The sequence below is a fragment of the Hymenobacter sp. 5317J-9 genome, assembly GCF_022921075.1.
Taxonomy (GTDB): Bacteria; Bacteroidota; Bacteroidia; order Cytophagales; family Hymenobacteraceae; genus Hymenobacter.
The window spans coordinates 2,287,955-2,403,297 of the sequence record NZ_CP095050.1; the positions used below are offsets into that span (position 1 = coordinate 2,287,955).

The 115,343-nt window shown below is 62.9% G+C and carries 88 protein-coding genes and 3 tRNA genes (2 of these 91 running past the window's edge); 45 read left to right on the forward strand and 46 right to left on the reverse strand.

Annotation, left to right across the window (positions count from 1 at the left end):
* From MUN81_RS09555 to MUN81_RS09580, 6 genes are all read left to right on the forward strand, one after another.
* A protein-coding gene (locus MUN81_RS09555; protein WP_245117073.1) for a tetratricopeptide repeat protein crosses the window boundary here: on the forward strand, nucleotides 1–270 show its 3' portion. 69 nt of this gene lie to the left of the window's left edge; 270 of the gene's 339 nt are visible here — the last part of the coding sequence; its start codon lies beyond the left edge, outside the window; its stop codon occupies nucleotides 268–270.
* 300 nt (nucleotides 271–570) lie between these two features.
* Nucleotides 571–1,377 (forward strand): DUF937 domain-containing protein, encoded by an 807-nt coding sequence (locus MUN81_RS09560; RefSeq protein WP_245117074.1) that lies wholly within the window; start codon nucleotides 571–573, stop codon nucleotides 1,375–1,377.
* 105 nt (nucleotides 1,378–1,482) lie between these two features.
* A complete protein-coding gene (locus MUN81_RS09565) occupies nucleotides 1,483–2,778 on the forward strand; it encodes a TolC family protein (RefSeq protein WP_245117075.1) in 1,296 nt (431 codons plus the stop codon).
* Nucleotides 2,779–2,866: 88 nt separating this feature from the next.
* Nucleotides 2,867–3,946, forward strand: coding sequence for an efflux RND transporter periplasmic adaptor subunit (locus MUN81_RS09570; protein WP_245117076.1), 1,080 nt, complete (start codon nucleotides 2,867–2,869; stop codon nucleotides 3,944–3,946).
* A 114-nt stretch (nucleotides 3,947–4,060) separates the two neighbouring features.
* Nucleotides 4,061–7,225 carry a CusA/CzcA family heavy metal efflux RND transporter gene (locus MUN81_RS09575; protein ID WP_245117077.1) on the forward strand — a complete coding sequence of 1,055 codons (3,165 nt, stop codon included), beginning with the start codon at nucleotides 4,061–4,063 and terminating at the stop codon, nucleotides 7,223–7,225.
* A 181-nt stretch (nucleotides 7,226–7,406) separates the two neighbouring features.
* Nucleotides 7,407–10,553, forward strand: a complete 3,147-nt coding sequence (locus MUN81_RS09580) for a CusA/CzcA family heavy metal efflux RND transporter (protein ID WP_245117078.1) — start codon at nucleotides 7,407–7,409, stop codon at nucleotides 10,551–10,553.
* 125 nt (nucleotides 10,554–10,678) lie between these two features.
* On the opposite strand, the gene MUN81_RS09585 is transcribed toward MUN81_RS09580, so the two are convergent.
* The 4 genes from MUN81_RS09585 to pseI all read right to left on the reverse strand — a co-directional run bounded on the left by MUN81_RS09585 (nucleotide 10,679) and on the right by pseI (nucleotide 15,965).
* Nucleotides 10,679–12,154 (reverse strand): polysaccharide biosynthesis C-terminal domain-containing protein, encoded by a 1,476-nt coding sequence (locus tag MUN81_RS09585; RefSeq protein WP_245117079.1) that lies wholly within the window; start codon nucleotides 12,152–12,154, stop codon nucleotides 10,679–10,681.
* A 42-nt stretch (nucleotides 12,155–12,196) separates the two neighbouring features.
* Nucleotides 12,197–13,552 (reverse strand): hypothetical protein, encoded by a 1,356-nt coding sequence (locus MUN81_RS09590; RefSeq protein ID WP_245117080.1) that lies wholly within the window; start codon nucleotides 13,550–13,552, stop codon nucleotides 12,197–12,199.
* An 80-nt stretch (nucleotides 13,553–13,632) separates the two neighbouring features.
* Nucleotides 13,633–14,922, reverse strand: a complete 1,290-nt coding sequence (locus MUN81_RS09595) for a hypothetical protein (RefSeq protein WP_245117081.1) — start codon at nucleotides 14,920–14,922, stop codon at nucleotides 13,633–13,635.
* Nucleotides 14,922–15,965: a pseudaminic acid synthase gene (pseI, locus tag MUN81_RS09600; RefSeq protein WP_245117082.1), complete on the reverse strand. Its 1,044-nt coding sequence runs from the start codon at nucleotides 15,963–15,965 to the stop codon at nucleotides 14,922–14,924. Before pseI ends, MUN81_RS09595 begins: the two co-directional genes overlap by 1 nt.
* 151 nt (nucleotides 15,966–16,116) lie before the next feature.
* On the opposite strand from pseI, the gene MUN81_RS09605 reads away from it, so the two are divergent.
* The 6 genes from MUN81_RS09605 (at nucleotide 16,117) to MUN81_RS09630 (ending at nucleotide 24,804) form a co-directional block, all read left to right on the forward strand.
* Nucleotides 16,117–16,791, forward strand: a complete 675-nt coding sequence (locus tag MUN81_RS09605) for a response regulator transcription factor (RefSeq protein ID WP_245117083.1) — start codon at nucleotides 16,117–16,119, stop codon at nucleotides 16,789–16,791.
* A 12-nt stretch (nucleotides 16,792–16,803) separates the two neighbouring features.
* Nucleotides 16,804–18,183, forward strand: a complete 1,380-nt coding sequence (locus MUN81_RS09610) for a HAMP domain-containing sensor histidine kinase (protein WP_245117084.1) — start codon at nucleotides 16,804–16,806, stop codon at nucleotides 18,181–18,183.
* Nucleotides 18,184–18,359: 176 nt separating this feature from the next.
* Complete coding sequence (locus MUN81_RS09615; RefSeq protein ID WP_245117085.1) at nucleotides 18,360–18,629, forward strand: hypothetical protein; 270 nt, start codon at nucleotides 18,360–18,362, stop codon at nucleotides 18,627–18,629.
* A 16-nt stretch (nucleotides 18,630–18,645) separates the two neighbouring features.
* Nucleotides 18,646–19,839: an efflux RND transporter periplasmic adaptor subunit gene (locus MUN81_RS09620; RefSeq protein WP_245117086.1), complete on the forward strand. Its 1,194-nt coding sequence runs from the start codon at nucleotides 18,646–18,648 to the stop codon at nucleotides 19,837–19,839.
* Nucleotides 19,840–19,992: 153 nt separating this feature from the next.
* Complete coding sequence (locus MUN81_RS09625; protein ID WP_245117087.1) at nucleotides 19,993–23,169, forward strand: efflux RND transporter permease subunit; 3,177 nt, start codon at nucleotides 19,993–19,995, stop codon at nucleotides 23,167–23,169.
* 201 nt (nucleotides 23,170–23,370) lie between these two features.
* The gene (locus tag MUN81_RS09630; protein ID WP_245117088.1) at nucleotides 23,371–24,804 is read left to right on the forward strand and encodes an efflux transporter outer membrane subunit; all 1,434 of its coding nucleotides are present in this window, start codon (nucleotides 23,371–23,373) and stop codon (nucleotides 24,802–24,804) included.
* 4 nt (nucleotides 24,805–24,808) lie between these two features.
* Here MUN81_RS09630 and MUN81_RS09635 read toward each other — a convergent pair whose 3' ends face one another.
* The 9 genes from MUN81_RS09635 to pseC form a co-directional block, all read right to left on the reverse strand.
* The gene (locus tag MUN81_RS09635; protein WP_245117089.1) at nucleotides 24,809–25,483 is read right to left on the reverse strand and encodes an HAD-IA family hydrolase; all 675 of its coding nucleotides are present in this window, start codon (nucleotides 25,481–25,483) and stop codon (nucleotides 24,809–24,811) included.
* Between the two features lie 5 nt (nucleotides 25,484–25,488).
* The gene (locus MUN81_RS09640; RefSeq protein ID WP_245117090.1) at nucleotides 25,489–27,426 is read right to left on the reverse strand and encodes an NAD-dependent epimerase/dehydratase family protein; all 1,938 of its coding nucleotides are present in this window, start codon (nucleotides 27,424–27,426) and stop codon (nucleotides 25,489–25,491) included.
* Complete coding sequence (locus MUN81_RS09645; RefSeq protein WP_245117091.1) at nucleotides 27,416–28,009, reverse strand: GNAT family N-acetyltransferase; 594 nt, start codon at nucleotides 28,007–28,009, stop codon at nucleotides 27,416–27,418. Before MUN81_RS09645 ends, MUN81_RS09640 begins: the two co-directional genes overlap by 11 nt.
* A gap of 119 nt (nucleotides 28,010–28,128) precedes the next feature.
* A complete protein-coding gene (locus tag MUN81_RS09650) occupies nucleotides 28,129–28,875 on the reverse strand; it encodes a crotonobetainyl-CoA--carnitine CoA-transferase (protein WP_190922072.1) in 747 nt (248 codons plus the stop codon).
* Nucleotides 28,876–28,884: 9 nt separating this feature from the next.
* Entirely contained in the window at nucleotides 28,885–29,784 is a 900-nt protein-coding gene (locus tag MUN81_RS09655) for a class I SAM-dependent methyltransferase (protein WP_245117092.1), read from the reverse strand.
* 14 nt (nucleotides 29,785–29,798) lie between these two features.
* Nucleotides 29,799–30,548 carry a hypothetical protein gene (locus MUN81_RS09660; RefSeq protein WP_245117093.1) on the reverse strand — a complete coding sequence of 250 codons (750 nt, stop codon included), beginning with the start codon at nucleotides 30,546–30,548 and terminating at the stop codon, nucleotides 29,799–29,801.
* 4 nt (nucleotides 30,549–30,552) lie between these two features.
* A complete protein-coding gene (locus MUN81_RS09665; RefSeq protein WP_245117094.1) occupies nucleotides 30,553–31,359 on the reverse strand; it encodes an SDR family oxidoreductase in 807 nt (268 codons plus the stop codon).
* Nucleotides 31,341–32,255, reverse strand: coding sequence for an aldo/keto reductase (locus MUN81_RS09670; protein WP_245117095.1), 915 nt, complete (start codon nucleotides 32,253–32,255; stop codon nucleotides 31,341–31,343). Before MUN81_RS09670 ends, MUN81_RS09665 begins: the two co-directional genes overlap by 19 nt.
* The gene (pseC, locus tag MUN81_RS09675; RefSeq protein WP_245117096.1) at nucleotides 32,245–33,438 is read right to left on the reverse strand and encodes a UDP-4-amino-4,6-dideoxy-N-acetyl-beta-L-altrosamine transaminase; all 1,194 of its coding nucleotides are present in this window, start codon (nucleotides 33,436–33,438) and stop codon (nucleotides 32,245–32,247) included. The genes MUN81_RS09670 and pseC overlap by 11 nt, the downstream gene beginning before the upstream one ends.
* Before the next feature lie 106 nt (nucleotides 33,439–33,544).
* Here pseC and MUN81_RS09680 point away from each other — a divergent pair, with 106 nt between their 5' ends.
* The gene (locus MUN81_RS09680) at nucleotides 33,545–35,683 is read left to right on the forward strand and encodes a gliding motility-associated C-terminal domain-containing protein (RefSeq protein WP_245117097.1); all 2,139 of its coding nucleotides are present in this window, start codon (nucleotides 33,545–33,547) and stop codon (nucleotides 35,681–35,683) included.
* 1 nt (nucleotide 35,684) lies between these two features.
* Here the strand turns inward: MUN81_RS09680 and pseB are convergent, their stop codons facing one another.
* Complete coding sequence (gene pseB / locus MUN81_RS09685; RefSeq protein WP_245117098.1) at nucleotides 35,685–36,704, reverse strand: UDP-N-acetylglucosamine 4,6-dehydratase (inverting); 1,020 nt, start codon at nucleotides 36,702–36,704, stop codon at nucleotides 35,685–35,687.
* A 164-nt stretch (nucleotides 36,705–36,868) separates the two neighbouring features.
* Between pseB and MUN81_RS09690 the strand changes: the two genes are divergently transcribed.
* Nucleotides 36,869–38,341, forward strand: a complete 1,473-nt coding sequence (locus tag MUN81_RS09690) for an MBOAT family O-acyltransferase (RefSeq protein ID WP_245117099.1) — start codon at nucleotides 36,869–36,871, stop codon at nucleotides 38,339–38,341.
* Entirely contained in the window at nucleotides 38,338–39,270 is a 933-nt protein-coding gene (locus MUN81_RS09695) for a hypothetical protein (protein WP_245117100.1), read from the forward strand. The genes MUN81_RS09690 and MUN81_RS09695 overlap by 4 nt, the downstream gene beginning before the upstream one ends.
* Before the next feature lie 3 nt (nucleotides 39,271–39,273).
* On the opposite strand, the gene MUN81_RS09700 is transcribed toward MUN81_RS09695, so the two are convergent.
* Nucleotides 39,274–41,001 (reverse strand): DUF6044 family protein, encoded by a 1,728-nt coding sequence (locus MUN81_RS09700; protein ID WP_245117101.1) that lies wholly within the window; start codon nucleotides 40,999–41,001, stop codon nucleotides 39,274–39,276.
* Nucleotides 41,002–41,020: 19 nt separating this feature from the next.
* Nucleotides 41,021–42,331, reverse strand: a complete 1,311-nt coding sequence (locus MUN81_RS09705) for a glycosyltransferase family 4 protein (RefSeq protein WP_245117102.1) — start codon at nucleotides 42,329–42,331, stop codon at nucleotides 41,021–41,023.
* A gap of 155 nt (nucleotides 42,332–42,486) precedes the next feature.
* Between MUN81_RS09705 and ffh the strand changes: the two genes are divergently transcribed.
* Entirely contained in the window at nucleotides 42,487–43,854 is a 1,368-nt protein-coding gene (gene ffh / locus MUN81_RS09710; RefSeq protein ID WP_245117103.1) for a signal recognition particle protein, read from the forward strand.
* Nucleotides 43,855–44,187: 333 nt separating this feature from the next.
* Here the strand turns inward: ffh and katG are convergent, their stop codons facing one another.
* Nucleotides 44,188–46,485, reverse strand: coding sequence for a catalase/peroxidase HPI (gene katG, locus MUN81_RS09715; protein ID WP_245117104.1), 2,298 nt, complete (start codon nucleotides 46,483–46,485; stop codon nucleotides 44,188–44,190).
* A gap of 326 nt (nucleotides 46,486–46,811) precedes the next feature.
* Between katG and MUN81_RS09720 the strand changes: the two genes are divergently transcribed.
* Nucleotides 46,812–47,537, forward strand: a complete 726-nt coding sequence (locus MUN81_RS09720; RefSeq protein WP_245117105.1) for a cytochrome b/b6 domain-containing protein — start codon at nucleotides 46,812–46,814, stop codon at nucleotides 47,535–47,537.
* A gap of 15 nt (nucleotides 47,538–47,552) precedes the next feature.
* A complete protein-coding gene (locus MUN81_RS09725) occupies nucleotides 47,553–48,386 on the forward strand; it encodes a molybdopterin-dependent oxidoreductase (protein WP_245117106.1) in 834 nt (277 codons plus the stop codon).
* Nucleotides 48,387–48,472: 86 nt separating this feature from the next.
* Here MUN81_RS09725 and MUN81_RS09730 read toward each other — a convergent pair whose 3' ends face one another.
* Together MUN81_RS09730 and MUN81_RS22805 are read right to left on the reverse strand one after the other, a co-directional pair.
* Complete coding sequence (locus MUN81_RS09730) at nucleotides 48,473–48,796, reverse strand: hypothetical protein (RefSeq protein ID WP_245117107.1); 324 nt, start codon at nucleotides 48,794–48,796, stop codon at nucleotides 48,473–48,475.
* 79 nt (nucleotides 48,797–48,875) lie between these two features.
* A complete protein-coding gene (locus tag MUN81_RS22805; protein ID WP_348533169.1) occupies nucleotides 48,876–49,208 on the reverse strand; it encodes a DUF2256 domain-containing protein in 333 nt (110 codons plus the stop codon).
* Here MUN81_RS22805 and MUN81_RS09740 point away from each other — a divergent pair.
* Together MUN81_RS09740 and MUN81_RS09745 are read left to right on the forward strand one after the other, a co-directional pair.
* Entirely contained in the window at nucleotides 49,183–49,935 is a 753-nt protein-coding gene (locus MUN81_RS09740) for a class I SAM-dependent methyltransferase (protein ID WP_245117109.1), read from the forward strand. The two genes, MUN81_RS22805 and MUN81_RS09740, sit on opposite strands and share 26 nt — an antisense overlap.
* Nucleotides 49,936–49,950: 15 nt before the next feature.
* On the forward strand, nucleotides 49,951–50,379 hold the full coding sequence (locus MUN81_RS09745) for a thioesterase family protein (RefSeq protein WP_245117110.1): 429 nt from the start codon (nucleotides 49,951–49,953) through the stop codon (nucleotides 50,377–50,379).
* A gap of 7 nt (nucleotides 50,380–50,386) precedes the next feature.
* Here MUN81_RS09745 and MUN81_RS09750 read toward each other — a convergent pair whose 3' ends face one another.
* Nucleotides 50,387–50,953, reverse strand: coding sequence for a DinB family protein (locus tag MUN81_RS09750; protein ID WP_245117111.1), 567 nt, complete (start codon nucleotides 50,951–50,953; stop codon nucleotides 50,387–50,389).
* A gap of 113 nt (nucleotides 50,954–51,066) precedes the next feature.
* On the opposite strand from MUN81_RS09750, the gene MUN81_RS09755 reads away from it, so the two are divergent.
* Complete coding sequence (locus MUN81_RS09755; protein ID WP_245117112.1) at nucleotides 51,067–52,509, forward strand: hypothetical protein; 1,443 nt, start codon at nucleotides 51,067–51,069, stop codon at nucleotides 52,507–52,509.
* Between the two features lie 167 nt (nucleotides 52,510–52,676).
* Here MUN81_RS09755 and MUN81_RS09760 read toward each other — a convergent pair whose 3' ends face one another.
* Entirely contained in the window at nucleotides 52,677–53,660 is a 984-nt protein-coding gene (locus MUN81_RS09760; protein ID WP_190922105.1) for a pyruvate dehydrogenase complex E1 component subunit beta, read from the reverse strand.
* A 72-nt stretch (nucleotides 53,661–53,732) separates the two neighbouring features.
* Nucleotides 53,733–55,544 carry a tetratricopeptide repeat protein gene (locus MUN81_RS09765; RefSeq protein WP_245117113.1) on the reverse strand — a complete coding sequence of 604 codons (1,812 nt, stop codon included), beginning with the start codon at nucleotides 55,542–55,544 and terminating at the stop codon, nucleotides 53,733–53,735.
* A gap of 162 nt (nucleotides 55,545–55,706) precedes the next feature.
* On the opposite strand from MUN81_RS09765, the gene MUN81_RS09770 reads away from it, so the two are divergent.
* Nucleotides 55,707–55,925, forward strand: a complete 219-nt coding sequence (locus MUN81_RS09770) for a PspC domain-containing protein (RefSeq protein ID WP_046242767.1) — start codon at nucleotides 55,707–55,709, stop codon at nucleotides 55,923–55,925.
* Nucleotides 55,926–55,975: 50 nt separating this feature from the next.
* Here MUN81_RS09770 and MUN81_RS09775 read toward each other — a convergent pair whose 3' ends face one another.
* The 5 genes from MUN81_RS09775 to hutH form a co-directional block, all read right to left on the reverse strand.
* A complete protein-coding gene (locus MUN81_RS09775) occupies nucleotides 55,976–56,248 on the reverse strand; it encodes a hypothetical protein (protein WP_245117114.1) in 273 nt (90 codons plus the stop codon).
* A gap of 64 nt (nucleotides 56,249–56,312) precedes the next feature.
* Complete coding sequence (locus MUN81_RS09780; RefSeq protein WP_245117115.1) at nucleotides 56,313–57,350, reverse strand: glycosyltransferase family 2 protein; 1,038 nt, start codon at nucleotides 57,348–57,350, stop codon at nucleotides 56,313–56,315.
* Nucleotides 57,351–57,357: 7 nt separating this feature from the next.
* Complete coding sequence (locus tag MUN81_RS09785; RefSeq protein WP_245117116.1) at nucleotides 57,358–57,696, reverse strand: YbaB/EbfC family nucleoid-associated protein; 339 nt, start codon at nucleotides 57,694–57,696, stop codon at nucleotides 57,358–57,360.
* Between the two features lie 108 nt (nucleotides 57,697–57,804).
* Complete coding sequence (locus MUN81_RS09790) at nucleotides 57,805–59,472, reverse strand: gliding motility-associated C-terminal domain-containing protein (RefSeq protein ID WP_245117117.1); 1,668 nt, start codon at nucleotides 59,470–59,472, stop codon at nucleotides 57,805–57,807.
* A 457-nt stretch (nucleotides 59,473–59,929) separates the two neighbouring features.
* On the reverse strand, nucleotides 59,930–61,423 hold the full coding sequence (hutH, locus tag MUN81_RS09795; protein ID WP_245117118.1) for a histidine ammonia-lyase: 1,494 nt from the start codon (nucleotides 61,421–61,423) through the stop codon (nucleotides 59,930–59,932).
* Nucleotides 61,424–61,775: 352 nt separating this feature from the next.
* Between hutH and MUN81_RS09800 the strand changes: the two genes are divergently transcribed.
* A complete protein-coding gene (locus MUN81_RS09800) occupies nucleotides 61,776–63,080 on the forward strand; it encodes a vanadium-dependent haloperoxidase (RefSeq protein WP_245117119.1) in 1,305 nt (434 codons plus the stop codon).
* 146 nt (nucleotides 63,081–63,226) lie between these two features.
* Here the strand turns inward: MUN81_RS09800 and MUN81_RS09805 are convergent, their stop codons facing one another.
* From MUN81_RS09805 to MUN81_RS09815, 3 genes are read right to left on the reverse strand one after another with little or no spacing between them, the layout of a single operon-like run.
* Nucleotides 63,227–63,931: a LytTR family DNA-binding domain-containing protein gene (locus MUN81_RS09805; protein ID WP_245117120.1), complete on the reverse strand. Its 705-nt coding sequence runs from the start codon at nucleotides 63,929–63,931 to the stop codon at nucleotides 63,227–63,229.
* 14 nt (nucleotides 63,932–63,945) lie between these two features.
* Nucleotides 63,946–65,082, reverse strand: coding sequence for a histidine kinase (locus MUN81_RS09810; RefSeq protein WP_245117121.1), 1,137 nt, complete (start codon nucleotides 65,080–65,082; stop codon nucleotides 63,946–63,948).
* Entirely contained in the window at nucleotides 65,079–66,248 is a 1,170-nt protein-coding gene (locus MUN81_RS09815) for a histidine kinase (RefSeq protein ID WP_245117122.1), read from the reverse strand. The genes MUN81_RS09810 and MUN81_RS09815 overlap by 4 nt, the downstream gene beginning before the upstream one ends.
* 280 nt (nucleotides 66,249–66,528) lie before the next feature.
* Here MUN81_RS09815 and MUN81_RS09820 point away from each other — a divergent pair, with 280 nt between their 5' ends.
* Nucleotides 66,529–66,915, forward strand: a complete 387-nt coding sequence (locus tag MUN81_RS09820) for a hypothetical protein (RefSeq protein ID WP_245117123.1) — start codon at nucleotides 66,529–66,531, stop codon at nucleotides 66,913–66,915.
* A gap of 80 nt (nucleotides 66,916–66,995) precedes the next feature.
* Nucleotides 66,996–68,702, forward strand: coding sequence for a T9SS type A sorting domain-containing protein (locus tag MUN81_RS09825; protein WP_245117124.1), 1,707 nt, complete (start codon nucleotides 66,996–66,998; stop codon nucleotides 68,700–68,702).
* 90 nt (nucleotides 68,703–68,792) lie between these two features.
* On the opposite strand, the gene hisS is transcribed toward MUN81_RS09825, so the two are convergent.
* Nucleotides 68,793–70,226, reverse strand: a complete 1,434-nt coding sequence (gene hisS, locus MUN81_RS09830) for a histidine--tRNA ligase (protein WP_245117125.1) — start codon at nucleotides 70,224–70,226, stop codon at nucleotides 68,793–68,795.
* 346 nt (nucleotides 70,227–70,572) lie between these two features.
* Here hisS and MUN81_RS09835 point away from each other — a divergent pair, with 346 nt between their 5' ends.
* Both MUN81_RS09835 and MUN81_RS09840 read left to right on the forward strand, forming a co-directional pair.
* Nucleotides 70,573–71,154 (forward strand): AraC family transcriptional regulator, encoded by a 582-nt coding sequence (locus MUN81_RS09835; RefSeq protein WP_245117126.1) that lies wholly within the window; start codon nucleotides 70,573–70,575, stop codon nucleotides 71,152–71,154.
* 86 nt (nucleotides 71,155–71,240) lie between these two features.
* A complete protein-coding gene (locus MUN81_RS09840) occupies nucleotides 71,241–71,612 on the forward strand; it encodes a hypothetical protein (protein ID WP_245117127.1) in 372 nt (123 codons plus the stop codon).
* A gap of 83 nt (nucleotides 71,613–71,695) precedes the next feature.
* On the opposite strand, the gene MUN81_RS09845 is transcribed toward MUN81_RS09840, so the two are convergent.
* The 6 genes from MUN81_RS09845 to MUN81_RS09870 all read right to left on the reverse strand — a co-directional run bounded on the left by MUN81_RS09845 (nucleotide 71,696) and on the right by MUN81_RS09870 (nucleotide 81,905).
* Nucleotides 71,696–73,636, reverse strand: coding sequence for a M28 family peptidase (locus tag MUN81_RS09845; protein WP_245117128.1), 1,941 nt, complete (start codon nucleotides 73,634–73,636; stop codon nucleotides 71,696–71,698).
* Between the two features lie 302 nt (nucleotides 73,637–73,938).
* Nucleotides 73,939–76,467: an outer membrane beta-barrel protein gene (locus MUN81_RS09850; protein WP_245117129.1), complete on the reverse strand. Its 2,529-nt coding sequence runs from the start codon at nucleotides 76,465–76,467 to the stop codon at nucleotides 73,939–73,941.
* A gap of 461 nt (nucleotides 76,468–76,928) precedes the next feature.
* Nucleotides 76,929–78,377: a toxin-antitoxin system YwqK family antitoxin gene (locus MUN81_RS09855; RefSeq protein WP_245117130.1), complete on the reverse strand. Its 1,449-nt coding sequence runs from the start codon at nucleotides 78,375–78,377 to the stop codon at nucleotides 76,929–76,931.
* A 226-nt stretch (nucleotides 78,378–78,603) separates the two neighbouring features.
* Entirely contained in the window at nucleotides 78,604–79,788 is a 1,185-nt protein-coding gene (locus MUN81_RS09860; protein ID WP_245117131.1) for an acetyl-CoA C-acyltransferase, read from the reverse strand.
* A gap of 138 nt (nucleotides 79,789–79,926) precedes the next feature.
* On the reverse strand, nucleotides 79,927–80,943 hold the full coding sequence (locus tag MUN81_RS09865) for a DUF1631 domain-containing protein (protein WP_245117132.1): 1,017 nt from the start codon (nucleotides 80,941–80,943) through the stop codon (nucleotides 79,927–79,929).
* On the reverse strand, nucleotides 80,940–81,905 hold the full coding sequence (locus MUN81_RS09870) for a VWA domain-containing protein (RefSeq protein ID WP_245117133.1): 966 nt from the start codon (nucleotides 81,903–81,905) through the stop codon (nucleotides 80,940–80,942). The genes MUN81_RS09865 and MUN81_RS09870 overlap by 4 nt, the downstream gene beginning before the upstream one ends.
* 168 nt (nucleotides 81,906–82,073) lie before the next feature.
* On the opposite strand from MUN81_RS09870, the gene MUN81_RS09875 reads away from it, so the two are divergent.
* The 11 genes from MUN81_RS09875 to ppk1 all read left to right on the forward strand — a co-directional run bounded on the left by MUN81_RS09875 (nucleotide 82,074) and on the right by ppk1 (nucleotide 94,021).
* Nucleotides 82,074–82,161: transfer RNA gene (locus MUN81_RS09875), tRNA-Ser, on the forward strand.
* Nucleotides 82,162–82,241: 80 nt separating this feature from the next.
* Nucleotides 82,242–82,315: transfer RNA gene (locus tag MUN81_RS09880), tRNA-Pro, on the forward strand.
* A 21-nt stretch (nucleotides 82,316–82,336) separates the two neighbouring features.
* Nucleotides 82,337–82,410 (forward strand) — tRNA-Arg (locus MUN81_RS09885).
* Between the two features lie 285 nt (nucleotides 82,411–82,695).
* Nucleotides 82,696–84,138, forward strand: coding sequence for a T9SS type A sorting domain-containing protein (locus MUN81_RS09890; protein WP_245117134.1), 1,443 nt, complete (start codon nucleotides 82,696–82,698; stop codon nucleotides 84,136–84,138).
* A 228-nt stretch (nucleotides 84,139–84,366) separates the two neighbouring features.
* A complete protein-coding gene (gene gyrB, locus MUN81_RS09895) occupies nucleotides 84,367–86,361 on the forward strand; it encodes a DNA topoisomerase (ATP-hydrolyzing) subunit B (protein ID WP_245117135.1) in 1,995 nt (664 codons plus the stop codon).
* A gap of 113 nt (nucleotides 86,362–86,474) precedes the next feature.
* Complete coding sequence (locus MUN81_RS09900; RefSeq protein ID WP_245117136.1) at nucleotides 86,475–86,885, forward strand: RidA family protein; 411 nt, start codon at nucleotides 86,475–86,477, stop codon at nucleotides 86,883–86,885.
* Nucleotides 86,886–86,969: 84 nt separating this feature from the next.
* The gene (locus tag MUN81_RS09905; protein ID WP_245117137.1) at nucleotides 86,970–87,566 is read left to right on the forward strand and encodes a biliverdin-producing heme oxygenase; all 597 of its coding nucleotides are present in this window, start codon (nucleotides 86,970–86,972) and stop codon (nucleotides 87,564–87,566) included.
* Complete coding sequence (locus MUN81_RS09910; protein WP_245117138.1) at nucleotides 87,548–89,854, forward strand: ATP-binding protein; 2,307 nt, start codon at nucleotides 87,548–87,550, stop codon at nucleotides 89,852–89,854. Before MUN81_RS09905 ends, MUN81_RS09910 begins: the two co-directional genes overlap by 19 nt.
* Nucleotides 89,855–89,863: 9 nt before the next feature.
* Nucleotides 89,864–90,310, forward strand: coding sequence for a response regulator (locus MUN81_RS09915; protein WP_245117139.1), 447 nt, complete (start codon nucleotides 89,864–89,866; stop codon nucleotides 90,308–90,310).
* An 11-nt stretch (nucleotides 90,311–90,321) separates the two neighbouring features.
* A complete protein-coding gene (locus MUN81_RS09920) occupies nucleotides 90,322–91,542 on the forward strand; it encodes a hybrid sensor histidine kinase/response regulator (protein WP_245117140.1) in 1,221 nt (406 codons plus the stop codon).
* A 127-nt stretch (nucleotides 91,543–91,669) separates the two neighbouring features.
* Nucleotides 91,670–94,021 carry a polyphosphate kinase 1 gene (ppk1, locus tag MUN81_RS09925; RefSeq protein ID WP_245117141.1) on the forward strand — a complete coding sequence of 784 codons (2,352 nt, stop codon included), beginning with the start codon at nucleotides 91,670–91,672 and terminating at the stop codon, nucleotides 94,019–94,021.
* Nucleotides 94,022–94,205: 184 nt separating this feature from the next.
* Here ppk1 and MUN81_RS09930 read toward each other — a convergent pair whose 3' ends face one another.
* From MUN81_RS09930 to MUN81_RS09960, 7 genes are all read right to left on the reverse strand, one after another.
* The gene (locus tag MUN81_RS09930; protein ID WP_245117142.1) at nucleotides 94,206–95,192 is read right to left on the reverse strand and encodes a phosphatase; all 987 of its coding nucleotides are present in this window, start codon (nucleotides 95,190–95,192) and stop codon (nucleotides 94,206–94,208) included.
* A gap of 76 nt (nucleotides 95,193–95,268) precedes the next feature.
* Nucleotides 95,269–98,994 carry a hypothetical protein gene (locus MUN81_RS09935; RefSeq protein ID WP_245117143.1) on the reverse strand — a complete coding sequence of 1,242 codons (3,726 nt, stop codon included), beginning with the start codon at nucleotides 98,992–98,994 and terminating at the stop codon, nucleotides 95,269–95,271.
* Between the two features lie 66 nt (nucleotides 98,995–99,060).
* Nucleotides 99,061–99,579: a metal-dependent hydrolase gene (locus tag MUN81_RS09940; protein ID WP_245117144.1), complete on the reverse strand. Its 519-nt coding sequence runs from the start codon at nucleotides 99,577–99,579 to the stop codon at nucleotides 99,061–99,063.
* A gap of 163 nt (nucleotides 99,580–99,742) precedes the next feature.
* Complete coding sequence (locus tag MUN81_RS09945) at nucleotides 99,743–99,991, reverse strand: hypothetical protein (protein WP_245117145.1); 249 nt, start codon at nucleotides 99,989–99,991, stop codon at nucleotides 99,743–99,745.
* 52 nt (nucleotides 99,992–100,043) lie between these two features.
* Complete coding sequence (locus MUN81_RS09950) at nucleotides 100,044–100,733, reverse strand: Sir2 family NAD-dependent protein deacetylase (RefSeq protein WP_245117146.1); 690 nt, start codon at nucleotides 100,731–100,733, stop codon at nucleotides 100,044–100,046.
* Nucleotides 100,734–101,083: 350 nt separating this feature from the next.
* The gene (locus MUN81_RS09955; protein ID WP_245117147.1) at nucleotides 101,084–101,674 is read right to left on the reverse strand and encodes a nitroreductase family protein; all 591 of its coding nucleotides are present in this window, start codon (nucleotides 101,672–101,674) and stop codon (nucleotides 101,084–101,086) included.
* 159 nt (nucleotides 101,675–101,833) lie between these two features.
* Nucleotides 101,834–102,550, reverse strand: a complete 717-nt coding sequence (locus MUN81_RS09960) for a pirin family protein (protein WP_245117148.1) — start codon at nucleotides 102,548–102,550, stop codon at nucleotides 101,834–101,836.
* A 168-nt stretch (nucleotides 102,551–102,718) separates the two neighbouring features.
* On the opposite strand from MUN81_RS09960, the gene MUN81_RS09965 reads away from it, so the two are divergent.
* Nucleotides 102,719–103,381 (forward strand): HAD family hydrolase, encoded by a 663-nt coding sequence (locus MUN81_RS09965; protein WP_245117149.1) that lies wholly within the window; start codon nucleotides 102,719–102,721, stop codon nucleotides 103,379–103,381.
* 15 nt (nucleotides 103,382–103,396) lie between these two features.
* Here MUN81_RS09965 and MUN81_RS09970 read toward each other — a convergent pair whose 3' ends face one another.
* Both MUN81_RS09970 and topA read right to left on the reverse strand, forming a co-directional pair.
* The gene (locus tag MUN81_RS09970; protein WP_245117150.1) at nucleotides 103,397–104,257 is read right to left on the reverse strand and encodes a DUF4846 domain-containing protein; all 861 of its coding nucleotides are present in this window, start codon (nucleotides 104,255–104,257) and stop codon (nucleotides 103,397–103,399) included.
* Between the two features lie 68 nt (nucleotides 104,258–104,325).
* Complete coding sequence (gene topA / locus MUN81_RS09975; protein ID WP_245117151.1) at nucleotides 104,326–106,815, reverse strand: type I DNA topoisomerase; 2,490 nt, start codon at nucleotides 106,813–106,815, stop codon at nucleotides 104,326–104,328.
* A 330-nt stretch (nucleotides 106,816–107,145) separates the two neighbouring features.
* Here topA and MUN81_RS09980 point away from each other — a divergent pair, with 330 nt between their 5' ends.
* The 6 genes from MUN81_RS09980 to MUN81_RS10005 all read left to right on the forward strand — a co-directional run.
* Nucleotides 107,146–111,543, forward strand: coding sequence for a HAMP domain-containing protein (locus tag MUN81_RS09980; protein WP_245117152.1), 4,398 nt, complete (start codon nucleotides 107,146–107,148; stop codon nucleotides 111,541–111,543).
* Nucleotides 111,544–111,581: 38 nt separating this feature from the next.
* On the forward strand, nucleotides 111,582–112,109 hold the full coding sequence (locus tag MUN81_RS09985) for a chemotaxis protein CheW (protein ID WP_245117153.1): 528 nt from the start codon (nucleotides 111,582–111,584) through the stop codon (nucleotides 112,107–112,109).
* A gap of 62 nt (nucleotides 112,110–112,171) precedes the next feature.
* Complete coding sequence (locus MUN81_RS09990) at nucleotides 112,172–112,573, forward strand: response regulator (protein WP_223827426.1); 402 nt, start codon at nucleotides 112,172–112,174, stop codon at nucleotides 112,571–112,573.
* A 105-nt stretch (nucleotides 112,574–112,678) separates the two neighbouring features.
* Nucleotides 112,679–114,316: a chemotaxis protein CheA gene (locus MUN81_RS09995; RefSeq protein WP_245117154.1), complete on the forward strand. Its 1,638-nt coding sequence runs from the start codon at nucleotides 112,679–112,681 to the stop codon at nucleotides 114,314–114,316.
* A 56-nt stretch (nucleotides 114,317–114,372) separates the two neighbouring features.
* Nucleotides 114,373–115,005, forward strand: a complete 633-nt coding sequence (locus MUN81_RS10000; RefSeq protein WP_223827427.1) for a chemotaxis protein CheC — start codon at nucleotides 114,373–114,375, stop codon at nucleotides 115,003–115,005.
* 158 nt (nucleotides 115,006–115,163) lie between these two features.
* Nucleotides 115,164–115,343: the 5' portion of an agmatinase family protein gene (locus MUN81_RS10005; RefSeq protein ID WP_245117155.1), read on the forward strand. The gene runs 915 nt beyond the window's last position; only the first 180 of its 1,095 coding nucleotides appear in the window; it begins with the start codon at nucleotides 115,164–115,166; the stop codon falls past the right edge of the window.

The window sequence follows — 115,343 nt, forward strand, 5'->3', positions numbered from 1 at the left end:
ACCATTTACGCCCTCGCCACCGAATACCGGGCCCAGGAGCCGGAGCATGCATGGGAGTTTTACCAGAAGCTGCTCACGGAGCATCCTGATTACGTGGGCACGTATTACCACGCCGGCAAGCTGCTGGAGCAATTTGGTAAGAAGGACGAAGCCGAAAAGGTTTATCGCGCCGGCTTGGCCACGGCCAAAAAAGCCGGCCAGCAGCACGCTGCCAGCGAATTGCTGCAGGCCCTGAACCAGTGCCTGGGCCTCGACTACGAAGACGACTAACTCTTAAACCGACATTCACTGAGAGGCTAACCAATGCTTTGGGCGCCAGGCTTACGGTAGATTCCAGTAGTTGAATACAAGCAGTATGGTGGGCAATGGGCTGCTGATTTGAGCTGATTGTATAGAAATTCCGCTACATAGCGGTGCTGTTGGTGATTTTGCGTTCGGCGGGAGCTGCGGGCAGTTTAGCGGGCAAATACTGTGGTTTATCGGTAGGGCCATCGGTAGCGGCCACGCGGTGAGCAACTTTGTTTCCCTCCTTGCCCGTAAAGAGGGAAGCCACCTACTTACTCTACCCGAATGAAGACTTTCCTCACGACTGTAAAAGGTACCTTTTCGCCGGAGCTGACCGGGCATCTGGCCGCGCGGCTCGGCGAAAGCGAAACCCGCGTGCGGAAGGTGCTTGGGGCCGCCGTACCGCTGGTGCTGGGGGCCATCATCAGGCAGGCGCAGGCGGGCGCGGCCCTGCAAGTGCACGCCCTGAGCCTGCAGGCCCTGCGCAAAGCTCCGACCTGCGTCAGTCCCGTGACCTGCGCGCTGGGCATGCTCGGCAGCGGCCCTGCCGCGGGCGGCGCCCTGCGGCAGGCCGAGGTGCTGCTGTTTGCGCTATTTGGCGCCGAGGCTTTGCAGCTGGCCGACCAGCTCAGCGCGCACGCAGGCGTGCAGCCGGCCGCTGCCGAGGACTTGGTAAAGCTAGTGGGAGCGGTGGCAGCAGCCACCTTGGGCCAGCAGGCGCAGCACGCCACGGCGGCCGAACTGGCCGTGTGCCTTGCCAACCTCAAAGTACCCGTAGCGGAACTGCTCGCCTCAACTCCCCCGGCGATGCGTGCGCTGCTTGCCCCCCTTGGCCCTAAGCAAGCCGTTGGTGAGGGCCTACTTGGGGCGCTGCAGCAGGAGCGGGGAGCAGGACTGCGAAAACTGCACGTGCAAATGGGCCAGTCGCTGCTGGCCTTCGTGAGCGTAGCAACGGGCACCGCCTTCCTGTGGGATACCCTGTGCGGCTTGGTAGCGGCCACCTACTGGGCCGCCGATACCTTGCCGGTGCTGAAGCCGGCCGTGCCACTGGTGCTACAGCGGCTGGGCACGCTGAACGGTTTCACTTGGTAAATCCGGCCTTTCGCCGAGGCTAAGCAGTTGTTTACAGCCTGCCGGAATGTTTCATTTTATCCTCATGCGGGCCCGGTCACCTTTGTTGAGTAATCAACATTGAATATGTTCCGTGTAACCTTAGTGGCGTTGCTGAGTGCCGCGGCCCTGACGGGCCCGGTGGCCGCCCACGCCAGTCCCGCCGCCCCGGCCGATACCATTCGCCTGACCCTGCCGCAGGCCGAACAGCAATTCTTCCAGAATAATCTGGCCGTGCTGGCGCAGCAGTACAACGTGACGGTGGCCCAGGCCCAGGCCGTGCAGGCCCGCCTCATCGACAACCCCACCATTTATGTGGAGCAGGATGTGCTGCGCCGCCGCATCTCCCGCCCAACGGTGCCGGAGGGCACGGTGAGCAGCGAGGCCATTGTGACCGTGCAGCAATTGTTTTCGCTGGCCGGCCGCCGCAAGGCCGCGGGCCAAGCCGCCCAACAGGCGGCCGTGGTGGAGCAGTATAACCTGCAGGACCTGCTGCGCAACTTGCGCTACCAACTGCGCACCACTTTCTACGACCTGTATTTCAAACAGCTGACGCTGCGGGCCTACGCCACCGAAATCAGCTCCCTCAGCCGCACGGTGGGGCTGTACCAAACGCAGTTCGAGAAGGGCAACATTGCCCTGAAAGAGGTCATTCGTCTGCGGGCGTTTCTTTTCACGCTGCAAAGTGAGCGGCAAAACCTGCTCAACGACGTGGCCTCGGACCAAACGGACCTGCACGTGCTGCTGCGCGATGCTACCGGCACGCAGTACGTGCCCCAAGCCGACCTGGCCCGCACCCGCGCCCTGAGCCTGCAAGGGTATCCGGAGCAGGCGCTCATCGATACGGCCCTGGTGCGCCGCACCGACCTCAACGCCCGCCGCGCCACCCTGGAGCAGCAGAACCTGAACCTGCGCCTGCAGCAGAAGCTGGCCACGCCCGACCTGGCCGTGGGCTACACCTACGACAAGGCCGGCTCCTACATCAACAATTACCAGGCGTTGACCCTGGGCATTGCGGTGCCGCTTTTTAATCGGAACCAAGGCAACATTCAGGCAGCTAAGGCGCAGGTGGCCGGCAGCAAGCTGCAGGTCGACCAGCAGCAACTGGTGGTACAGAGCGAAGTGCACCAGGCGTACCAGCTGGCGGCGCGTAACGACGAGCTGTTTCAGAACACCGACCGCGACACGGCCCCCTTTGCGCGCCTGATGGTGGGCATCGAGCAGAGTTACGCCAAGCGCATCCTGAGCGTGGTGGAATACCTCGACTTTTTCGAGTCCTACAAGAACAACTTGGTGCAACTTAATACGCTGCGTGCCAACCGCGTGCGGGCTTTCGAGCAGCTGAATTTTGCCGTGGGCAAGCCAGTATTCCGCGCCGACTAAGCCTGGCTCAGCCACCCACAGACCCCGCCTTTATCCTGAAAAATCATAAGCTGCTGGCCCAAGGCCATCGGCTAACACCAACCTCCTCATGAATCGCTCCTTTCTGGCATTGCTGACCGCTGTAACCCTGGTTGGCTGCTCCAAAACCGAAGTCAAAGAAGAAAAGAAGGAGGGCTTCCGCCTGTCCGACACCATGATGCAGCAGATTGTGCTCGACACCGTGCGCCTGCGCCCGGTGCAGGACGAGCTGGTGCTGACCGGCGAAATTGCTACCGACGGTGACAAAACCGTGAAAGTGTACCCGCTCGTGGGCGGCGTGGTGGAGCAATTAAAAGTGCAGCTCGGCGACAAGGTGGAAAAAGGCCAGGTACTGGCCGTTATTAAATCGGGCGAGATTGCCGACGTGCAGAACCAGACCACTGCCGCCAGCTCCGACCTCGACATTGCCCGCAAGAACCTGGCCGTGGCCGAGGACATGTTCAAAGCCGGCCTGAATTCGGAGCGCGACGTGGTGCTGGCCCGCGCCGAGGTGACCAAAGCCCGCGGCACCGTGGGCAAGAACGTGAAGCAGCTCAGCGTGTACGGCATCGGCAAGGATGGCATGTACGAGCTGCGGGCGCCCATTTCAGGCTTCATCACGGAGAAGAATGCGACCGACCACGAGCAGTTTAACAACGACAACGTGGGCAACCTCTTCACGGTGAGCAACCTCGACGATGTATGGATTATGGCCAACGTGTTCGAGTCGGACATTTCGAAGGTGAAGGAAGGCTACTCGGCCGACGTGACCACGCTGAGCTATCCGGACAAGCATTTCCGGGGCAAAATCGACAAGGTCTTCAACGTGCTCGACCCCGACAGCAAGGTGATGAAGGTGCGCGTGCGCCTCGAAAATCCCGGCTACCTGCTGAAGCCGGAAATGTATGCCCAGGTGCGCGTCGAGAACACGGAAGGGGCAAAGGCCCTGGCCGTGCCCGCCAAATCGGTGGTGTTTGACAAGGACCGCAACTTCGTGATGGTGTACAAGGACCGCACCCACGTGGAAACCCGCCCGGTTACCATCAGCAAAACGGTGGGCGACTACAGCTACGTGAGCGCTGGCCTGAAGCCCGGCGACGTGGTGATTGCCAAAGACCAACTCCTCGTGTACGACGAGCTGAACGACTAAGCTTTTTTCAACAAACAGTGACGCCAAGCACGAGCTTTTTGGCCGTGTTTGGGGTCACTGTTGCCGTTAAAGTCGGCGCCATCTTCATCGTTTCCTCATTGCTAGAAACTGAAAATGAATAAGTTCATTCAAGGCATCATCGCCTTTTCGCTTAAGAATAAAGGCTTCATCTTTCTCATGACCTTGGTGGTGATAGTGATGGGCGTGGTGAGCTACCGGAACACGCCCATCGAGGCATTTCCGGACGTGACCAATACCGAAATCACCATCATCACGCAGTGGCCCGGCCGCTCGGCCGAGGAGATGGAGAAGTTCGTGACCGTGCCCATCGAAATTGCCCTGAACCCGGTGCAGAAAAAGGCGTCGGTGCGCAGCACCACGCTGTTCGGGCTGTCGGTGGTGAAGGTCATTTTCGACGATGGCGTGGACGACGCTTTTGCCCGGCCGCAGGTGAACAACCTGCTGCGCGAGGTGGATTTGCCCGACGGCATCACGCCCGACGTGCAGCCGCCCTACGGCCCCACCGGCGAAATTTACCGCTACACGCTGGAAAGCAAAACCAAAACCGTGCGCGAGCTTAAAACCCTGCAGGACTGGGTGATTGAGCGCAACCTGAAAGCCGTGCCCGGAGTGGCCGACGTGAACAGCTTCGGCGGCGAGGTGAAGGACTACGAAATTGCGGTGAACCCCGGCAAGCTGCAGGATTTTGGCCTCACGCCGCTCGACCTGTACAACGCCGTGCAGCGCTCCAACATCAACGTGGGCGGCGACGTGATAAACCAGGGCCAGCAGAACTACGTGGTGCGCGGTATCGGCCTGCTCAACAATATCTCAGATATCACCAACACGGTAATTAAGAACGTGAACGGGGTGCCGATTCTGGTGCGCGACGTGGCCAAAGTAACCGAAAGCGCCCTGCCGCGCCTGGGCCAGGTGGGCCGCGGGATGGAGGACGACAAGCTCGAAGGCATTGTGGTGATGCGCAAGGGCGAAAACCCCTCGGAAGTTATTGCCCGCCTGCACGATAAGGTGGAGGAGCTGAACTCGAAAATTCTGCCGCCCGACGTGAAGATGAAAACCTTCTACGACCGGCAACAGCTCATCGATTTCTCCACGGAAACGGTGATTCACAACCTGATGGAGGGGATTGTACTGGTCACGCTCATCGTGTTCCTTTTCATGGCCGACTGGCGCACGACGGTGATTGTATCGGTGATTATTCCGCTGGCGCTGCTGTTTGCCTTCATCTGCCTGCGCCTGCGCGGCATGAGCGCCAACCTGCTGAGCATGGGCGCGATTGACTTCGGCATCATCATCGACGGGGCCGTGGTGATGGTGGAAGGGCTGTTCGTGGCCCTCGACCACAAGGCGCACGAACTGGGCATGGAGCGGTTCAACAAGCTCTCGAAGCTGGGGTTGATTAAGAAGTCGGGCCGCGACATGGGCAAGTCCATCTTCTTCGCCAAGGCCATTATCATCACGGCCTTGCTGCCCATTTTCTCCTTCGAAAAAGTGGAAGGCAAAGTGTTCAGCCCGCTGGCCTGGACACTGGGCTTCGCCCTGCTGGGCGCCCTGATTTTCACCCTGACGCTGGTGCCGGTGCTGGTGAGCATCCTGCTGAAAAAGAACGTGAAGGAGAAGGACAACTTCTTCGTGCGCGGCGTGAACAACGGCGCCAACCGCTTCTTCCGCTTCACCTACGCCCGAAAAACGGCCACGCTCATCATCGCCTTCGTGGTGACGGCGCTGGGGCTTTACTCCTTCACCTTCCTGGGTTCGGAGTTTTTGCCGGAGCTTAACGAGGGCTCGATTTACGTGCGGGCGCAGCTGCCGCTGAGCATCAGCCTTGAGTCATCGAATGAGCTGTGTAACCAGATGCGGCGCGACTTTTTGAGCTTCCCCGAAGTGAGCGACGTGGTTAGCCAGACCGGCCGCCCCAACGACGGTACCGACCCCACGGGCTTCTACAACAACGAGTTCCTGGTGCAGCTCAAGCACACGCCGGAGGTGGAGAAGAAGATGAAAGCCAAGGCCTACCGCGAGAATCTGGTGGAGCGCATGAAGGACAAGCTCGACAAATACACGGGCGTCGACTTCAACTTCTCGCAGCCCATTACCGACAACGTGGAGGAAGCCGCTTCGGGCGTGAAAGGCTCTATTGCGGTTAAGATTTACGGCACCGACCTAGCCACGCTGGAAGCCAAGGCCCGCGAAGTATATGAGGTGCTGAAAACGGTAAAGGGCATTGACGACCTGGGCGTGTTGCGCAACATTGGGCAGCCCGAGTTCCACGTCGATTTGGACGAGCGCCGCATGGCCAGCTACGGCGTGGATAAATCGGATGCCAACTCGGTGCTGGAAATGGCCGTGGGCGGCAAGGAAGCCACGCAACTGTATGAGGGCGAGCGCAAATTCCCCATTCGGGTGCGCTACGAGCCCCAGTTCCGCCAAACGCCCACCGAAATTGCGGCCCTGATGGTGCCCACTCAGAGCGGCAAAACCATTCCGCTCTCCGAAATTGCTAACATCGGCTCCGTCACCGGCCCGAGCCTGATTTACCGCGACGACAACCGCCGCTTCGCCGCCGTGAAGTTTTCGATTCGCGGCCGCGACATGGGTTCGACCATCAAGGAAGCGCAGGAAAAAGTGAACCGCCACGTGAAGCTGCCCGCCGGCTACGAGCAGAAATGGACCGGTGATTTCGAGAACCAGCGCCGGGCCCAGCAGCGCCTCACGCAGGTGGTGCCTATCTCGCTGGGCCTCATTTTCTTCATCCTTTTCATCCTGTTCAGCAACCTCAAGGATGCCGGGCTGGTACTGCTCAACGTGCCGTTTGCCATCATCGGCGGCATTGCGGCGCTGCTCATCACGCACACCAACTTCTCGATTTCGGCCGGCATTGGCTTCATCGCCCTGTTCGGTATCTGTATCCAGAACGGCGTGATTCTTATCTCTGTCTTCAAGCAAAACCTGGTCAAAAAGCATACGCTTGACCATTCCATCAACGAAGGCGTGATTTCGCGGGTGCGCCCCGTGGTGATGACGGCCCTCATGGCCACCATCGGCCTGATGCCGGCTGCTATCAGTACGGGCATCGGTTCGGAGACTTCGAAGCCGCTGGCCATTGTGGTAATTGGTGGCCTGATAACGGGTACCATCCTCACGCTCTTTGTGTTCCCGCTGGTATTCGAGCGCTTCTACCGCTCAGAGCATACGCATTACGGCGACGATTTGGCCGCCGAGCGGGCAAACCGCGAGCAGCCAGTAGGAGCGCATTAACCTATGGCCTTTAACCTTCCGGCTAAAAAAGCCCACTGCCTAATCAGGCGGCGGGCTTTTTTCATGCTTGCCAGCTTCACAGGCCATTCGTGGCTTCATAAAACACTCATTGTTTTCTCATCAACTTTTCACCAGATTCTCATTCCCCGCCCTCTGTGCTGCCTATTTGCCATCGTCTTCCATGAATAAGTTTATTTCCGGCATTGTCGCCTTTTCGCTGAAGAACCGCTTCTTCGTCTTTTTCATGACGGCGCTGCTGGTGGCAGGCGGCACTTACAGCTACGTGCACACGCCCATCGAGGCGTTCCCGGACGTCACGAATACGCAGATGATTATCGTGAGCCTCTGGCCCGGCCGCTCGGCCGAGGAGGTAGAGCGGTTCGTGAGTACGCCCATTGAGGTGGCCATGAACTCGGTGCAGATGAAAAGCAATATGCGGAGCATCAGCATGTTTGGCTTGTCGGTGCTCAAGATAAACTTTGAGGATAACGTGGAAGATTTCTTCGCCCGGCAGCAGGTGAACAACCTGCTCAGCGGCGTGAACCTGCCCGCCGGCTGCGACTCGCACGTGCAGCCGCCCTACGGCCCCACGGGCGAGATTTTCCGCTACACCGTGCAGAGCCGCACCGGCCGCAGCACCAACGAACTGCTCGCCATCCAGGACTGGACGGTGGAACGGCAGTTGAAATCGGTGCCCGGCGTGGCCGACATCGCGGCCTTCGGCGGCACGCGTAAGGTGTACGAAATCAGCGTGAACCCTGCCATGCTGGCCAAGTACGACATGACGCCGCTGGAGGTGTTTGAAGCCGTGCAGAAATCGAACATGAACGTGGGCGGCGACGTGATTGAGAAAAACTCGCAGAGCTACGTGGTGCGCGGCATCGGCCTGCTCACCAAGCCCGAAGACATCGGCAACATCATCGTCAAGGACATCAACAACGTGCCCGTGCTGGTGCGCAATGTGGCTCAGGTGAAGGAAAGCAACGCCCCCCGCGTGGGCCAGGCCGGGCTCGACGACCAGAGCGACGTGGTGGAGGGCATCGTGATTATGCGCAAAGGCGAAAACCCCGCCGAAGTGCTGGGCCGCGTGAAAGCCAAAATCGCCGAGCTCAACGAAAAAGTGCTGCCCAACGACGTGTACCTCAAAACGTTTTACGACCGCGACGTGCTGATGGACCACTGCACGCATACCGTGATTCATAACCTGATTGAGGGCATTGTGCTGGTGACGCTCATCGTGCTCATCTTCATGGCCGACTGGCGCACCACGCTCACCGTGGGCGTGGTGGTGCCGCTGGCACTGCTGTTTGCCTTCGTGTGTTTGCGCCTCAAGGGAATGAGTGCCAATCTGTTGAGCATGGGCGCCATAGACTTCGGCATCATCATCGACGGGGCCGTGGTGATGGTGGAGGGCATCTTCGTGGTGCTCGACCACAAGGCCGAAAAAGTCGGGATGGAGAAGTTCAACAAGCTCGCCAAGCTGGGCATGATTCGCAAAACCGGCGGTGAGTTGGGCAAGGCCATTTTCTTCTCCAAGCTCATCATTCTGACCTGCCTGTTGCCCATTTTCGCCTTCGAGAAGGTGGAGGGCAAGATGTTCAGCCCGCTGGCCTATACCTTGGGCTTCGCGCTGGTGGGCGCACTTATTCTCACGCTCACGCTGGTGCCGGTGCTGTGCTCGCTGCTGCTGAACAAGAACGTGAAGGAACGGCACAACCCCATCGTGACCTTCTTCGACACCATTGTGACCAAGGCCTTTGGCTTCACTTATCGCCACAAGCTGCTCAGCTTCGGCGTGACCATGGCCATTGTGGTAGCGGGACTGTACTCATTTAAATTCCTGGGCTCGGAATTTCTGCCCGAGCTGAACGAAGGCGCGTTGTGGGTGGAAACCAAGCTGCCGATGTCGTCTTCGCTCACCGAAACCAACAAGATGGCGGCCAACTACCGCCGCATCCTGCGCTCGTTTCCGGAAGTAACGTCGGTGCTGAGCCAGACCGGGCGCTCGAACGACGGCACCGACCCTTCGGGCATCTACTACGTGCAGGCCCAGGTCAACCTTAAGCCCAAGGAAGAGTGGAAGCGCAACATCACCAAGGAGCAGCTGATTGATGAGATGGACAAGAAGCTGAAAGAGTATCCTGGTATCATTTTCAACTACTCGCAGCCCATCATCGACAACGTGGAGGAAGCCGTGGCCGGCATCAACGCCGCGCTGGCGGTGAAGATTTTCGGCAATGATTTGAAGGAGCTCGACGGCAAGGCCAACGAGGTGATGAAGGTGTTGAGCAACGTGCGCGGCGTGAAGGACCTGGGCATCTTGCGCAACCTTGGCCAGCCCGAAATGAGCGTGCGCCTCGACCAGACCCGCATGGCCGCCTACGGCGTGCAAACGGCTGATGCGCAGACCGTGGTGGAAATGGCCGTGGGCGGCAAAGCGGCCACCCAGATTTACGAAGGCGAGCGCAAGTTCGACGTGACGGTGCGCTACCCCAAGCAGGACCGCGACACCGAAGCCAAAATCGGCGAGCTGCGCGTGCCCACCATCCGCGGCGGCAAGGTGGCGCTCAAGGAAATCGCCGACATCGGCACAGCCAATGGCCCGGCATTTGTGTACCACGATAACGGCCAGCGCTTTATCGCCGTGAAATTCTCCATCCGCGACCGCGACATGGGCTCGACCATCGCCGAAGCGCAGAAGAAAATGGACCAAACCATCAAGCTCGGCAAAGGCTACCGCATCGAGTGGGCCGGCGAATTTGAGAACCAGGTGCGGGCCACCAAGCGCCTGAGCCAGGTGGTGCCGGTGTCGCTGGTCATCATTTTCATCCTGCTGTTCATCACCTTCGGCAACGGCAAGGATGCCGCGCTGGTGCTGGCCAACGTGCCGTTTGCCCTCATCGGCGGCATCGCGGCGCTGCACATCACGGGCGTCAACTTCTCGATTTCGGCCGGCATCGGTTTCATCGCCCTCCTCGGGATATGTATTCAGAACGGCATCGTGCTCATCACCGTGTTCAAGGAGAACCTGCGTAAAAAGCTGAGCCTGGCCGAAAGCCTGCGCCTGGGCGTGGCCTCGCGCGTGCGCCCCGTGGTGATGACGGCCCTCATGGCCATGATTGGCTTGTTCCCGGCCGCCCTTAGCACCGGCATTGGCTCCGAAACGCAGAAGCCGCTGGCCATCGTCGTCATCGGCGGGCTGGTGACGGCCACCATCCTCACGCTGCTGATTTTCCCGCTCATCTTCGCCTTCTTCTACCGCGAAATGAACCAGAACGGCCCGGCCCCGAAACGCCGCAAGCGGCAGCCGGAGCTGGTGGGAGCGTAGCACTGGAACGTTGTAGAGACGCAATATTTTGCGTCTCGTCGTTGCTGATGTTGTTTAGTTGGCGCTGTATTGCGCAGTTCCGGCCGTTCAACGACGAGACGCAAAATATTGCGTCTCTACTCTGTTCAACGGCGGCGCATCTTGTTCAGCAGCACCACGGCTTCGGGGGCGCTGCCGGTGAGGAGCACGCCCGCGCCGTAGAGCACCGTGAGCACGCTGCCGCGCATGAGCATGGTGAGCCACAGGTTGGGCAAGGTGGGCAGGGCCCAGGTGGCCAGCCCGGCCACGGCCGCCACCAGCAGCAGGCGCGGAATGTGGCCATCGAAGGGCTGCAGGCGGTAGAAATGCCACACAAACCACGTGCGCACGGTGTTGATGCTCACCAGCGCCACGCAGTACGCCAGGGCCGCGCCTACCAGCTCGTAGCGTGGGATTAGTAGCCAGTTCAGACCCACCACGGCCGAGGCCAGAAGGACGTTGAACAGCAAATCGAAGCGGTAGCGGGGCGAGGTGACGACGATGGTGCCATTGACGCCCGTGATGCCGTCGAACAGCCGCCCGACCAGCAACAGCACCACGGCCCCGGCGCCGGCAGCGTATTCGGGGCGGTGGATGAGGCTAAAGATAAAGTCGAGGTTCAGCCCAATGCCGAGGGCCAGGTAACAGCCCACCAGGGTATTGACGCGCGTGACGCGCTGGTAGAAGATGCCCATTTTGCCCAGGTCCTGCTCTTTCCAGTATTCGGCGATGAGCGAGAAGGCGGTTTTGTTGAGGGCGCGAAAAGGGAGCGTGAGGGCCGTGCTCACGTTGGTGGCCACCAGGTAGATGCCCGCAGCGGCCAAGCTTACCTTGGCACCCACCATGATGTTGTCGATGTTGAGCAGCACCGTGCCCGAGATGTTGCTCAGCAGCGCGAAGCCGCCAAACCCCAGCATTTCGCCCAAGGGCTTCACGCGCAGGGCCGCCCGGGTGGGCCGCAAATGCAGCTCGCCGATGGCCGCCGCATACGCTACCAGCAGCACCGCTACCACCGCGTAGGCGCTCGCGTAGGCCACCACAAAGCCCGCAAAGCTCAGGTAATGCGCGCTATAGGCCAGAGCCGACCCCACGATGAGCAGGCGCAATAGAATTTCCTGGCAAAAGGAAGCAAACGAGGTGTGAAACAGCGACTTCAGGTACGCATCAAGCAACCCGCCCAGCATGATGGCGCCCGCCAGCCCGATGGCCACGCCGTAGTGCTGGCCCAGCAGGGCGGCATCGGCCGGCCCGTACCTGCGCAGCACCAGCGGCTGGCCGAGGCTCATGACCACCGTCATGGCCGCGAAGCCCAGCAGCGGCAGCCCCAGCAGCAGCGGCAGAAAACCGGCATGGTTGCGCCCCTGGTTGCGGAAATACGGGAAATAGCGCAGGCCGGCGCTGGCAAAGCCAAAGGCGCTGAGCTGGGCCCCGATGGTGGCAAACGACACCAGCAAACTCGTCAGGCCAATCTGGCCCGGCGTGAGCAGCCGCGGCAGCACGAAAATGGTGTTGGCGAAGCCAATGCCCATGCCAACGTAGGAAATCAGGGTGTTGCGGATGCCCTGGCGCAGTACAATGCCCAAACGGTAAGTGCTAAATGAGTAAATGAGCAGCGGCGGCTGGCCTCAAAGTTCGGCCACAATCTGACTTCCCGTCAGGAAGGCCGCGCCGCGTTGCCGCAAGTACACCATGATTTCGGCAAACTGGCGGGGGCCGGTCATGGTGTTGGCCGGGTCAAAATGGTCGTTGTGCCACAGCACGCTGGCGACGCCGCCGAAGCGTTCAATCTCGGCCAGCATAGGCCGTAGCGCGGGCAGAATGTCGTCGGGTTGCAGCTGTAGGTAGTTCGGATGGTGCAGCGTGGCGTCCATCACTTGAAGCGGAATCTCAAGAAAACGGCTGGCCTGTCCGGTAACAAAATCGAAGGGGTAGAATGGATGGCAATAGGAGTGGCGAAACCCGTAGTGCTCCGCAAAGCCCAGCGTTGCATCGTACCGCAGGCCAGCAACAACCAGCGCTTCCAACTGCATTGGCGTCTGGCGCGGTTCCCAACGTAGGTAGTGAAAACGAATGCCTTGGGCAGGTTCGGTCAAGCTCTCGCTTTGCTCCGATGACAGTTGCGCAAAGTCCGTCGCGGTACCGATGCTACCGTGCAGGGCGAGTTCGGAACCCGAAGAAGCCAGGTGAATGAACCGCCGCCACAAATGCCGGTCAATTCGGTAATCGGCGTTGGGCGTGCCGTCGGCGCCGGGCCGGTGCTCGGGCAAGATGAAAAAGGTGGAGCGCGCCCCGTAGCCGGCTACCGTCGCGGCTACCGTTTCGAGGTTGTCCCAGGCGTCGGGCCGCGTGAGCCGCCGCCACAGGCGCTGGCCGAAGCGCAGGAACTGACCAGCTTTCAGGTCGGCTTTGGCCGGGGCTTTCCAGGCGCTGCGCAGGTTGTCGATGTCGTGGGAAATGAAGGCGGCGAAGGGCGCATTTCCAGCCCAGCGGCGGGGCCGCAACGCTTGGCCGGTGACGTGCTCCACGGCGGTGCGCAGCACGTCGAAGTAATAGTTCACCACCGGCAGCGCCACGAAGCCGTAACGCTGCTGCACGCTGGCGGCGTAGGGGAAGCGGCCGTGCCGGTCGCGGGTGTCGGAGAAATATTCCTGCCAGCCGCTGAGCAGGTAGAAGGCCGCCGAGATGAGGTCGGCGTTTACGCGGCAGCGGCCGGGCTGCCGGTCCAGCAAGGGCGCTGCAGGTTGGGCATCGAAGAAAAACGGCACTCGCCGGCCCACCCACTCCCGATAGTTCGGGGCCGGAGCGTAAGGCTGTTGGCCCTGGAAAAAGTCGCCCGAGCAGTCGGCAATTTCAACCGGCAGTTGATACTCAGCATAGCCAATCAGGCCTGCCGGTACGGCCTCGTAAGCCAGTGCAAAATGCCGCAACACGTAGCCCAGCCGCACATCGGCCGTGATAGCGGCCGCGGCGGGCGCAGGCAAGGGCAAGGCGGAAGAATGAGCCGGCATGGCGGCGAAGATACTGCGGTGCGTAGCCGGCTCCGATGGGCCACTTTGCCGCTTCATGCCAACCACTTGGCCAGCAGCTCTGACGCCAGCTCCTGGCTGTGGCCTTCGTTGGGGGTGCCCAGCGTGGCGTTGTAATAGGCGGCACGGCGGAAATGCTCGGCCGGTTTCTGCGCTTGGTACTGCGCCAGTAAGTCGCGCAACTCCGGCAGGTCATGGGCTTCGTCGATGAGCCCGTGGGCGGCGTAGCCGTAGTAGTCGTGAATGAGAGGGTTGGCGCTGAAGCGGTAGTAAATACTCACCAGGTTCAGCAGCGTGGCTTCCAAGTGAGTGGATGTATCGGCCGCAATCAGCGCGTCGTGGTTTTGCAGAAAGGCGAATACGTTTTCCTGCCGCGCGTCCGACCATTGCAGGCCGGGTAAAGCGCGGCGCAGAGGGCCAAAATCGCGTGGGTCGCTGGGGTGGGGGCGCAGGGTGAACGTCAGCTCGGGCAGCTCCTGCATCAGGTAAGTGAGGGTTTCGGCCAGGGCCGGCAGGGGGTCGTGCACGTTGCAGGCCAGGCCCACGCGCCGCACGGTCGGCGCAGTGTTCTTCAGGCCCAGAAAGGCGTCGGCTTTGGGCATGCCCACCAGCTCCACGCGGCCGCGCACGGGGCCGCATTGCCGGTACTTATCGAGGGCGTCCTGGCCTTCGAGCAGGCTCAGGTCGAAGCCAAGAGGCGGGAAGCTGGTGCTCACGCTGGCGTGCTGCACGTAGGCCGTGGGCACGCCTTCGTCCTGGCAGGCCAGCAGCAGGGAGCGAGTGTCGTCGTTGTGGTCGTTGGAGAATATTACCGCCCGCGGCCGGTAGTGGCGCAGCGCCCGCCGGTACACTTCATAGTAGCCGATGGCGTAGAAAATGAAGTCGAAAAAGCGCCACGCCCGCCGGCCTTCCGTGCGCAGCAGCCCCAGCAACGCCACCGGAAATTGCCAGTAGTACAGCAGCTTGCGCCGGAGCGACAGCCGGTTTACGGCCCCGTTGTAGCGCCCGATGTTCTTGGCCTGCCCCGCCAGCAGCACGGCGTCGGGCCGCGCCTGGCGGATGAAGTCGAGGGCGTCGTAGTTGTTGGCGCTCACCACGTAGAGCCACACCTTGCCGCGCAGCTCTTCCGGGTTTTTTATCGGCTTGAAGACGTTGCCCACCAGCCGCAAGCCCGCGTAGCCCAGCACCCGCGCTAGGCGCTTGAGCGGGTTGGCGGGCGAAATGCTGGCCATGGCCGCCGCCGGCAGCGTGGCAAACACGGCCGAGAAGCGCAGCTGTAGAATGTCGCGCAGCCGCGGCAGCAGGGGCAGCGTGGGTCCGGGCATCAGATGGCGTCCCAGGTGAGCGGGGTGCCGGGCGTGAGGGCCTGCGTGGCCTTGCGGCCCAGCACGGTTTCCCAGTGGCGGGGCCAGAGGCCGTCACCGGGGCGAATGATTTTCAGGTTGTCGGTGGTGAAGGCCTCGCCCGCGGCAATGGGCTTGGCCACGTAGATGCTGCGCTTGTAGAGGCGGCTTTTCTCCTCCCCGGTCTGAATGCAGAGTTGCACGGTGCCCAGCGCCTGATGGGCGCGCTCGGTTTCCACCACCAGCGCTTTCAGCTCGTGCGGCTCCAGCGAAAACGCGGAGTCGACGCCGCCCTCGGCGCGGCTCAGGGTGAAATGCTTTTCGATGACGCAAGCGCCCAGGGCCACGGCGGCCACGCTGGCGCCCACGCCCATGGTGTGGTCGCTCAGGCCAATGGGGCAGCCGAAGGTTTCGGCCAGTACCGGGATGGTGCGCAGGTTGGTGTTGGCGGGCGAGGCGGGGTAGGTGCTGGTGCATTTCAGCAGCACCAGCTCGCGGCAGCCGGCTTCGCGCAACACCCGCACGGCGTCGTCGATTTCGGCCAGCGTGGCGGCGCCCGTGCTCACGATGACGGGCTTGCCAGTGGCGGCCACTTTGCGCAGCAGCGGCCAGTGGGCATTCTCGAAGGAGGCAATTTTGTAGGCCGGCACGTCCAGCGTTTCCAGAAAATCCACCGCCGTCTCGTCAAACGGCGAGCTGAAGGCCAGCATGCCGTGCTGCCGCGCGCGGGCAAACAGCTCGGCGTGCCATTCCCAAGGCGTGTGGGCCTCCTCGTAGAGCTTGTACAGGTTTTTGCCTTCCCACAACGACTGTCCTTCCTCGTCGATAGCGAAGCCGGTGTCCATGGTGATGGTGTCGGCGGTGTAGGTCTGCAGCTTCAGGGCATCCACGCCGGCTTCGGCGGCGGCATCTACCAGGGCCAGGGCGCGCGCCAGGCTCTGGTTATGGTTGCCCGACATTTCGGCGATGATGAAGGGCTTGTGGGCGGGGCCCACCGGCCGGCCGCCAATTGATATTTCGGTCATTTCAGGACAAGTCAAATCGAGCCGTAAAGGTAGCGGCGGAAGGGAGCAAGCGCGGCGCCCGGGAAGGGTGGGGCGCCACCTGCCTCCGGCGCGTTGCGGGCCGGTGCGTACTTTTACCCCGCTTACGGGCGCATCCACAGTCCCTCCGGGTATGAAAGTGTTACTGGTTGAAGATGAGCCCCAGGTGGCGTCCTTTATCAAAAAAGGGTTTGAGCACGAAGGCTACGAGCTGACCGTGGGCTACGACGGCAGCACCGGCTGGTCGCTGTACCAGCAGCAGCCCTACGACCTGGTTATCCTCGACGTGAACCTGCCGCACCTCAACGGCGTGGAGCTGTGCCGGCTCATCCGGGCGGGGCGGCACCGTGTGCCGGTGCTGATGCTGACGGCCCTCGACAGCTTGGCCGACAAGGAAGCCGGCTTCGAGGCCGGGGCCGACGACTACCTCGCCAAGCCCTTCGCGTTCAGGGAGCTGCTGCTGCGCGCCCGGGCCCTCACCAAGCGCTACGCCGAAACCGGCGCCCCCCAGCTGCTGCGCCTGGCCGACCTGGAGCTGAACCTGGACTCGAAAATCGTGACTCGCGCCGGGCGCCGCATCGACCTCACCACCCGCGAGTACTCGCTGCTGGAGCACTTGCTGCTGAACCAGGGCCGCATCGTGTCGCGCGTCGACATTGCCGAGCGGGTGTGGGAAGTCGATTTCGACACCACGACCAACATCATCGACGTGTACATCGGCTACCTGCGCAAAAAGATTGACAAGGGCTTCGAGCCCAAGCTCATTCACACCGTGGTGGGCATGGGCTACGTGATGCGGGAACAATAAGGCCAGGCCGTTATGCTGATTCGGAACAAGCTGATGCTGCGCTTTACCCTGCTGGTGCTCGGCATTCAGCTCAGCTTTTCCACGTTCATCTACCTGTTTCACGCCAATGCCCGCACCCAGCGCTTTGCCCACCGCCTGGCCAACAGCGCCACGCTGGCCGGGCGCCTGCTGGTGCGCACCCACAAGCTCGAAAACGGCATGCTGGGCTCGCTGCGCCGCGACGACTTGCTCATCCTTTCCCGCGAGCAAATCAGCATCTACGGCCCCGACAACACCCTGCGCTACAGCAGCGATGACCACATCGACCAGGCCACCAACCGCCGGCGCCTGCGCGGGCTGGGCCCCGGCCAGCAGCGCACCTACCCGGCCGAAGGCCACCGCGAAACCATCGGCTTGTCGTTTGCGCACCCGCCGCACGGGGAGTACCGCATTTTCGTGTCGGCCGAAGACCGGGTGGGCTGGACGCAGCACCGGCAGCTGGGCTGGCTGCTGCTGCTCGGCAACCTGGGGGCGCTGGCCATTACGGTGGTGGCCGGCTGGTTTTTCTCCGGCTCGGCCCTGCGGCCCATTGCCCGCATCATCCGGCAGGCCCGGCGCATCTCGGCGGCCAGCCTGGGGCGGCGCCTGTCGGAGGGCAACGGCCGCGACGAGCTGGCCCAGCTCAGCCGCGTGATAAATACCATGCTGGCCGGCCTGGAGCAAGCTTTCGAGGTGCAGCGCAGCTTCCTTTCGCATGCCTCGCACGAGCTGCGCACCCCCCTCACCACCCTGGCCGGCACGCTCGAAACCGCTCTCGAATACGACCGCACCCTGCCCGAAGCCCAGCAAAGCATGGCCCAGGCCCTGAGCGCCGCCCGCCACCTCAGCGCCCTCACCAACGGCCTGCTCAACCTGGCCCGGGCCGACGGCGCCCTGCCGGCCTTCGCGCCCGTGCGCCTCGACGAATGCCTGAACCAGGCGCTGGATTTTGCCCGGTCCAAATACCCCGGCCGGGAATGGCGGCTGTCCATCGGCGAGTTCCCGGCCGAAACCGAGGGCGACCTGTTCACCCTGCCCGGCAACGCCGAGTTGCTGACCACCGCCGTGCTGAACCTGCTCGACAACGCCGGCAAGTACTCTTCAGGCCCGGTGCGCACCGAGCTGGCCTACAGCGACCCGCACACCCTGCGCGTACGCGTGCAGGACGCCGGCCCCGGCCTCTCGGCCGAAGAGCTGCAGAAAATTTACGAGCCCCTGTACCGCGCCACGGGCGCCCTGGGCCGCCCCGGCTACGGCTTGGGCCTGCCCCTGACGCAGCGCGTGGTGCAGCGCCACGGCGGCCGCCTCGACATCAGTTCGGCGCCGGGGCAGGGCACCACGGCCACCATGTGGCTGCCGGCCCTGCCGCTATAGCGGGCCGCAGGCGGAGAAAAACCGGGCGCCGGGCCGCCCGTGAGTAGGAGCGTAGGCCCCGGTCAGGGGGCGCATGAGAGGGGCTCTCATGTTTTCTCATACGCTTCTCATCTCATTCTAATGTGGGGTTAAGTCCTTTGTAGCACGTTTCACTTGGCTTCGGCTGCCCGACCCTGATGACCCGCTCAGACGCCCGCTCCCTTAATTTCCTTACGCTGCTGCTCGGCGGCGTGCTCGCCCTGTCGCTGGGGCTGAACGCGCTGCTGATGGCGGGCTGGATTGAGGCCTGGCCCGACGACGTCAGTGCCGAGCTGGCCGCCACCACCGCCGACCTGCACCAGACGCAGCGCCAGCTCGCCAGCTGCCAGCAGCACCAGCAGCAGCAAGACAGCCTGCTCACCCTTACCCACCACCTCGCCCCCAGCCAGGCCCTGGTCACCCAGTAGCCGCCTTTCTTTTCCCATGAACCCGAACCCCTCAAATCATGCGGCGCGCCGCGCCCCACTGGCCCCCAATAGCCGACTGCGCACCTGCCTGCTGGGCGGCGCCCTGCTCACGGCGCTGGCCGCTGGCGTGAGCAGCTGCTCGGCCGACGGCAAAACGGCCGAGCAGTCCGCCGCCCCGGAAGTGCTGCCCGTGCTGGCCCTCAAAACCACCGAGCAAGAGCTGTTTCACGACTACGTGGCCGACGTGCAGGCCGTGCGCAACGTAGAAGTGCGGGCGCAGGTGGCCGGGTTTTTGGAGCAGATTTTTGTGGATGAGGGGCGGCCGGTGAAGAAAGGCCAGCCCTTGTTTCGCCTCAATGCCAACGCCCACCAGAACCGGCTGAGCCAGGCCCGGGCCACGCTGGCCGGGGCCCAGGCGCAGGCCAGCGCCGCCCGCCTCGAGCGCGAGCGGGTGCGCCTGCTGGTGCAGGAAAACATCATTGCCAAAACCGAGCTGGCGCTGACCAACAGCAAGGTGAAAGACGCCGAAGCCCGCGTGGCCGAGGCCCGGGCCGGGGAGGCCGCCGCCCGTCTCAGCCTGGGCTACACGCTGGTGCGCGCGCCGTTCGACGGCATCATCGACCGCATTCCGCTCAAGCGGGGCAGCGTGGTGGAGGAAGGCACGCTGCTTACCACGGTGTCGGATTTGCACGAAGTGTATGCCTATTTCAACGTGGGCGAGGGCGAGTATCTGCAATACGTGAAGGCCCGGGAACAGCACCCCGACCGCCACTCCGATTCGGTGCGGCTCACGCTGGCCGACGGCTCGGCCTACCCGCTGGCGGGCCGCATTGAAACCACCGAGAGCGAGTTCAACCCCAACACCGGCTCGCTGGCTTTCCGGGCGCGGTTTGCCAACCCCCAGCGCATGCTCAAGCACGGCGCTTCGGGCCGCGTGCGCCTCACCAACACGCTGCCGACGGCCCTGCTGCTGCCGCAGAAGTCGGTGTTTGAGATTCAGGACAAAAACTACGTGTACGTGGTGGATGGGCAGGGCGTGGTGCACATGCGAAACTTCCAGCCCCAGGCCCGCACCGGCGATTTCTACGTGGTGAAGCAGGGTCTGAAGCCCGGCGAGCGGGTGGTGTACGAGGGCGCGGCCAGCCTGCGGGACGGGCAGCGCATCAGCCCCCGCCCGGTGACGCTGGATTCGCTGCTGGCGGCGCGGTAGGGGATGTAGCGCGGACTTTGTAGTCCGCGTCCCCGGCGGAAACCCGAACGATACCTTGACGGCGCGGGGACGCGGACTACAAAGTCCGCGCTACGGCGCACCGGACTCTTACACATTCATTTAGCCGCGAACTGAAAGTCCGCGCTACTGCCTATGTTCAATATCTTCATTCGCCGGCCGATACTCTCGCTGGTTATTTCGGTGTTTCTGGTGCTGCTGGGGGCCCTGGCGCTGTTCACGCTGCCCATCACGCAGTTTCCGGACATCGTGCCGCCCTCGGTGACGGTGACGGCCAAGTACACCGGCGCCAACGCCGAGGTGTGCGCCAAGGCCGTGGCCACGCCGCTAGAGCGCGCCATCAACGGCGTGCCGGGCATGACCTACATGAACTCGGTGAGCTCCAACAACGGGGTGACGCTGATTACCGTGTTTTTCAAGGTGGGCACCGACCCCGACCTGGCCGCCGTGGGCGTGCAAAACCGCGTGACGACCATTCTGGACGAGCTGCCGGAGGAAGTCATCAAGGCCGGTGTGACCACCGAGAAAGAGGTAAACTCCATGCTGCTCTACCTCAACGTGACGAGCGACGACAAGGCAGTGGGCGAGAAATTCATCTACAACTTTGCTGATATCAACGTGTTGCAGGAGCTCAAGCGCATTGATGGCGTGGGCTTTGCCGAAATCATGGGCTCGCGGGAGTACTCGATGCGGGTGTGGCTGAAGCCCGACCGGATGGCGGCCTACGACGTTGGCACGGATGAGGTGGTGGCGGCCATTCGGGCGCAGAACGTGGAGGCGGCCCCCGGCAAATCGGGCGAAAGCTCGGGGGCCAACAAGGCGCAGTCGATGCAGTACGTGCTGCGCTACACGGGCAAATTTTTCGAGCCCGAGGAATACCGCAACATCGTGGTGCGGGCCAACGCCGACGGCTCGGTGCTGCGCCTGCGCGAGGTGGCCGACGTGGAGTTCGGCTCGCTCACTTACGGCATGGCCTCCAAAACCGACGGCCGGCCCTCGGCGGCCATCATGCTGAAGCAGCGCCCCGGCTCCAACGCTTCGGAGGTGATTGCGGGCGTGAAAAAGCGCATGGCCGAGTTGCAGGCCACTTCCTTCCCGCCCGGCATGAAGTACAGCATTGCCTACGACGTGTCGCGCTTCCTCGACGCCTCCATTCACGAGGTGCTGCGCACGCTGGTAGAGGCGTTTTTGCTGGTATTCGTGATTGTGTACTTGTTTTTGCAGGACTGGCGCTCGACGCTGATTCCGGCGCTGGCGGTACCGGTGGCGCTGGTGGGCACGCTGGCCTTCATGCAGATGCTGGGCTTTTCGATTAACCTGCTCACGCTGTTTGCGCTGGTGCTGGCCATTGGCATTGTGGTCGATAACGCCATTGTGGTGGTGGAAGCGGTGCACGCCAAGATGCAGGAGAAGCACATGCCGGCCCGCGCCGCCACTTTCGAAGCCATGGGCGAAATCAGTTCCTCGCTCATTGCCATCACGCTGGTGATGTCGGCGGTGTTCATCCCGGTTTCCTTCATGGATGGGCCGGTGGGCGTGTTCTACCGCCAGTTTTCGCTCACGCTGGCCATTGCCATTGTGATTTCGGGCGTGAACGCCGTGACGCTGACGCCGGCCCTGTGCGCACTGATGCTCAAGCACGTGCCAGCGGCGCACGGCGAACAGCCCAAGGGGCTGGTGAACCGCTTTTTTGCTGGTTTTAACCGACGCTACGATGCGCTGGCGGGCCGCTACCAGGGCCTGTTGCGGGCCGTGGCCGGCCGGCGCCTGGTGACGCTGCTGGTGCTGGCAGGCTTCTGCGCGGCCACCTGGGGCGTGAACCGGATTCTGCCTTCGGGCTTTATCCCGACCGAGGACCAGGGCATGGTGTACGTAAACGTGACCACGCCCGCCGGCGCCACCGTGGAGCGCACCGAGGCCGTGCTCGACGAAGTGCAGCGCATTGCCAGTCGCCTCGGGCCAGTGGAATCGGTTTCGACCCTGGCCGGCTACAGCCTGGTGAACGAGGTGGCGGGCGCCAGCTACGGCATGGGCATGATTAACCTCAAAGCCTGGGACAAGCGCGAGCAGTCGGTGGCGCAATTCATTGCCGAACTGGAGGAGAAAACCAAGAACATTGCCGACGCGGAAATTCAGTTTCTGCCGCCGCCCACGGTGCCGGGCTTCGGCAACAGCAGCGGCTTCGAGCTGCGCCTGCTCGATAAGTCGGGCACCGGCGACCTGCAGAAAACGGCGGCCGTGTCGCAAACCTTCCTGACCGCGCTGCGCAAGGACCCGGCCATCGGCGGGGCCTTCACCTCGTTCGACCCCAACTTCCCGCAGTACCTCATTCACATCGACCAGGACATGGCCGCCAAGAAGGGCGTGACCGTGGACGCGGCCATGAGCACCCTGCAAACGCTGATGGGCAGCTACTACGCCAGCAACTTCATCCGCTTCGGGCAGATGTACAAGGTGATGGTGCAGGCCGGCCCCGAGTACCGCAGCCGCCCCGAAGACCTGCTGGCCCTGCACGTGAAAAACAACCGGGGCGAGATGGTGCCTTTCTCCACCTTCGTGAAGCTGGAGCGGGTGTTCGGCCCCGACCAGCTCACGCGCTACAACATGTACACCTCGGCCATGCTCAACGGCGACTCAGCCCCCGGCTTCTCGTCGGGCGACGCCATCACGGCCATCGAAAAGGTGGCCGCCAAGGAGTTGCCGCGCGGCTACGCCTACGAGTGGAGCGGCATGACGCGCGAGCAAATCCTGAGCGGCGACCAGGCCCTGTACGTGTTCGGCGTGGTGCTCATTTTCGTGTACCTGCTGCTGGCGGCGCAGTACGAAAGCCTGCTGCTGCCGCTGCCCGTGCTGCTGAGCCTGCCCACCGGCATCTTCGGCGCCTTTCTCAGTCTCAAGCTTTTGGGCCTGGAAAACAACATCTACGCCCAGGTGGCGCTGGTGATGCTCGTGGGCCTCTTGGGCAAAAACGCCATCCTCATCATCGAGTTTGCCGAGCAGCGGCGCCGGGCCGGGGCCAGCGTGCTGGCGGCGGCCGTGGAAGGCGCCGGCTCGCGCCTGCGCCCCATCCTGATGACCTCCTTCGCCTTCATCGCGGGCCTGATTCCGCTGGTGATGGCCAGCGGCGCCGGCGCCCTGGGCAACCGCTCCATCGGCACGGCCGCGGCGGGCGGCATGCTCATCGGCACGCTGTTCGGCATGGTGCTGATTCCCGGGCTGTACGTGCTGTTTGCCTCGTTTGAAAAGGTGAAGAACCTGGAGACGAACGAGCCGGCGGAAGCCAAAGAAGTGCGGGAGTTGGTGGCGCATTGACGCCTCACCCCCGGCCCCTCTCCCCAGGGAGAGGGGAGCCTGACGAATTGTAGCGTGGACTTTGTATTCCGCGCCTTGATTGACCAACCCGGCCCATGCGCGGACTACAAAGTCCGCGCTACACCGCCTGCGCCACCTCGGCTCCCCCTCTCCCTGAGGAGAGGGGGCCGGGGGGTGAGGCGCCACGCTAGAACGAATAATATGCGTTTACTCCCTGCCCTGCTCTCCGTCCTGCTCCTCGCTGCCGGCTGCCGTGTGGCCGCCCCCGCCGACCCCACTGGTGCCCCGGCCGTGCCCGCCGCCTTCACCCAGCCCACGGCCGACACCACCAGCGCTGGCCGCCAGCCCTGGCGGCAGTTCTTCCAGGACCCTGCCCTCACGTCCCTCATCGACACGGCTCTACGCCAAAACCTGGATTTGCAGGTGGCGCTGCAGCGCGTGGAAACGGCCCGCGCCCAGTACCTGGCCCGGCGCGGGGCCCTGCTGCCCACTGTGGCCGCCGCCGCCTCGGCCGGCGCCGACCGCTACGGGCGTTACACCCTCAACGGCGTGGGCAACTTCGACACCAACCTCTCGCCCAACATCGACGGGCAGCAGCGCATCCCGGGCCCGCTGACGCCGGATTTTTTTGTGGGGCTGCGCAGTTCCTGGGAAATTGACATCTGGGGCAAGTTGAAGCAGCGCCGCCAGGCCGCCTACCTGCGCGTGCTGGCCTCGGAGCAGGGCCGTCACCTCGTCACGACCAACGTGGTGGCCGAGGTGGCTCGCCTCTACTACGAGCTGCTGACGGCCGACAACCAGTTGGCCGTGCTCGACCGCAACATCACCCTGCAGCGCGAGGCCCTGAAGCTGATGCGCATTCAGAAGCAGGCCGGGCGCGCTACGGAGCTGGCCGTGCAGCAGTTTGCGGCGCAAGTGGTGCGTACCGAAAGCCTGGCTTACGAAGCCCGCCAGCGCGTAACCGAAGCCGAAACCGGCCTCAACCAGCTGCTGGGGCGTTACCAGCAGCCCATCACGCGCGGCCGGCCGCTGCCCGGCCAGGTGCTGCCCGAGCGCCTGAGTGCCGGCGTGCCCGCCTCGGCCCTGCTGCGCCGGCCCGACGTGCGCCAGGCCGAGCTGGAGCTGCAGGCCACCCGCGCCGACGTGGCCGCCGCCCGTGCCGCCTTCCTGCCTTCGCTCACCCTCACGCCCTACGTGGGCTTCAATTCCTATCGCACCAGCACGCTGTTCGACCCTTCGTCGCTGGCCTACGGGGCGCTGGCCGGCCTCACCGGCCCGCTGCTCAACCGCGCCCAGTTCAAGGCCGATTTCCGGCTGGCCACAGCCGGCAGCTACGAGGCCTACTACCGCTACCAGCAGAGCCTGCAAACCGGCTTCCGCGAGGTAGTAAACGGCCTGCAGGGGCTGGAAAACTACCGCGCTGCCGCGGCTGCCCGCCAGCAGGAAGTAGAGTTGCTCACCAAAGCCGTGACGACCTCCAACAAGCTCTTCGTGGCTGGCTATGCCACTTACCTCGAAGTGATTACGGCCCAGCGCAGCGTGCTCGAAGCCGAGCTGAGCCTGGCCGAATCGCGCCAGCGGCAGTTGCTGCAAAGCGTGAGCTTGTACCGGGCGCTGGGCGGCGGCTGGCAGTAAGCGGCTAGCCCACCAACTCGGCCACGAATTCTGGGGTCAGTTCGTCGAGGGAGTGGATGCGGCGGTGGGCTTCGTGCGCCGCATCGTCCGCGAGGTGGGCATAGTTGCCGCGCAGAATGCGCACCGTGCGAAAGCCCAGCGGCTTGATGCCCACAAAGTCCTTACGCGGGTTGTCGCCCACGTAAATCACCTGGTTGGGCATTGCCTTCTCGCGCCGGCAAATCAGCTCGAATACGTGCGGCGCGGGCTTGGCCCGGTGGCGCCCGTAGCGGTTGGTGAGGTAGGCGTGGCGCACGTGCCGGGCCACTTCCAGCGCCGCCACTTTACGGGCTTGCACTTCTTTATGTCCGTCCGTCACCAAGTAGAGTGGCCATTCGGCGAAGCGGGCCAGGCAGCGCTCGGCATCGGGGTATAGCGCCAGTTGCGGCAGGTGCTGGCGGTACTCGCGCAGGCAGGTGGCCACCAAGGTTTTGGTCCACCGCCCGTGTTGGCGCAACACGTTGTCGAACACCTGGCCGCGGCCCTGCTCGGCTTCTTCAGCTATCATGCTCGCAGCCAGGGTTTCGGCCGGCTGGTGCAGCAGCGGACTCAAAAACTCCGCTACGGCCCGGAAGCCGCTGTGCACGTAGCTCAGCTCGGGGTAGAGCGTGTCGTCGAGGTCGAAAACGAGGACGGGCATGGCGGCTATTCGTGAGTTGTGGCCGGCATCACCACGTCGGCCGCGGCGCGCACCTGCCGAAGCGGCTCAGCAGCCGGGCGGAACGGAAATTGGCTCAGCTCCGCGCCGGCCGCTTCCTGCAGGAACCAGTAGAACGAATCGACACCCGCCGCAATGCCCAGCGTGGAAGCGCCCCCAAAGCGGCAATTGCACTCAATGAGGTGCAGGCCGCCATCGTCCGTGAGCAGGGCCTGCAGCACCAGCGGCCCGTAAAGGCCCAGCCGCTCCACGATGGGGGTGAGGCGGGCCACCAGCGCCGGGTTGTTGAGCGTGGTGGTTACCTGCGACTCGCCGTGCACGATGAAGTCCCGGGTGCGCGGCACCAGTCCGTGCACGCGGCCGGCGCGGTCCACATACGCATCCACGCTGATTTCGCGGCCCTGAATAAAGGGCTGAAATACTGGCTCTTCTAAGGTGTGGGCGTGGGTGAGGGCCGTGGCCTCGGGCAGGTTCAGGCCCAGGCTGAGGGAGCCGGCGCCGTGGCGCTCCTTCACCACGAAGCCCGTGCTGGTGGGCACGGCCGAGAGGGCGTCCAGCCCCAAAGCCGTGGGAATCACCGGCAGGCCGTTTTCCTGGCCAAACACGGCAAACTCAATCTTGTCGAGGCAGCGGCTCACGGCTTCGGGGGCGCTCACCAGCACGGCAATGCCGGCTTCGGCCAGGGCGGCGCGGTGCCGGCTCCAGAAGGCCAGCTCGCCGTCGCGCGTAGGAATGACGTGGCCAATGCCGCGGGCCTGGCACTCGGCAATGATGTCGGCCAGGTGCTGGTCGGCGGTGGCGGGCATCTGCCAGAAGTCGTCGGTGAAATGCTGAGCCAGACAGCCGGGGTTCATGTCGCCCCCGATGACTTTCATTTCCGGGTGCAGGCGCTGGGCGGCGGCTTTCACGGCCCGCACCAGCGGCACCTTGGCCGCCACGCTGCTGATGAGTACGTGGCCGGGCGCCTTGGCGGCGGCCGGGCCTTGCAGGCGGGCGCGCTCGAAGGCGATGATTTCGGGGATGGCCTGCTCTAACGTGGTGGGCGGCAGCCAATCTATCTGGCTACTCCACAGCGTCATGTCGGCCTGCGAGGCCTCGAATGGAATGTCCGAGGCCACGTAGGTGGCGCGCAGGTCGGGGAAGTTCTGCTTCAGCACGTCCACCACGTCGGCCACGCGCCGCGCCCGGCCGGTGCCCAGGTTGATGATGCCGGCCACGGTTACGGCCGCCGCCAAGCGGAGCAGTCCCTCGGCGGTGTCGGCGGCGTAGAGATAATCGAAAAAGGACTCGGCGCCATAGACCGTAATTTCTTCGCCGGCCAGCAGCATGCGCACCCAGCGCGAAGTGATGTCGCGCCCATTGCGCCCGTAGCCGCGATAGATGCGCGGAATGGCCGTGCTGAATTGCGCCCCGCGGAACGTTTGCAGGAAGCGCAGCTCAATTTCGTGGGCCAGCTTGGCCATGCCGGTCAGGTTGCGCGGCAGGATGGGGTCGGTTTCGCGCAGGCTGCGGGGCTGGGCCGGCACCTCCGCGAAATTATACAGCTCGGGGTCGTAGATGAGGTAGCTGCTGGCAAACACCACGCGGCGCAAGGAAGGCAGGTCCTTCTGCACCGTCATCAGGTGGTGGCTGAGGCGCACGTTGTGCTGGAAATTCTCTTCCCAGAAGCCGTAGGTTTCGGTGGAGCGCTCAAACGTGGCCGCTAGGTGAATGAACACCTCGGGCGCAAACGTGCCGATTTCCTCGGCGGTGAGGTAGTTCAGGTCGCCCTGCCGGTACTGGAATCGGGCTGGAAAGTCGGCGGGCCGGGGCTTGAGGTCGCCCACCAGCACGTCAATGTCGGCGGGCAGGGAGGCCAGCAGGCGCACCATTTCCTGGCCAATGACGCCGGCCCCGCCGCTGATGAAAATTCGTTTAAAAGGCAATATCAAAGGCTGTGGCATAGTCGGCGGCCAACTGGCCGTGCATCAGTGAGTCGGCAAAAGTACCCGGCGCAAGCTGGACGTGCTGCCGCAAACGCCCTTCAAGCCGAAAGCCTGCTTCTTCGAGAATGGCCACGTGCGCCGGCCGGATGTCGTAGGTTTCGGTGAACAATCGATTGAATTTCAGGCCCTCAAATGCCACCTGCCCCAGCAGCCGCAGGTGGGCCAGAAAGTCCTGTCGGTACGTGGCGGCGTCGGCCGCCCGGCCCGGCTCCACCAGAAACGAAACCTCCGCCCGCAAATCAGGCCAGGAAATGTGCACCAGTCCACCATAAGCAATGAGCTGGCCTTCGTGCAGCAGCGAAAACAGCAACTGCCCCGGCTGCTCCTGCTCAAAAAGCGGCATTACTACCCGTTGAAAATACGCTTCCTGCTGCTCGGCGGTAAGCAGTGCGGCCTGGCGCAGCACCTGCAGCTGGGCATTGCGCCAGGTGCGGATGGGCTCCCGGTCCTCGTAGCGAATGGGGATGAGCTGGTAGGCGTCGTGGCGGTACTCGGCGGCGGGAAGGGGGCGGTAGGTGGTCATATCAGGAATGACGAAGTAAAAAGAACGTCATGCTGAGCGCAGCATCTCTACCGTCATACTAAATTTGATTAGTTGCGCGGTAGAGATGCTGCGCTCAGCATGACCATTTCCGGTAACACTTACACCACCAAATAGGAAATCAGCGGGTTGAGCGGGCTGCGGCGCAGCGCGTAGTTGGCCACGCCAAACACCTCGTCAAACGCCAGCGTCTCGCCGGGGAATTCCGGGCAGTTCAGCTCGTCGAAGGCCACGATGGCGCCTTTGGTCAGGCGCGGCCGGATGGCTTCGAGACAAGCTTTGGTGGGGGCGTAGATGTCGAAGTCGAAGTAGGCGAAGGCGATGACGGTTTCGGGGTGGTCGCGCAGGTAGCGGGGCACGGTTTCGGAAGCGTCGCCGGCCACCAGCTCAAACTTGCGCTTGTGCGGAATAGGGCTGTCGGCCTCGTGCAGTGCCAGGATTTGGGTGAGGTAGTCCTGGTACTCGGGCGTCACGCCGTAGTCGCCTTCCTTCACCAGCTTGCCGTCCTTCTCGTCTACCGACGGAAAGCCGCCGAAGGTGTCGAACCCGATGATTTTGCGGTTGTAGTTGAACGGTTCATAGATGCCGCGCAGCGCGTGCATCAGGGCCAGGTTCTGGCCCCAGCGCACGCCAAACTCCATGGCCACGCCGTGCACCGGAATGATTTGCTGGTAGAGCTCGGTGAAAAAGAGCAGGCGCGAAAACGTCTGCCGGTTCAGGTACAGGCCCAGGTTGTTGAGCAGCTCGGTGTTGGGAATGGGCGACTCGCGCAGGCTCTGGGCGAAGTTCTCGCGGCGCGTTTGCTCGGCTACGGGCGCGCCGCTGAGGACTGAAATAGGGGAGGACATGGGGCGAAGTCAGGTTTGTTGGGGCTGCAAAAATGCCACGATATTTCGGCCCAGCCCCACGCCGGCCATGGCTTCGTAGTAGGCCGCCACGACTGGCAGGGGCGCCGTGCGCAGCAGCAGGTTGTCTTGTTCAAGCCGGGCGCGGTGGGCACCGGGGCCGGCGGCGCGGTTCATCACGTAGTTCGTGGCGGGGTTGAGCAGGTTGAGGTCAATGGGCTGGTCGGCAAGGGTTTTGGCCACGCGCCAGCCCGTGGCCTGGGCCACGTTGCGCAGGCCGGTCTGGTTAAAGTAGGCCAGGTGGTCGGGCAGCACCACCCAGAAAGGGCGGTCGATGTGACCCTGCTCCAACAGGTAATTCTGCAGGGCCGAAAAATCGTTGGGTACCTCCACCACCAGTGTTCCGGCAGGCGCCACCAGCGCCCGGCACTGCCGCAGCAGCGCGGCCGGGTCGGGCACGTGTTCCAGCACGTTGTCGAGCCACAGTACGTCGAATGTGCGGCCGTCGGCAATCAGCTGGGCCAGCTGCTCCACAATATCACCGGTGCGCAGGTATGCCCGCAGGTCGGGCTGAAACCGCTCCACGCTGAAGCTGCTGTAATCCAGCCCCAGTACGTCCCAGCCCTGCCGGTGGAAGTGGGCCAACGCCCACCCCTCGCCGCAGCCAATGTCCAGAAAAGACTTGGGCGCGGCTCCCGTTCCGGGCCGCAGCTGCTCCAGCACCCAGCGCCGCAGCCGCAGCTTGCCCTCGATGTGCTCCAGCTCTTCGGGCGGGTAGCTGGGCTGGTAAGTGGTGAGGCCTTCCTGGTAGTAGCGCCGGGCGTAGTAATGGCTCAACTCGGCCGGGCTCGGCTTGTCGACGACTTCGTAGAAACCGTATTCGTTGAGACGCAGGGTGTCGGGTAGATTCATGGGAAAGCCGGCCGTTAGGGCTGTACCTGAGTGTTTTGGTCGTTGATGTGCGCCAGCCAGGGGTGCTTGGCCAGCAGCGCCGGCAGGCCGTCGGGCTCGGTGAGCGAAAAATTGGCGGGCAGCTGCGAGTACAGCAGGTGCAGCAAGGCGTAGTCGCTGGGGTAGTCCACGGTGAGGCGCAGGGCGGCCACGGCCGCTGGCACCGCGCAGGGCAATTCTTCCAGGTGGAAAAGCTCGGGGTGGCGGCGCAGGTAGGGCGTCACGTGCTCGCGCTCTTCGGGGCGGGTGGCTTCGGCCGCGGCCCGGCGCAGGGCTGCGGCGGCAATGATTTCCACGTTAGTACCCAGCGGCAGGCCGGTGGTCAGGGTATAGTCGGCGCCGGTGGCGAAGTGGTGCACCACGGCCGCCCGCACAAACGTTGGGTCAATGGCTGGGTTGTCGGCCGTAATGCGCACCACGGCCTCGACTTCCCGGCCGACCAGCGCCCCCACGAACCGGCCGAGTACGTCGGCTTCATCGCCCCGAAATACCTCGGCTTGTAGTGCCTGTGCGGCGGCGGCCAGCGCTTCGTCGGCCGCCAGGGTGGAAGTGGCCACCACTACCGGTTGGCCGGGCGCCACAAGCTTAGCCCGCGCCACCACGTGGCCCAGGATGCTGGTGTGGCCATCCAGCGGCAGGGGCAGCAGCACTTTGCCCGGCAGCCGCGTGGAACGCATGCGGGCCTGAATGATGACGACGACGCGGGCGGAAGTGGTTGCAGGCATGGCGTTAGCGAATGGTCCAGCCGCCGTCGACTACCAGGTTGTGGCCCGTGACGAAATCAGACGCCGGGGCACTGAGATACACAAAAGCCCCCGCCAAATCCTCGGGCCGGCCGATGCGCCCCAGCGGGTTGCGCCGTTCCAGCTCGGCCACGAAACCAGGCTGCTCCTGCACCCGCGCGCTCGGAAACGCCCCCGGCGACACGCAGTTTACCTGAATATTCTCGGGCCCCAGATACGAAGCAAAATACTTGGTGAGCTGAATAACAGCGGCTTTGGCCGCGCCATAGTGGGGCGGGTTCAGAAACTGCGGGTGCGCGTCGTAGGCGGCAAAGTCAGGCGCCACCATGCCGTACATGGAGGCCACGTTGATGATTTTGCCGCCGCCGTTTTCGCGCAGGTAGGGCAGCACCTCGCGCAGGCAGCGGTAGGCGCTGCCCGCCGAGCCGTCGAGGCCAAGGGCAAACTGCTCGTCGGTCAGGGCATCGGGCTGCTGGCCGGCGCTGTATACGGCGTTGTTGATGAGCACGTGCGGCGCGCCGCGCTGTTCGCGGATGGCCCGAAAGGCGGCTTGAACTGACGGCGTGGACGCCACGTCGCAGGCCTGAAAGTACACGCGGCCTTTGGGGATTTCGTCGGCGAATTGTTCCGCAAAGCTGGCCTCCTGGCGGGCCAGCACCACCACGCGGGCCCCGTGCGCCAGCAGGCCCAGCACCACGGCCCGGCCCAGGTGGCCGTAGCCACCCGTCACAAGGACGAGACGGTCCGTCAGGTCGAACAGCTTGGAATAGTCGGCTAGGAGCGGGGCGGCCATGCGTAGGGCAGGATGAATTCGTCGGTGGTTTCGGCAAGCGCCAGCAGTTCGGGGCGCAGGTGCTCGGCAGGCAAAGAGAACGCGCCGGCCGCTACATTTTCCTGCAAATTAGCCACGGAGTCCACGCCCACCACCAGGCGCGCTACCCCCGGCGCGTAGGCCGCAAACTGCAGCAGCAGGGCCGGCAGCGGCACGTTTGCTTCCTGCGCGAGGCCCCGCAGCCGGGTCAGCTTGGGAGCCAGCGGCGCGAAGAAAGCGGGCAGGGCGACCGGGTCGCGCAGCAGCAGGCCCTGCAAAAACGCCGACCGCACGTGCACTTCTACCCCGCGCCGCGCCAGTTTCGGTAAAATGAGCCCGAAGCGCTGGTCCAGCACGTTGAAAGGCACTTGAACGAGGTCAGCATCGAGCCCCGTTTCCAGCAGCCAAGCCGCCTCCTGCGGGTGATAAAGCGACAAGCCAATGCGCTGCACCAGCCCCTCAGAGCGGGCTTCCCGTAGCGCCTCCCAACCCGCCTCCTGCTCCCGAAACGCACCGAAGCTGTGGAACATCACCCCGTACACGGCCGGCTGTCGCAGCCGCGCCCGTGACTCCTGCAGCTGGTGCTGCACCTGGGCGGCCGGACCGGCGGCCAGCTTGGTCACAACTTGAAAAGGGGGAGCCGTCGGGCTCTGCTCGCTCAGCCAGTGGCCCAGCCGGACTTCGCTGTCGCCATAGGCCGCGGCGGTGTCGAGCAGCGTGATGCCCGCGGCTTGGGCGGTGCGCAATACCGCGTGCACGGCCGCGTCGGAGGGGCGTCCGGCGGTGTTGTTGATGCCGTAGTCGAGCCCGAACTGGACCGTGCCCAGCGCGAGCCGGCTCAGAAAATCAGCGGAAGTCGGGGGGCTGCTAACCGGCATTGTCAGCAGTCACAAACTCGGTGATGCACGCCACCACGTAGGCTTGTTCCTCGTCGGTGAGCGTGGGGAAAAGCGGGATGCTGAGGCAGTGGGCGTAGTATTCTTCCACCAGCGGGAAGTCGCCGGCGCGCCAGCCCAGGCCTTCGTAGTAGGGCATGCGGTGCACCGGGATGTAGTGCACCTGCGCAAAAATCTGCCGCGTTTTCAGGAAATCGTACAGCCCCTTCCGGTCGGCTACCTCGATGACGTAGAGGTGGTAGGCGTGGCCGGGGCGGCCGTGGGCCAGCACCGTCACGCCGGGCACCTGGGCAAAGGCCGCGTCGTACTGGGCGGCCAGCTGGCGGCGGCGGGCCAGGCCTTCGTCGGCGCGGGCGAGCTGGCTCAGGCCCAGGGCGCAGTTGAAATCGGGCAGGCGGTAGTTGTAGCCCAACTCCTGCATTTCCATGTACCAGCCGCCGTCGGGCTCGCGCCGGAGGTCGGCCGGGTCGCGGGTGATGCCGTGGGTGCGCAGGCGCAGCAGGTGGTGGAACAGCTGCTCGGAGTTGGTGGTAATCATGCCGCCCTCGCCGGTGGCAATGTGCTTTACCGGGTGGAAGCTGAAAATGGCCAAATCGGCAAACTGGCCGTTGCCGCAGCGCTGCTTCTCGCCTTTGGAGTCAATGAAAAAGCCGCCCGGCGCGTGGCAGGAGTCCTCAATTATCCAGAGCCCGAACTCATCGGCCAGCTGGCGGGCTTCCTCTAGGTTCACCGCCAGGCCAGCAAAATCCACCGGAATCAAGCCCGTGAAATAGCCTTTGGGGTGCGCTTCCAGCAGGGCGCGCACCTTGGCCAAATCGATGAGTCCCGTATCCGGGTCGATGTCGGCAAAATGGACCTCGCCGCCGCAGTAGCGCACGCAGTTGGCCGAAGCCGCAAAGGTGAGCGGCGTGGTGACGACGTGCTGGCCGGGCTGCACGTTCAGGGCCAGCGCGCAGAGGTGCAGGGCAGCCGTGCCGTTGCTCACGGCCACGGCATACCGCGCGCCCACGTAGGCGGCAAACTGCTTTTCGAATTCGGCCACGGTAGGCCCCTGGGTTAGGTAATCAGCATGCAGGGCGGCCGTGACGGCGGCCACGTCGGCTTCGGTGATGTGCTGGCGGCCGTAAGGCAGGGGGCGGGTGGGGTGGAAAATAGATTCGGGCATGGACGGGCAAAGATAGAATCGGAAAGGAAAGCGCGGGAGCGAAGAAATGGTTGTTGCCGCATGGGGTTCCTGGTCTCCAATTCTTTACCTTTCTGTATCTTTCTACTTGTCCAAAACTCTCTTATACATGCCAGTGAAACCATTCTTGCTGCTTTTGATACTGGAATTGGTGAGCGGCTGTACCAGGGTTTGGGCTCAACCCGAAACGCGCAACTGGCGCTTTGCCCGCGGGGGCGGGCTAACGTTTCCGGCGGTGGGGCCGCCGGTGGCTACACCCAGCAGCGCGTTGGTATTTCATGAAGCTTGCTCAACCATATCCAGTGCTGATGGCCGCCTGCTTTGCTCTGCGAGCGGAACCCAGGTCTGGGACTCCACCAATGCGCCCATGCCCAATGGGATGTTGAGCAGAGGCCACGAGTCGGCCACACAAGGCGCCCTGCTGGTGCCCAGCCCCCGTAACCCGCAAGAGGTGTATCTCTTCACCGTTGATGCGCTTGAAAATGAGCTAAACAACGGCTTGCGCTACTCCATTATTGACCTGCGCTTGAGAGGGGGACTCGGCGATATCGGCCCGGTAAAGGAAGTGGCAGTGCCCCTGCCCGGTGGTCGGCTAAAAGTCACCGAAAAGCTAACGGCCGTGCCGCTACCCAACGGCCGTGACTACTGGATTATCGTGCATGACTGGGGTACTAACCTTTTCTATTGCTTTCTACTCAATCCTGCGGGCTTGCAGGCTGCACCGGTAGTCAGCGCTGTCGGGGCGGTTCATCAAAATCCTAACGCTGGCACTACGCTGTTCCAGTTCGATAACGCCGGCGGCTACCTACGGGCCGCACCCAACGGCCGACAGCTGGCGCTGGTGCAATCACGTGCGGGGCTGGAACTGTTTGACTTCAACAACCAGACTGGCCAGGTATCGAACGCCCGCTCTATTCCTACTGCTGCGGTAAGCTATTACGGCTTGGAGTTTTCGCCCGATAGCAGCAAGCTATACCTGACTGCATTACAGTTCCAGGCCAATGTTAGTGACCTAGGCGTTTATCAGCTTGATTTGGCGAATCAAAACACGCTGACAAGGGTTGGCACTGCTATCGGTGGGCTTGGCGCGGTGTTGCGCGGCAACGACTCGCGCCTTTATGTACGACAAGTTTTTACCGGCTACCTCGGCGTTATTGAAGTGCCTAACGCCGCCGGCTTAGCCTGCGACTTCCGCCCCAGCGGCCAGCCAATCAATTTGAGGGCTAATGACTTCGCCCGTGTGGGTTTGCCCAACTTTGCAGGTGGATTGGCGTCCATTCGTGTGGTCCTTAATGCGGCTGCCAGCCAATGCTGCGTTGGAAGCGCGGTCACTTTTAGCGCCGAAGTATTGCCTTTTTCCCCGGGCACTAGTTTTACCTGGAACTTTGGCGACGCGAGCGCTGGGCCCGCCAACATGGCCACGGGGTTCGGGGTGAGCCACGTGTATGCCCTGGCCGGCACGTTCACAGCAACCGTAACGGCGGTGTTGCCCGGGGGCGGCACCTACACGGCTCAACACCCGGTTACGGTGGTGGCTTCACCAGTGCTGAACCTGGGGCCGCGCCTGCGCACGCTGTGTGCAGGGCAAGCCTTAACCATCGGCCCGGTAGAGCAACCCGCAGGCACGACTTACCGCTGGCGCGACGGCCTTGCTACCGCGGCCCGCTCCGTGCGCGCCGCGGGCCGCTACGTGCTGACCCTCACGTCGCCAGAAGGGTGCACGGTGCAGGATTCCGTGGACGTACAATTGCTCCCCAAGCCGCTCATTAGCCTGGGGCGCGACACGGTGCTGTGCTTCGGGCAACCGGCCGTGCAGCTGTATGCCGGCCCGCAGCCCGCTGGTTCCAACTACCGCTGGCAGGACGGCAGCGTCGGAGCTACTTTCGCCGCAACCCAACCCGGCCTTTACCACGTGGAAGTGCGCAACGCTGCGGGCTGCGTCAGCACCGATTCGCTGCTGGTGAGCGACGAGGCCTGCCCGTTCACTATTCCCAATATCATCACGCCCAACGGCGACCGTTACAACGCCACCCTTGTGCTTCAAGGGTTATTGCCGTCCGCTTTCAGCCTGCGTGTTTTCAATCGTTGGGGCCGCGAGGTTTTTTCGCAAGCGGCTTACGACAACGCCTGGGCAGCCCAGGGCCTGCCCGATGGCGTCTATTACTACCTGCTCACCAAAACGGCTTCAGGTCGGAAAATCAAAGGCTGGGTAGAAGTCAAACGCTAAACTACACCGCAAAATCGGCATCCACGTGCAGGCGGATTTCCTCGCGAATCTGCTCGGCGTCGAGCCATTCCTCGTTATTGGCCGAGTCGTAGTAGAAGCCCAGCGGCACGCGTCGGCCGTTGAAATTCTTAATGAATTTCTCCACGTCCCAGGTCGGCATCGAGGGCAGGATGACGTAGTAGCGGTCCAGTTCCACGGTGCTCAGGGCGTCGGTTTCCGTAATCATGGCCTCGTGCAGCTTCTCACCGGGGCGAATGCCCACAATTTGCTGTTCGCACTCCGGCCCGATGGCGCGGGCCACTTCCGTAATTTTGTAGCTGGGGATTTTGGGCACGAAAATCTCGCCGCCCCAGGCGTGCTCCAGCGCATACAGCACCAAATCAACACCTTCTTCGAGCGAGATGTTGAAGCGCGTCATGTCGGGGTGGGTGATGGGCAGCACGCCCTTGTGCCGCTCCTGCAAAAAGAACGGCACCACCGAGCCGCGCGAGCCGATTACGTTGCCGTAGCGCACCACCGAAAAGCGCAGGTCGCGGGCGCCCTTCATGTTGTTGGCCGCCACGAAGAGCTTGTCCGAGCACAGCTTGGTGGCGCCGTACAGGTTGATGGGGGCAGCGGCCTTGTCGGTGCTGAGGGCCACCACGTCTTTCACGCCCGAGTCGAGGGCGGCGTTGATGACGTTTTCGGCGCCGAAGATGTTGGTTTTGATGCACTCCATCGGGTTGTACTCGGCGGCGGGCACCTGCTTGAGGGCGGCGGCGTGAATCACGATGTCGATGCCCTCGCAGGCGCGGTGCAGGCGCTGGGGGTCGCGCACGTCGCCGATGAAATAGCGGATGGCCGGGTACTTCGCCGGGCTGAACTCCTGGCTCATCTCGTACTGCTTCAGCTCGTCGCGCGAAAACACCACAAGGCGCTTCACCAGGGGAAATTGTTCGAAAACGGTGCGCACGAACTGCTTGCCGAACGAGCCGGTGCCCCCCGTGACGAGGATGGATTTGTGGTTGAGGTCGAGAGCCATGAAAAAAGGTAAGCCAAAACAGGACTGCAAAAGTAGAACATTGTAGCGTGGACTCGGCGAGTCCGTGCATCGTGGGCCATGTAAGTCGTTTGCCAACGCGCGAACTCGCCGAGTCCACGCTACATTCCCGACCTTCGCGCCGCAGAGCTTCTGCCGCGGCCCCGATGTTATTCAACTCCCTCCACTTTCTGGTCTTTTTCCCGCTGGTAGTCGGGTTGTATTTCGGCCTGCCGCCGCGCTGGCGCGGGCCGCTGCTGCTGCTGGCCAGCTACTACTTCTACATGAGCTGGCGGGCCGTGTATGCCCTGCTGCTGCTGGCCACCACGCTGGTGGATTACTACAGCGGCTACCGCATGAGCCAGCTGGCCACCAAACAGGAGCGGCGGCCCTACCTCTACCTTAGCCTGGTTAGCAACCTGGGTACGCTGTTTGTTTTCAAGTACTTCAACTTTTTTCGGGATTCGGTGCTGCAGCTGGCCGAGGCCTTTCACCTGCCGCACGGCAGCGGGCCGGCGCTGGGGCTGCTGCTGCCGGTGGGCGTGTCGTTCTACACGTTTCAGTCGGTGGGCTACATCATCGATGTGTACCAGGGCCGGCTGGAAGCGGAGCGGAATTTTGGGCGCTTTGCCTTGTTCGTGGCGTTTTTTCCGCAGCTGGTGGCCGGGCCCATCGAGCGGGGCGGGCACATGCTGCCGCAGTTTCGGCGGGAGCACCGCTTCGATTACGCCCGCATCGTGAGCGGGCTGCGGCTCATGGCCTGGGGCCTGTTCAAAAAAGTGGTGGTGGCCGACCGCCTGGCCCTGCTCGTGAATCCCGTGTTCAACAACCCGCGCCAGCATCCCGAGGGGCCGCTGCTGGTGCTGGCCACGCTGGCCTTCACCTTCCAGATTTACGGCGACTTCTCGGGGTATACGGACATGGCCCGGGGCGCGGCCCGCGTGCTGGGCTTCGATTTCAACCTCAACTTTCGGCAGCCCTACCTCTCGGCCTCGGTGCCCGAATTCTGGCGGCGCTGGCACATTTCGCTGTCGAGCTGGTTCCGCGACTACGTGTACATTCCGCTGGGCGGCAGCCGGGTGCGGCCCGCCCGTGCTTACGCCAACTTGCTGGCCGTGTTCCTCATCAGCGGCCTCTGGCACGGCGCCAACTGGACGTTTCTGGTGTGGGGCGGCCTGCACGGCTTGTACCTGGTGCTCAGTACCTGGGCGCGCCCATTGAAGGAGCGGCTGGCCCAGCTTACCGGGTTGGCCGGGCACCCGCGGCTGCGGCGGGTGTGGGGCGTGCTGGTCACGTTCGGGCTGGTGGCCTACGCCTGGATTTTCTTTCGCGCCAACACCTTTGGCGATGCCGTTTTTATCAGCCAGCACCTATTCAACGGCTGGGACCAGTTGGGGGGGAGGGGCACGACCACGCTGCTGCTGGAGTTTTCGCAGCACTACCGGCCCGAACTGGCGGTGGCCGCCTTCGGGGTCCTGTTGATGCTGGGCGTCGAATATTTTGGCCGGGCGCGTAGCCTGCAGGCCTGGGTTTCGGCCCAGTCGGTGGCGGTGCGCTGGTCGGGCTACGTGGGCTTGGCCTTGCTGATTCTGTATTTGGGTGTGTTCAATAGCACCTCGTTTATCTATTTTCAATTTTGAAAACGCCCCAACTTTCTGCGGTTTGGAAGCTGCTGGGGCGGCTGATGCTGCTAGTGGGCGCGTTGCTGCTCGCCGCGCTGGCCCTCGGGCCGGTGGTGCTGCGCGGGCGGGTCGATGCGTTTTATGGCCGCTTCACGGGGCCGCCGGCGGGCTCTCTTATTCTGGGTACTTCGCGGGCGGCGCAGGGCATTCGGCCGGCGCTGCTGGCCGCGCAACTGGGGCAGCAATTTGAGGGGCCGTGGCTGAATTATGCCTTCACGCTCACGCACTCGCCCTACGGGCCGGCGTACCTGCGCAGCATGCAGCGCAAGCTGCGGTCCGAGGTGCGCAAGGGCCTGTTTGTGGTGGCCGTCGACCCGTGGTCGCTCTCACTCACCGGGCCGGAAGGGGTTTATCCCGAAAACAATTCTTTCATCGGCCAGCTTCACGAGGTAAGCCAGAACCCCAATCTGGCCTACCTGACCACCTACCAGACCAAGCCGCTCTACCGCCTGCTGCTCGACTACGCCACCGCCACCGAACGCCTGCACCCTGACGGCTGGCTGGAGGTCAACATCGGTACCGACAGCGCCCAGGTGCGCGCCCGCACCGCCCGCAAGCTCCAGGACTACCGCCTGCTGGCCGCCAGCCAGCACCTCTCGGCGGGCCGCCTGCAGGCCCTGCGGCAAACGGTGCACTTCCTGCAACAGCACGGGCAGGTAGTGCTGGTGCGACTGCCCGTCGGGCCTTCGCTATTGGCTTTGGAAGACACGTACCAGCCCGATTTTGACGGGCAAATACGCCGGCTAGCCGCGCAGGCAGCCGTGCCCTATCTGGATTACAGCCGCGCACCCTACGCCACCACCGACGGCAACCATTTGCAGCGCAGCGCCAGCGGGCCATTTAGCCGGCAGCTGGCCAGTGATTTGCGCAAATTGCTGGTTCATTGACCACTAGCGCGCTTGTGCAGCCACTTCGTACACGTAGATGTGCCAGTAGGCCCGGGCATCGGCAAAGTCGGCCACGGGCCGCAGGCCGCTACGGGCGGGGCTAGCCAGCCGCGCCGCGCTGAAGATGAAGCGGCCTCCCATTTTTCGGAACGCGGCGGCATCAAGGGCCCAGTCCTGCACGGTGCGCACGGGCGAGGCGGGCACGAGAAAGTTGCGGCCCAGCTCGTGCGAGAAAAAGTAGCAGCGGTTGCCCCAGGCATCGAAGTAGGTGCGCAGGGCGGGGTCTTTGGCCAGCTCGCCGGCAATGAGGGGGCGGAACCGGTGCTTGTAGCTCAGCGGGTAGCTGTTCTGGTTGCTGTCGAGGGTGTAGAAGTCGTTGAGCTGGGCCACGGCGGGCGCAAAGCCGAGGCAGCCGACGCGGTAGCCGCTGGGTGGCATACCTGTGCGCTGAGCTAAGTAGGTTTTGATGTTGGTGAATAGCGGCGTGGCCACGTACTGGGCGTAATTCGGCTGGCCCTTTTTGGGATGCCCGGCCAGCTCGCGCAGGTTGTTGGTCCATTCGGTATTCATCAGCAGGCCGATGCAGAGCTGCCCCGCCACCAGCACCCCGGCCACCAGGTGCCGGCGGGGCGGCAGCAGCCGTAGGCTCAGCGCCAGCACGCCAAAACTGGCTAGCGGCAGCAGGAACCCCAGCCGCGTGAGGTTGAAGGCGTGTAGCAGCGGCAGGCGGTGTTGCACCAAGGCCACGCCCTGTAGCACAAACCCGCAGAAAATGGCCACGCCCACCATGCCCACTACCCAAGGGGCCAGCCGGCGCGCGGCCACCCGCCAGCCGCCCCGGCCCCAGGCCAGAGCCGCCAGCACCGCCAGCGCCATTGCCCCGCGAAAAAACTGGCTCGAATGGTATTGCCCCAGCAACAGGAAATTAGCCGCCGAGCGCAGGCCGGGCCCCAGCCCAAACGCCACCGTCCGCAGCAAATCATGCTCGACGCGGTGCGACACGAATTGCTGCGTCACCAGCAGCGAATAAAAAAGCGGCCACTCCACCACCACGTACATCAGCGCCAGCAGGGCCGCGGCGGCCCTGACTCGCCACGCAGCCGCGCGGCGCCCGTGCCAGGCGTCATACAGCGCCAGCCCCGCCATGGCCCCGCCAAGGAAAGGACCCACAAACACAAAAAACGACCACACCGGAAATGCCGCCACCAGCAGCCAGGGCCACCACTTCCCGCGGCCTTCGCGCAGGCGCAACACTGCCAGCAGCAGGGCCGGCTGCCCTAGCACCGTCAGGCCATACACGGAATAAATGGGCAGCGTGGCCCAGGCCAGCGCCAGGCCCGCCGCCAGCCACCGCCGCTTTGGGCCCGGCAGCCAGCGGTGGCGCAGCAGCGCCCACATGCCCAGCAACCCCAGCAGCCGCACCAACACCTGGTTTATGAGGTAAGCGGCCCAGGGGAGAAACATCCCAAACAGCCACACCGTCGGGTTCAGCCCCGAGCGCAGGGCGTTGCGCGGCAACCCGTTCATGATGCTCGGTATCACGGTAGTAGGCCGATAGTCGAACACCACCCGAAACTTGTTCAGCAGATAAGGGCTGCCGATTTCGGTGTCCAGGTTGTCGTGGATGGTGATAAAGCTGTGGCTGCCCAGCGCCAGAAACGGCAGCAGAAACAGCACCAGCCCCGCCAGCGCCAGGGGCAACGGCCGTAGAAATGTGCGCCCGGTTTTCATTGTCCTTCGGTCAGCATGGCTAGCTGGCGGCAATTTCGGCCAGGCGCGCCGTGAGGGCGCGGCGCGAGTAGCGGTGGTGGCTCACGGCTGGCAGGTCGAGGTTGGGGTTGTGGCGCCACTGGGCCACCAGGGTTTCCAGCGTGGCCAGCATCAGGGCCAAGTTGCGATAGGGCAGAGCTTGGCCCGCATCGCATTCCTGCAGCAGGTTGTCGGCATCGGAACCGGCCGGGCCCACGCACAGAATGGGTTTGTTCGCCGCCAGGTACTCAAAAATCTTCCCGGGCAGGATGCCGAAATTGCGCGGCACGTCCGGAATGGCCATCAGCAGCGCGGAGGCACTGAGCAGGTATTCCACCGACTTGTCGTGTGGCACAAACGGAATGAACTCCGTAGCCGCCTGCAAACCCGCCCGCTCAATCTGCCCGCGCAGCTGCGCCGATACCTGGCCCACAAAGCGCAGCCGCAGCGGCACGTCGGGGTGCCGTTTGGCGCAGGTGGCCACGGCTTCCAGCAGGCATTCAATGTTATAAAGCTCCGTGATGGTGCCGGTGTGCGTAATGCGCAGGTAGTCGGAAGGCGGCTGCGAGAGCTTCTGAAAATCCGACTCGTCGTAGCCATTGGGCAGCACCTGAAACTTGCCCGCCGGCAGCTCCGGCAGCTTGGCCAGAAACAGCCGCTTGGTTTCGGGCGAAGTCACCAGCACGGTATCGGCCTGCGTCAGCACTTGCCGCTCGTAGCGCGCATCGAGCCAGGACGCTAGCGGCGTGTGGTGCAGGTCTTTATAGTAGTAAATGTCCGTCCAGGGGTCGCGCAGGTCGGCCAGCCAGCGCAGGCCGTGGCGCTTTTTCAGCTCCAGCCCGATGAGCTGCGTGGAGTGCGGCGGCGAGGACGTGAGCACGGCGTCGAACTGCTCACCGGCGGCCAGCAGTTGCTCCACCGCCGCCAGAGCGTGGCGGTTCCAGCCGCGGCGCGGGTCCGGAATGAACAGGTTGCCACGCACGAAGCGCAGGGCTTTTTGCATCAGACCGGGCTTGCCTTCGTTGGCGAAGCCGCCGTAGGGCACGGCGCGCCCGGTCAGCTTCTTGTAGCTTTCAAAGGGCTCCGAGGTTTTGGTGCGGATGACGCGCACATCGGCGGGCACTTCGGCCAGCAGGCTTTCGTCGCGCACGGGGTAGGTGGCCTGGGCCGGGTCCACGGTTATCACGGTGGCCTCCACGCCGAACTGGCCCAGGTGCTTTACCCACTTGAGGCAGCGCTGCACGCCGGCCCCGCCCGATGGCGGCCAATAATAGGTGATGACAAGCAGGCGCAACGGACGGGTGGCGGGCACGGGAGCAGGGGAGAGCAGGCGGGGCGCGAAGGTACACGCTTTGCCGGTTTTCGGCCTTTTGTGGTTACTTTTGGGGTTCAATAACTGCCTGATTTCGCGCGGCTCGTCCGCGCCCGGTCGGCTTCTTCCGTACCTCCCGCTCAACTCAGCGATTCATGTTTGATAATCTCTCCACTAAGCTCGACCGGGCGATAAAAACCCTGAAAGGTCAGGGCAGCATCTCGGAAATCAACGTCGCGGCCACCATCAAGGAAATCCGCCGCGCCCTGGTCGATGCCGACGTTAACTACAAGGTTGCCAAAGAAGTAACCGACAAAATCAAAGATGCCGCCATGGGCCGCGACGTGCTCACGGCCGTGTCGCCGGGCCAGCTCATGGTCAAAATCGTCTACGATGAGCTCACCGAGCTCATGGGCGGCGAGAAGAAGGACATCGTCATCAAGGGCGACCCGGCCGTGATTCTGCTCTCGGGCCTGCAGGGTTCGGGCAAAACCACCTTCGCCGGCAAGCTGGCCAGCTACGTCAAGAAGCAGGGCCGCAACACCCTGCTGGTGGCTTGCGACGTGTATCGCCCAGCTGCTATCGACCAGTTGAAGGTGCTGGGCGAGCAAATCGGCGTGGAAGTGTATTCGGAAGTTGAGAACAAAAACCCGGTTGAAATCTCGCGCAACGCCATCGACTACGCCCGCAAAAACGGCAAGAAGGTGGTGATTATCGACACCGCCGGCCGCCTGGCCGTGGACGAGCAGATGATGCGCGAGATTGAGGCCGTGAAGTCGGCCATCAACCCCAGCGAAACGCTGTTTGTGGTGGACTCCATGACCGGCCAGGACGCCGTGAACACTGCTAAAACCTTCAACGACCGCCTCAACTTCGACGGCGTGGTGCTCACCAAGCTCGACGGCGACTCGCGCGGCGGTGCGGCCCTCTCCATTCGGGCCGTGGTGGAAAAGCCAATCAAGTTCATCTCGACGGGCGAGAAGATGGACGCCCTCGACCTGTTCTACCCCGACCGCATGGCCCAGCGCATCCTGGGCATGGGCGACGTGATTTCGCTGGTGGAGCGGGCGCAGCAGCAGTTCGACGAGGACGAAGCCAAGCGCATCGAAAAGAAAATCCGGAAGAACCAATTCGACTTCAACGACTTCCTCGGCCAGCTCGAGCAAATCAAGAAGATGGGCAACATCAAGGACTTGATGGGCATGATTCCGGGCATGAGCAAGGCCATGAAGGATGTGGAAATCGACGACGACGCCTTCAAGCCCGTCGAGGCCATCATTCGGAGCATGACCAAGCAGGAGCGCGCTAACCCCGACCTGCTCAACGCCTCGCGCAAGCGCCGCCTAGCCAAAGGCTCGGGCACGGAGCTGCAGCAGGTGAACGACCTGATGAAGCAGTTCGACCAGATGCGCCAGATGATGCGCAAAATGAACAAGCTCAGCCAGACCAAAGGCGGCCTCGCCCAGATGCAGAAGATGATGGGCGGCATGCGCGGCGGTGGCGGCGGCATGATGGGCCGCTAACGTCGGCGCTACGGCGCACGGCCCCAACGAAAAAGCCCGGACAATTGTCCGGGCTTTTTCGTTGGGGCCGTGCGCCGAGAGCAAGGAAAAGCAGGGCAGCAACGGGCAAATCAGAACGGCCCAGCTGAAAAAGTTATCGAGTCAGGAATCTTTTGGTGCAATTCTTGTTAGCCTCATCGTGAAAGAATAGTTTTTTAAGGTGTTTTGGTATGGAAAGGGACGGCGCGCTGCGTCGTCCTTTTTTTATTGCTTTGGCTGTGAGGTCCAAATAAAAGCCCGGCTCCGCTCTGCGGGGCCGGGCTTTTGTCAATCGCGGCTTTGCACTGAGCAACGCTAGGCTTTCACGTCGTAGCGGTCCAACATCATCACCTTGTGCCAAGCCTTCACGAAGGCCTTCACGAAGCGCGGGTGGCCGTCCTGGCCGGCGTACACCTCGGCCACGGCACGGAGCTGGCTGTTCGAACCGAATACGAGGTCGGCGCGGGTGGCCGCGTAGCCCTTCTTACCAGCGGTGCGGGGTTCGAGGGTGAAGGTCAGGCCCGCCGGGTCGGCCTTTTTCCAATCGAAGTCCGGGCTGGTGAGCACCGTGAAGAAGTCGTTGGTGAGAACGCCCACGCGGTCGGTGAAGATGCCGTAAGGGGAGCTGTCGTGGTTGGCGTTCATGGCGCGCAGGCCGCCGGTGAGGGCCACCCACTCGGGCGCGGTCAGCGACAGCAGCTGTGCTTTATCGAGGAACATCTGCTCCGGGGCCACGCCTTGGGCGATGTCTTTGAAGCCTTTGTCGAGGTAGTTGCGGAAGCCGTCGGCCACGGGCTTGAGCCAGTTGAACATCTCGATGTCGGTGAGTTCCTGCGTGGTATCGCGGCGGCCGGGGGTGAAGGGCACTTCGGTAGGCACGCCCGCGTCGGCGGCGGCTTTTTCGAGCGCCGCGCAACCGCCCAGCACGATGAGGTCGGCCAGCGACACTTTTTTGCCGCCCGCGGCGGCGCCGTTGAATTTTTCCTGCAGGGTGCGCAGGGCCGCTACCACGGGCACCGTGCGGCGGTTCACAGCCCAATCCTTTTGCGGGGTCAGGGCGAGGCGGCCGCCGTTGGCGCCGCCGCGCTTGTCGCTGTGGCGGTGCGTCACGGCTGCCGAGAAGGCGGTGAACACCAGGTCAGACACTGACAGGCTCAGGCCCATGATGTCCTTTTTCAGCGCCGCCACGTCGGCCGCGTCGATAGGCGTGTAGTCGGCCACTGGGATGGGGTCCTGCCACAGCAGGTCGTTATCGTTGCGCTTTTCGGGGCCGAGGTAGCGCTCGCGCGGGCCCATATCGCGGTGCGTGAGCTTGTACCAGGCTTTGGAAAAGGCCTGAGTGAAGGCGTCGAAATCGCCCAGGAATTTCTCGCATACCTTCCGGTATTCGGGGTCTTCCTTCAGCGCGATATCGGTGGTCATCATCATCAGCGCGTTCATCTGGCCGGGGATGTGGGCGTCGGGCGTTTTGGGCGCGTTTTTGTCCACGGGCGTCCACTGCAGGGCGCCGGCCGGGCTTTTGGTCTGCTCCCACTCAAACTTGAAGAGGTTGGTGAGGTAGTCGTTGTCCCACTGCGTGGGGTTGGGTGTCCAGCTGCCTTCGATGCCGTTGGTCATCGTGTTTTCGGCGTTGCCGTTGCCGCGCGGGTTGTGCCAGCCCAGGCCCATCTGCTCCATTGGGGCGATTTCGGGCGGCATCCCGATTTCCTTCGAGGGCACCATGCCGTGGCTCTTGCCGAAGGCGTGGCCGCCGGCAATGAGGGCCACGGTTTCCTCGTTGTTCATGGCCATGCGCGTGAAGGTGGTCCGGATGTCGCGGGCCGAGCCCAGCGGGTCGCCGTTGGCGTAGGGCCCTTCCGGGTTCACGTAAATCAGGGCTTGGTGCGAGGCGGCCAGCGGGTTTTCGAGGTCGTAGTCGGCGTCGCCGTTCTGGCCGCGCCAGCGCTTATCGCGGTTCACCATCTTGTCGGGCGCCTCGGCCGTGCGCAGGTCGTGAATCACCTCGGGGCCCCAGTAAGTGGCGTTGTCGGCCTCCCAGGCATCCTGGCGGCCGCCGGCGAAGCCGTAGGTGGGGAAGCCCATGATTTCCAGCGCGCAGTTGCCGGTCAGCACGATGAGGTCGGCCCAGGAGAGGGCGCTGCCGTACTTCTGCTTGATGGGCCAGATGAGGCGGCGCGACTTGTCGGTGTTGCCGTTGTCCCACCAGCTGTCGATGGGGGCGAAGCGCTGCAGGGCCTCGCCGGCGCCGCCGCGGCCGTCGGCAATGCGGTAGGTGCCGGCCGAATGCCAGGCCATGCGAATCATCTGCGGGCCGTAGTTGCCGTAGTCCGACGGCCACCAGTCCACCGACGTGGTCAGGAAGCTTTTGATTTCCTGCTTCAGCGCCTCCAAATCAATCTTATTGAAGGCAGCGGCGTAGTCGAAATCCTCGCCCAGCGGGTTGGCCTGTGGCCCGTTCTGGTGCAGCAGCTCCACTTTCAGGCGGTTGGGGTACCAGTCGGCGAGGGTGGGCGGGGTACCTTCCACGCCGCCGATGCGGTCGCCGCCGAAGGGGCACTTGCCCTGCATGTTGAAGGACGCGGTGTTGGTTTTGTCGTGTTCGATGTGGAGCATAAAAGTTTGGGGTTGTTGGCAGAATGCAAGTGGATTAGCGGCAGCGTTCAGCAACGTACCGCTGTGATTGTGAAGGGCGCATTAACTAAGTTGCAAGCGCCCGCCGGTTACGGCCGTGCTTTACGGTAATTCGCCTACAGAGGTGCTTATAAGCCAAAATTGTGTAAGGCGATGCCGCTGCAATCCGCATCCCGGCAGGGGGCCGGCGTTCAGAAATTGACTGTTGGGCCGGGGGCGGTGTAAGGTTGAGCGGGGCGGCCCGTCTGGCAGGGCGGGCCCACGCGTCCGCAGTACCTTGCACCTGTTTCCCGCGCATCTCAAAATTTATGAAACAGCTCGTTGAAAAGCACCCGCTGGCCATTCGCTGGTTTCACTGGGTCAATTTTCCGGTCCTTGCCCTCATGATTTGGAGCGGGCTCTGGATTTACTGGGCCAACGACGTGTACCGCCTCGGCTGGGGTAACACCACGCTGCTCAAGTTCTTTCCGCAGTCGTTCTATGAGGCGTTCAACATCCCTTTCCAACTCGCCAAGGGCATGAGCTGGCACTTCGTGCTGATGTGGGTGTTCTTCTTGAACGGCCTGCTCTACGTGCTTTACACCATTTTCTCGGGCGAGTGGCGCTACCTGCTGCCCACCCGGCACTCGTTCAAAGAAGCCATCCAAGTAGTATTGCACGACCTGGGCCTCTCCAAAAAGTCGCTGCCGGTGCGCAAATTCAACGGCGCCCAGCAGATTGCCTACACCAGCGTCATTCTGATGGGCGTGGGCTCGGTGCTCAGTGGGCTGGCCATTTACAAGCCGGTGCAGTTCAGCTGGCTCACGCAGCTGCTGGGCGGCTACGAGTTCGCGCGAATCATCCACTTTGCTCTCACCATCGGCTACGTGCTGTTTTTCGTGGTGCACATTGCCCAGGTGGTGCGGGCGGGCTGGAATAATTTCCGGGCCATGGTGGCGGGTTTTGAAATCGTGGAGGTGAACCCCGCTACGCACGAAGTCAAGGCCGGCCCCACGGCCCTGCCGCCCGCCGATGCTTCCCTTTCTCCCAACTAGCTGACCGTAGCAGCCATGTCTGAAAAAACTCCTGTTCCGGCTCCGGCAGAACAACTCCAAGAGCCCTTGCGCTCCGAAGCCGCGGTGATGGCCGAGGCCCGGCGTCGTTCGCGCCGCTCGTTTATCGGCCTGGGGCTGGCCGGCCTAGTGGGCCTGGGCGGCTGGAAATGGCTGATTTCGCAGCCCGAAGACGACGGCATTCCGCGCCCGCTGCGCAAGGTGCTCGACGCCAACGGCCGCCTCAGCCACGCCTATTACAAGCAGACGCGGCTGGCGCCGGAGTTTGCCCGCAGCCGCGCCCGCGCCCCGCGCAAAAACGGCACCTACGGCCTCAAAAGCGAGCTGGACCCGGACACTTGGCGGATGCGCGTGCAAGGCTACGGCACCGACAAGGTGCAGGAATTTACGTTGGCCGACGTGCAGGCACTACCCAAAGTGGAGATGGTGACCGAGCTGAAATGCATCGAAGGCTGGAGCGTGGTGGTGCACTGGGCCGGCGCCCGCCTGTCCGATTTTCTGGCCAAATACCCGCTGGCCAACCGGAGCGGCCAACCCTTCGACCCGCGCAACCCGCCCGCCGACGTGGCGCCCTACGCCGGCCTCGTCACGCCCGACGGCAAATACTACGTGGGCCTCGACCAGGACACCGTGCTCCACCCGCAAACGCTGCTCTGCTACGAAATGAACGGCAAGCCCCTCACGCCGGAGCACGGCGCGCCGCTCCGCCTCGTCACCCCGCTCAAATACGGCATCAAGCACCTCAAGCGCATCGGCACCCTGACTTTCGCCGATACCCGGCCCAATGACTTGTGGGCGGAGATGGGCTACGACTGGGATTCGGGGCACTAAGCGAAATCGTGAAATGATGAGTTTAAAGTTCTGGTTGCGTTGTTGGCGCAAGAGAAGCATCGGACTCACCATTTCACCAACGCACATTAATGCACCACCCGCAGCTCGTAGCGCTCGGGCGAGGTGCCGGGAATGTGCCAGGCGCCCACGCGGCTGGGACCGTAGCCCAGATTCACCTTCAGCCATTCGTCGCGGGTGGGCAACATGCCGATGATTTCCTGTTCGAGGTGGGCCAGGTCCTGGCGCAATTGCTCCACGCTGTGAGCGGGCTCGTTCTGACTTGTGCTTGACGCGTTGGCCTGCGGGACGGCAATGGCGCGCTGGATGGCTTTCTCAGTTTCCAGATAAGCATCTACTTTTTCCTCCAGCGGAACGAGGGCAGGGTCGAGGTAATCAAGATTGGAAGCCATAAATGGGGCGCTTGTTGGTACTGTTTCGGGAGCAAAACGGGCAGTTTGGCCAAAAAGATACAGCGACGCCCAGCCGCCCTCAGCTGGCGGCAGTACTTGCGCTGGCGGCGGGCCGGTTGCGCTGGCACTTTTCGCCGCAATATTTTACGTCGTCCCAACTGTTGCGCCACTTTTTGCGGTACTCGAATGGCCGCCCGCAGGTGACGCAGATTTTGGTGGGCAACTGCCCTTTACGAAGTTTGGCGGGGAGCATCGGGCGCGAAAGGGAGACTTTGTGGGAAGCAAACCCCCGGCGGCCCTGCGAAGTTTTGGGTACTTTTCGGCCACGAAGCCGTAAAGGGGCCGGCGGCCGTTGCCAGGCCGCCGGCCCCACGCCAACCCTGCGTATGACCACAACCACCGCTCCCGACATTCTGGGCCAGGCCCTGCTCGACTACCACCACGGCCAAGCCAAAGCCACCGTCACGGTGCACTGCAACGTGGCCGACGACGAGCCGCTGCCCGCCGCCTACTTCTTTCGTACAGTGCTGCAAATGCCGGAGCTGGAGCGCCAGGCCCTCGACGAAAGCCGGGGCCGCGTGCTCGACCTGGGCGCCGGTGCGGGCTGCCATTCGCTGGAGCTGCAAAGCCGCGGCTTCGAGGTGAAAGCCGTGGACGTGTCAGCCGGCGCCGTGCAGGTGATGGCCGAGCGAGGCGTGCTGGCCGTGGCCCGGCACGACCTGTTTGCCCCGCTGCCGCCCACCGAACGGCCCTACGACACCATCCTGCTGCTTATGAACGGTCTCGGCCTGACCGGCACCCTCGAAGGCCTCGATAAATTCCTGGCCCACGCGCGCGTGCTGCTGGCGCCCGGCGGCCAGATTCTGGCCACCTCCTCCGACGTGCGCTACCTCTACGAAGACGAGGACGGTGCCCTGCTCCTCAACCTCAACGGCCCGTATTACGGCGAGGTGCGGTACACGCTGAGCTACAAGGGCCAGGAGGGCGAGCCTTTCCCGTGGCTGTTCATCGACGCGGCCCTGCTCAACGACGCCGCCGAAGCGGCCGGCTACACCGCCGACTTCATCGGCGAGGACGATAACGACCAATACCTGGTGCGCCTCATGCCCGTGGGCCTGGAAGAGCAACGGGTACAATAACAACCAATAAAAAGAATGACCAACGCCGTCACTTACCGCACTCGCTGGGCCGACATGGACCCTAACGGCCACATGCGCCACTCCGCCTACGCCGATTTTGCCGCCGACCAGCGCGTGGCCCTGCTCGCCCAATGGGGCTACGACGTGAAACGCTTCGCTGAGCTGCGCCTGGGGCCCATTCTGTTTCGGGAAGAAACCAAGTACCTAAAAGAAGTAAACATCGGCGAAGAAATCCGCGTTGACGGCCTCTTGGCCTCGGCCGTGCCCGACGGCTCGCGCTGGAGCATCGTGCACACCATTTATAAGGCCGACGGCCGGGTGGCCGCCACCGTCACCGTCGACGGCGCCTGGCTCGACCTCGACCGCCGCAAGCTCACCGTGCCGCCCGCCGAACTGGCCGCGGCTTTCAGCGCCATGCCGGTGTACGAAGCCCCGGCCCGCTAGCTCGCGCCTACGCTGCTTTCGGCGCGGCCTGGGCCGTGCGCAGCGCCTTCGTGATGCGCTCCATTTGCTGCTGGTGATGCAGCAGGTGGTCGAGCAGAAACTCCATGACCTGCCCGATGGTGATGCGCCCCGAGCGCGGGTGCGGGAAAATGGCCCGGTTCATCAGCCGGCCCGGAAACTCGTTGAGCAGCCGCTCAAGCTGGCGGCGCGTGCTCTCCCAGGTGAGGCGCAGTTCGGATAGGTCGGGCAGGTTGCCGGCATCAGTGAGGGTAGCCACGCCGCGCGGGGCCTTGTATTTGAAGCCCGGCAGACGCAGAAGTAGCCGGACCACGCGGGCCCGCAGCCGCGTCAGAAGACCTACTTTGGGCAACGATTCTTCGGCGTGTACTTTTTTCTGCACGTACTGCAGAATGTTGCTTTCGATGAACAGCAGGTGGTGCACCACCTGCGTGGCCGACCATTGTCCTGGCCCCGGCGCGCGGCCCGCATCCGTCCCCAATGCCTCGGCCGAGGCCAGGAGCCGCTCGGTGGCGCGCTCCAGTTGTTCAAATTTGAGGTGAAGGCGGTGGTTCATACGGGAGGATTGATGGGAAAATGGAAATGGTTATTGTGTAGTTTTGAATTTAAGAATCGAATAGTAAAGAAAGGTACGCCACCTTGTTTGGAATGTTGGCTAAGCACACGGGTATGAAGAATCGGATTGGGCAATTGCAGAATTGGGCTCAACAGCGTCCGGCGTGGGTGGCGATGGGGGTAATACTGTTGGCGTACCTGTATTACCTGCCCACCACTGACTACCTGACCCTGCATTACGATGCCAACAGCTACTGGGACCTTTCCAAACAGCACTTTGCGTCCGGGCATTTTTCCTTCCTCAGCAGCTACGACCCCCTACGCGGGTATCTGTTCCCACTGTTGTTGAGCCCTTTGGTAAAGCTCGTAGACAGCCAGCAATGGCAGACGCTCAGTGTAACCCGTGTGGTGGGCGCCGGACTGGCCGCCGTGTTGTTCGGATGGTCGGTGCCAGCTCTGTGGCAGACCATCACCGGAGGGCCACCTGTGGGGGTGATTCGTCGACTGGTTTTTGCGGCCCTGGGGTTTGCCTTGTGGCGCAATTACTTCAATTTCTGCCTCACCGATTTCCCTGCCATGCTGGCCTTGTGCGTCTCGCTTACTTGTTTACTTGGCAAGCAGCGCATTTGGTTGGGGTTGTGTGCCGGGATGGCCATCGCGGCGGCGTTAAACCTGAGGCCCGTTTTTCAGGCCGCCCTGCCCGCCGTGGCCTTGCTGGCCCTGTTGCCGCCGCCCGGCCAGGGGTGGAAATGGGCCGCAGCCCGTTTTGGGGCGTTTGGGTTGGGCATGGCCTTACTCCTCGCTCCACAGTTGTACTTCAACTCGTACCACATGGGCGTGAACGTGCCGTGGGTGCTCACGTCCCCTCCTGGCACGCCAAGCCTATACATTCAGCAACTGGAATGGGGCCTGACCATGCAGAAGTACGAAACCAACGTTGGCGATGATTACCGCTACTCCAATATGGTGTTCATCGACCAAGAAGGGCGTGACCTGTTGCATCAGAATGTTTACCTGCATTTAACCGGTGTAACGCAGTACGTGCATCTGCTGCAGCAATATCCGCTGCCGCTGGTCGGCGTGTGGTTTCGCCATGTTTTCAACGCTATGGACGTGCAATACCCCACGCCATACATCCGCTATGTATTCACGCCGACCTGGAAGCTGGCCTGGCTGAACTATTCCATCTGGTGGGCGTGCCTGCTATTGGTCGTGCGGATTCGCCGCCCCCTGAGTGGCTGGCCTCGCCTGATGATTGTGGTGGCTGCCTTGCTATTGCCTTGCGCTGCGGTGGTGCCCACGGCCATTGAGTGCCGGTATTTGCTCCCGCTTCATTTGCTCTTGAGCGCAGCCGTGGCTTTTAGCGCCCGGCCAGTGGCGTGGTGGCGAAGCGTGACAAACCGCCAACGGGCCGCTGCACTTGCCCTGTACGCGGTGGTGATAACCAGTGCCTTCTACGCGTCGTCTCAGGCCCAGCTCTCCCTGACCGAAGCGCCGCGTGATATTGTGCAGGATATCCAGAATTCGCTGCTGCCCGCCCGAGAGGAAGCCTGGTAAGGCTCGCCGCCATTGCCTGCGGGATGCGCCCTGATACTCTGAGGCATCGGGAAAGCGTCCATAATGCTGGGTGAAGCGCCTGTTTGAAAGCGAAGGACCCCGCTGACAGCGCCAGCGGGGTCCTTTATCTAAAATCAACGCCTTGTTTTATTGTTCGGCGCGTGTTCCTACGCTTTGGCGTAAGTCACTTCCTTCACGGCCTTCACCACGCGGGCCACGTTGGGCAGCGAGGCTTCGATGAGGGTGGGCGCGTAGGGCAGGGGCACGTCGGCGCAGGTAATGCGGATAACGGGGGCGTCGAGGTAGTCGAAGGCGCGGCGCTGCACGATGTAGGCCAGTTCGCCCGAGATGCTGGCCAGGGGCCAGGCTTCTTCGATGACCACCATGCGGTTGGTTTTCTTCACCGAATTCACGAGGGTATCGTAGTCGATGGGGCGCACCGAGCGCAGGTCGATTACTTCGGCTTCGATGCCTTCTTTGAGGAGTTCATCGGCGGCGGCGTAGGCCACTTTCATCATTTTGCCGAAGCTCACGAGGGTCACGTGCTTGCCCTGGCGCACCACGTTGGCCTTGCCGATTTCGAGCAGGTACTCTTCTTCGGGCACTTCGCCCTTGTCGCCGTACATCAGCTCCGACTCCATGAAAATAACCGGGTCGGGGTCGCGGATGGCCGATTTCAGCAGCCCTTTGGCGTCGTAGGGGTTCGAGGGAACCACCACTTTCAGGCCGGGGGTGTTGGCGTACCAGTTCTCGAAGTTTTGCGAGTGCTGGCTGCTGAGCATGCCGGCGTTGCCCGTGGGGCCGCGGAACACGATGGGGCAGGAATACTGACCGCCCGACATCGAATACAGCTTGGCGGCCGAGTTGATGACCTGGTCGATGGCCACCAGCGAGAAGTTGAAGGTCATGAATTCGATGACCGGAATCAGGCCATTGGCGGCGGCGCCCACGCCGATGCCGGCGAAACCCAGCTCGGCAATGGGGGTGTCAATCACCCGTTCGGGCCCGAATTCGTCGAGCATGCCTTGGCTCACTTTGTAGGCGCCGTTGTACTCGGCCACCTCTTCGCCCATCAGGAACACCCGCGGGTCGCGGCGCATTTCCTCGGACAGGGCCTCGCGCAAGGCCTCACGAAATTGAATTTGACGCATGATTTTCTTTAGGTAAACAGCGGTTTTGGGCCGTTTGGCAAAGCTACGACAGCAGGGGGCGTTGGGCCAAGCTTATCGCAAGGCCTCCCGAAATACCTTGCCCTGGGCGTAGTCCTGAAATTCGAGGTCCTCCACGGCGCGCTGGGCGTAGCTGCGGTCGAGGGCCACGGCTTGCTTCAGCAATTGGCCCATCTCAGCTTCGTTCTTTTGGCGGGCGGCCACCACGGCCATGCCGTAGACGGGCGCCGCCGCCGTGGGGCGCAGGGTTTGGGCCAGGCGGTACTGCTCCAGGGCCAGGTCGTAGCCTTCGCGGCCCACCAGAATCAGGCCTTTGTTGAGGGCGTTCTGGTAGGAGGGGCCGGCGTATTGCAGGCTGCGCAGGGCTTCGTCGGGCTGGCCCACTTCGATTTCGAGCGCGGCGCGGTCGGAGAAAATCTTGCGCAACAGCGGGCGCGGGCCGCCCAGCTTGATGGCGTAGTCGTAGTTCTGCAGGGCTTCGAGGCGGTCGCCGGCGCGGTGGTAGGCGGTGGCGGCGTGGTAGAAGAACTCGGCCGTGGGGTTGCGGTGCGCGGCCAGCGTGAAGTTGACAGCGGCGCGGTGGTAGTAAGCTTTCTGGGTTTTGAGCGTGGGCTCTTTCTCGGCGCGCTGCAGCAGCACCACGCCCAGGTTGTGAAAAGCTTCCCAACTGTTGGGATTGTTGGCGGCGGCCACCTCGTAAATGCGCTGCTTCTCGGCCAGCAGGGGCGTGAGCGTGGCCGAGTAGCGCAGCTCCTCGGGCGTGAGGGCCTCGGCTTCCACCTGCTTCTCCACTATTTTTTTCGAGAGCAAGTACACTTCCGAGTCGTAGCGCTTGGGGGCGGTATACGTCACGGCCACGGTGCCGAAGCGCAGCACCGGGTAAATGTATTCTTCGATGTAGTCGAAATACGAAAGCTTGTGCAGCGCCTTTTCCTTTTGCTCGAACGTGCCGCGCGTGTCGTTGATGATAGACACCACCGAATCCATCTGCTCGGGCTTGAGCGCCGAGGACGTGACCTTGCTCAGAAACGTGTCCCACTTGCGCACATAGGCCAGGGTGTCGAAGCGAATGTTCTCGTTTTTATTGAGATACGAGAAAGTTTTGACGCGCTGCTTGTAATAGTACAGTAGCATACGGACGCGCTTGCTGGCCAGGGCCCGGTTGTGGGCGTCGGTCGAGTCAGGCGAATGGCCCGCAATGATGAGCACCTGCTTGGTGCGCTGGTTGGCGTCGATAAGGTCTTCCAGAGCCTGCACGTTGGTGCCCAAGTAGCCGCGGATGAACCACTTGTCTTCGTCGAAATAAAACGGCAGCACACGGGTGCCGCTCATGGTGTTGTTGGCGCGCTCGGGCAGCAGGGTCAGCACGGTGTCTTCGCGCGTCACCAGGCGGGCCGGGTCGGCGATGCCGCGGGCTACCAGCAGGTCGTCGTTGGCGCGCAGCATTTTGCCGTTCTTCTTCAACTCGCGCACTTGGCCGCGGGCCAGCAGCTCGCCGGGGTTGCGGCCCGGGGTGTTGGGAATGCTGAATTTTTGGGTGGCCACCAGCTGGCCTTTGTGCTCATCGTCGTACACGAAATTGCCCACGGTGAAGGCCAGGCGGCCGAGGGTGTCTTCGCGCAGGCCGTGCTCGTAGCGGTAGCGCAGCAGCACTTCGTATGCTACGCCCTTATGCAGGTGGTTGGCGGGCACGCGGGCCGTTACCTCGAAGGGCACGGCCTCGCCCGAGGCGAGAAGCGGAGCGGGGCGGGCCACCACGGTGCGCCCGGATTCGGCCTGTTTCAGCACCCGCGGCAGGGCGCAGGCCGAGAATAACAGGGGGGCTGCCAGCAGCCATTGGGCCACGGGCCGCAAAAAATACCTCATCGAAATGTGCTACGTCGGGAAACGAAAACCTGCCCTTCAAACGTAAAAGACCCGAAATTAGTCGGGTCAGGGCCGGCGAATTTACGCGGATGAGCTTGCCCTCGCCCCCGTAAGGCCTTATCTTAGCCCAGACAATCTGTATTTCGCTAGCCGCTACCGCCCATGAAACGCTTCACCGACTACCTCGAAACACAGTCTTTTGGTTTGTGCTCAGCGCTGGCGCAGAAGTGGGGTTTCAGCACGCGCAGCGTCCGGCTGTCGTTCGTGTATGCGTCGTTTTTCACGTTCGGCTCGCCCATCGTGCTCTACTTCGCCGGGGCTTTCTGGATGAACGTGCGCCGGGCCATGCGCCAGCAGCGCAGCACCGTGTGGGATTTGTAAGTCCCTGTTTCGGCTGCAAAAACGCTTTCGGAAGCTAACCAGCCCCCGCGCTACTCCTTCTCGGCGTCGTATTCCTTGGCCTCGCGGTTCAGCTCCTGCTGCTTGGCTTGCTTGTGGCGCCGCTTCTCGCCGTTTTCGGGCTTGCGCTTTTTTACTTTCTTGGTTTTGTCGCGGTGCTTGACGTGCTTGCTCGAGTGCTCTTTCTTTTTGGTGAGCGAGCGGTTGGCATGGCCAAAGCGGTGGAAGCCCTGTGCCGCCACCGGGCCCAGCGAAATCAAGAACAGCAGCACCGAGGCCAGCGTCAGAAGTAGCGCTTTTTTCATCGAAATCAGAAAGGTGAACGGCCGCAGGCGAGCGGCGGAGGCCAAATATAGCGGCCGACGCCGCCTAGCGCAGGCCCAAGTCGCTGAACTTGCGCTTGCCTTGGGCAAAGTAGGCCCACACCACACTGCCGTGGTACACGCCCTGGCGCTGGGCCACGCGCAGGTGCGGCCGGGCTTCGCGCCGCTTCCGGCGCCAGTAGCCCAGCTTGCCATAAAAGCTGAAATGCGCGCGCAGCACCGCCCAAAAGTTGCCCAACTCGCCGCTTAACAGAAACTTCACGCCGGCCACGCCGTCGAGCACCAGCCGCTGCCACAGGGGCCAGAGCAGTTCGCCGGGCGCCGCATTTTTGAAGAGCAGCGCCAGACCGTTGCGGAAGTTGAGGTAGGTTTTGCGGGGGTTGGTTTTGGGCAGGGTGCCGCCGCCCACGTGGCGCACGGCGCTGCCGCCGTGGTACCACACTTCGTGCCCGGCATTTTGCAGGCGCCAGCAGAAGTCGATTTCCTCCATGTGCGCAAAAAACGCGGGTTCGAGGCCGCCGAGGGCGTGCCAGGCGCTGCGGCGCACCAGCAGGCAGGCACCGCTGGCCCAGGCCACGGGACGCGAGTCGTCGTACTGGCCCTGGTCTTTTTCGAGGGTGTCGAAGAGCCGGCCGCGGCAGAAGGGGTAGGCCAGCCGGTCGAGGTAGCCGCCGCCTGCGCCCGCGTACTCGAAGTAGGTGGGGTCGGCGTGGGTCAGGATTTTGGGCTGCACGGCGGCAATGCGCGGGCTGGCTTCGAGCAGCGCGCGCAGGGGGCGCAGCCAGCCCAGGGTCACTTCCACGTCGGAATTCAGCAGCACGAAAAAGTCGCTGTTCACTTGGGCCAGCGCCTGGTTGTAGCCTTCGCAAAAGCCGAAGTTGCGCTCCAGCAGCAGCAGTTCCACCAGCGGAAACTCGCGCGACATCAGTTCCACCGAATCGTCGGTCGAAGCGTTGTCGGCCACGATGACGCGGGCGCCGTCGGCGTGGGTGAGCACGCCGGGCAAAAAGCGGCGCAGAAAACCGGCGCCGTTCCAGTTCAGGATGACAATGGCCACGTCGGCGCAGGCGCCAACGTTTGGCACAGCGGCACTAGGCGCCAAAACCGCTCAAATCGAGGCCGGGCACGTTGGGCATCAGGCCGCTGGTTTTGCGTTGGAGCTCTTGGCGGGCCAGCTCGGCTGCTTCGTCCAGGGCTTTGTTCACGGCGGCTACCACGAGGTCGGCCAGCATGTCGCGGTCCTGCGGGGTGAGCAGGGTTTCGTCGATTTCGAGCTTGAGCACCTTGCGGTGGCCGCTGGCGGTGGCGCGCACCAGGCCGCCGCCAGCTTCGCCCGTGGCCGTAATGTGTTGGATTTCCTGCTGGGCCTGCTGCATTTTGTCCTGCAGCTCTTTCACTTTGCCCATCATGCCGGAGAGGTCGAATGCCATGGTATCAGTTTTCAGTTATCAGTAAGCAGTGAACAAGCGAATGTGTCAAAAGTGAGCGGCTTGCTTCTGCAAAGACGCCGGAACCCGGCCGAGGGTTCGCCGCGGGGCTTATTTTAGAATGGTGACCGAGCCCGAAGCCGTGAAGGGTGTGCCGTCCTCGTTGTTTTGCTGGAAGCGCCACACGTAGCCGCCCAGCACCGGCGCGTGCCCTTTGATGCGGCCGTCCCACACGTCGGCGCGCTGCGTGCCGCGGAATACTTCCTGCCCGTTGCGGTCCACCACCACGAAGGTGTAATCCTTCAAATACTTGCCTTTTACTTCGAGCACATCGTTCAGCCCATCGCCGTTGGGGGTGAAGGCCGTGGGGATGGTGAGGAACAGCGGCCGCGTCACGGTGGCAATGTTGGAGTAGCTGACCGTGCCCGCCGGCAGCCCCGCCCCGCTGATGCGCAGGCGGTAGCGCAACACCTGCTGCGTGGTGTTGGGCGACAGGTCGGTGTAGCTGTTGCCGCTCACGGCAATGTTGTCTATCACCTGGTTGTCGGAGCTGAGGCGTTCGAGCACGTAGCTGGCCGCCGCGCTGGGAATGGGGCCGGTGAAGGCCGACCAGGACAGGCTGGCTGTGGTGCCGTCGGCATCGGCCGGGCTGGCGTTCAGCAGGCTGGGGCAGGTGGCCGCGCTTTCGGGCGAGGCGTTGCCGCACACGTCCGTGATGCGCACCGAGTAGCAGGGCGAGTTTTTGCGCAGGTCTTCCAGCGCCGTAGAGTCGCGGCGGGGGCGCAGGCTGGTGGCGCTGCCAAAATCGGTCGGGCTCCCACCGGCCAGGCGGCGATACGAAAGCGTGCTGCCGGTGGGCAGGATGCCGCCGGCCAGCACCGGCCGCAACTCCACCACATTGCGCACGTTGAAGCTGGGCACCAGCAGCGGCTGCTGGGGCGGCAGGTTGGATGTGGTGAGGACAGTGACGGCGTTGGAAACCGACTTCGTGCCGTTGGGATAGGTGGCCGTCACGATATAGGAGTAGCTGGTGCCGCATTGCACGTCGCTGTCTTCCAGGCCTCCCGAGATTGAAGCAATGCCCGTCGTGAGCATCTTGCCGTCGCGGCTCACGGTGTAGACCGCGCCCGAACCACCGGCGTCGCTGAACAGCAGCTGGTTGCGGTTTTGCGTGGAATTGCCCGTGAGGTTGAGCGTACAAATCAGGTCCGAGGCCGCGGTGCTGAGCTGGCAGGCATCGGTGCGCTGCAGGCGGTAGCACCCGGGCGCGGCGCCGGGCACGGCGAAGGAGGTGCTGCCGGCGGGCACCGTGGCCACCGTGGCAAAGCCGCCGGGCGCGCTGGCATCGGCCCGCTGCAGGGTGTAGAAGTAGCCGGCCGGCAGCTGGCCAATGGCGAGCGTAGCCGTGCCGCCGGGCAGGGCGCCCTGCAGCGTGAGCGTGGTGAAGAGCGGCGTTTGGGGCGGCAGCAGCGCAGCCACGGGCTGCGTGGCCTGCTGGCTTTCGCAAATATTAGGCGCCGTGTAGTGACCCACCACCGTGACCGAAGTAGCTCCGCTGGCCAGTGGCACCACCGCGCTGCGCTGCCCGGGGTTGAGATTGAGCGGAGCGCCAGAGCCGGATTGCACCGAATAGTAGTCGTATACTAGGTCGGTGATGGTAATCAGCGCGTTGCCACTGGGGCAGGGGGCCACCGTAAAGGTCGGGGCGGTGTTGTCGTAGACGCGGAAGGTGCGGATGTAGTAGGTTGAACCTGGTCCGCCCGTGGGGTCATTTGCCAACTCCGAAACGGTAACCAACCCAACATCCGCCTTAGTAGGTGTGTAGATGTAGGGGGTAATATTATTATTGGGTGGCTGACAACCCGGGAACACAGTGCCCGTCCCGGGCAGGACGCCGTAATACAGTAAGCGGGCTGGAACAACCCGGCCGCAAGCCAACTCGAAGTGCACGGGCCTGCCTACGCAAAACGAGTTGACTTCCTGATTACTATTATTGTCGACTGCGATAAAAGTACATGCGGGTTGATTGGCAGAAGGGCACACCTGTGCCCACGCGGCATGTATAGCAGCTAACCAGAAGAGGAGGAGTAAAAAGCAACGGTTTGCCAACGTCATATAAAAGAACACATAACGCTAATGGGCACTAATTAGCATTCAGCATCGCCTAAATTATAAGCTGCGCTCTGGCAGAATGTTGATGCCTGCGCTGCAATTGTGATTCAAAGAAATGCTCGGCTTATTGCCAGTCAAACTTACGGACGAAGGCGGCGGCTTTGTGTAAGTCGGGGTAGAGCACCCGGTCCTGGCCCACAAATTTTACCTCCTGCTGGAAGGCGGCCACCACTCGCTCCAACTCCTGCGAGGTGCGGCCGGGGCGCCGAAACGCCAGGGCCTGCACCGCCGTCATCAGCTCGATGCCCAGCACCTGCTCCACGTTGTCCAACACGCGGCGCGATTTGGTGGCGGCGTTGGCGCCCATGCTCACGTGGTCTTCCTGGCCGTTGCTGCTCACAATGCTGTCGACCGAGGCCGGCGTGCACAGCTGCTTGGTCTGGCTCACGATGCCGGCGGCGGTGTACTGCGGTATCATCAGGCCGGAGTTCAGGCCGGGCTCGGCCACCAGGTAGGTAGGCAGGCCGCGCTGGCCCGAAATGAGCTGGTAGGTGCGTCGCTCCGAGATGCTGCCCAGCTCGGCCACGGCCACGGCCAGGTGGTCGAGGGCCAGGGCCAGGGGCTGGCCGTGGAAGTTGCCGCCGCTCAGAATGAGGTCCTCGTCGGGGAAAATGTTGGGGTTGTCGGTTACGGAGTTGCATTCGGTTTCCACTACCTGGGCCACGTAAGCCAACGCGTCGCGCGAGGCGCCGTGCACCTGCGGCTGGCAGCGGAAAGAATAAGGGTCCTGCACGGCGTGGCGGGGCTGGGTCTGCAGTTCCGAGCCAGCTAGCAGCTCGCGCAGGCGCCGGGCCACCAAGACCTGTCCGGCATGCGGCCGAATGCGGTGCAGGTTCTCATTAAATGGGTCGGCACAGCCCCCGAAAGCTTCGGTCGACAGCGCGCCAATGACGTCGGCGGCGTCGGCTAGGCGCTGGGCGCGTAGCACCCCGTCCACGGCATAGGCCAGCATGAACTGGGTGCCGTTCAGCAGCGCCAGGCCTTCCTTGGCCTGCAGCGCCAGCGGGTCCCAGCTGAAGAGGCTCATGGCGTCGGCGGCGCTCAGGCGGTAGCCCTGGTAGTTCACTTCGCCCAGGCCCAGCAGCGGCAGGCAGAGGTGGGCCAGCGGGGCCAAATCGCCGCTGGCGCCCAAGGAGCCCTGCTCGTATACCACGGGCAGCAGCTCGCGGTTGTACATGGCCACGAGGCGCTCGGCGGTGGCCACTTGCACGCCGCTGTGGCCGTAGCTCAGGCTCTGGGCCTTGAGGAAGAGCATGAGGCGCACGAGGGGCTGCGGCACTTCGGCGCCGGTGCCGCAGGCGTGCGACATCATCAGGTTGACCTGCAGCTGGGCGCGCTGCTCGGGCGCGATGCTCACATTATACAAGGAGCCAAAGCCGGTGTTAATGCCGTAAATCGGCTTGTCTTCGTGCGTCAGGCGCTGGTGCAGGTATTCGTGGCAGGTGGCGATTTGCGTTTTGGCGTCGTCGCCAAGTTGCACGGGCCGGCCGTCGGCCAGCACGGCGGCCAGCGCGGCCAGGGTGAGGGGCTGCGCGGGCGAAATGGTATGGGTGGGCATTAAGAGGGGATGGGGGTGGCTGGGGGTGGCTGCAAAAATAGAAGCATTTCCACGGCAAGCCCCGCTGGTCGGCTTAGCGCCGTCGACCAGCGGCCCGCCCGCGTCGATAAACGGCCGCGGGCGCCGTTAATCTTCGCCAGTACTCCGTCTGCCTACGGCCGCTGGCAGCAGGGCGATAATACGGGCGGGGACGGAAGGAGGCGGGTAGTTTTATCTGGTAATCAAAGCAAAGAGCTCTGATGGCAAGCGCAATACTCACTCCTTTTTCCAGTTCATATGCAACCCCTTCGTACACTTCTTTTCCTGCCGAAGCTGCCTGCCGTGCGTGGGGCGGTGGCTGGGGCTCGGCCTGTTGCTGGTAGCAGACGCCTGCTCACACTCAAAATCGGAGGAGCCGGCCACCGTTTCGGCGCCCGCGTCGTCGTACCGCGCCGATGTAGTGGTGTTGTGGCTCAACCTGCAGCTCAAGCTGGTGCGCACCACGGCGGCGGGGCCGGTCAATACTTTTGGGCGGCCGTTTGGCTACTCCGGCATTGCGGGGTACGAGGCCGTGGTGCCGGGCATTGCCGGGGCCACGTCGCTGGGCAGCCAGCTCAACGGCCTCAGCGGCCTGCCCGTGGCCGACAAAACCCAAGCCTATAATTGGGCCCTGAGTGCCAACGCGGCCCTGGCCGCCGTCAACCGGGGCTTGTTTGCCAACACCTCGGCGGCCAACAAAATCACCATCGATTCGCTGGAAGCGGCCAATGCGGCGGCGCTACAGGCCGGCGTTGGGGCCGAGGCGCAGGCCCGGTCCATCGATTTTGGCAAACAGGTAGCCGCGGCCGTACTCACGTGGGCGCGCACCGACGGCTACGACAACGCCGCGCCCTACACCCCGCCCACCGGGCCGGGCATGTGGGTGCCCACGGCCCCGGCCTTCGCGCCCGCCGGCTTCGCCTACTGGGGCACCAACCGCCCGCTGGTGGCCGGCAGCGGCGCCGGCGCCGACCCGGGACCGCCGCTGGCCTATTCGGCCGCGCCGGGCTCGCCTTTCTACGCCATGGCCCAGGAGGTGTACGACCTGTCGCAGAACCTCACGGCCGACCAGCGCGCCATTGCCCTGTTCTGGAACGACGCGCCCAACGGACGCAATTTCACCCCGCCCGGCCACTGGATGTCCATCCTCACGCAGGTGCTGGTGCGCGAGCAGCCCGCCCTCGACAAGGCCCTGAAAGCCTACGCCAAAGTGGGCATCAGCATGAACGACGCCGCCATCAGTTGCTTCAAAACGAAGTACACCTACACTTTGCTGCGGCCCATTAGCTACGTGCGCGGCGAGCTGGGCCACCCCGGCTGGCTGTCGCTCATCAAGGCCCCCAATTTTCCCGATTACAGCGCCACGCACGCCACGCTCTCGGCCGCCGCGGCCGCGGCCCTCACCAGCCTGTTCGGCACCAACTATGCGTTCACCGACCAGAATTACGTGCAGTTTGGGCTGGGAGCGCGCTCCTACACGTCGTTCGAGCAGGCGGGCGCTGAAGCCGGAATTTCGCGCCTCTACGGCGGCATTCATTACCGCACTTCGTGCGAGAAGGGGGGGGGCACAAGGCAAAAAAGTGGCGCAGAACATCGACGCCAGCCTGACGCTGCGCTAAAGTACCGCCCGCTAGGCTGAGCGCAGCGAAGCATCTTTTCACCCCTGAACGACTCTCGTTGGGGCGTGAAGAGATGCTTCACGCTGACAGACGATTAGCATAATTAAAGCCCGCGAAGTGTCTTAGCTGCGCTCGATATGGCGTTCTTCCTCCCCAATCCGCTACATCACCCCAGCGCTTCCTCTACTCTGGGGCGAAACAGGCGGCCGATGGGCAGCTCCTGGTTGGCTACTTCGATGTGGCGGGCGTTGTAGGTCCGGATTTTTTCCAGGGCCACGATAAATGAGCGGTGAATGCGCAGAAAATTGCTTTCCGAGAGCTTCTCCTCCATGCCGTTGATGGTTTGCTTCACCACCAGCGGCGGGCCAGCGACGGTATGGATTTTCACGTAGTCCTTCAGGCCTTCGATGCAAAGGATGGTGTTGAGCACCACCTTCACCATTTTCCGGTCGATGCGAAAATAGAGGAAAGCGTCGGGCGTGGCGACGGGCTCAGCAGGCGCCGCGGCCTGTGCTCCCTCCGCGCGGCCCACTTTGGTCACGGCTTTGAGGAAGCGTTCCAGCGACACGGGCTTGAGCAAATAGTCCACCGCATCGAGCTCAAAGCCTTCGTAGGCAAATTCGCGGTAAGCGGTGGTGAAGATGACTTGCGGCGGGTGGCGCAGGCTGCGCAGGAAATCGGTGCCTAGCAGCTTGGGCATTTTGATGTCGAGAAACATCAGGTCGACTGGTTGGGCCTGGAGGATGCCGAAAGCTTCCAAAGCGTTGCCGCAGGTGCCCACCAGTTCCAGGTGGGCCACTTCGCGCACGTAGGTTTCCAGCACCTCCAGGGCCGGGGGCTCATCATCGACCAATAAGCAGCGGGTTTTCATGCGGTGGCAAGTAGTTATCTAGGCGGGGGGGGGCTGCTCACGGCTTTGCGAAATGCTTCCGCCGCGGCGTTGCGGGTGGGCAGCGGCTTGGCCGGGGGCTCGGGGGGCCGGGCGGCGCGCAGGTGCAGGGTGGCCAGAAAGGTATCCGGCTCGGCCACGAGTTTCAGCGAGTGGCGGCCGGGGTAGAGGCGGGCCAGCCGCGCGCGCAGGGTGCGCAGGCCGGGGCCTTCCTGCCAGTTGGCGGCGTCCGCGACGCGGCTGTTGATGACTTTCACGACGAGAGAATGCGGCTTGGCCACCAGGTCGATGCTCACCCAGGGGCATTCGTGGGCGGGGCCGGCGCCGTGCCGGAAGGCGTTTTCGACCAGTGGCAGCAACAGCAGCGGCGCAATGCGGGCCGCCGTGAGGTCGCCGCTGAAATGGAGCGATACGTCTATGCGCGGGCCCAGCCGCAAGGCCTCCAGCGCCACGTAATGGCGCAGCATGTCGGCTTCGTCGGCCAGGGGGCCGGCCTCGCGGGCGCTGGCGTAGGGCAGGTAGCGCAGCAGTTCGGCAAGGTGCAGCACTGCCCCCGGGGCTTCCGGCGATTTGCGGCCGGTGAGCGTGCGCAGGGTGCCGAGCGTGTCGAACAGAAACGGGGGCTGCAGCTGTGCCTTCAGCAGCTGCAGTTCGGCATGCAGCTTGCGTTGCTGCAGCTCCTGGCCCAGCCGCTGCTGCTCGTTCCAGTGGTTCAGCAGCTTGAGCGTACTGGCGGCCCCGGCCATCACCAGCAGCACAAACCACGCGAAGCCGAGGTCTTGGTAGTTCGACCAATCGAATGTTGCCGGCACGGGCTCGCCAAACCACGCCGCCGGCCCCAGGTCGTACAGCATCCGCAGCACGTCCACCACCAGGACGCTGGCCGGCACCCACGCCAGCAGCAGCAGCATTATCAGCCCAAACTGCCCGCGCAGCAGCCGGGGCAGCACCCCGTACAGCAAGGGGTAAATGGTGAGCAGCGCAGCGGGCGTCTGCACGAATAAAATGCCGCCCACGTACAGGCGTGCCCCGGCCAGGAAGTGCGCCGGCAGCTGCATCAGGTAGCTGAGCACCATGGTGGCCAGCCAAAAGGCGGCGTGCCGCATCACCCGGCGGTTGGGCCCGCCGCTCATGGCCCGGGCGCGTTGGCCACGGCCCAGGCCCGGGCGGCCGCGGAGTGAACGGGGGCTTCCGCCGGCTCTGGGGCGGCAGCCGGCGCCGCTTCGTCGGCCAGGTGCAGCGCCAGGCGCACCACAAAGGTGTCGGCGCTGGTTTCCAGCGCGAAGCGGTGGCGCTCCGGGTAGAGCAGGCGCAGGCGCTCCCGCACGTTGCGCAGCCCGATGCCGGCCGGTGCGGCGGGGCCGGCATCGGGGTTTTTGGAATTGACGACGACGCACGTGAACCAGCCCTGCGCCACGCTTAGCACAATGCGGATGCGGGCCGCGCCCACCTGTTCGGCCGCGCCGTGCTTAAAGGCGTTTTCGACCAGCGGCAGCAGCAGCAGCGGCGCAATGCGGGCCGGGGAGCCGATGCCCTCGGCTTGAAAATCCAGGGTGAGGCGCGGGCCGTAGCGCAGCTGCTCCAGGGCCAGGTAGTTGCGCAGCAGGGCCACTTCGTCGGCCAGGGGCACCAGCGGGGCGTTGCCCTGCTCCACCACAAAATGCAGCAGCCCGGTGAGGCGTTCCACCACCACCGGGGCCTGGTCAGACTGCTTCAGTGTGAGCGAATACAGATTGTTGAGGGTGTTGAAGAGAAAGTGCGGGTGAATTTGGGCCCGCAGCAACTGCAGCTCGGCCTGAAAATTCTCTTGCGCCAGCTGCGCGTTGCGGTGCGCTTGCCGCTGCCGCTGCCGGTACACGCGCAGGCAGGCCGCCACCCCGGCCGTGAGCAGCAGCGGCATGTGCGCCCCGGTGGCATACACGAGGTAATAGTCGGAAAACGCCGAGGGCCGGCCGTGGTGCGAAGGCACAAAAAAGTAGTAGCGGTGCGCAAACGTGAGGGCCAGCCCCAGCACCAGCCACGCCAGCAGCAGCAGCCCGAAGCGGCCGCGGTGCTCGGGCCGCGGCAGCCAGGGCAGCACGCCGTAGAGCAGCGCGTAGGTGGCCAGCATCTGGGGCGGCAGCAGAATCAGCGAGTCGTGCAGGGCCACGCGCCAGTCGGTGGTGGCGCGCAGGCCGTAGAGAAACAGCCAGGCCATGAGCACCACGCGCACCGACCAGAACAGGCCGTGCCGCAGCCAGCGCCGCTCGTCGAGGGCCCGCAGGGCGGCGGCCACCGCCGGGTTTGCTGCCTGTGCCATGGCTGGAATAAAGGTTTGTGCGGGGTAAATATATCGGTTTGAGCGCGGGCAAGGTCCTCGCATTCCGCTTTTTAGACCAACGGCCCCTCGCCGTCGACTAACGACCAAACCGGTTGTTGGTCGACGGCGCTTGTGCGAGTTGCGCCCACCCGCCGCGGCCCGGCGAATAAGCCAGCGAAGGCGGCGGGCAACGTCCATCTTGGGGCATAGCCGAGGCCGTCCGGCCGATGGGCAGGCACCTGGCCCGCCAATTCTTTACCCCACTTTTCCCTCTCGCACCATGAAATCATTCTCCTTCCTTCGCCTGTGCCTCGCGTTGTTGCCGCTGGCTGTTTCCCCGCTCGTGCGGGCTCAGGGCCCGGGCGCGCTTCCCCAAAACGGCTACTGGAACCTGGAAACCAACCTGACGACGCGCGATTACACCCTCGTGCGCTTCTACAACGCCCAGAACCAGCTCGTGTACCAAGAGCGCCTCGACGGCCTCTGCCTCAACTTGGGCAGCGCCCGGCCGCTCTGCCGCCGCACCAAAAGCCAGCTCAACGCCACCCTGGAACAGGTGCTGCTCGACCCCTCGCTGGCCATCCGCCCCAACCTGTTGTCCACCCAATTCGGTACCGACCGCCGGCTGCAGCGCGTGTACGCCGTCCGTTGGGCATTTTTTTATTAAATTATAATTAGTATATACTATATTGTTTGTAATTTGATTGTGGCATTGCTGCTTCAACTCCTTTCTTTCTACAAATTGACATGAAGCTCTTCCCTCTTCACCTGGCAAACTGGCTGCCGGGCTGCCTGCTGCTGGCGTTGGCATTGGCTGGGCCGGCGCGGGCGCAATTCTCCACCACACCCTCGCAAACCCAGTTCGTAAGCAACGCGCCCAACTACCAACTGGGCGTGCAGGCCTTCGCCGATGGTGCAGGCGGCTCCTACATTGTCTGGATTGACAAGCGCAACGGCAACAACTCCGGCCTCGGCACCGGTATTTATGCCCAGCGCCTCAACGCGGCTGGGGTGCCACTGCTGCCCACCAACGGCCTGCGACTGTTCCAAACCGGCAGTCGCGACATCTTCGGCATGCGGGCCGTTGCCTGGCAAGGCGGGGTGCTGGTGGCCTGGGTGCAAGGAGCCTTTGGCGTGGGGGGCGACACCGTGCGCTGCCAGTTCTACAGCGCAACCGGCGTGCCGCAATGGTCCTCGCCCACCGTGGTGGCCTACCGCACCCTGCCCACCGTCATCTACGAAAGCGAGCAGGGGCTCAACATCATTCCCTCCAGCACGGGCGCCACCATCACCCACGCCCTGGCCCTGAACGGCGGCAGCAACCGCTTCACCTACAATAAAATTGGGCCGACGGGCGTGCTGAGCTACCCCAACAACGACCGGCAGGTGGTGGTGGTGCCCGTGGGCATCTTTGCTTCCGACTATTACCACACGGTGGGCGACGGCGGCGACGGCTTCTACATGGTGGCCAGCGCCGGCGGCTTAGGCTCGCCCATCTACGCCCAGCACTTCAGCGCGGCCGGCGCGGCCACCTGGGCCAACTACACCACCATCTCGGCGGGCGGTGCGTCGGGGCGCGGTTCGGACTGGCAGCTCCTGACCGACCCGGCCAACGCCCTCTACGTGGCCTGGACCTCCAACGGCGGCGACCCGCTGGTGGCTAAGGTGCTGCCCAGCGGCACGCTGGGCTGGGCCAGCCCCGGCTATGTGGCCCTGAGCACCGACCCCGCGTATCAAACCAACCCCCACGCCATTTGGCACGATAACGCGCTTTGGATGATATGGGAAGACGCCCGCGGCGGCAGCGGCAACTTCGATTACAAGTGTTATGCCCAAAAGATTGACGCGGCCGGCACGTTGGCTTGGGCGGCCGGCGGGGTGCCCGTGTACTCCTTGTCCGCAGGTTATCCGCGTCCCAAGCTGGCGCCATCCGACAACGGCGCGGTGATGGCCTTCTACAGCACGGATGCCAACGCCGCCAACTTCCGCGCTCAGAAAATCCTGCCCAGTGGCGCAGTTGCCTTCACCTCGCCCGGCGTCATTCTGCATTCAATAGCCGAAAACCGTCCCTATGAGTTGGACTACATACCTGTAGGGCAGCCCAATGGCTCGGTGCAGGTATTTTGGTCGTCGCCGGGGCCCGCGCCTACGGGGCGCGACATCTGCGCGGGCCGCATACAGAGTTCGGGCTCGCTGCTCAGCTCCACCGAGCGCGCGGCCGCGGCGCTTGGGGTTGAAGTGTATCCCAACCCTGCCACTTCGGAACTGCGCCTCCGCTTTCCGGCTGCTGCCAAGCCTGGCAGCCTGCGCCTATACAACGGGTGCGGCGACTTGGTGCGGGTTTTCGCCGACGCCGCGCAGCCGCTGTCGGTTCGGGGGTTGCCGGTGGGCCTGTATGTGCTGCGGGCCACGGTGGCCGGGCAAGCTGTGAGCCAGCGCCTAGCAGTAGAGTAGGCGAGGGGAGCCTGCCAAACGAAGAAAACCAGCCTGTCAGGCTTCAAATCAGAAGCCTGACAGGCTGGTTTTCTTCGTCTTACAACCGTTTTATTCCGCCGTAAGCGCGGTCACCACTTCCCCGATGGGCAGCACGCGCTCCACGCCGGTTTGCATGATTTTGATTTTTACCACGCCCGCGGCGGCTTCTTCCGGGCCCATGATGATGACCAGCGGAATGCCCTTGGCATCGGCGTATTTAAACTGCTTTTGCAGCTTGCTGGCGTCGGGGTACAGCTCGGCGGGGATGCCGGCGGCGCGCAACTCGGCCAGCAGGGGCAGGGCGGCCCGGCCGCTGGCCACGTCGAAGTGCGTGATGAGGCAGCGGGTGGGGGTTTCGGCCGTCACCGTGAACAAGTCCAGCGCTTCGAGGCAGTCGTAAAGCCGGTCGACGCCAAACGAAAAGCCCACGCCCGACACGCCCGGCAGCCCGAAGCTCCCGGTGAGGTTGTCGTAGCGCCCGCCGCCGCTCACGCTGCCCATCTGCACGTTGTTGATTTTGACTTCGAAAATGCAGCCCGTGTAGTAGGAGAGGCCCCGCGCCAGGGTGGGGTCGAACTCCAGCCGGTCGAACTGCCGGAAGCCGGAGGCCCGAAGCAGGTCCAGCACCTGGGCCAGCTCGGTGAGGCCGCGGTAGTTGGCCAGCGGCTCGGGCGAGTCGGCTTCCACGTCGGGGGTGGTGGGGCGCACGCCGTCGGGCTCCACGCCGGCCGTCACGAAGCCGGCCAGCAGGCGCTGCAGCTTCTCTTCGTAGCTGCCTTCCACCGTCAGCAGCTCAAACAGCGTGTCGACGGTGGGCGCGGAAAAGCCGCGTTCCAGCAGCTCCTTGCTCACGCCGTCGCGCCCGATTTTGTCGAGCTTGTCGATGGCCACGAACAAGTCCGTCTCGCGACCCTCGCCGCCCAGCGCCTGGTAAATGTTGCGCAGCACCCCGCGGTGGTTGATTTTGATGGTGAAGTCGTGCAGGCCAAGGCCGCCGAGCACCTGGGCCATCATCAGCACGATTTCGGCCTCGCAGAGCAGCGAGTCGGTGCCCACCACGTCGGCGTCGCACTGGTAAAACTCGCGGTAGCGGCCACGCTGGGGGCGGTCGGCGCGCCACACGGGCTGCATCTGGTAGCGCTTCAAGGGGAAGGTGAGCGTGCCGCGGTTCATGGCCACGTAGCGGGCGAAGGGCACGGTGAGGTCGTAGCGCAGGCCCTTTTCGGCCACTTTGGGCAGTAGGGCTTTGCTGCCAGTGGCCAGGTCTTCGGCCGTTACGTCCTTGGCAAAGTCGCCGGAGTTCAATACTTTAAACAGGAGCTGGTCGCCCTCGTCGCCGTACTTGCCGGTGAGCACCGACAGGTTCTCCAGCGTCGGCGTTTCGAGCGGCGCGTAGCCAAACGACTCGAACGTGCGGCGGATGACGTTGAAAATGTGCTGGCGGCGTGCCACCTGCGCGGGGCCAAAATCGCGGGTGCCCTTGGGAATACTCGGTTTTTGCATAACGCCGGCAAAGGTAGGCAAGCCGCCGGGGCGATATCGTCTGCTTCACCCAAACCGAGAATGTCGCATTTGTACAATATTCAACATTGTTAATATTGTAAATTTGTTCTGAGTTGTCGCAAGGGTCGGATTGGAGCGGCATGTAGTTGGAATCGGGCAGGACCTCGCAGACAATATGCACATCACGGCATTATCCCCATCTCCGGCGCTGGCCGGCTTCGTCGAGTGCTACGGACTGTGGTACACCGAACCCGAAACCGAACCACCGACCTCTGCCACAGCCCATAGCCCACCTTCAGACATTCCCCCTTTTTCCGCCGAAGACCCGCTGGGTTTCACGCGGCGCATGCTCTGGCTGCGGCTTCCGGACCGGGACGAAGGCCTGAGCATTTTCTTTCGGCCGGTTGGCTACTACCATCTGTTTAAGCCGCCTGTGGCCGAAGGGGAAGACGTCCGGGATATGCTAAGCAGAGCGGCGCAGCCCTTCGTCGACGCCCTGCTGCAACGCATGCAGGAATGCCGCCGACTGGCCTGGCCGGCGGCAGCCGACGAGCTGTTGCTGGAGCGCGTGGCCGGCACCGCTACCTCGCCCGATGCGGTCGATGCGGTGGCTGGCAGCATTCTGGAGCACGATGGCCGGGTCAGCATTGAAGCGCTGGCCCAAGGCGTGGGCTTGAGCCGCCGGCAGCTCGAGCGCCGCTTCCTGGCCGAAGTCGGCACGGCGCCTAAGCTCTACGCCAGCCTCGTCCGGTTCAACCGTGCGTTTCGGCTGCTGGCCGCTGATGCGTTGCCCAACTGGCAGGACGTGGCCTACGCCTGTGGGTACTACGACCAAGCCCACCTGATTCGCGAGTTCCGCCGGTTTACCGGGCACGCGCCCAGCGCCTACTTCAAAGCGCACCCCACGTCGCCCGTCCACACCACCTAACTAAGCCGTGGCGAAACAACGGCTGGCCGCAGAGGCCGAAACCGACCCAACGCGTCACCCCTTCATCTCACTTTTCCTGTTTAGCTATGAAAAATTACGTGTTTCCTCGATTCATTGCATTGCTTCTGCTGCTGGCAGGTGCAGCAACTGCTCAGGCCCAGTCAGCCACCGTTTCCACGGCTGGCTATTGGAACCTCGAAACCAACCTGACTACGCACGATTACACCCTGGTGCGCTTCTACAACGCGCAAGACCAGCTCGTGTACCAGGAGCGCATCGACGGCCTGTGCCTCAACCTGAACAGCGCCCGCCCATTGTGCCGCAAAACAGCCGCTAAGCTCAACCTGGCCTTGCAGCAGGTGCTCGACGACCCGGGCCTGGGCAACGTAAACACCGCGCTGGTGGCCCAGCAGCTCAGCGCCGACCGCCGCGTGCAGCGTGTGTACGCCGTGCGCTGAATGGCTCATAATTAGCAAGAAAAAGCCCCGCCGCCGGACCAAACCGACGACGGGGCTTTGCTTGCAGAAAGGAAGGTGAGAAACTACTCTTTCTTGAACTCAAACTCGCCGCCGCCCTGCTTCAGCTTAAAGGTGGGCTGGTCGGCCGCAAACTCCACGCGCAGCTGGGCCGGGTCGAACTTGAACACGCCGGGACTCACGGCTTCCATGGTGAAGGCCGGCTGGCCGGTGGCTTGGGCTTTGAGGGCGTTGCCCTCGCGGGTGAAAGTGATTTTGAGCGGAATCTGGGGGCTGCCGTAGGTGCCGGCGTAGCGGTCGAGGTCGGCCGGCGTGGGCACGAAGCCGGTTTTCACAAACTCGGGCTTCAGGGCCACGCGGGCGTCGCGCTCGGCCAGGGCCCAAGCCGTGTGGAAGATGAGTTGGTCGCGCCGGGCCATGGCCGGGAAGTCGATGAACTCCACGTCGTCCGTCGCCTTATGGTACTGCGGGTGCAGGCCGCTGGTGTAGAAAATAATCGGGACGTTGTGCTTGGCGAAGTTGTAGTGGTCGGAGCGGTAGTAAATCTGCTCGGGGTCGGCCGGGTCGTTGTATTTGTAGTCGAGAGCCAATGGGTTGTATTGCTGGTTGGTTGCCTCGCTCAGGGTGTTGAGCTCGGTGCTGAGGCGGTCGGCGCCCACCAGGTACACGTAGTCGCCCTTGCCCTGGTGCAGGCTATCCACGCGGCCCACCATGTCGATGTTGAGGTCGGTCACCGTCTTTTCAAGCGGGAACACGGGGTGGTCGGTGTAGTACTGCGAGCCGAGCAAGCCCTCCTCCTCACCGGTGTTGGCCAGGAAAAGGATGCTGCGGCGCGGGCCGTGGCCTTCTTTTTTGGCCTGCGAGAAAGCACGGGCCATGGCCAGCACGCTCACCGTGCCCGAGCCGTCGTCGTCGGCGCCGTTGAACACCACGCCGTCTTTCACGCCGAGGTGGTCGTAGTGGGCCGACACCACAATGAGCTCATCCTTTTTGTCGCCGCCTTCGAGGTAGCCCAAGACGTTTTCGGTGGTGAAGGGCTCGATGTTTTGCTTGGCCTGGGCCGTGGCGGCCGCGGGCTTAAAGGGCGAGGCGACCGCCTTGCCGGCCTTGGCCACGCTCTGGCGGTACTTGTCGAGGCCGGCCGGGGTGGTGCCCAGCAGCTTGGCGCCCATTTCGGGCGACACCATCAAGATGTTGAACCCCGAGGCCTTCTTTTCCGCACCGTCGAAGGTGAGGTCGTCGTGGTCCATGAGCTGGCCAAAGGCCTGGGGCACGGCCGAGTAAGCCGCTGCCGTGGGCATGACGAGGATAATGGAGCGCGCGCCCAGCGGAAAAATGCCTTTGCGGCGCGCCATCAGGCCGTCAAGCGTTGCCGAGGCGTACGCACTGGCTTTGCCATCGGGGCCGAGAAGCGACTTGCCCTGGCCGTTCAGTGGTTCGCCGGCCAATAGAATCAGGTCCTTGCCCTTGTAGTCGGTGGGGGCGGCGAAATCCGAATACTTGTCCTCCTTGATGCCGTAGCCCACAAACACCGGCTGCAGCGGCGCACCCGTGGCGAAAGCATCGGTCATGATGCCGTAGAAGTCGCGCTTGCCCTGAAACGTCTGGCTGCCCACCTTCACGGTGCTGGCGGCCAGGTCGAGGCTGGTGCGCTTCATGCTGAAGTGCTGAATGTAGGGGTTGTCGGAGCCCGCCACGGGGCCGGTCAGGCCGTCGGCCGCGAAGGCTTTGGCAATGTAGTCGGCGGCCATTTTCTGGCCTTTCTTACCGGTCTCGCGGCCCTCGTAGGCATCCGAAGCCAGCACGTCGAGGTCCGCTTTCAGGCCAGCCGGCGTGATGGTCTGGGCGTAGGTCACGGACCAGTCTGTGGGGGTTGCGGCCGGCGCGGGGGCAGTTGTAGCTGTGTTTCGGCCGGGCTTCGTCTTGATTTTGACTTTGCCCGATTGGGCCGAAACGGTGCCGGCTGCCAACAGAAGCGCAACGGCCAGGGGGAGTTGTTTTGACATAGAAGTCGATGGGAATAGAAAAAGGTGTGCAGAAAAGATGTGAAAAATAGGACGGGTTTGAGCTTGATGGCGAAGCTACGCTTTGGGTTGCACTCGCGCCGCGGCTGGGAATCGGGCAGTGAATCGCAGGCCATCGCTGCCCATTACAGCCCCTCCGGGCATTTTTCAGTTAGGCCAGTAGGGGCGGGGGGGGGAAATCTGTTTTACAGCACAAGCCCCGCCGTCGGACCAAACCAACGACGGGGCTGTTTTGCAGAAAGAAGGAGAGAAAAGCGGGGTGGTTTCAGGGAAAATCAACTAACTCAGCCGCCGAAGCCGCCACCGCCCTGGGGCGCGGCCTCGATGCGGCCCGGCTTGGCCTTGCTGGCGCCGATGTACCAGGTGAAGCCCAGCCAGCCCACGCGGGTTTCGTCTTTGGCGTAGCGGGTGCTGCTCAGCACATCGGTTTCAATTTCGGTGCGGTAGGAGCTGGTGTTCAGCAGGTCCGACACCCGCAGGGTGAGGGCGGCGCGGTCGGAGAACAGGCGCTGGCGCAAGGCCAGGTCCATCTGGCCCCAGGCCAGCTGCCGGCCCTGGGCCGTGAGCGAGGCCGAGCGCACGTTACCGCTCAGCTGCACATCCAGGGTGGGGCGCAGGGTGAAATTGTTGGTGAGGCGGGCGGTGCCCACCAGCGCCGTGCGGTTGTTGCCGATGCCGTTGCCGGCAATCTGGGCGCGGTAGAGGCTGGTGCTGGCGTTCAGGCGCCACCACTTGGCCAGGGGCTGGTTGAGGCTGAGCTCGGCGCCGAGGTTGGTGGTGGTGCCGAGGTTATCGTAGGTTTCGGCCGTTACCAGGCCCGAGTTGCCGGCCAGGCGGGTGGCCGTGGTGTCCACGAAGCGCAGGCGCTGGATGGAGCTGGTGGTGATGCGGGCAAACACGGTGCTGGTGATGGTGGCCTGGCCCACGTTCAGCTGGTGGCCCAGTTCGATGTTGTGGCTGAATTCAGCCCGCAGACGCGGGTTGCCGAGGCGGTAGCTGCGCGGGTCTTGGTAAATGGCCAGCGGCAGCTGCTGCATGAAGTTGGGGCGGTTGAGGCGGCGGGCGTAGCTCAGCTGCAGGCGGTTCTGGCCGGGTTCTTTGCCAAACTCGCGGCTGATGAGGGCCGAGGGGAAGAAGCTCAGGTAGTCCTGGGCCAGGCTGCCGCGCTGCTGAATGCCCGCCCCGCCCCGAATGCTGCCGCTCAGGAGGGTGTACTCGGTGCGCAGACCGGCCTGGGCGTTCCACTTGGCACCCAGCGCGTGCTGCGCCGTCACGTAGGCCGCGGGCACCACCTGGTCGGAGGCGTAGGTGAGCGAGCGGGCCGGGTCGTTCACGAAGTCGTTGGGGCGGCTTTCGTTGGCAGCAAAGCCGAAGCTGTTGCTCCCGCGGCTGCCCTGGTGCTCTACTTTGGCACCCATTTCGAGGCGGCCCTTGCCGTCGGCCAGCGGGTGGGTGTAGTCCACCTGCCCGAACTGGATGTTGGCCAGCAGGTCGAGCTGCTGCCGGGTGGCGGGCTGCGCAATATTGCCCACCTCGGCGTACTGCCGCTGCACCACCGGCACCGTGGCGTCAATCACCACGCCGCCAAAGTTGGCGCTCAGCTCGCGGCCCTTGTGCTCAGCCCAGGTGCGGCGGTAGTTGCCGCCGTAGTTCAGCAGCTTCACCTGCACGTCGAGGTCCTGCTGGCCGCGGGCGCGCTGCACGGGGCCGCTGTTGGTCTGCTGCGTCAGCTCCTGGCCTTCGCTTTCGAGGTTGCGCTCGGTGCCGACGCTACCGTTCAGGCCCAGCGTCTGGTTTTTGGGCAGCTCCAGCTCCACGCCCAGCCGCAGCGAGTGGTTGCGGTGCCCTTCGCTGCCGGCGCCAACCTGGGTGGTGCGCACCGTTTCGGAAGGCAGCAGGGCTACCTGCTCCGAGTGGCCTTTGCTGGCGTAGGTCACGTCGCGGCCGTCGTAGCTGCCGCTCCAGGTGGCCTTGCCCACCTTGCGGCTCAGGTTGAGGTTGCCGCTGTACTTCTCGTTGGTGCCCAGGTTGAGCGCCGCCGTACCGTTTGTGCCGGGACGGGTTTCTTTCTTGGTGATGAGGTTGATGACCCCGCCGCCGCCGGCCGCGTCGTACTTAGCCGAGGGGTTGGTGATGACTTCCACCTGCGCAATGCGCGAGGCCGGAATCTGGTCGAGGCGCTGGCCGCCGCCGGTGCCGCCGTTGCTCACGCCCGCCGGCTTGCCGTCGATGAGGATGGTGACGTTCGAGGTGCCGCGCATCGAAACCGTGCCGTTCACGTCCACGCTCACCGAAGGCACGTTTTGCAGCACGTTGGCCGCCGTGCCGCCCACGCTGGCCAGGTCTTTTTCAACGTTAATCACGCGTTTGCCCAGTTCTTCCACCACGGTGGCTTTCTGAGCCGTTACCACTACTTCGCTCAGTTTGGTGGCCGTAGCTGCCGTTAGTTGAAGCCCCGGAAACTGAACCGTGGGGGCCGTCGCCGTCAGGGTGAAGCGGCGGCGCAGCACTTTATAGTTCAGGTCCTGCACCCGCATCAGGTAGGTGCCCAGCGGCAGGCCGGCGGCCCGGAAAGCGCCCTGCTCCGTGGTCTGGGCGGCCGTGACAAACGTGGAGTCGGCTGAGCGCAGCAGCACCACGTCGGAGAACGGCACGGGCTTGCCCGAGCCGGCTTCAACGAGGCTGCCGCTCACGCTGCCGGCGCCGCCCGTTTGGGCCGCCGCGCCCAAGGGTAGCAGCAGCGAAACCAAGGCCGCGCCACGCAGCACGCGGCCGGAAAGGGAGAGAGCAGAAGCGGTGAATAAGGTTTTCATGGTGCAGAAAAAAGGTGAGGCAGGCGGGGAAGCAGCTCGGGTCAGGCAGCGGCCGCGGTTCCGCTGGGTGGTGAGCAACCGGGCCGCCCAAACTCCGGTGAGTGGAAGCAGCGGGCTAGCGGGCCATCTTGGGTACTCGCTAAGCTCAGCTACTGGGCTAAGAACAGAACAAATGTAAAGCAGGTACTTTGTAACACAAGGTACTGGTTAAATAATTTTTCAATAAGCTTAAGCAATTGAGAGTTTAAATGATGAAAATCAGTGGATAAGAGGTGAGAAATAATTTGCCTCTATCTGGTGGCGCTTGCATGTAGCACTGCGGAACTGATGCTACAGATGCAACTTGCTATATCAGGGTTGCCCGATTCTTTCTGATTTTTCTGAACAAAAGCAAAACGCCCCGACCAGTGGCCGGGGCGTTTTGCTTTTTCATTCGCTCAGCAAAGTGGGCGGGCCGGGCATTACCGGCGCTTCACCGGGGTCTTGGGCTTGGGTTTGGGCTGGTGCACGGGGTCGGTCACCTGCTGGCCGTTGCGGTAGGTCACGTTGCGGTCCACGGTTTTGCCGTCTTCCTTATAGTAAGTCCACACGCCGCTCTGTTTGCTGTTGCGGTACAGGCCATTCACGGCCAGCGTGCCGTCTTCGCGGTATTCCTTAAAAGGGCCCTGAATCATGCTGCGCACGTAGGTGGTTTCCTTGTGCACCTTGCCCGAGGGGAAATATTCCTGCGCCACGCCAGCCATAAAGCCGTTTAGGTAGGGCTGGCGGCTTTGCACCGTGCCGTTTTCATAGTAGGTGAGGCGCTCGCCCACCAGCTTGCCCTGAGGGCCGTAGGTTTCCACCTTGCGGGGCGTTTTGCCATCGGGGTAAAACTCGCGCCAGGTGCCGGCCGGGCGTCCACTTTTGTACTGCTCTTCAGCTTGTTTCAGCTGCCCGGCCACGTCGTGGTAACGCGTGATTTTGCGGTCCTTGCCGCCGTTGGCGTAGTCGGTTTCCTCGCGCGGGTGGCCGTTCTCGTAGTACTCAATGCCGTGGCCCACCAGCACGCCGTTGCGGTAGGTCATCTTCGATTTCACCTGCCCGCTCTCGTAGTAGCTGGTGGCCGGCCCGTCGAGGTTGGCCGTGCCGCTCACGGGCGCCGCGCGCTTGGTCAGGTCGTCGCCCAGCGGGTTTTTCACCGCGCGCTGCACCAGCGGCGCGGGGGCGTAGGTGCTCTCGGTTTGCAGCTTGCCACTCATGTAGTAGCTGCGGTAGCGCCCGCGGCCATTCTTATCGGCCAGCACCTCCACCTCAATCTGGCTGTTGGGGTAATACGTTTTGTAGGGCCCCGACAGCAGCCCTTTCGTGAAGCTGCCCTCGCTCTGCACCACGCCGTTGGGGTAATAGAACTTCACCGCACCGTTGGGCTGGCCGTCCACGTAGCTGATTTCGGCCTGGGTCTTGCCGTCGGGGTACAGCGCTTTCAGCGCGCCGTTGGGCTGGCCTTTGGTGAGCGTCGTGCGCAGCTTCACCGAGCCGTCGGGGTGGTAATAGGTGATTTCGCCGTTGGGCTCGTCGTTTTCGAAGAAGCCGGCCTGGGCCACGTGGCCGTCGTCGTAGTAGGTTTTGAACGGGCCCTGCCGGATGCCATCCTTGTAGGTAGCCTCCAGCCGCCGGGTGCCCGTGGGGTGAAACTCCACGTAAGCCGAGTCGCGCTTGCCCTGCGTGAAGCTGGTTTGCTGCTCCAGCTTGCCGTTGCGGTAAAAGCGTTTATACGTGCCCTGCGGCACGGTATCGGCCGCCACCAAGGCCGTATAAACTTCGCGCTTGTTGGTTTTGAGGGAGTCGTAATAAGAAATAAAACGCTTCAGCCGCTGCCCGTGCGAGGGCAGGGCCAGCAGCAAAAAGAAAAAGGGCACTAGGTATTTCATAGGCGCAAGAACGCAGAAAAGGTGTTTTCCGTGCGAAAGGAGGTAGCCTCTAAAAGTCGGGCCAAAAAAAGCCCCACCGAATTCTCGGTGGGGCCAAAATAAAAAAGAACGTCATGCTGAGCGCAGTCGAAGCATCTCGCGTGTGGTAGTAACTCAATCGACTGGACTACTTCAGCACGCGAGATGCTTCGACTGCGCTCAGCATGACGTTCTGTAAATTTAGAAACTACAGCGCTTCCACCACAATGGCGCTGGCACCGCCGCCGCCGTTGCAGATGCCCGTCACGCCGATTTTGCCGCCCTCGTTCTTGAGCACGTTCATCAGCGTGGTCACAATGCGCGCGCCCGAGGCGCCCAGCGGGTGGCCCAGGCTCACGGCGCCGCCATATTTGTTCACCTTGGTGCCTTCCAGATTCAGCAGCTTGTTGTTGGCCAGGCTCACTACGGAGAAGGCTTCGTTGATTTCGTAGAAATCCACGTCGGCGGCCGTCTTACCGGCGTTTTTCAGGGCCTTCGGAATGGCCAGCGAAGGCGAGGTGGTGAACCACTCCGGTGCCTGCTCGGCGTCGGCGAAGCCCAGGATGCGGCCGATGGGCGTGAGGCCCAGCGCGTCGGCCTTCTCGCGGCTCATCAGCAGCACGGCGGCGGCACCGTCGTTTAGGGTAGAGGCGTTGGCGGCCGTCACGGTGCCGTTTTCCTTGATGAAGGCAGGCTTCAGGCTGGGTACTTTGGCAAAGTCAACTTTCAGGTATTCCTCGTCATCTTCGATGACGGTGGTTTTGCCGCGGCTCTCGATGGTCACGGGCACGATTTCGTCCTTCTTTTTGCCGGCCTTGGCCGCGGCGGCGCTGCGGGTGTAGCTCTCAATGGCAAAGGCGTCCTGCTCTTCGCGGGTGATGCCCATTTCCTTGGCCGTGTTTTCGGCCGCGTTGCCCATGGCATAGTCGTGGTAGGGGTCCCAGAGGCCGTCGCGCACCAGGCCGTCAATCATCTGCCCGTGGCCGTACTTGGCGCCGAAGCGGGCTTTGTCGAGGTAGTAGGGTACGTTGCTCATGCTCTCCATGCCGCCAGCCAGAATCACGTCGGCTTGCCCCAGCATGATGGCCTGGGCCGCAAACATGATGGCTTTCGAGCCCGAAGCACACACCTTGTTCACGGTGGTGCACTCTACGGTATCGGGCAGGCCGGCTTTCTTGGCAGCCTGGCGGGCGGGGGCCTGGCCCAGGTTGGCCGAAATCACGTTGCCCATAATTACCTGCTCTACTTCTGCGGGCGCCACGCCGGCTTTGTCAAGAGCGCCTTTCAGGGCAATGGCGCCCAGCTCGGTGGCCGACAACGACGCCAGCGCCCCGCCAAAAGACCCGATGGGCGTGCGGACGGCGGAAATAATGACAACTTCTTTGGTTTGCATACCGAAATGTTGGTTGTGGGGTGGGAGGATGAATCTGGCCGCAAAAGTACGGATTTAACACCCCCGAACGTGATGAGTGCCTAACAGGCGTTAGCCGGCTTTGGTTGGCTGCACAAGTCGCTAACCCACAAGGCTTACTTACCAGGTGGGTTTGTTAGGGTCGGGCTTGCGCTCGGCCGGGCGTGCCAGCTGTTGCAGGTACTGCTGCTCCTGGGCACGCAGGGTTTCGAGGAGCTGTCGGGCCTGGGCGGGGCTCAGGTTCATGGCCTGCAGGCGCTCGCGCTGGGTTTGCAGCTGCACGTCGGCCGGGGTGGCGGCTTCGGTGCCGGGTCGGGTGCTGCGCCCGTTGCTGACCTCGCCTCCGGCGTTACGGTCCAGCCCGCGCAGCTGGCCGGGCACCTCGCCGGTGGGCAGGGGCTGGGCGGGGCCGGGGCCGGGCGCCCGGCCACCGGTGGCCGATGCGCCCTGAGTAGGGGCGGGCCGTTGGTTATCAGGCTGGCCAGCGGGGGTAGGGCGGCTTTGCGGCGAGCCACTGGGCGGAGCTGTGCTTTGTTTCTGGTCGTTGGTTTCGCCTTTGCGGTCCGTACCTTCCTTAGTAGCGGGCTGATTTGGGGCGCTGCCATTTTTATCGGGCGTCGGCTTATCTTCCTTGTTTTTAGGTTGATTGGATTGCGCAGGCGGTGGCGGCGATGGAATTTGCGGCGTGTTGGGCCGCCGGGCCAGGTAATCGGTCAGCACTTCGTAATCGTAGCGGGCGATTTTGTTGCCTGGGTCCAGCAGCAGGGCCTGGCGCAGCAGGCCCACGGCCTGGGCCAGCTCGCCGCGCTGGGCTGCCAGCACTGCCAGCTGCTGCCGCGCCACGCTGCCCAGGGCCGGCGGTGCGCCCGTTAGCAGCTTGCTGTAAGTGCTGGCGGCGGGCGCCAGCTGGCCGGCCCGGGTTTGGGCGTGGGCCAGGTTCAACACTAGGCGGGGGTCGGGGGTGCGGCGGGCTTTGGCGTTCAGCGCCTCTGCAAAGTCCTGGGCTGCACGGGCCGCGGCCCCTTGCTGGTACGCCGCGGTGCCGCGCCGCACGGCCACGTTGCGGTCGCGCACGCCGGTGAGCAGCGCCCAGCCGGGCCCGCCAATCAACAGTAGCACCAGCGCAACGTATTTCACGGACGAATAACGGTTAGGGTCAGCGCCACGTCGAGGGCCAGCAGCAGCAGGGCGGCCGCCAGCGGGTAGCGGTAGCGGTTGTCGGCCACGGCCACGGTGCGCACCTGCTCGGCCACGCCGGGCATGTTGCGTAGCAGGCGCAGCAAGGGCTCGAAGCCGTTTTGCTGGTTGCTCAACTCCACGTACTGGCCGCCGGTTTGAGCCGAGAGCTGCAGCAGCGGCGCTTCGCGCAGACGGCTTTGCACCACCTGGCCTTTGCCGTCGCGCACCAGCCCCCCGCCCGGCTTGGGAATGGAACTGCCCGTTGCCGTGCCCACGCCCACCGTATACACCCGTGCCCCGGCCCGGGCCAGCTCCCGCAGCGCGGGCTCCAGGTTTTCGCCAAAGTCTTCGCCGTCGCTCACCAGTACCAGCGCCGTGGCACGGGGCGAGCCGGCCTGCGGGCTCAGTCGTTTCAGCACCAGCTCCAGCGGCTCGCGCAGGGTGGTGGGCCCGGCGGGCAGCAGGCTGGTGCGCAGCGTACGAACGAATACCTGCACGGCGGCCTGGTCGTAGGTGAGCGGGCATTGCACCACGGCCTCGGCCCCAAATACCACCAGCCCCAACCGGTCGGCCGGAAACTGAGCCACCAGCGTTTCCAACTCGGCCTGGGCCCGCAGCAGGCGGGAAGGGGCTACGTCCGGGGCATCCATCGAGCGCGACACGTCCACCAGCAGCCACACGTCTTTGCCGGCGGTGCGCACCGGGCGCTGGCTCACGCCCAGCGAAGGGCCCAGCGCGGCGGCCAGTAGCGCCGCGCCGGCCAGCAGGCGCAGCGTCAGCTTCCAGCCGCGGTGGCGGGCCCGCGTGCCCAGCGCCCGCCCGGCGCGGCCCGCCCGCTGCCAGTGCCGCGCCAGCAGCCCCAGCGCTAGGAGCAGGGCCAGGCCGGCCGCCACAAAATCAGGATACGCCCAGGTTAGCAATGAGGGAATAAGTAAACGAAGAGAAGGAGAGGCCGCACGCCGCGCCGGCAAAGGTGGCAGCGCGGAGGCGCTTGCCTCGCCCCAAAGATAATTTTTTCGCTCAGGGTATGGCTAATTCAGTTCCGCCCGTATATTTGCACCCGCTTCGGACGGAAGCGAAACCAGCCTGGAGAAGTGGGTGAGTGGCTGAAACCAGTAGTTTGCTAAACTGCCGTAGCTCTAAAGGTTACCGGGGGTTCGAATCCCCCCTTCTCCACTAATAATGTTGGGTTGCGAAAGCGTCCCATTGGGGCTCCACCCAGTAGGAAACTTTCTAAACTCAACATTATTTTTTTTCGGGGTGTAGCGTAGCCCGGTATCGCGCCTGCTTTGGGAGCAGGAGGTCGTAGGTTCGAATCCTGCCACCCCGACTTTTTTCCCACCCCGTTTTCGACCCCGTAGCTCAGCTGGATAGAGCAACTACCTTCTAAGTAGTCGGTCTTTGGTTCGAATCCAAACGGGGCCACTTCAAAGCCCCTCGTTTCACGGCGAGGGGCTTTTTTGTGCTTCGGCCGCCCTGTTTGGCCGCGCCGGCTCCGGATTTCTGGCTCAACCTGAGCCTGATTTTGCCCGAAGTGAGTCGTTGGCTGGCGCAACGCACCCCCGCACTGGCACGTTCAGGCACTATGAAAGTGGGCCAATATGCTTATCTTGGCCCCCAAACGCGGCTGCCACCACCTGAGCAGCTCCACGCATTGCACACTTTTTTTACTTCCTCTTCTTTTCGCCACCCCTTAAACAACTTTTAACCATGAAGAAATTCTTACTTTCTCTGGGCTTGCTTGGTGCCGCCGTAGGCGCGCACGCCCAGACCGTGAACTTGGGTCCTTGGGTGCAGGTAAACACGGTGAACTCCGGGGCTTTTGCGCCGGGCTACCGCGTCGTTCACGTGAGCACCGTTTCGCCCACCGTGGCGTGGACCACGGCCGAGGAAAACTCGTCGTCGGGCGTTGCTAACTTCTTCTTCCGCACCAACAACGCTGCGGGCGACCAGTTCGATTTCGATGCCATCACCGCAGTCGGTGCTAATGCCTCGTATGAATCGGCCAACATTTCGGGCGTTTCGGCTACCACCGCAGTGGTCGGCAAGTACGGCGCTTCGGGCGGCGGCGACATCCTGCGCACCACCAACGGCGGCCTGAGCTGGACCCGCACCACCACCAACGCGCAGTTTCCGCAAGCCAACGGTGGCTTCCTCGACTTCGTGCACATGTTCGACGCCAACGTGGGCGTGGCCGTGGGCGACCCCGTGGGTGGCTACTTTGAAATCTACCGCACCACCGACGGCGGCGCGACCTGGAACCGCATCCCCCAAACCGCCGTCCTCAACCCTTTCACGGGCGAGGCTGCGCTGGTGCGTTCGTACTTCGCGCTGGGCAACACCATCTGGTTTGGCGGCGCTTCGCTGGGTACCAACGACCAGGAGTACGTTTACAAGTCGACGGACCGCGGCATAACCTGGACCAAAAGCGCGCCGACGCCCCTCACCGAAACCATCTCCAAAATTGCGTTCAAAGATGCCAACAACGGCATCGCGTACAACGTGAAGGTGACCGGTACCGACGTAACCGCCGTGAACGTGATTCGCACCAGCGACGGGGGCGCCACCTGGCAGACCATCACCCCGGTGAACAACGCCACGGGCAGCTTCTTCCGCTACGACATCGATGCCGTGAACGGTCGTTACTACAGCGTGGGCCAGCGCTTCCCCGCTTCTTCGCCCGCCGTGGCCGCCGACTTTGGCTCTTCGTACAGCACCGACGGCATCAACTGGACCAACATGAACAACAGCCAGGGCTTCTTCGCCATGGACCTGATTCCGGGCACGGGCACGGCCGTAGCACAGGGCTACGCCGGCGCTGCCACCGACGCTGCCGGCTCGGGCGGCATCTACAAGGCCACCATCCTCAACTCGGCTACCCGCGACGCAGCTCTGCAAAACGCGCTGACGGTGTACCCTAACCCCAGCAACACCGGCGTGTTCAATGTGGACCTGGGTTCGACCCTGAAAGGCGACGCCCAGATGACCGTGGTGGACGCCATGGGCCGTCAGGTGAAGTCGCAAGCCATCAACGCTACCACCGTGGGCTCGAAAGCCTTCAACGTAGACCTGAGCAACGAAAAGGCTGGCGTGTACACCCTGCAGTTCCGCACCGAAGCCGGCATTGCCACGCAGAAAGTGGTTATCAACTAAGGACCGGTTTTCGCCCTTGCTTAAAAGGCCTCTCCCGCACCGGGAGAGGCCTTTTTTTGTGCCTGGGAACAAGGCCGTTGGCGGTGGTTTCTGGGGTGCTGAAAAATGAAAAAATACGGGGAAGAAAACCGCGAAAATTCCCGAAAATGGGATTAAATATGTACTTTTGAGTGTTCAGTACCTAGCCACCCGTTGGGTGGTTTTACGACCTGATTTAATCCCGCCCTCATGAGCGAAACAACCGAAAAAACCGTGCAGCCGGATTATACCGCTGACAGCATTCAAGTACTCGAAGGTTTGGAGGCCGTGCGCAAGCGGCCCAGCATGTACATCGGCGACACCGGACTGAAAGGCCTGCACCACCTGGTGTGGGAGGTGGTCGACAACTCCATTGACGAAGCCCTGGCCGGGCATTGCGACCTGATTAACGTCACCATCAACGAAAACAACTCCATCACCGTGCGCGACAACGGCCGCGGCATCCCGGTGGACTGGCACGCCAAGGAGCAGAAGTCGGCCCTGGAAGTGGTGCTGACCGTGCTGCACGCCGGCGGTAAGTTCGACAAAGGTTCCTACAAAGTATCGGGTGGCCTGCACGGCGTGGGCGTGAGCTGCGTGAACGCGCTCAGCACCGACCTGAAGGTAACCGTGCGCCGCAAGGGCCACATCTATCAGCAGGAGTACAAGATTGGCTTCCCGCAGTACGACGTGAAGGAAATTGGCGACACCGAGGAGCACGGCACCGAGGTGCAGTTTCTGCCCGACGCCAGCATCTTTTCCGAAACGGAATACCGTTACGACACCGTAGCCGGCCGTTTGCGCGACTTGTCGTACCTGAACAAGGGCATCCGCATCACCCTCACCGACCGCCGCGAGAAAGTGGAAGGCGGCGAGTTCCGCTACGACGAGTTTTACTCCGAAGGCGGCCTGCGCGACTTCGTGCAATACCTCGACGGCAAGGAGCGGCCCTCGTTGCTGGCCGAGCCCATTTACGTGGAAAGCGAGAAGGGTGGCACGCCCGTGGAAGTGGCCCTGCAGTACAATACCTCGTACCAGGAAAACGTCTATTCCTACGTCAACAACATCAACACGCATGAGGGCGGCACGCACGTGGCCGGCTTCCGCTCGGCCGTGACGCGCGTGCTGAAAAGCTACGGCGACAAGAACAAGCATTTCGAGAAAGCCAAGGTGGAAATCACCGGCGACGACTTCCGCGAGGGCCTCACGGCCGTTATCTCGGTGAAAGTGCAGGAGCCGCAATTTGAGGGCCAGACCAAGACCAAGCTGGGCAACTCCGAAGTGAGCGGCGCCGTGAACTCGGTGGTGGGCGAAATCCTGACGCAGTACCTGGACGAGAACCCCAACCAGGCCAACCGCATCATGGAGAAGGTGATTCTGGCCGCCAAGGCCCGCATCGCCGCCCGCAAGGCCAAGGACATGGTGCAGCGCAAAAACGTGCTGGGCTCGAACTCCCTGCCCGGCAAGCTGGCCGACTGCTCCGACTCGGACCCGGAAATCTGCGAGCTGTACCTGGTGGAAGGGGACTCGGCCGGCGGCACCGCCAAGCAGGGCCGCAACCGCGCGTTCCAGGCCATTCTGCCGCTGCGCGGCAAAATCCTGAACGTGGAGAAGGCCCAGGAGCACAAAATCCTGGAAAATGAGGAAATCAAGAACATGATTACCGCATTGGGCGTCACGTTCAACGAGCGCAAGTCGCTGGCCTTCACCACCGACGAAGAAGGTACCGAAACCGGCCCGTTGAACTTCGACAAGCTGCGCTACCACAAGGTCATCATCATGACCGACGCCGACATCGACGGCTCGCACATCCGCACGCTGATTCTGACCTTCTTCTTCCGCTACATGCGCGAGCTGGTGGACCGCGGCTACATCTACATCGCCCTGCCGCCGCTCTACCTTGTGAAGCGCGGCAAAGAAGAGCGTTACTGCTGGACCGAAGAAGAGCGCCAACAGGCCCAGGAAGACCTCGGCCGCGGCAAGCCCGAAACGGTGAATGTGCAGCGCTACAAAGGGCTGGGCGAAATGAACGCTGAGCAGCTCTGGACCACCACCATGCAGCCCATCACCCGCACCCTGAAGCAGGTGACGGTGGAGTCGGCCGCCGAAGCCGACCACTTGTTCTCGATGCTGATGGGCGACGAAGTGGCCCCGCGGCGCGATTTTATCGAACGCAACGCCAAATACGCCAAGCTGGACGTGTAAGGGCTGAGCCTGAGATTCGACGGATTGTTGGATTGGTCGGATTTTCTGAATTGGATAAAGAAAGCAGTCGTCGTGACTGCTTTCTTTTTTTGTAATCAATTCAAGTGATTTTTATGCGGCAATTGATTTCCTCCGGCGCTCCCTGGGAGCCGATTGTGGGCTATTCCCGCGCCGTGCGCGTGGGCAACGTGGTGGAGGTGGCCGGCACGACGGCGCAGGACGGCGACGTGGTTACGGGCGGGGCCGATGTATATGCCCAGACCAAGCGGGCGTTGGAAAAAATAGGGGAGGCCCTGGCGGCGGCCGGAGCGTCGTTTGCGGATGTGGTGCGGACGCGCCTCTTCGTCACCGATATTTCGCAATGGGAGGCTGTGGGCCGAGCGCACGGCGAGGTGTTCGGGGAAATTCGGCCAGCGGCCTCCATGCTGGAAGTGAAGGCGCTGATTGACCCACGCTTACTGGTTGAGATTGAGGCTACAGCCATCATCGAAGGGATGGGAAATGCCCGCTCGTCCGGAAATTAGCCCTCGCTAAACGCGGGAAGCGGCCGGATTGGGCTAATTTTGACGGTCTCACGCGTCAGCTCTGCCCGGTTCCGCACGTCTTCAATGCCCACCGTTCCCCATCTCCCCGAATCCGTTTCCGCGCCCGGCATCCTGGCCCGGCTGCGCGCCGAAACCCGTCCGTACCACGACGCCCTGGAGGCAGGCGCCTTCAACGAATCCTTGCGGGCGGGCGCGCCCACGGCCGCCGGTACGGCGCACTTCCTGGAGCGCATGTACGGATTCTTGCAGCCTTACGAAACCGCCCTGCGCCAGCACGAGGCCGCGTTCGGCCCGGCCTGGGAGCTGCCGCGCCGCTACCGTGCCCACCTGATTCTGGCCGATTTGCAGCGCCTGGCCGATGCCCCCAAACCACCGCTGTGCCCAAACATGCCGCCGCTACACACGCTGCCGCAACTGCTGGGCGCGATGTACGTGCTAGAAGGCTCCACGCTGGGCGGGCAGGTCATCAACCGGCAGCTGGAGCGGGCGGGTATTCCGCTGCGGAGCTATTTTGCGGGGTATGGCGAGCGAACCGGACCGATGTGGAAAGCGTTCTGCCACCTGCTAGCGGAGGCTGCTGCCCCGGACAACGCCGACGAAATCGTGGCGTCGGCCGCTAATACTTTTCAATGCCTTGATGCGTGGATAAACCAACCTTGAGCTACACCGACGAAAGCCTGCTCGGCACCACCATTACGTTAAATAACTGCGACCGGGAGCCCATTCACATTCCGGGGGCCATTCAGCCCTATGGCTTTCTGCTGTGTCTTGATGAAGACACGCAGCGCATCGTGCAAGCCAGCGCCAACACCGAAACCTACCTCGGCCGGCCGGCCGAAAGCTTGATTGGCGGTGGCCTCGGGCAAGTACTGGCCCCCGACCAGCAGGCCAAAGTGGAGGCCTTGCTCGGCTCGCTCGGCACCGCGCCCCGGCTACTGGGCGTACGCCTCGACCCAGTGGCCGGGCGGCCGTACTTCAAAATCATCATGCACCGCTACGACGGGGTGCTGTGGCTGGAATTTGAGCCAGTAGACCAGCTCGAGGGCGCGTCCCTCGACCTGCCTTTTCTGAATGCGGCTTTGGGCCAGATGCTGGCGGCGGGCTCGGTGATGGAGTTTTGCCAGCACACCGTGGACCAGGTGCGTGCCCTCACCGGCTTCGACCGGGTGGCCATCTACCGCTTTGCGGCCGACGAAAGCGGCGAGGTCATTGCCGAAGCCAAGCGCGACGACCTCGACCCCTGGCTGGGCATTCATTACCCGGCCACCGACATTCCGCAGCAGGCGCGGGCCATGTACCTCAAAAACTGGCTGCGCTTCATTCCCGACGCGGGCTACGCGCCGGTGCCGCTCGTGCCGGTGCGCAACCCGGCCACGGGCCGCCCGCCCGACATGACCTACGCCGTGTTGCGCAGCGTGTCGCCCATTCACCTGGAGTATTTGCGCAACATGGGCTCGGCGGCTACCATGACCATCTCGCTGATTCAGAACGGCAAGCTCTGGGGCATGGTCACCTGCCACCACCTCACGCCCCGGCTGGTGAGCTACGAGCTGCGCGACTTGTGCCAGTTCATCGGCAAAACGTTTTCGGCCCTGCTCGCCAGCAAGGAGCTGCTGGACGACACGGAATACCAGCTGCGAATCACCGAGCGGCAGAGCGAATTGTTTGAAAACGTGACGGTATCGGGCCACGCCAATTTTGTGGACGGCCTGTGCGGCTTTTTCCCCACGCTGCAGGACGTGTTCGACTGCGGCGGGGCAGCCGTGTGCTTCAACGACGAACTCGTCACGCTGGGCAGCACGCCTACGCCCGAACAAATCCGCGAGCTGGTGGCTTGGCTGCAGGTCCACGCGCCGGAAGACGTGTTTTCCACCTCGTCGTACGCCGCGCTCAACCCGGCAGGGTTGGACATCCGGGCCACCGCCAGCGGCATCATTGCGGCCTCGCTGGCCGATGCGCCCGGCAACTACCTGCTCTGGTTCCAGCCCGAGCAGGTGCGAACGGTGACCTGGGCGGGCCAGCACGAGAAAAATCACACGCTGGTCGACGGCCAGGTTTTCCTCTCGCCCCGCCAGTCGTTTGAGGCCTGGAAGCAACTGGTGGAAAACACCGCGGCGCCGTGGCGGGCCGTGGAACTCGACGCGGCCAGGGAAATTCGGGTGCGCATTTCCGACATCCGCCTCAAAGTGTTCAACGAGCTGCAGGCGCGGGCCCAAAGCCTGAGCCGCCTCAACGCCGAGCTGGCCCGCAGCAACGACGACCTCGACTCGTTTGCCTACGTGGCTTCGCACGATTTGAAGGAGCCCCTGCGCGGCATTCACAACTATTCCCTCTTTTTGCTGGAAGACTACGCCGATAAACTCGACGAAGAGGGCGTACACCGACTCCAGACTCTGGTGCGCCTGAGCCAGCGCATGGAAAGCCTGATTGAGTCGCTGCTGCAGCTCTCGCGGGTGGGCCGCGCCGAACTAGAGCTGGAGGCGGTGGACCTGAACGAGATGCTGGTCGAGGTGAGCGACCTGCTTCAGCTGCGCTTTGAGGAAACCCAGACCCAGCTCGTGGTGGCCGAAAAGTTGCCGACCATTATGGGCGACCGCATCAGGATTCAGGAGGTGTTCAGCAACCTGTTTTCGAACGCCATGAAATACAACGACCGCCCGGAAAAGGTCATTCGGGTGGGTGAGGCCGCCGTTGACGCTTTTTCGGCCATAAATCGCGCCAAATTCTACGTGTTTTACGTAAAGGATAACGGCATTGGAATCGATTCGCGCCACCAAGCCAGTATCTTCAAACTGTTTAAGCGCCTGCACACTCCGGACAAGTACGGTGGAGGTACCGGCGCGGGCCTGGCCATCGCCAAGAAGATGGTGGAAAAACATGGCGGCACCCTGTGGGTTGATTCGCAACCCGGCCAGGGGTCGACCTTTTACTTTACCATACCTAAATAACCGGTAGTCGTGCTTGTATCGCCTCTCAAACCCATCCTCGTTGTGGAAGACAGCGCCGAAGACTTCATGGCCTTGAGCCGTGTGTTTCGGAAGCACGCCCTGCAAAACCCGGTGCTGCGCTGCGAAGACGGTGACCAGGCCTTGGAGTACCTGCAGGGGTACGGCAAAGCCGCCGGCTGGCCCCAAACCCTGCCCGCCTTCGTGTTGCTCGACCTGAACATGCCCGGCACCGACGGGCGCGCGGTGCTCGAATCCATGAAGCGCGACCCCAAGCTGCTGTCCATCCCCGTCGTTGTATTCAGTACCTCGACCAGTGCCGTAGACATTGCCGACTGCTACCAGATGGGAGCCAACAGCTACCTTGCCAAACCCATTGAGTATGCGGTTCTGGAAGAAAAAGTCCGTCACGCCATTCGGTATTGGTTGGAGACTTCGGAGTTGCCGAAGGCATTGTAGGAATTGGCCACATGAAGAAAATTTTACTCGTTGACGACAACGAGCAAGACCGTGCCCTGTATCGGCGCTTTTTGGGGCGGCACCTGGGCTTTGAGAGCATTCGTTTTGAGGAAGCGGCCACCGCCGCTGAAGCGCGGGACCAGTTTCTGGCGCACCAGCCCGACTGTGTGCTGCTTGACTACAACCTGCCCGACGCGGATGGCCTCGACATCTTGGCCGACCTGAAAACCCTGACCCCGCCCGACAGCCTGTGCGTGGTGATGGTGACCGGCGGCGGCAGCGAAAAGCTGGCCGTGCGCGCCCTCAACAACGGTGCCCTTGATTATTTGGTGAAGCGGCAGTTCGACCAGGAACTGCTGGCCAAAACCGTGCTGCACGCCATTGAGAAAAACGAGTGGCGGCAGTACGTGGCGCGCTACCACGACGAACTGCGCGCCGTGAACCAGCAGCTGCGCGACTCGCTGGACGCCCTGACGGAAACACGCCACGAAATCAGCCTCAAAAACGCTCAGCTTACGGCCGCCAACGCCGACCTAGCCCGCGCCAACCTCGACCTCGACAACTTTGTGTACGCGGCCTCGCACGACCTCAAGCAGCCCGTCGACAACCTGCGCGGCTTGTTTGAGGAACTGCGTAGCTCGGCTACGTTTCACGACGCGGAAGCTGGCACGGTGCTCCGGCTGGTCGATTCGTCGCTGCAGGACCTCAGCAAAACCATTCACGACCTGTCGGCCGTGGTGCAGGCCGAGCGCATGACCGGCGGCCAGCCCGCCGAAAAAGTAGTGCTGGCCGACCTGACCAAAGAAGTGCTGACGCTGCTCCAACCCCAGGTGGCGGCGGCCCAGGGCTGCGTGCATACCGATTTTGCCGCGTTGCCTTCGCTGCAGTTCGAGCGCAGCAGCTTGCGCACCATTCTCCTCAACCTGCTAAGCAACGCCTTGAAATACCGCCACCCCGACCGGCCGTGCAAGGTGGAGGTGCGGGCCTACGAAGCAGCCGGCCAGCCGGTGCTTGAGGTGCGCGACAACGGCTTGGGCATCGACATGGAGCGGCACGGCGGCGAGATGTTCCAGCTGTTTCGGCGCTTTCACCCACAGGCGTCGTCCGGCACGGGCGTGGGGTTGTTCCTCGTCCATCGGCTGGTGCAGGCGCAGGGGGGACGCATCGAAGTAACGAGCCAAGAAGGCGAAGGCACGACATTTCGGCTGTACCTGGGGCCGGCGGCGGGGTAATTGGACGAATAATGCCGTGTGGGCGCGGGTTTGGGGCAAGGCCTGCCGTTAATTTGCCGGCAGACAACGCATGCAACGGCAGCCCAAAAGCTGCGGAATCCGTTTACATCCGAAAACCCCGTGGTCCATGAAGTTATTTAAGTCCGCCGACCTTATCCGCAAAAGCAAATACATCAGCCGCGACTTGAGTTGGTTGCGGTTCAACTACCGCGTGCTCGACCAGGTACAGGACGCCAGCCGCGGTCTGTTTGATAAGCTCAAGTTCTTGGCCATCACCAGCTCCAACCTCGACGAATTCTTCATGATTCGCGTGGGCTCGCTCTACAACTACCTCGACTACGGCAAGGAGCGCATCGACTATTCGGGCCTGCGGGAGCTGCCGTTTCGGCGCAAGCTGCTCGATTTCGCGCACCGTTTCGTGAACGACCAGAGCCTGACCTACCTCAACGAGCTGAAGCCAAATTTCGAAAAGCACGGCTTCAACATCCTCAAAATGTCGGACCTGACGGAGCTGGAGGTGAAAAAGGCCGATGGCTACTTCAAAAACACCGTGTTTCCGCTGCTCACGCCGATGGTGTACGACTCGTACCACGGCTTCCCGCTGATGATGAACCAGATGCTCATCTTCGGGGTGGTGACGCGCATTGGCAACGGCATTGCGGTGGGGCTCGATGGCGAGGCCGAAAAGGGACAGGAGCGCCTCACCTTCGTGCAGATTCCGCAGAACCTGACGCGCTTTTTCGAGCTCACGCGCAAAGACAAAGTCATTTTTGTGCCCATCGAGGAAGTGGTGCGCGAGTTCCTGCCGCGCCTGTTCCGCAACGTCGAGATTGTATCGGCCAATTTGTTTCGCATCACGCGCAACGGCGACTTCACGCTGGAAGAGTCGGACGACATCGACAACGATTTCATCAAGGAAATTCAGGTGGGCCTCAAAACCCGCAAGCGCGGCCGCGTGGTGCGCGTAGAAGTGGAGCCTAATGCCTCGCCCACGCTCATGCAGGTGCTGCGCGAGCGGTGGAACATCGACAACGGCAACGTCTTCGTCATTAACTCGCTCATTGACCTCAAAGGTCTGTGGCAGATAGTGCGGCACCCCAACTTCCGGGGTAAAACCGCCAAAATGCCCGCTACGGTACAGCCGCTGAGCCTACCCGAAGGCGCCGAGGAAAACCTCTTCGAGTACCTCAAGCACCACGACGTGTTGCTGCACCACCCCTACAACAGCATCGAGCCCATGGTGCGACTGCTGGAGCAGGCGGCCGTGGACCCGCACGTGCTGGGCATCAAGCAAACCATTTACCGCTTGGCCGACGATTCCCGCGTGAGCGCGGCGCTCCTCAAAGCAGCCGAAAACGGCAAGCACGTATCGGTGCTGTTTGAAGTGAAGGCGCGCTTCGACGAGGAGAAAAACATCCGCGAGGGCGCCCGGCTGGAAAAGGCCGGCTGCTTCGTGATTTACGGCGTGAGCAAGTACAAGACGCACACCAAGCTCCTCATGATTATCCGCAAGGAAGGGGAGAAGGTGACGCGCTACGTGCACATTGGCTCGGGCAACTACAACGAGCAAACGGCCCGCCTCTACACCGACGTGAGCCTGCTCACGACCAACGACACCTACGGCCACGACGTGTCGGAATTCTTCAACGTCATCACCGGCCACTCGCAGCCCGACGATTACGAGTACCTCATCACGGCGCCCAAGGACATGCGCCAGCAGCTCATTCACCTCATTCGGGAAGAAGTGAAGCAGGCCAAGAAAGGCTTGCCCAGCGGCATTGTGATGAAGATGAATTCGCTCGAAGACAAGGAGCTCATTGACGAGTTTTACCGGGCGGCTAAGGCCGGCGTGCCCATTCGCTTTGTGGTGCGGGGCATCTGCTGCCTGCGTCCGGGCCGGCCGGGGCTGAGCGACAACATTGAAGTTCGCAGCATTGTGGGCGAGTATCTGGAGCACACCCGCCTGTTCTATTTCCACAATGGCGGCGATGCCAAGGTGTATGCCGGCTCGGCCGACATCATGGTGCGCAGCTTTGACCGGCGCATCGAAGCGCTGTTTTTGATTGTTAATCCGCAGCTTAAGCGGGAGGCTATCAATATTCTGATGATGAATATGATGGATAATCAAAACAGCTACGTCATGCGGGAGGATGGCGCCTACATTCGCCAGCAGCCGGCGCCCGGCGAACCGGTGGTGAACGTGCACAAAGACTTCTTCAAGCGCGACGAAGCCCAGCTGGCCACGGCCACTGCCGAAGGCATGCTGGCGCTGCTCGCCGTGCAGGCCCAGCGCCGCCTCGACGTAGCCGCTGCGCAGCAGGAAGCCGAGCAGACGGCCGCTCTGGCCGCCGAAGCTCTCGAAGCCGGCACCGACGATGCCTTCGGCGAAGGCGAGCACGACGAGTCCTGCGAGGACGACGCCACGCCCGTGGGCCACGTCGATGAGGAGGGCGTGAGCGCCGGAGTGGTGAATGCGTAGCTGACAAAGCCCGCCATTGCGAGGCCACCGGCCGTGGCAATTCTTCCTGCTCTCAACGACTAGCCCCCTAATGTGAAAAGCCCCGGCTCTGCCTAGAGTCGGGGCTTTTGTTTGAGTGTATCGCAACTCAAGGCTGGTCGCACGGAGAGTAAGGATTGCTGCGTGGCGTCCGCCTTGCAAGGCGTTACTCCAACTCCGCTGGTGTGTTTTGCAGGTCGGGCACCGGAAGCCGGGCGGGGTGGCCGGCTTCGGGGTTCATCTCGTCGAAATAGTCTTCGAACAGCGCTTGCAGCATGCCGTCTTTCAGGCCGATGTCAGGCACCACCATGCTGCTGACGTTGGCCCACTGCATGGCCGAGAGGTAGATGTGCCCGGCGGGCACAATGACGTCGGCGCGGTCGGGGTTGAGCATGGCCACGTTCACGCGCTCGTCCATGCTCAGGCCGGCGAGGCGGTCCAGGGTGGTTTCGAGGCTGCGGCGCGTCACGGCCTTGCTGGGGGCGGCCGGGGTCAGGCTGTAGAGCTTGTTGATGTTGCCGCCCGTGCCAATGGCGCGCGTGACGTGGTATTGCCGGGCGTTGTGGCGCACCCATTCTTCCATGCGGGCCCAAAGTTCGGCCTGACCGGCGGTGTTCTGGCCGCTTTCCTCCTCCTGCATCCGGCGAATGGAGCCGATTTCGAACGACTGCGCGGCCACCTTGCGGCGGTCGTGGTAGATATTGAACTCGGTGCTGCCGCCGCCCACGTCGATGTGCAGGTAGTGGCGCTTGTCTTCCAGCACGTGTTCGATGACGCGGTTGATGTAGAAGGCTTCGTCCTGGCCGTCAATGACTTTGATTTCCATGCCCAACTCTTTGCGCACGCGGGCCACAATGGCCTCGCCGTTGGCGGCCGAGCGCATGGCCGAGGTGGCGCACACCAGGTAGTGGGCCACGCCATGCACCTCCATCAGCAGGCGGAGCGAGTGCAGGAACTTGACGAACTGGTCTTCCTTGGGCTTTGAAATGTGGCCGGTGGCGAAGACGTCTTCGCCCAGGCGCATGGGAAAGCGCACGTATTCCACGCGCTTGAGGCGATAACGCCCTTCGTAGTGCAGCACTGCCGAAATCTGACACCGAACGGCGTTGGACCCAATATCAATGGCGGCGAGCTTACGCAGGGGAAAGTGCATGCAGAAGAATGAGGTTAAACGAAAAAGCAAAGGTACGCCCAGGGCCGGGTGTTGACTAAATCAGCTTTCGGTGCCCTTACTTGTCAATCCGGAATCCCAGCCCGAATTGGAGCAGGCTCACTTCTTCCGAAACCTGGTAGGAAATGGCAAAGGCCAGGGTTTCGACCACCGGGGCAATGTAGACGCCGCCGCCGTAGCCCGTATGCAGTCCGCCGGGCGAGGCGCCCTGGTAGTACACGCGGCCTTGGTCATAGAATCCAAACACGCCGTAGTAGAAGGGCAGGAAACCGTTTTTGACCTGCCCCAGGGCCAGACGCAGCTCGGTGTTGTAGTAGAGGCTGGCGTCGCCGCTGAAGCGGTTGCGGTAGTAGCCGCGCAGCCCTTCGCGCAGGCCCAGCGAGGCGAATTTGTAGAAGGGAATGTCGGCGTCGGGCCCGTAGTTTTTGGCGCCGCCGCCCTTCACCACCAGCGTCACCGGAATGCCGATTCTGGCCGTGCCGTAGTACTCGGCAAAGCCCTGGGTGAGGCCGAAGGTGCTTTCGGGGCCCGAGAGCTGGCGGTAGGTGTCGTGCTGGGCGCGCAGGCGCACCCCGCGCCGGGCAAACGACTGCCGGTCGCGCAGGTCGAGGTCGAACACCGCGTTAAGGCCCAGCAGACGCTGCGTGCTGGTGTTGGGCAGGTTAAACACTTCGACATCGCTGTCTTTTAATTTGCCGAGGTAGCTGTTGGCGGCAAAATCGGTGACGTAGTACTCGAACGTGGGGCCTACCCGTAGCACGCTGCGCTGCAGAAACACGCGCTCCAGAAAGCCGTTGAGGGTGACGCCGCGGTAGCGGGCGCGGTAGAAGTTGTTGTCGTAAAGGTCCTGTGTAAAGGCCGTGTTGTTGCCCAGCCCAAAGAAGTTGTAGAAGGGGAAGTAGTTGCCGTAGCTGCCGGTGGCGCCCACGTCAATCTTGCCGATGGCGTAGCGGTGGCGCGTGCTAAGCGTAAGCTGCCGTTGGCCGCCGGTGCTCACCTCGCCCAGAATGGAATACTGGTTTTTGAAGCCCGGCTTGCGGAAGCCTTGGGTGATGAACGTGACCCCGGCGCTGGCCGTGAAGCCGTCGTTGCGGTTGTAGCCCAGCCCGATGCTGGGGCGGTAAGTGTTGTACTCGAACTGCTCCCGGTCGTAGGCATTCACGCCCACGCGGGTGCTGGTGCGGTTATCCGATTCGGAACCCAGCCTGAGCTCGGTATCGGGCACGTCGTAGACCTTGGTTAGGGTGCGCAGGCCGGCGGCGCGGGAGTCATCGGCAATCTTGTCTTTGCCGTCGCCGCCAATCACGCGCACCAGAATGCTGTGGCTGCCGCCGTCGCCGGTCACGGTGAACACGTCCTTGCCGCCCAGGCCGTAGAGGCAGACCTCCTCAGTTTCCCTGGGCTTGAAGGTGCGGTCGAACAGGGCCGCGCCTTTGGGCTCGTCGGTGTCGCCGGCGCGGTCAAACATCTGCACGCGCACTTGCCCGTCGGGCTGGCGGTTCACCTGGAACACCTCGCCTTTGTTGGAGCCCACGACGTCGACGCGCTTAGCTAAAAGCAAGTAATATTCGTCAATGGCCTTCGGCAGTTTCTGAATTCTGAGCTTCAACTTGCGGTTGATTTCGTTGCCGGATAAGCTCTGAATTTCAGCGGGAAATTTAGCCGTCGCTTCATCAATAACGGTAGGCGTCAGCTTACCTTGCAGGTAGGTGGCGGCTTCCTGCCACTGCTCGCGCGTGAGGCTTTGCAGTAGGTAGCGGTCGAGGTGGCGGGCGGGCCAGTTGAGGCTCTTGAGGTCGTCGAAGTCCTCGCCAAAGTTCTCGATGCTGGGCACGGCCCATTCGCGGTTGGCGAGGTAGGTGAGCAGGCCGTTCCAGAGGGTGAAGCTCTGGTCCCGGTCGCGCGGAATGGGGCGGTAGAGCACGCCGCCGTTGGCTTGCTTGTAGCCGGCCCACTTCCAGTTGTCTTCGTGCTTGCCGAAGTCGGCCACCAGCATATCGAAGGCGCGGGCGCGGGCCAGCTGCGGCGCATCGACCCGGTTGTCGTGGTCTTTGTAGAGCTTCCGAAACAGGCCGAAGCTGCGCGTCACCTCATCGGAGTTGCCGAAGCCGGGCAGGTTGGGCTTGGGGTCTTTGGGCGAGTCTTCGAGGGTACCGACCAGGCCGGCGTACTGCTCGCGGTAGGGGCCGAGCTGCTGGTTGTCGGGCAGGCGGAACAGGCGCGGCCGGGCGTGCAGAATGTCCGTCTGGTCGAGCATGTAGCCGATGGGCAGGTTGGAGTAGGGGTTGGCCGTGGCGGTGATGTCGCGCAGCACGTCGGCCGCCACCGAGTTGCGCAGCTCCGGCGGCAGAATGCGCGTCACGTCCTTATCGACCGAGCGGAAGACGTATTCCGAGCTGTCGGCAGCAATCAGCTTGAGCGAGGTGGTCTGGCGTCCGCCGCCTTTGCCGGTGGGGCGCAGGCCGCCTTTCTCCGTGCTCAAGTCAAGCGTAGGAACAGTTACAGGCTGCAGCCACGACGAACGGTAGATTTTGCCAATGAAGAAATTGCGGCTGGCGGTGGGCTTGTATTCCGGGCCGGGCACCACGGTGGTGCTGGCTTGTAGCGGTGCGTCGGCTTTGGTTTCCGCCACCGTTTTGGCCGCGCCGGGACAGTCGGTGATGAACGGATTCTGCGGGGCTTTTGAATCGGCCGACGCGGCACAGGACGAGCGAAACAGCGTGGCGGTGTACGCGTCTTTGGCCGGCTGGTCGCCGCTGCCGAAGGTGAAGACGTGCGTTTTCACGGTGCCATCGGCAAAATATTCGAGGGTGGTGTAGCCTTCTTCGCTTTTGCTGTACAGCGATTGTCCTTTGGCGCCCACGTGCTCGCTCTCCATCACGCTGCCGCTCACAATGTGGTAGTTGCCTTGGAAGGGCGTGACCTGCAGGCTGTAGTCGTGGGCGGCGGCGTACACCACGCCGGGGTTGCTTTGCAGCGTGTTCAGCAGCTCTTTGCGCAGGTCCTGATAGCCAGGGTAGGCCAGGTCGCGGGGCGAGCCCACGTTTTGGCGATAAGCGGCGTACACCGTGCCCAGCACGGGCGGGCTGAGGTGGCGCGACAGCGGCTCGTGGCCGCCGTACACGCCGTTGGTCACCACGGGGTGGTGGCCCAGCAGCAGCACGTTCTTGTTCTTGGTGCCGTCGATGAGGTCCTGCAACTGCTCGCGGAATTCTTCCTTGGTCAGCGTCTTGCAATCGGTGTCGGGCGCCTCGGGGCGGTCGAAGGGATGCGTGAACCAGGGCGTGTTGAGGGCCACCAGGCGCACGAGTGGGGCCACGTCCACCACTTCGGGGCCGGGGCAGCCGTTGGTGGGCACGAAGGCATTCTGGCCGGGCAACTGCTTTTCAATGTATTTCTCCAGCCGGCGCACGGCTTTGAGGCCGTCGGGGCCGGAGTTGGCCCAGTCCTTATCGCCGGGCAGGAAGTATATTTTGCCCTGCGGCAGGCCTTTTACCAGCGCAATGAGCTGGTCGGCGCGGTCAAGCTCGGCCTGGGCCAGGGCAGTGTCGCTTTTTGAAACCAGCCCCGTATTGCCCACAATGTCGCCGAGGTGAACCACGGTGAAGGGACCGGTTTGCTGCTCCAGGGCACGGCGCAATTGTTGGAGGCGGGCGGCTGGCAGGTTTTTCTGAGCGGTATTGCCCAGCAGGAAAACGGTGTGGGCGGGCGGCGCGGTTTGGGCCGCAGCCGTACCCGTGGCAAGCCCGAGCGCAGCCAGCGCGGAGAGAAATAGTTGGCGCATAAAGAATGAGTATGCACCGGAGTACGCAAAACGCGGGGTAAAGTATGCGCGTCTGCCGTTGGGCCGCTAGTTTTCGGTCGCCGCCGGGCGCCGCGGCCGGTTCAGGCGCTGGCCTACCAGTAGTAGCAGGCAGGGCAGCCCCACCCACAGCGCCTCGCTGGCCAGCACCCTCAGGCCTTTGGCCCCCAGAAAAGCCCGGATGCTGAGGGGCGAAACCCGGATGGGCCGGAAGGGAAAGAAGTGCCGCTCGGGGTGCCAGGGGCTGAAAAAGGCCACGCCCAGGCCGCCCGAAGTTAGCGCATCGAGCAGGCCGTGCGAGGCCGTGGCCAGAAACAGCAGCAGCGCCAGCCGCCCGGGCGCGGGCCGCCGGCCGGGCTGGGCCAACTGGCCCAGCAGCGAGTGCGTGAGCCCGCGGTGGCCCCACAGGCTGTCGTAGGGCACGCCGAGGCGGTAGCCCACCGAGTCCACATCGGGCAGGGCAGCGCATAGGGCGGCGGCCACCCAGTAGGGCCAGTGGTAGCGGTGAGGAAGCAGGAGCTTGCCCAGGGTGGCCCCCAGGGCGGCGTGGCCAAAAGCAGATGCCATCAGGAGCAAGAAAAAGGCGCCTGCCCCGCCCAGGTAGGCAAAGCAGGCGCGTAGGAAGGGTTACCAGCGCCGAATGAGGCCGTAGTGCTCCAGCAGCCACAGGGCGGCAATGAGGGCCCCGATAATGAGGGCCTTGGGCCAGAACTCGCGCCAGAAAGGGTGCTTAGGCCACCGGGGCATCTTCTTCGGGGCGCCAGGTCAGGACCATGTGATGCACGGGCAGCACCACGAACTCGCGGTAGCGGCGCATGTCCTCGTGGTTGTTGAGGGCCCAGTCGAGCGCCGCCTGTTCGGTGTCGAAGTCGTGCGGCACGCCGGGCAGGGGCTTCAGCGCCATGTGGTGGGTGTGGTTGACGGGGTCAGTTTCGTCGCGGAAACCAACGAGGGTGTATTTGGTGACAATTCTGTACATAGGGCGAAGAAAAAAAGGGGAAAATGAGCTTGGGATGAAAGCCGGCCGGGCATCAGGCGGTGAGCTCGCGCAGCACGCGGGGCACGCCCGTGCTGGCGGGCTCGGCCACGTAGCGCACGCCGCGGCGGCCGGCTTCGGGCTGGTGCGGGTCGATGACGAAGACGGGGCAGGTGGCGGGGGCGTAGTGCAGCAGCCCGGCCGCCGGGTACACCTGCAGGGAGGTGCCCACCACGAGCAGCACGTCGGCGGTGCTCACGATTTCGGCGGCTTCCTCAATGGCGGGCACTAGCTCGCCAAACCACACAATGTGTGGGCGCAGCTGGTGGCCGTCGGGGCCTAGGTCGCCCAGCCGGATGTCGCCGGGGCAGTCGTACACGGCCGTGTCGTTGGCCACCGAGCGCATCTGGTTGAGCATGCCGTGCAGGTGCAGCACCTGGCTGGAGCCGGCGCGCTCGTGCAGGTCGTCCACGTTCTGGGTGATGATGCTGACGCGCCAACCGGGTACTTCTTCGAAGCCGGCCAGCGCCAGGTGGGCGGCGTTGGGCTGCACGGTGCGGGCCTGGGCGCGGCGCTGGTTGTAGAACTCCAGCACCAGCGCGGGGTTGCGGGCAAAGCCCTCGGGCGAGGCCACGTCCTCGACGCGGTGCTCTTCCCAGAGGCCGTTGGTGTCGCGGAAGGTGCGGATGCCGGACTCGGCCGAAACGCCGGCACCGGTGAGGACCACGAGGTGTTGGGAGGCCATGAGCGGGAAGGGAAAGGCGCGGCAAACTGCCGGGCGGAGGCGGTCAAATATACCCCGCGCCTTGCAACAGGGTTGCCTGGACCGGGCGTGCGGGGCGTCTTTTTTACGGCTGGCGATGCTGCCAACGCGCCGCAGAAATTAGCCGGGCTACGCCCTTTGACGGCGAGTGGAGGCTGGTTTTCAGCAAAACACCTTTCGGTGCATCACATGACCATTGCCTGCTTACTGAGCATATATTTATTCAACGAAGAGGCCATTTCACCGCGGTGAAATGGCCTCTTCGTTATGATAATATTTTAGGTTGGCCTAGGATTGAAAACCAGTTTTCCAGGCCGACAAACTAATGCTACTTAAGCCACCACAGGCGTCGGCAGCTCATTCCGAAAGGCAAACTCCGCCACGGGCTTGCGGTTGCGGGCGGCTTTCTCGCGGCTCAGGAAGGGCTCTTCCAGCTGCTCGGCTTCGCCCAGGTAGCCCAGGGCCAGCACGGCGGCGGGCTCCAGCCCCTCGGGCAGGTTAAAGTCGCGGCGCACTTTTTCGCGGTCGAAACCGCCCATCACGTGGCCGTGTAGGCCCAGCGCGGTGGCCTCCAAGAAGAGGGTAGCATTTGCGGCGCCCAGGTCATGCATGGCGGCGCCGTTGGGCTGGCCGTTTTCGTACTGCGTTTTGGCCAGGGCAATGATGAGCACCGGCGCATTTCGAGCCCAGGGCTGGTTGCCGGGCATCAGCGTGTCCAGAATTTTCTGAAAAGCTTCGGTATCGGCCTTATGGGCATAGATGTATTGCCAGGGCTGCGCATTCATGGCGCTGAAGGCCCAGGAGGCGGCTTCAAAAATCTGATTCAGGGCGTCTTGGGTCACCGGCTGAACCGAGAAGGAGCGGGGGCTCCAGCGGTTGCGAATGAGCTCGTGGACGGGGTAGGTGGTGGGGGCGGCTTTCATTTTTTGGTGGTTGGGTAGTCAGATTGGAGAACGGTCATGCTGAACTTGCCGAAGCATCTCTACCGCAGTAGTAAATGAATTACTCTCACAGTATAGATGCTTCAATTGCGCTCAGCATGACGTTCCTGTGGGAGGGGGCGAACAAGCGGACGGCACCAATTAAAACTCCATCGGTACCTCCATCAGCAGCAGCTCGGCGTTGCTATCGGCGCTGATGGTCAGCTTGTCGGTGTCCCAGATGCCGAAGCCGTCGCGGCGGTGCAGGGCCTGGCCGTTGATGGTAACGTCGCCTTCCAGCACGAAGGCATAGACGCCGTTGCCCGCCTTTTTGATGGCGTAGTCGGTGGCGAAGCCTTGGTCGAGGTTGCCGAGGTGAAACCAGGCATCCTGGTGGATATGGGGGTTGTCGCCGTTGCCCACCGGCGATACCACCTGCAGCAACTGGTTGTGGCGGGCTTCCGGGGCAAAGGTCTGCTGGCCGTAAGCGGGCTTGATGCCGCGCTCATTCGGGAACACCCAGATTTGCAGGAATTTCACTTCCTGGTTGGCGTTGTGGTTTTTCTCGGAGTGGGCCACGCCGGTGCCGGCGCTCATCACCTGCACATCGTGCTGGCGAATGACGGTTTTATTGCCCATCGAATCCTGGTGCTCCAAATCGCCCGACAGCGGAATGGAGATAATTTCCATGTTGTCGTGCGGGTGCTTGCCGAAGCCCATGCCGCCGGCCACGGTGTCGTCGTTCAGCACGCGCAGGGCGCCGAAGTGCACGCGGCTGGGGTTGTTGTAGCCGGCAAAGCTGAAGGTATGGTAAGAATTGAGCCAGCCATGATTGGCGTGGCCACGGGTATTTGCGAGGTGAAGGACGGTGCTGGCCATGAGTACAGGCGATGTTGAAACGTGATTATGATGACAAATGTACATACATTTAATGTCTATACATCTTTCGGCTGAAAAAAGTTTATTTACTTCCCATTTATGCAGGCGGCGCGCTGCGCAACACCCAGCCGATACCTTTGCTTGGCCTCATTTCCGGCTTCTGCTTACATGATTCGTACGGTAATCTTCGACATGGACGGCGTCATCATCGACACCGAGCCAATTCATCACCAAGCCTTTTTCTCGCTGTTTGCCGAACTGGGCATTCCGGTTTCCGACGCTGAGTACGCCACTTTTCTGGGCAAGTCGACCCGCAACGTGTTTCAGCTGTTGAAGGACAAATACCATCTGGCGGCCGACGTGGAAACGCTGGTGATGCGCAAGCGCGAGCTGTTCAACCAGTCCTTCGACACCGACGCCGACCTCGACCTGCTGCCCGGGGTGCGCGCGCTCATCGAAGACCTCCGGCGGCACGATGTGCAGCTGGTCGTGGCGTCATCGGCTTCCAAAGCCACCATTGCGCGGGTGTTCGACCGGTTCGGGCTGGACTCGTATTTCACCCACCGCATCAGCGGCGAAGATTTCGAGCGCTCCAAGCCCGACCCCGCCATTTTTCGGCGCGCCGCCGAGCTGGCCCGCACGCCCGTCGGCGAGTGCATTGTCATCGAAGACTCGGCTAATGGCGTGACGGCGGCCAAGGCGGCCGGCATCTACTGCATCGGCTACGCCAGCGAGCATTCGGCCGGGCAGGACCTGCGCCACGCCGACCGCATTATCCGGCATTTTGACGAGCTGACGGCTCCCGAAATCGAGGCCATCACGCCGGCCTAAATACGGCAGGAGTTTTCAGAAACGGCCCAGCTCCCGGCGCCCAAACGTCCACTCCGGCGTGTCGAACTCGGCCGCCGCCGGCCCGGGCACGGCAAACCAGGCCCCCAGCGCGGGCGCGTCCACGTTGCGCAGCAGGTGAATGTTCTGGGCCGGCATGTAGCTCTGGGCCAGCAGCACGTACTGCTGATGCGTGGCCGGATTCTCGGCTACGTCCACCACCAGCACGGCATGGCCCGGCGCCCCGCCGTGAATCAACACGTCGCCGGGCTGCACCGCCGCCAGGGGCGTCGGCCGCAGCTCCCGGCTGAGCGATAGCGTGCCGGCGTAGCCAAAGGTGGGCAGCAGGTAGCGACCCAGCGCTGCGTGCGTCAGAGCCTCGGCGGGCCGGGTGGCGGGCAGCACCTGCTCGTTCACCACCCGAAAGGTTTTGCCGGCCACGAAGTCCGAAAACCAGAAGTCGTAGCCCGTGGTGAGGTGAAAATGTATTTGGTTGGGGTTTTGGCTGAACAGGTACTCGGCGCGCAGGCGAATCACGGCATCGGCGCACTGCTGCAGGTCTTTGGTGCCCACGTCGATGTCGAGCACGGCGGCCACCACCTCCTGCCGGTTTTTCAGCGCCCCGTTGTAGAGCCGGGCCTTCGTGCCCGCCGGCTTCAGCGGCAGGTAGCGCAGCCACTCGCCCCAGGAGCCGGCCGCTACCGGTGCCCGGCGGCACCCCGCCGGGGCCGGAAACCGCGCCGCGAGCGACTGCGACGCCGCGCCCGGTTTGTTGAGCCACGGGTAGGAGAGGCCCGCCGGACGCCCAACCGGCGCGGGGCCGGCTTCTACCAGCAAAAAAGGCAGTGCCAGGGGCAACAGCAAGCGGCTAAGCAGCATACGCGAAAGCCAAAAAAGCCCGCAACGTGCGGGCTTTTTGGTAGCATTCCAACGCGGCTATACCGTAATTATTTTGCCTTGGCCGTAGCTTTTTTTGCTGGTGCTTTCTTGGCTGCCGGCTTTTTGGCGGCGGTTTTCTTAGCAGCTGGTTTTTTCGCGGCCGCGGCTTTCTTTGCTGGGGCGTCGGCGTCTTTTTCTTCCTTGGCTGGTGCAGCTTTCTTGCCGAAGCGGCCGCCCTTGGCGGGCTTGTCGGGGGTGGCGTCGGCCAGCTCCATGCAGCGCTCCAGGGTCAGCTCGGCGGGCTCCTCGCCTTTGGGAATTTTCACGTTCTTCTTGCCCGCCACGATGTAGGGACCGAAACGGCCGTTCAGCACCTGAATGTCGGGGTTTTCGGGGAAGCTCTTGATGAGGCGCTCGGCGTCGGCTTTGCGCTTGCCCTCAATCAGGGCCACGGCTTCTTCGGCGTTGATGGTGTGCGGGTCCTGCTCCTTGGTGAGGGAATAGAACTTGCCGTCGTGGCGCACATAGGGGCCAAAGCGGCCCAGATTGGCCGTCATGTCCTTGTCTTCAAACTGCCCCACGATGCGCGGCAGCTTGAACAGCTCCAGCGCATCTTCCAGCGTGATGCTTTCAATGAACTGGCCCTTGCGCAAGTTGGCGTAGGCCGGCTTCACGTTCGGGTCGGTGGTATCGCCCAGGGCCACGTAGGGGCCATACTTGCCCAGGCGGGCCGAGATTTTCTCGCCGGTTTCGGGGTGCACGCCCAGGTCGCGGGCGCCGCTCACGGTGCTGCGCTCAATGTCCTGCCCGGCCTCCACGGTGGCGTGAAACTTGTCGTAGAAGCCGGTCAGCATCTGCGTCCAGTTTTCGTGGCCGTTGGCAATCTGGTCAAATTCGTCTTCCACCTTGGCCGTGAACTGGTAGTCAATCACCGTCGGGAAGTGCGCCACCAGAAAGTCGTTCACCACCATGGCCGTATCCGTGGGGAAAAGCTTCGCTTTTTCGGCGCCGTAGTTCTCGGTTTTTACTTCGGTTTTCACCTGACTGCCGTCCAGCGTCAGCACGTGGAACTTACGCTCCTTGCCCTCGCGGGTGTCTTTTTCCACGTAGCCGCGCTTCTGCACCGTGCTGATGGTGGGCGCATACGTCGAAGGCCGGCCAATGCCCATTTCCTCCAGTTTTTTCACCAGCGACGCTTCGGTGTAGCGGGGCGGGGGCGAAGAAAACCGCTCCGTAGCGCTCAGCCGCTGCAGGGGCAGCACCTGGCCCACGCTCAGCGGCGGCAGGCCGCGCGAGAAGCTCGATTCGCCGTCTTTGGTTTCTTCTTCCTCCTCGTCGTCTTTGCTCTCGGCGTACACTTTCAGGAAGCCCTCGAAGGTGATGACCTCGCCCGTGGCCGTGAACGTGGTGCCCGGCTGCGTGCTGATGCCAATAACCGCCGTGGTGCGCTCAATCACGGCCTCCGCCATCTGCGAGGCCATGGCCCGCTTGCGAATGAGGTCGTAGAGCCGCTGCTCTGAGGCATCGGAACCCGCCTTCACCGCGCCAAAATCCGTGGGACGAATGGCTTCGTGGGCCTCCTGGGCCGAGGCGGATTTGGTTTTGAAGTTGCGCTGCTGGTGGTACTCGGCCCCGTAAGCCGCCGTGATGGCGGCCTGCGCGCCGGCCTGGGCCTCCTGGGAGAGGTTCACCGAGTCGGTCCGCATGTAGCTGATTTTACCGGCTTCGTACAGTTTCTGGGCCACGCTCATGGTCTGGGCCACCGAGTAGCCCAGCTTGCGCGAGGCCTCCTGCTGCAGCGTAGAAGTCGTGAACGGCGCGGCGGGGCTGCGTTTGCCGGGCTTCTTGTCGAGGCTCTCAATCTGATACGTGGCGCCCACGCAACGGCCCAGGAAAGCTTCGGCTTCTTCGCGGGTCTTGTAGCGGGTGGGCAGTTCGGCTTCAAGTACGGCGCCGCGGCCGGCATCGAAGCGGGCCACCACGCGGTAGGCGCTGGCGCTCAGAAAGCTGGCCACTTCGCGTTCGCGCTCCACCACCAGCCGCACGGCCACGCTCTGCACGCGGCCGGCGCTCAGGCCCGGCTTCACCTTTTTCCAGAGCACGGGGCTCAGCTCGAAGCCCACGAGGCGGTCGAGCACGCGGCGGGCCTGCTGGGCGTTCACCAAATCCTGGTTCACCTCGCGCGGGTTGGCGATGGCACCCAGGATGGCATTTTTGGTGATTTCGCGGAACACAATGCGCTTGGTTTTGGCCAGCGGCAGGTTCAGCGTTTCGGCCAAATGCCACGAAATGGCTTCGCCCTCGCGGTCATCGTCACTCGCCAACCACACCATTTCGGCCTCCTTGGAAAGTTTTTTTAGCTGCGCGATGAGCTCGCGCTTGTCAGCCGACACCACGTACGTGGGCTTAAACCCGTTGGCGATGTCGATGGCGTTGTTGTCTTTCGGCAGGTCGCGCACGTGGCCGTAGCTGGAGCGCACCACGAAATCCTGGCCGAGATAGCCTTCAATGGTTTTGGCCTTGGCCGGCGACTCGACGATAACTAAATTCTTGACCATGTGGGCGGGTAAGGGGGACGACGGGTCGGAGCGGGTAGTCGGGGAACTGAAACGGCCAGCCGTGGCGAAATGTTGAAATTGGCCGCAAAGATGCCGGAATATTCCTGCCGAAAGCACACCCGGCAATAATCCGGCCACGCTGGGACTGGTTCAACACCCCAAGCGGGCCCCTGAGTTCATTGCTTTTTCGGCCAAATCTTGCCGTTGTGTATTGCCGCCGAACGCGCGTAACTTCGCCCCCTGTTTCGTTCCTCCTTTCCGTTCGATTGATACTTATTCTATATGGCTTCCCCCAAGTCTCCGCAATCTAAGCCACGCCCCAATTCCAAAGTGGAGGCTCTGGACGTTGACGCCGGCGGGACGCCGGACGCCGGCGCCGTTTCGCCGCTCGACGTGGTGCGCACCAACAACGACCTGACCCGCAAAAAAGGCGGCTCGCGCGGGTCCATCGACACGCAAGACCCCGGCTACGTCAACGACCAGCTGAACCGCGTGCTCTACGCCCTCGACGCTTTCAAAAAAGGCGACGTGTCGGTGCGCCTTACCAAGCAGAACGACGACATCTTCGCCGAAATTGCCGAGGCGTACAACTCGATGGTGGACATGATTGCGGGTGTGGGCGGCGAGGTATCGCGCATTTCAAAAGTGGCCGGCGTGGAGGGCAACCTCAAGGCCCGTGCCTCCTCCGACGGCGCCGCCGGCTTCTGGCGCGACATGGTGAACAACATCAACGGCCTCGTGGACAGCATCGCTGTGCCGGTATTGGAAGTGGGCAAGGTGTTGAAAAACATCAGCCGCGGCAACCTGGATGAAAGCTTCCAGATTCCGGTATCGGGCGACTTCAAGCTGATGGCCGAAACCATCAACAAAACCATTGACAACCTGAACATCTTCGCCGGCGAGGTAACCCGCGTGGCGCAGGAAGTAGGTACCGAGGGTAAGCTCGGCGGCCAGGCCTCGGTACCGAACGTGGGCGGTATTTGGAAGGACCTGACCGACAACGTAAACAACATGGCCTCGAACCTCACCGTGCAGGTGCGGGACATTGCCAACGTGGCCACCGCCGTAGCAAAGGGTGACCTTTCGCAGAAAATCACGGTAGACGTAAAGGGTGAGTTCCTGCAGCTGAAGCAGAACCTGAACCAGATGGTGGACTCGCTGAACCTGTTTGCCGGGGAAGTAACCCGCGTGGCCCAGGAAGTGGGCACCGAGGGTAAACTCGGCGGCCAAGCCTCAGTGCCAAACGTCGCTGGTGTATGGAAAGACTTGACGGACAATGTGAACAACATGGCCGGCAACCTGACCTCACAGGTGCGAGACATCGCCAACGTGGCCACGGCTGTGGCCAAGGGCGACTTGTCGCAGAAGGTAACGGTAGACGTCAAGGGTGAGCTGCTCCAACTGAAGCAGAACCTGAACCAGATGGTGGACTCGCTGAACCTGTTCGCTGGCGAAGTAACCCGTGTGGCCCAGGAAGTGGGCACCGAAGGTCGCCTCGGCGGCCAGGCCGTGGTACCGAACGTGGCCGGCGTATGGAAGGACCTGACCGACAACGTAAACTACATGGCGAGTAACCTCACCAGCCAGGTACGTGACATTGCCAACGTGGCAACGGCCGTAGCAAAAGGTGACCTGACTCAAACGGTTACCGTCGATGTAAAAGGGGAGTTCCTGCAGCTGAAGCAGAACCTGAACCAGATGGTGGCGTCGCTGAACCTGTTTGCCGGCGAAGTAACCCGTGTGGCACAAGAGGTGGGCACGGAAGGAAAGCTCGGCGGCCAGGCCAGCGTGCCGAACGTGGCCGGTGTATGGAAAGCCCTCACCGACAACGTAAACGACATGGCTGCGGCTTTGACCTCGCAGGTACGAGACATTGCCAACGTGGCCACGGCCGTAGCCCGCGGCGACTTGAGCCAAAAGATGACGGTGAACGTGAAGGGCGAAATCCTGGAACTGAAGAACATCCTCAACCAGATGGTGGACTCGCTCAACATCTTCGGCGACGAAGTAACCCGCGTGGCCCGCGAAGTAGGTACCGAAGGAAAGCTCGGCGGCCAAGCCGTAGTGCCCCGCGTAGGTGGCACCTGGAAGGAGCTGACCGACAACGTAAACACGATGGCCAGCAACCTGACCTCGCAGGTGCGGGACATTGCCAACGTGGCCACCGCCGTATCGAAAGGCGACCTTTCGCAGAAGATTACGGTAGATGTAAAAGGCGAACTGCTGGACCTGAAGGACAACCTAAACCAGATGGTGGACTCGCTGAACATCTTCGCCGGCGAGGTAACCCGCGTGGCCCGCGAAGTGGGCACCGAAGGGATTCTGGGCGGCCAGGCCAACGTGCCGAAAGTATCGGGAACCTGGAAGGATTTGACGGACAACGTGAACACGATGGCCTCGAACCTGACCTCGCAAATGCGCGACATTGCCAACGTGGCCACGGCCGTGGCTAAAGGCGACTTGAGCCAGAAAATCACGGTTAACGTGCGCGGTGAGCTCCTCCAGTTGAAGGAAAACCTCAACGAAATGGTGGACTCCCTGAATACCTTCGGTGACGAAGTAACCCGTGTGGCCCGCGAAGTAGGTACGGAAGGCAAGCTGGGCGGCCAGGCCAAAGTGCCAAACGTTCGGGGTACTTGGAAAGACCTTACCGACAACGTAAACACAATGGCCTCGAACCTGACTTCTCAGGTGCGAGACATTGCCAACGTAGCTACCGCCGTATCGCGCGGCGACCTGAGCCAGAAGGTTTCGGTAAACGTCAACGGCGAACTGCTAGATTTGAAGGACAACCTGAACCGAATGGTGGACTCGCTCAACATCTTTGCCGGCGAGGTAACCCGCGTGGCGCAGGAAGTGGGCACCGAGGGCAAGCTCGGCGGCCAGGCTTCGGTACCCGGCGTGGCCGGCGTGTGGAAGGAACTCACCGACAACGTAAACTACATGGCCTCCAACCTCACCACGCAGGTGCGGGGTCTGGTGAAAGTAGTAACGGCCGTATCGAAAGGCGACTTGACCCAGAAGCTGACGCTGCAAGCCAAAGGCGAAGTGGCCGACCTGGCCGACACCATCAACAGCATGGTGGACGACCTGAACCGCCTCGCCTCGGAAGTAAGCCGCGTGGCGAAAGTGGCCGGAGTGGAAGGCAAGCTGACCGAGCGCGCCACCGTGGGCGGTGTGTCGGGCTCCTGGAAAGAACTGGTGGACACGCTCAACCAGCTCATCGAAAGCATCGCCTCGCCGGTGCTCGAAGTGAGCCGCGTGGTGCGCGCAATCTCGGAGGGCGACCTGACCCAACGCGTGGAAGTGCCCACTACGGGCGACATTCTCGCCATGGCCAACGCCCTTAACCTGGCCGTGGAAAACCTGAACGAGCTGCTCGGCGAAATCAACGACTCGTCGCAGATTGTGGGGACTTCGTCGGAAGAAATGGCTGGCAAAGGCCAGGAGATGAGCCGCGTTACGGTCGACGTGGCTTTGGCCATGCAGCAAATGGCCGAGGGCGCCCAGAACCAGGCTTTGAAAACCGACCAGGCCTTCAAGCTGATTGAAGAAATCATGCAGGCCACCAAGGAAACGGCTAACAAGGCCGACGTCGTGAACAAATCGGCTATCCTTGGTGAGCAAACCTCGCAGCTCGGTCTGAAAACGGTGGCCGAAGTGGTGAAAAACATGGAAGAGATATCCAGCGCCGCTTCCCAGACCTCGCGCACCATCGAAGTACTGAGCACCCGGTCGGGTGAAATCAGCAAGTCGCTGGGTGTGATTACCGACATTGCCTCGCAAACCAACCTGCTGGCTCTGAACGCCGCCATCGAAGCCGCCCGCGCCGGGGAAGCCGGCCGCGGTTTCGCTGTGGTAGCCGAGGAAATCCGCAAGCTGGCCGAAGGCTCCCGCAAGTCGGCCAACGAAATTGCGACGCTGGTGGAAGACGTGAAAAAAGATACGTCCTCGGCCGCCACCGCTATTTCGACCATGGAAAACCGAGTACTGAAAGGTAAGAACGCCACGTTCGAAGCCAGCTCGGCCTTTAAGAACATTGCCACCAGTTCGGGCGAAACGCTGCGCACCTCGCGCGACATTCTCACGGCCACCGAGGTGCAGAAAACCTCGATTGGCGACGTGGTGAAGTACGTGGAAGAAGTGGTAGCCATTGCCGAGCAAACGGCTACCGGCACGCAGCAAGTGGCTGGTACCGCCAAGCAACTGTCGACGGCCATGCAGGAGCTGACCACCAGCTCGCAGCGCCTCACCGACATTGCCGACGACCTGCAGGCCGGTCTCGAAACCTTCCAGCTCAGCTCCTATACTTACGAGCCGGAACCTGAGCCGCAGCCCGTGCGCCGGCCCCTTGCCCGCGACGGCTATCGCACCCGCGAAACGGCTTACGCCGCCGACTCGCAAAATGGCATGGCGACCCGCCGTCGGAGCCAGCAAGTTGAGCCGGAAGCCCCAGCTGTCAGCAATGGCCGCCAAAACGGTATGGCCCGTCGGATGCCTCGCCAGGAGCCCGAAGCCCAAGTCGCAGCGCCGACCCCGCGGCGGTCGGTACGCCCCGCACGGGCTGAAGCACCTGCCGCCCCCACCAACAGCCCCAACCAAGCGTCTGCTGCTCGTCGTCAGGCGCGGGCAGTAGCCAAGCCGGCGGATGACCAGCCCGGCAACGGCCAGGAAAAAGGTAGCGGTGCAGCCAAAAAAACGGCCCCCAAAGCCAAAGCCAAAAAGTAATTGTCAATCCACCTGCCTAGCTTTTTATTGTTTTCCGCATGGCCGAGATTGAACTAGCCGCCGCGCCCAAAACCGAACGCGCCAAGCCTGCCGAACTGGTGCAGCTCATCGTGTTTCGGCTCGGCGACGAGGACTATGGCATTCGCATCGAGCAAGTTAAGGAAGTCACCGTGACTCCGGAAGTGGCTCGTATGCCCAAAACGCCGCCTTTCATCAAAGGCATTGCCAACCTGCGCGGCGACATCATCGCCATTCTGGACCTGGAGGAACGGTTTCGGCTGCGGCCGGCCGGGCGGCCCATTCCGGAGCGCAGCTACACGGTAGCCGTGGAGGCCGCCGACTACACGTTGGGCCTGATGGTGCGCGAGGTCCCCCGCCCGTTTACGCTGCCCCTGAGCCAGATAGAACCGGCGCCAGAATTCGTGCAGGATGCCACTACCCGCGACAAATACTTAGAAGGCATCGCCAAATTGCCGGAGGGTGGCATCATCATCGTGCTGGACATGCGCAAGCTGCTCACGCCCAGTGAAGTGATGCGTTTGCCCGGCAAAGGGGCATCTTCGTAGGCGCTGAGCCGTACAACGCCGGGCCGGGCCACGTAGCCCCGGCTGTTTCCCGTTACATTTCCATGTCACCCAATTCCATGAATAAGCGCATCCTCATCGTCGACGACTCTTTTTACATGCGCACGATGCTCAAGAACATGCTCACCGATGCCGGGTACGAGGTGGTGGGCGAAGCCGCCAACGGCGCGCAAGCCCTGGAAATGGCCACCGCCACCACCCCCGACCTCATTACCCTCGACGTGATTCTGCCCGATAACACCGGGCTCGACGTGCTCAAGAGCCTGCGCCAGTCGCAGCCTTCGGCCAAAGTCGTGATGTGCAGCGCCGTGGGCCAGGAAGTTATCGTGAACGAAGCCATCGAGAACGGCGCTCTTGCCTATATCGTGAAGCCGTTCTCGGAAGAGAAAGTGTTGGAAATCGTGGGAGCGGCGCTGAAAAGTGACTCTCCGGAACAGGCTGCCTAAGGTGCTCTTCTTCTGCCTCGTCGCATCGCCGCAACTCACCCGCCAGGGTGGGGCAGGGCTGCGCGCGGCACAGTGTGCGCAGGCCATTACATTGACCGCTGGCCTATGAAAACGCGCGACCAGGAATACCGGGAAATGTTTATGGCCGAGGCCCTGGAGTATTATGACTCCATGAGCCGGCACCTGAGTGAGCTGGAGCGCAACCCCGACGCGGGCCCGGCGCTCAATGAGCTCTTCCGGCTGATGCACAACCTCAAGGCGAATGCCCGGGCGATGGGCTTCAACGACCTCGGCGAAGTGGCTCACCACCTAGAAACGCTTTTTGGCCTCATCCGGGACCACGAGCGGATGTTCAGCGGGCCGCTGATTCGGGTGGTATTTGCCGGGGTAGATGCTCTGGGCAATATGATTCGGGCGGTGGGCGCCAACCAGCCCCTGCCCGACGCCACGGCCCTGCTCGAAAACCTCGACCGGCTGGTGCGCGGCGAAGCCCCCATCCTAGAAGAGGAGGCCGCCGAAACGGAAGAGGAGTCCAACAAAAAGATGGAGCTGTCCGACCTGGTGTACATCCAGGTGAAAAAGCTCGATAACCTGCTCAACTTGGTGGGTGAGCTGGTGATTGACCGCGACCGGATAATGACCCTGGCGCAGGAGCTCGACAATCCGGCCCTGCTAGCCACGGCCCAGCACCTGTTCCGCATCTCCGACGACCTGCAGTACAGCGTAATGGATGCCCGCCTGGTAGGCGTGGGCGTGCTACTAAATAAATTTCCGCGGGTGGTGCGCGACGTAGCCTCGGCCGAAGACAAGGAAGTAGAGCTTACGCTGAGCGGTCAGGACGTACAGATTGACCGCAACATTCTGCAAATCATCACCGATGCTCTGCTACACCTGGTGCGCAATGCCGTGAGCCACGGCCTCGAAACCCGAGAGCAGCGCGCCAAGGCCGGCAAGCCGCCCGTGGGCCAGCTCACCCTTTCGGCCCTGACCGAGCGCGACGACGTGCTTATTCAAGTGCGCGACGACGGCCGCGGCATCGACACCGAATCGGTGCGCCGCAAGGCCGTGGAGCGCGGCCTGACCACGGCCAGTGCCGCGGCGGGCCTGAGCGAGCAGGCCGTATGGGCCTTCTTGTTTGAGCCCGGCTTTTCGATGGCGCAGCAGGTGACCGACATTTCGGGCCGTGGCGTGGGCCTCGACGTGGTGAAGCTGGCGCTTGACTCGCTGGGCGGCCAGCTTCGGGTGGAATCGCAGCTGGGCGTGGGTACCACATTTACGCTGGTGCTGCCCACGTCTATCGCCGTGAAAGGCGCCTTGTTGGTGGAAGTGGAGGAGCGCCCCTACGCCGTGCCCTTGCTGCACACCGACACGGTGCTGTCGTTACATCCCGGCCAGATTTCGGTGGTAGGCGGTGTGATGGTCACCCATTTTCAGGAGCAGTCGGTGCCACTGGTGCCGCTGCGCCAGCTGCTGCACGACGAAGGCGACGGGCCGCTGCCCCTCGCCACGCGCGACGACATCGTAGGCCCCCAGCAGGTGCTGGTGGTCAATTACAATAACCGCCGGCTGGGCTTGGTGGTTGACCGGTTTATCCGGCAACAAAACATTGTCATTAAACCCCTGAGCAAGCCGTTGGATACCATCGACTTGTTTGGGGGAGTTACCCTGCTGGGCAGCGGGCAGGTATGCCTGGTGCTGGACGTGCCCGCCCTCACCCGGCTGTTTCTGAACAAACGCCCCTAAGTTTTCCTTTTTTCACCCTCAGTCCTCGCTGCTGCACTTTCCCTTTCTTCGACGCTATGGATTTATCGATGACAGACTTAGAGCGAGATATAATCCGCGAGATTTTGAACATCGGCTTGGCGCGCGCCGCCGATTCGTTTGCCGTCATTGCCCAGGAGCGCGTGTTGTTGGAAGTGCCCAACATCGACCTGCTGATGAGCGAGGACATCATGCGCAAGGTGCGTGAGTACCAGTCGCGGCACGTGGCCATTCAGTCCGACATTCGCGGCGACTTCAACGGTACCACGCTCATGTTCTTTTCGGGCCAGCACATTCAGCGCCTGTCGCGGGTGTGCCTGCGTATGAATGCGCCCGAAGCGCTGGAAGTCAATGAGCTGCAGGAGTCGCTGCTGCTTGAAATTAGCAACATCATCACGGGGGCCTTGGTCACGCAGCTGGCTAATATTCTGAAGGCGAACATCTACGGCGCGCCCCCCACCGCCCCACGCGGCGACATTGCCGACATGATGCAGAACCTGCTGCCCCAGCAGCAGCTGCAGCCGCTCATTTTCTCGGTTATCACGCAGTTCTCCGACAAAGACAACATGGTGGAACTCCCACTCATGCTGTTCTTCGACCGCGTGACGTTTGCCAAAATCCTCGAAATCATTCGCAGCTACGATTTCCTGGGCAGCCAGATGTCGGCTTAATACATTTTCTGCTCTGACTTTTTACAACGTCATGCCGAGCGGAGCCGAAGCATCTCGCGTGCAAGAGTAATTAAATTACTCACGCGGTAGAGATGCTTCGGCTCCGCTCAGCATGACGTTCTTTTTGCGTTTCATTTATCCTCTTCAATCCCTCGCACATGTCTAAAAACGACGCGGCCTTAGCCAAAAAAATTGCTTCTTTCGACCCCAATGCGCCCGGCGACGTGGCCGGCGGCTTGTTCGGCCTGCCCTTCACGCCGGAAGAAGCCCAGGTGGTGGTGGTGCCCGTGCCGTGGGAAGTCACGGTGAGCTACCGTGCCGGTACCGCCGAGGGCCCG

What these genes read in the sequence shown, in the direction of transcription:
- MUN81_RS09560 (WP_245117074.1), top strand. Translation starts at nt 571, where the DNA reads ATGAAGACTTTCCTCACGACTGTAAAAGGTACCTTTTCGCCGGAGCTG.
- MUN81_RS09565 (WP_245117075.1), top strand. Translation starts at nt 1,483, where the DNA reads ATGTTCCGTGTAACCTTAGTGGCGTTGCTGAGTGCCGCGGCCCTGACG.
- MUN81_RS09570 (WP_245117076.1), top strand. Translation starts at nt 2,867, where the DNA reads ATGAATCGCTCCTTTCTGGCATTGCTGACCGCTGTAACCCTGGTTGGC.
- MUN81_RS09575 (WP_245117077.1), top strand. Translation starts at nt 4,061, where the DNA reads ATGAATAAGTTCATTCAAGGCATCATCGCCTTTTCGCTTAAGAATAAA.
- MUN81_RS09580 (WP_245117078.1), top strand. Translation starts at nt 7,407, where the DNA reads ATGAATAAGTTTATTTCCGGCATTGTCGCCTTTTCGCTGAAGAACCGC.
- MUN81_RS09595 (WP_245117081.1), bottom strand. Translation starts at nt 14,922, where the DNA reads ATGCCCGGACCCACGCTGCCCCTGCTGCCGCGGCTGCGCGACATTCTA.
- pseI (WP_245117082.1), bottom strand. Translation starts at nt 15,965, where the DNA reads ATGACCGAAATATCAATTGGCGGCCGGCCGGTGGGCCCCGCCCACAAG.
- MUN81_RS09605 (WP_245117083.1), top strand. Translation starts at nt 16,117, where the DNA reads ATGAAAGTGTTACTGGTTGAAGATGAGCCCCAGGTGGCGTCCTTTATC.
- MUN81_RS09610 (WP_245117084.1), top strand. Translation starts at nt 16,804, where the DNA reads ATGCTGATTCGGAACAAGCTGATGCTGCGCTTTACCCTGCTGGTGCTC.
- MUN81_RS09615 (WP_245117085.1), top strand. Translation starts at nt 18,360, where the DNA reads ATGACCCGCTCAGACGCCCGCTCCCTTAATTTCCTTACGCTGCTGCTC.
- MUN81_RS09620 (WP_245117086.1), top strand. Translation starts at nt 18,646, where the DNA reads ATGAACCCGAACCCCTCAAATCATGCGGCGCGCCGCGCCCCACTGGCC.
- MUN81_RS09625 (WP_245117087.1), top strand. Translation starts at nt 19,993, where the DNA reads ATGTTCAATATCTTCATTCGCCGGCCGATACTCTCGCTGGTTATTTCG.
- MUN81_RS09630 (WP_245117088.1), top strand. Translation starts at nt 23,371, where the DNA reads ATGCGTTTACTCCCTGCCCTGCTCTCCGTCCTGCTCCTCGCTGCCGGC.
- MUN81_RS09635 (WP_245117089.1), bottom strand. Translation starts at nt 25,483, where the DNA reads ATGCCCGTCCTCGTTTTCGACCTCGACGACACGCTCTACCCCGAGCTG.
- MUN81_RS09645 (WP_245117091.1), bottom strand. Translation starts at nt 28,009, where the DNA reads ATGACCACCTACCGCCCCCTTCCCGCCGCCGAGTACCGCCACGACGCC.
- MUN81_RS09650 (WP_190922072.1), bottom strand. Translation starts at nt 28,875, where the DNA reads ATGTCCTCCCCTATTTCAGTCCTCAGCGGCGCGCCCGTAGCCGAGCAA.
- MUN81_RS09655 (WP_245117092.1), bottom strand. Translation starts at nt 29,784, where the DNA reads ATGAATCTACCCGACACCCTGCGTCTCAACGAATACGGTTTCTACGAA.
- MUN81_RS09660 (WP_245117093.1), bottom strand. Translation starts at nt 30,548, where the DNA reads ATGCCTGCAACCACTTCCGCCCGCGTCGTCGTCATCATTCAGGCCCGC.
- MUN81_RS09665 (WP_245117094.1), bottom strand. Translation starts at nt 31,359, where the DNA reads ATGGCCGCCCCGCTCCTAGCCGACTATTCCAAGCTGTTCGACCTGACG.
- MUN81_RS09670 (WP_245117095.1), bottom strand. Translation starts at nt 32,255, where the DNA reads ATGCCGGTTAGCAGCCCCCCGACTTCCGCTGATTTTCTGAGCCGGCTC.
- pseC (WP_245117096.1), bottom strand. Translation starts at nt 33,438, where the DNA reads ATGCCCGAATCTATTTTCCACCCCACCCGCCCCCTGCCTTACGGCCGC.
- pseB (WP_245117098.1), bottom strand. Translation starts at nt 36,704, where the DNA reads ATGGCTCTCGACCTCAACCACAAATCCATCCTCGTCACGGGGGGCACC.
- MUN81_RS09690 (WP_245117099.1), top strand. Translation starts at nt 36,869, where the DNA reads ATGTTATTCAACTCCCTCCACTTTCTGGTCTTTTTCCCGCTGGTAGTC.
- MUN81_RS09700 (WP_245117101.1), bottom strand. Translation starts at nt 41,001, where the DNA reads ATGAAAACCGGGCGCACATTTCTACGGCCGTTGCCCCTGGCGCTGGCG.
- ffh (WP_245117103.1), top strand. Translation starts at nt 42,487, where the DNA reads ATGTTTGATAATCTCTCCACTAAGCTCGACCGGGCGATAAAAACCCTG.
- katG (WP_245117104.1), bottom strand. Translation starts at nt 46,485, where the DNA reads ATGCTCCACATCGAACACGACAAAACCAACACCGCGTCCTTCAACATG.
- MUN81_RS09720 (WP_245117105.1), top strand. Translation starts at nt 46,812, where the DNA reads ATGAAACAGCTCGTTGAAAAGCACCCGCTGGCCATTCGCTGGTTTCAC.
- MUN81_RS09725 (WP_245117106.1), top strand. Translation starts at nt 47,553, where the DNA reads ATGTCTGAAAAAACTCCTGTTCCGGCTCCGGCAGAACAACTCCAAGAG.
- MUN81_RS09730 (WP_245117107.1), bottom strand. Translation starts at nt 48,796, where the DNA reads ATGGCTTCCAATCTTGATTACCTCGACCCTGCCCTCGTTCCGCTGGAG.
- MUN81_RS09740 (WP_245117109.1), top strand. Translation starts at nt 49,183, where the DNA reads ATGACCACAACCACCGCTCCCGACATTCTGGGCCAGGCCCTGCTCGAC.
- MUN81_RS22805 (WP_348533169.1), bottom strand. Translation starts at nt 49,208, where the DNA reads ATGTCGGGAGCGGTGGTTGTGGTCATACGCAGGGTTGGCGTGGGGCCG.
- MUN81_RS09745 (WP_245117110.1), top strand. Translation starts at nt 49,951, where the DNA reads ATGACCAACGCCGTCACTTACCGCACTCGCTGGGCCGACATGGACCCT.
- MUN81_RS09750 (WP_245117111.1), bottom strand. Translation starts at nt 50,953, where the DNA reads ATGAACCACCGCCTTCACCTCAAATTTGAACAACTGGAGCGCGCCACC.
- MUN81_RS09755 (WP_245117112.1), top strand. Translation starts at nt 51,067, where the DNA reads ATGAAGAATCGGATTGGGCAATTGCAGAATTGGGCTCAACAGCGTCCG.
- MUN81_RS09760 (WP_190922105.1), bottom strand. Translation starts at nt 53,660, where the DNA reads ATGCGTCAAATTCAATTTCGTGAGGCCTTGCGCGAGGCCCTGTCCGAG.
- MUN81_RS09765 (WP_245117113.1), bottom strand. Translation starts at nt 55,544, where the DNA reads ATGAGGTATTTTTTGCGGCCCGTGGCCCAATGGCTGCTGGCAGCCCCC.
- MUN81_RS09770 (WP_046242767.1), top strand. Translation starts at nt 55,707, where the DNA reads ATGAAACGCTTCACCGACTACCTCGAAACACAGTCTTTTGGTTTGTGC.
- MUN81_RS09775 (WP_245117114.1), bottom strand. Translation starts at nt 56,248, where the DNA reads ATGAAAAAAGCGCTACTTCTGACGCTGGCCTCGGTGCTGCTGTTCTTG.
- MUN81_RS09785 (WP_245117116.1), bottom strand. Translation starts at nt 57,696, where the DNA reads ATGGCATTCGACCTCTCCGGCATGATGGGCAAAGTGAAAGAGCTGCAG.
- hutH (WP_245117118.1), bottom strand. Translation starts at nt 61,423, where the DNA reads ATGCCCACCCATACCATTTCGCCCGCGCAGCCCCTCACCCTGGCCGCG.
- MUN81_RS09805 (WP_245117120.1), bottom strand. Translation starts at nt 63,931, where the DNA reads ATGAAAACCCGCTGCTTATTGGTCGATGATGAGCCCCCGGCCCTGGAG.
- MUN81_RS09810 (WP_245117121.1), bottom strand. Translation starts at nt 65,082, where the DNA reads ATGAGCGGCGGGCCCAACCGCCGGGTGATGCGGCACGCCGCCTTTTGG.
- MUN81_RS09815 (WP_245117122.1), bottom strand. Translation starts at nt 66,248, where the DNA reads ATGGCACAGGCAGCAAACCCGGCGGTGGCCGCCGCCCTGCGGGCCCTC.
- MUN81_RS09820 (WP_245117123.1), top strand. Translation starts at nt 66,529, where the DNA reads ATGAAATCATTCTCCTTCCTTCGCCTGTGCCTCGCGTTGTTGCCGCTG.
- MUN81_RS09825 (WP_245117124.1), top strand. Translation starts at nt 66,996, where the DNA reads ATGAAGCTCTTCCCTCTTCACCTGGCAAACTGGCTGCCGGGCTGCCTG.
- hisS (WP_245117125.1), bottom strand. Translation starts at nt 70,226, where the DNA reads ATGCAAAAACCGAGTATTCCCAAGGGCACCCGCGATTTTGGCCCCGCG.
- MUN81_RS09835 (WP_245117126.1), top strand. Translation starts at nt 70,573, where the DNA reads ATGCTCTGGCTGCGGCTTCCGGACCGGGACGAAGGCCTGAGCATTTTC.
- MUN81_RS09840 (WP_245117127.1), top strand. Translation starts at nt 71,241, where the DNA reads ATGAAAAATTACGTGTTTCCTCGATTCATTGCATTGCTTCTGCTGCTG.
- MUN81_RS09845 (WP_245117128.1), bottom strand. Translation starts at nt 73,636, where the DNA reads ATGTCAAAACAACTCCCCCTGGCCGTTGCGCTTCTGTTGGCAGCCGGC.
- MUN81_RS09850 (WP_245117129.1), bottom strand. Translation starts at nt 76,467, where the DNA reads ATGAAAACCTTATTCACCGCTTCTGCTCTCTCCCTTTCCGGCCGCGTG.
- MUN81_RS09855 (WP_245117130.1), bottom strand. Translation starts at nt 78,377, where the DNA reads ATGAAATACCTAGTGCCCTTTTTCTTTTTGCTGCTGGCCCTGCCCTCG.
- MUN81_RS09860 (WP_245117131.1), bottom strand. Translation starts at nt 79,788, where the DNA reads ATGCAAACCAAAGAAGTTGTCATTATTTCCGCCGTCCGCACGCCCATC.
- MUN81_RS09890 (WP_245117134.1), top strand. Translation starts at nt 82,696, where the DNA reads ATGAAGAAATTCTTACTTTCTCTGGGCTTGCTTGGTGCCGCCGTAGGC.
- gyrB (WP_245117135.1), top strand. Translation starts at nt 84,367, where the DNA reads ATGAGCGAAACAACCGAAAAAACCGTGCAGCCGGATTATACCGCTGAC.
- MUN81_RS09900 (WP_245117136.1), top strand. Translation starts at nt 86,475, where the DNA reads ATGCGGCAATTGATTTCCTCCGGCGCTCCCTGGGAGCCGATTGTGGGC.
- MUN81_RS09905 (WP_245117137.1), top strand. Translation starts at nt 86,970, where the DNA reads ATGCCCACCGTTCCCCATCTCCCCGAATCCGTTTCCGCGCCCGGCATC.
- MUN81_RS09920 (WP_245117140.1), top strand. Translation starts at nt 90,322, where the DNA reads ATGAAGAAAATTTTACTCGTTGACGACAACGAGCAAGACCGTGCCCTG.
- ppk1 (WP_245117141.1), top strand. Translation starts at nt 91,670, where the DNA reads ATGAAGTTATTTAAGTCCGCCGACCTTATCCGCAAAAGCAAATACATC.
- MUN81_RS09930 (WP_245117142.1), bottom strand. Translation starts at nt 95,192, where the DNA reads ATGCACTTTCCCCTGCGTAAGCTCGCCGCCATTGATATTGGGTCCAAC.
- MUN81_RS09935 (WP_245117143.1), bottom strand. Translation starts at nt 98,994, where the DNA reads ATGCGCCAACTATTTCTCTCCGCGCTGGCTGCGCTCGGGCTTGCCACG.
- MUN81_RS09940 (WP_245117144.1), bottom strand. Translation starts at nt 99,579, where the DNA reads ATGGCATCTGCTTTTGGCCACGCCGCCCTGGGGGCCACCCTGGGCAAG.
- MUN81_RS09945 (WP_245117145.1), bottom strand. Translation starts at nt 99,991, where the DNA reads ATGTACAGAATTGTCACCAAATACACCCTCGTTGGTTTCCGCGACGAA.
- MUN81_RS09950 (WP_245117146.1), bottom strand. Translation starts at nt 100,733, where the DNA reads ATGGCCTCCCAACACCTCGTGGTCCTCACCGGTGCCGGCGTTTCGGCC.
- MUN81_RS09955 (WP_245117147.1), bottom strand. Translation starts at nt 101,674, where the DNA reads ATGAAAGCCGCCCCCACCACCTACCCCGTCCACGAGCTCATTCGCAAC.
- MUN81_RS09960 (WP_245117148.1), bottom strand. Translation starts at nt 102,550, where the DNA reads ATGGCCAGCACCGTCCTTCACCTCGCAAATACCCGTGGCCACGCCAAT.
- MUN81_RS09965 (WP_245117149.1), top strand. Translation starts at nt 102,719, where the DNA reads ATGATTCGTACGGTAATCTTCGACATGGACGGCGTCATCATCGACACC.
- MUN81_RS09970 (WP_245117150.1), bottom strand. Translation starts at nt 104,257, where the DNA reads ATGCTGCTTAGCCGCTTGCTGTTGCCCCTGGCACTGCCTTTTTTGCTG.
- topA (WP_245117151.1), bottom strand. Translation starts at nt 106,815, where the DNA reads ATGGTCAAGAATTTAGTTATCGTCGAGTCGCCGGCCAAGGCCAAAACC.
- MUN81_RS09985 (WP_245117153.1), top strand. Translation starts at nt 111,582, where the DNA reads ATGGCCGAGATTGAACTAGCCGCCGCGCCCAAAACCGAACGCGCCAAG.
- MUN81_RS09990 (WP_223827426.1), top strand. Translation starts at nt 112,172, where the DNA reads ATGTCACCCAATTCCATGAATAAGCGCATCCTCATCGTCGACGACTCT.
- MUN81_RS09995 (WP_245117154.1), top strand. Translation starts at nt 112,679, where the DNA reads ATGAAAACGCGCGACCAGGAATACCGGGAAATGTTTATGGCCGAGGCC.
- MUN81_RS10000 (WP_223827427.1), top strand. Translation starts at nt 114,373, where the DNA reads ATGGATTTATCGATGACAGACTTAGAGCGAGATATAATCCGCGAGATT.